The sequence below is a fragment of the Chitinophaga filiformis genome (assembly GCF_023100805.1).
Taxonomy (GTDB): domain Bacteria; phylum Bacteroidota; class Bacteroidia; order Chitinophagales; family Chitinophagaceae; genus Chitinophaga; species Chitinophaga filiformis_B.
The window spans coordinates 1,888,015-2,003,357 of record NZ_CP095855.1; the positions used below are offsets into that span (position 1 = coordinate 1,888,015).

General features: G+C 46.0%; 118 protein-coding genes (2 of these 118 only partly in view). 72 read left to right on the forward strand and 46 right to left on the reverse strand.

Annotated elements, in window-relative coordinates; all coding sequences use genetic code 11:
* From MYF79_RS07790 to MYF79_RS07805, 4 genes are all read right to left on the reverse strand, one after another.
* Nucleotides 1–563, reverse strand: the 5' portion of a protein-coding gene (locus MYF79_RS07790; protein WP_247813308.1) for a hypothetical protein. Its footprint begins 229 nt before the window's first position; only the first 563 of its 792 coding nucleotides appear in the window; the start codon lies at nt 561–563; its stop codon lies beyond the left edge, outside the window.
* A gap of 47 nt (nt 564–610) precedes the next feature.
* On the reverse strand, nt 611–1,810 hold the full coding sequence (locus MYF79_RS07795; protein WP_247813309.1) for a T9SS type A sorting domain-containing protein: 1,200 nt from the start codon (nt 1,808–1,810) through the stop codon (nt 611–613).
* 236 nt (nt 1,811–2,046) lie between these two features.
* The gene (locus MYF79_RS07800; protein WP_247813310.1) at nt 2,047–2,724 is read right to left on the reverse strand and encodes a response regulator transcription factor; all 678 of its coding nucleotides are present in this window, start codon (nt 2,722–2,724) and stop codon (nt 2,047–2,049) included.
* Complete coding sequence (locus MYF79_RS07805) at nt 2,721–3,542, reverse strand: sensor histidine kinase (RefSeq protein ID WP_247813311.1); 822 nt, start codon at nt 3,540–3,542, stop codon at nt 2,721–2,723. Before MYF79_RS07805 ends, MYF79_RS07800 begins: the two co-directional genes overlap by 4 nt.
* Before the next feature lie 248 nt (nt 3,543–3,790).
* Between MYF79_RS07805 and MYF79_RS07810 the strand changes: the two genes are divergently transcribed.
* Nucleotides 3,791–3,943, forward strand: a complete 153-nt coding sequence (locus tag MYF79_RS07810) for a hypothetical protein (RefSeq protein WP_247813312.1) — start codon at nt 3,791–3,793, stop codon at nt 3,941–3,943.
* A 271-nt stretch (nt 3,944–4,214) separates the two neighbouring features.
* Here MYF79_RS07810 and MYF79_RS07815 read toward each other — a convergent pair whose 3' ends face one another.
* Nucleotides 4,215–4,685: a hypothetical protein gene (locus MYF79_RS07815; RefSeq protein ID WP_247813313.1), complete on the reverse strand. Its 471-nt coding sequence runs from the start codon at nt 4,683–4,685 to the stop codon at nt 4,215–4,217.
* A 240-nt stretch (nt 4,686–4,925) separates the two neighbouring features.
* Here MYF79_RS07815 and MYF79_RS07820 point away from each other — a divergent pair, with 240 nt between their 5' ends.
* From MYF79_RS07820 to MYF79_RS07840, 5 genes are all read left to right on the forward strand, one after another.
* Nucleotides 4,926–5,867 (forward strand): caspase domain-containing protein, encoded by a 942-nt coding sequence (locus MYF79_RS07820; protein WP_247813314.1) that lies wholly within the window; start codon nt 4,926–4,928, stop codon nt 5,865–5,867.
* Nucleotides 5,868–5,896: 29 nt separating this feature from the next.
* On the forward strand, nt 5,897–7,030 hold the full coding sequence (locus MYF79_RS07825) for an SUMF1/EgtB/PvdO family nonheme iron enzyme (RefSeq protein ID WP_247813315.1): 1,134 nt from the start codon (nt 5,897–5,899) through the stop codon (nt 7,028–7,030).
* A 13-nt stretch (nt 7,031–7,043) separates the two neighbouring features.
* Nucleotides 7,044–7,376, forward strand: coding sequence for a YegP family protein (locus MYF79_RS07830; protein ID WP_247813316.1), 333 nt, complete (start codon nt 7,044–7,046; stop codon nt 7,374–7,376).
* An 82-nt stretch (nt 7,377–7,458) separates the two neighbouring features.
* On the forward strand, nt 7,459–10,320 hold the full coding sequence (locus MYF79_RS07835; protein WP_247813317.1) for a BREX system ATP-binding domain-containing protein: 2,862 nt from the start codon (nt 7,459–7,461) through the stop codon (nt 10,318–10,320).
* Nucleotides 10,321–10,322: 2 nt separating this feature from the next.
* Nucleotides 10,323–12,464, forward strand: a complete 2,142-nt coding sequence (locus tag MYF79_RS07840; protein ID WP_247813318.1) for a DEAD/DEAH box helicase — start codon at nt 10,323–10,325, stop codon at nt 12,462–12,464.
* 299 nt (nt 12,465–12,763) lie between these two features.
* Here MYF79_RS07840 and MYF79_RS07845 read toward each other — a convergent pair whose 3' ends face one another.
* Nucleotides 12,764–13,480: a Crp/Fnr family transcriptional regulator gene (locus tag MYF79_RS07845; RefSeq protein ID WP_247813319.1), complete on the reverse strand. Its 717-nt coding sequence runs from the start codon at nt 13,478–13,480 to the stop codon at nt 12,764–12,766.
* 94 nt (nt 13,481–13,574) lie between these two features.
* Between MYF79_RS07845 and MYF79_RS07850 the strand changes: the two genes are divergently transcribed.
* From MYF79_RS07850 to MYF79_RS07860, 3 genes are all read left to right on the forward strand, one after another.
* Entirely contained in the window at nt 13,575–13,979 is a 405-nt protein-coding gene (locus tag MYF79_RS07850; protein WP_247813320.1) for a glycine cleavage system protein H, read from the forward strand.
* Between the two features lie 6 nt (nt 13,980–13,985).
* Complete coding sequence (locus MYF79_RS07855) at nt 13,986–14,579, forward strand: methyltransferase (protein WP_247813321.1); 594 nt, start codon at nt 13,986–13,988, stop codon at nt 14,577–14,579.
* A 193-nt stretch (nt 14,580–14,772) separates the two neighbouring features.
* Nucleotides 14,773–15,480, forward strand: a complete 708-nt coding sequence (locus MYF79_RS07860; protein WP_247813322.1) for a Crp/Fnr family transcriptional regulator — start codon at nt 14,773–14,775, stop codon at nt 15,478–15,480.
* Between the two features lie 15 nt (nt 15,481–15,495).
* Here MYF79_RS07860 and MYF79_RS07865 read toward each other — a convergent pair whose 3' ends face one another.
* The gene (locus tag MYF79_RS07865) at nt 15,496–16,101 is read right to left on the reverse strand and encodes a class I SAM-dependent methyltransferase (RefSeq protein WP_247813323.1); all 606 of its coding nucleotides are present in this window, start codon (nt 16,099–16,101) and stop codon (nt 15,496–15,498) included.
* 243 nt (nt 16,102–16,344) lie between these two features.
* Nucleotides 16,345–16,770 (reverse strand): ADP-ribosylation/crystallin J1, encoded by a 426-nt coding sequence (locus tag MYF79_RS07870; RefSeq protein WP_247813324.1) that lies wholly within the window; start codon nt 16,768–16,770, stop codon nt 16,345–16,347.
* A 163-nt stretch (nt 16,771–16,933) separates the two neighbouring features.
* On the opposite strand from MYF79_RS07870, the gene MYF79_RS07875 reads away from it, so the two are divergent.
* Nucleotides 16,934–17,821 (forward strand): sugar phosphate isomerase/epimerase family protein, encoded by an 888-nt coding sequence (locus MYF79_RS07875; RefSeq protein ID WP_247813325.1) that lies wholly within the window; start codon nt 16,934–16,936, stop codon nt 17,819–17,821.
* A gap of 174 nt (nt 17,822–17,995) precedes the next feature.
* Nucleotides 17,996–19,222, forward strand: coding sequence for an ATP-binding protein (locus MYF79_RS07880; protein ID WP_247813326.1), 1,227 nt, complete (start codon nt 17,996–17,998; stop codon nt 19,220–19,222).
* On the opposite strand, the gene MYF79_RS07885 is transcribed toward MYF79_RS07880, so the two are convergent.
* The 8 genes from MYF79_RS07885 to MYF79_RS07920 are packed head-to-tail and all read right to left on the reverse strand — an operon-like array spanning nt 19,215 to nt 26,796.
* Nucleotides 19,215–19,898 (reverse strand): VIT1/CCC1 transporter family protein, encoded by a 684-nt coding sequence (locus tag MYF79_RS07885; RefSeq protein ID WP_247813327.1) that lies wholly within the window; start codon nt 19,896–19,898, stop codon nt 19,215–19,217. The genes MYF79_RS07880 and MYF79_RS07885 overlap by 8 nt on opposite strands.
* 23 nt (nt 19,899–19,921) lie before the next feature.
* Nucleotides 19,922–20,995, reverse strand: coding sequence for a hypothetical protein (locus MYF79_RS07890; RefSeq protein WP_247813328.1), 1,074 nt, complete (start codon nt 20,993–20,995; stop codon nt 19,922–19,924).
* A complete protein-coding gene (locus MYF79_RS07895) occupies nt 20,992–22,602 on the reverse strand; it encodes a flavin monoamine oxidase family protein (protein WP_247813329.1) in 1,611 nt (536 codons plus the stop codon). Before MYF79_RS07895 ends, MYF79_RS07890 begins: the two co-directional genes overlap by 4 nt.
* 3 nt (nt 22,603–22,605) lie before the next feature.
* Nucleotides 22,606–24,132, reverse strand: a complete 1,527-nt coding sequence (locus MYF79_RS07900; protein ID WP_247813330.1) for a polyamine aminopropyltransferase — start codon at nt 24,130–24,132, stop codon at nt 22,606–22,608.
* A 12-nt stretch (nt 24,133–24,144) separates the two neighbouring features.
* A complete protein-coding gene (locus MYF79_RS07905) occupies nt 24,145–24,348 on the reverse strand; it encodes a DUF350 domain-containing protein (RefSeq protein WP_247813331.1) in 204 nt (67 codons plus the stop codon).
* Between the two features lie 14 nt (nt 24,349–24,362).
* The gene (locus MYF79_RS07910; protein WP_247813332.1) at nt 24,363–24,542 is read right to left on the reverse strand and encodes a hypothetical protein; all 180 of its coding nucleotides are present in this window, start codon (nt 24,540–24,542) and stop codon (nt 24,363–24,365) included.
* Nucleotides 24,535–26,439, reverse strand: coding sequence for a DUF4178 domain-containing protein (locus MYF79_RS07915; protein ID WP_247813333.1), 1,905 nt, complete (start codon nt 26,437–26,439; stop codon nt 24,535–24,537). Before MYF79_RS07915 ends, MYF79_RS07910 begins: the two co-directional genes overlap by 8 nt.
* A 3-nt stretch (nt 26,440–26,442) precedes the next feature.
* Nucleotides 26,443–26,796 (reverse strand): S-adenosylmethionine decarboxylase family protein, encoded by a 354-nt coding sequence (locus MYF79_RS07920; protein WP_247813334.1) that lies wholly within the window; start codon nt 26,794–26,796, stop codon nt 26,443–26,445.
* A 117-nt stretch (nt 26,797–26,913) separates the two neighbouring features.
* Here MYF79_RS07920 and yiaA point away from each other — a divergent pair, with 117 nt between their 5' ends.
* On the forward strand, nt 26,914–27,339 hold the full coding sequence (gene yiaA / locus MYF79_RS07925; protein WP_247813335.1) for an inner membrane protein YiaA: 426 nt from the start codon (nt 26,914–26,916) through the stop codon (nt 27,337–27,339).
* Between the two features lie 85 nt (nt 27,340–27,424).
* On the forward strand, nt 27,425–27,757 hold the full coding sequence (locus MYF79_RS07930) for a DUF4870 domain-containing protein (protein ID WP_199657795.1): 333 nt from the start codon (nt 27,425–27,427) through the stop codon (nt 27,755–27,757).
* Between the two features lie 124 nt (nt 27,758–27,881).
* Here the strand turns inward: MYF79_RS07930 and MYF79_RS07935 are convergent, their stop codons facing one another.
* Entirely contained in the window at nt 27,882–28,943 is a 1,062-nt protein-coding gene (locus MYF79_RS07935) for an isoaspartyl peptidase/L-asparaginase family protein (RefSeq protein ID WP_247813336.1), read from the reverse strand.
* Between the two features lie 120 nt (nt 28,944–29,063).
* On the opposite strand from MYF79_RS07935, the gene MYF79_RS07940 reads away from it, so the two are divergent.
* The 4 genes from MYF79_RS07940 (at nt 29,064) to MYF79_RS07955 (ending at nt 37,729) form a co-directional block, all read left to right on the forward strand.
* Entirely contained in the window at nt 29,064–31,226 is a 2,163-nt protein-coding gene (locus MYF79_RS07940) for a hypothetical protein (RefSeq protein ID WP_247813337.1), read from the forward strand.
* 57 nt (nt 31,227–31,283) lie between these two features.
* Nucleotides 31,284–32,414: a glycoside hydrolase family 88 protein gene (locus MYF79_RS07945; RefSeq protein WP_247813338.1), complete on the forward strand. Its 1,131-nt coding sequence runs from the start codon at nt 31,284–31,286 to the stop codon at nt 32,412–32,414.
* 881 nt (nt 32,415–33,295) lie between these two features.
* Nucleotides 33,296–34,453: a PepSY-associated TM helix domain-containing protein gene (locus MYF79_RS07950; RefSeq protein WP_247813339.1), complete on the forward strand. Its 1,158-nt coding sequence runs from the start codon at nt 33,296–33,298 to the stop codon at nt 34,451–34,453.
* Nucleotides 34,454–35,278: 825 nt separating this feature from the next.
* Nucleotides 35,279–37,729 carry a glutaminase family protein gene (locus tag MYF79_RS07955; protein WP_247813340.1) on the forward strand — a complete coding sequence of 817 codons (2,451 nt, stop codon included), beginning with the start codon at nt 35,279–35,281 and terminating at the stop codon, nt 37,727–37,729.
* 1,054 nt (nt 37,730–38,783) lie between these two features.
* Here the strand turns inward: MYF79_RS07955 and MYF79_RS07960 are convergent.
* Nucleotides 38,784–39,023, reverse strand: coding sequence for a hypothetical protein (locus tag MYF79_RS07960; protein WP_247813341.1), 240 nt, complete (start codon nt 39,021–39,023; stop codon nt 38,784–38,786).
* A gap of 167 nt (nt 39,024–39,190) precedes the next feature.
* Here MYF79_RS07960 and MYF79_RS07965 point away from each other — a divergent pair, with 167 nt between their 5' ends.
* Complete coding sequence (locus MYF79_RS07965; RefSeq protein ID WP_247813342.1) at nt 39,191–40,651, forward strand: sialate O-acetylesterase; 1,461 nt, start codon at nt 39,191–39,193, stop codon at nt 40,649–40,651.
* Nucleotides 40,652–40,694: 43 nt separating this feature from the next.
* Here MYF79_RS07965 and MYF79_RS07970 read toward each other — a convergent pair whose 3' ends face one another.
* Entirely contained in the window at nt 40,695–40,880 is a 186-nt protein-coding gene (locus tag MYF79_RS07970; protein WP_247813343.1) for a hypothetical protein, read from the reverse strand.
* 68 nt (nt 40,881–40,948) lie between these two features.
* Here MYF79_RS07970 and MYF79_RS07975 point away from each other — a divergent pair, with 68 nt between their 5' ends.
* Complete coding sequence (locus MYF79_RS07975) at nt 40,949–41,842, forward strand: DMT family transporter (RefSeq protein ID WP_247813344.1); 894 nt, start codon at nt 40,949–40,951, stop codon at nt 41,840–41,842.
* Here the strand turns inward: MYF79_RS07975 and MYF79_RS07980 are convergent.
* Nucleotides 41,823–42,242, reverse strand: coding sequence for a hypothetical protein (locus tag MYF79_RS07980; RefSeq protein ID WP_247813345.1), 420 nt, complete (start codon nt 42,240–42,242; stop codon nt 41,823–41,825). The two genes, MYF79_RS07975 and MYF79_RS07980, sit on opposite strands and share 20 nt — an antisense overlap.
* Before the next feature lie 105 nt (nt 42,243–42,347).
* Complete coding sequence (locus MYF79_RS07985) at nt 42,348–42,590, reverse strand: hypothetical protein (protein ID WP_199657785.1); 243 nt, start codon at nt 42,588–42,590, stop codon at nt 42,348–42,350.
* A gap of 496 nt (nt 42,591–43,086) precedes the next feature.
* Here MYF79_RS07985 and MYF79_RS07990 point away from each other — a divergent pair, with 496 nt between their 5' ends.
* From MYF79_RS07990 to MYF79_RS08020, 7 genes are all read left to right on the forward strand, one after another.
* A complete protein-coding gene (locus MYF79_RS07990; protein WP_247813346.1) occupies nt 43,087–43,686 on the forward strand; it encodes an RNA polymerase sigma-70 factor in 600 nt (199 codons plus the stop codon).
* Between the two features lie 41 nt (nt 43,687–43,727).
* The gene (locus MYF79_RS07995) at nt 43,728–44,732 is read left to right on the forward strand and encodes a FecR family protein (RefSeq protein ID WP_247813347.1); all 1,005 of its coding nucleotides are present in this window, start codon (nt 43,728–43,730) and stop codon (nt 44,730–44,732) included.
* A gap of 54 nt (nt 44,733–44,786) precedes the next feature.
* Nucleotides 44,787–48,275, forward strand: a complete 3,489-nt coding sequence (locus MYF79_RS08000; RefSeq protein ID WP_247813348.1) for a TonB-dependent receptor — start codon at nt 44,787–44,789, stop codon at nt 48,273–48,275.
* A 24-nt stretch (nt 48,276–48,299) separates the two neighbouring features.
* On the forward strand, nt 48,300–49,922 hold the full coding sequence (locus MYF79_RS08005) for a RagB/SusD family nutrient uptake outer membrane protein (protein WP_247813349.1): 1,623 nt from the start codon (nt 48,300–48,302) through the stop codon (nt 49,920–49,922).
* Between the two features lie 34 nt (nt 49,923–49,956).
* Nucleotides 49,957–51,102: a SusE domain-containing protein gene (locus MYF79_RS08010; protein WP_247813350.1), complete on the forward strand. Its 1,146-nt coding sequence runs from the start codon at nt 49,957–49,959 to the stop codon at nt 51,100–51,102.
* A 45-nt stretch (nt 51,103–51,147) separates the two neighbouring features.
* Nucleotides 51,148–52,290, forward strand: coding sequence for a glycoside hydrolase family 76 protein (locus tag MYF79_RS08015; RefSeq protein WP_247813351.1), 1,143 nt, complete (start codon nt 51,148–51,150; stop codon nt 52,288–52,290).
* 210 nt (nt 52,291–52,500) lie between these two features.
* Nucleotides 52,501–52,788: a GIY-YIG nuclease family protein gene (locus MYF79_RS08020; protein WP_247813352.1), complete on the forward strand. Its 288-nt coding sequence runs from the start codon at nt 52,501–52,503 to the stop codon at nt 52,786–52,788.
* Between the two features lie 10 nt (nt 52,789–52,798).
* Here the strand turns inward: MYF79_RS08020 and MYF79_RS08025 are convergent, their stop codons facing one another.
* The 12 genes from MYF79_RS08025 to MYF79_RS08080 all read right to left on the reverse strand — a co-directional run bounded on the left by MYF79_RS08025 (nt 52,799) and on the right by MYF79_RS08080 (nt 63,055).
* Nucleotides 52,799–53,497, reverse strand: coding sequence for an RloB family protein (locus MYF79_RS08025; protein WP_247813353.1), 699 nt, complete (start codon nt 53,495–53,497; stop codon nt 52,799–52,801).
* On the reverse strand, nt 53,484–54,806 hold the full coding sequence (locus tag MYF79_RS08030; RefSeq protein ID WP_247813354.1) for an AAA family ATPase: 1,323 nt from the start codon (nt 54,804–54,806) through the stop codon (nt 53,484–53,486). The genes MYF79_RS08025 and MYF79_RS08030 overlap by 14 nt, the downstream gene beginning before the upstream one ends.
* Nucleotides 54,807–54,977: 171 nt before the next feature.
* Nucleotides 54,978–55,139: a phosphatidate cytidylyltransferase gene (locus MYF79_RS08035; RefSeq protein WP_247813355.1), complete on the reverse strand. Its 162-nt coding sequence runs from the start codon at nt 55,137–55,139 to the stop codon at nt 54,978–54,980.
* A gap of 45 nt (nt 55,140–55,184) precedes the next feature.
* A complete protein-coding gene (locus MYF79_RS08040; protein ID WP_247813356.1) occupies nt 55,185–56,399 on the reverse strand; it encodes a DUF3570 domain-containing protein in 1,215 nt (404 codons plus the stop codon).
* Nucleotides 56,400–56,405: 6 nt separating this feature from the next.
* Nucleotides 56,406–56,642 (reverse strand): DUF4266 domain-containing protein, encoded by a 237-nt coding sequence (locus MYF79_RS08045; protein WP_247813357.1) that lies wholly within the window; start codon nt 56,640–56,642, stop codon nt 56,406–56,408.
* On the reverse strand, nt 56,629–57,555 hold the full coding sequence (locus MYF79_RS08050; RefSeq protein ID WP_247813358.1) for an FAD:protein FMN transferase: 927 nt from the start codon (nt 57,553–57,555) through the stop codon (nt 56,629–56,631). Before MYF79_RS08050 ends, MYF79_RS08045 begins: the two co-directional genes overlap by 14 nt.
* Nucleotides 57,556–57,561: 6 nt before the next feature.
* Nucleotides 57,562–57,990 carry a thioredoxin family protein gene (locus tag MYF79_RS08055; protein WP_247813359.1) on the reverse strand — a complete coding sequence of 143 codons (429 nt, stop codon included), beginning with the start codon at nt 57,988–57,990 and terminating at the stop codon, nt 57,562–57,564.
* Nucleotides 57,991–58,044: 54 nt separating this feature from the next.
* The gene (locus tag MYF79_RS08060; RefSeq protein ID WP_247813360.1) at nt 58,045–60,648 is read right to left on the reverse strand and encodes a mechanosensitive ion channel family protein; all 2,604 of its coding nucleotides are present in this window, start codon (nt 60,646–60,648) and stop codon (nt 58,045–58,047) included.
* An 86-nt stretch (nt 60,649–60,734) separates the two neighbouring features.
* Nucleotides 60,735–61,316, reverse strand: coding sequence for a nitroreductase (locus MYF79_RS08065; protein WP_247813361.1), 582 nt, complete (start codon nt 61,314–61,316; stop codon nt 60,735–60,737).
* Nucleotides 61,317–61,411: 95 nt separating this feature from the next.
* Nucleotides 61,412–61,870 (reverse strand): acyl-CoA thioesterase, encoded by a 459-nt coding sequence (locus MYF79_RS08070; protein WP_247813362.1) that lies wholly within the window; start codon nt 61,868–61,870, stop codon nt 61,412–61,414.
* Nucleotides 61,871–61,925: 55 nt separating this feature from the next.
* Nucleotides 61,926–62,519: an RdgB/HAM1 family non-canonical purine NTP pyrophosphatase gene (gene rdgB / locus MYF79_RS08075; protein WP_247813363.1), complete on the reverse strand. Its 594-nt coding sequence runs from the start codon at nt 62,517–62,519 to the stop codon at nt 61,926–61,928.
* 38 nt (nt 62,520–62,557) lie between these two features.
* Nucleotides 62,558–63,055, reverse strand: a complete 498-nt coding sequence (locus MYF79_RS08080; RefSeq protein ID WP_247813364.1) for a hypothetical protein — start codon at nt 63,053–63,055, stop codon at nt 62,558–62,560.
* 189 nt (nt 63,056–63,244) lie between these two features.
* On the opposite strand from MYF79_RS08080, the gene MYF79_RS08085 reads away from it, so the two are divergent.
* The 4 genes from MYF79_RS08085 to rpsG all read left to right on the forward strand — a co-directional run bounded on the left by MYF79_RS08085 (nt 63,245) and on the right by rpsG (nt 66,543).
* On the forward strand, nt 63,245–64,357 hold the full coding sequence (locus MYF79_RS08085) for a branched-chain amino acid aminotransferase (RefSeq protein WP_247813365.1): 1,113 nt from the start codon (nt 63,245–63,247) through the stop codon (nt 64,355–64,357).
* An 881-nt stretch (nt 64,358–65,238) separates the two neighbouring features.
* Nucleotides 65,239–65,529 carry a hypothetical protein gene (locus tag MYF79_RS08090; protein WP_247813366.1) on the forward strand — a complete coding sequence of 97 codons (291 nt, stop codon included), beginning with the start codon at nt 65,239–65,241 and terminating at the stop codon, nt 65,527–65,529.
* Between the two features lie 131 nt (nt 65,530–65,660).
* Nucleotides 65,661–66,041: a 30S ribosomal protein S12 gene (gene rpsL, locus MYF79_RS08095; RefSeq protein WP_012789278.1), complete on the forward strand. Its 381-nt coding sequence runs from the start codon at nt 65,661–65,663 to the stop codon at nt 66,039–66,041.
* Between the two features lie 34 nt (nt 66,042–66,075).
* Complete coding sequence (gene rpsG, locus MYF79_RS08100; RefSeq protein ID WP_199657764.1) at nt 66,076–66,543, forward strand: 30S ribosomal protein S7; 468 nt, start codon at nt 66,076–66,078, stop codon at nt 66,541–66,543.
* Between the two features lie 169 nt (nt 66,544–66,712).
* On the opposite strand, the gene MYF79_RS08105 is transcribed toward rpsG, so the two are convergent.
* Genes MYF79_RS08105 through MYF79_RS08120 form a run of 4 tightly spaced genes read right to left on the reverse strand, consistent with a single transcriptional unit; the run spans nt 66,713 to nt 72,256 of the window.
* Complete coding sequence (locus tag MYF79_RS08105; RefSeq protein WP_247813367.1) at nt 66,713–70,009, reverse strand: collagen-like protein; 3,297 nt, start codon at nt 70,007–70,009, stop codon at nt 66,713–66,715.
* Nucleotides 70,010–70,039: 30 nt separating this feature from the next.
* Nucleotides 70,040–70,516, reverse strand: a complete 477-nt coding sequence (locus MYF79_RS08110) for a hypothetical protein (protein WP_247813368.1) — start codon at nt 70,514–70,516, stop codon at nt 70,040–70,042.
* A gap of 38 nt (nt 70,517–70,554) precedes the next feature.
* Entirely contained in the window at nt 70,555–71,733 is a 1,179-nt protein-coding gene (gene porV / locus MYF79_RS08115) for a type IX secretion system outer membrane channel protein PorV (RefSeq protein WP_247813369.1), read from the reverse strand.
* Between the two features lie 19 nt (nt 71,734–71,752).
* Nucleotides 71,753–72,256, reverse strand: coding sequence for a T9SS type A sorting domain-containing protein (locus tag MYF79_RS08120; protein ID WP_247813370.1), 504 nt, complete (start codon nt 72,254–72,256; stop codon nt 71,753–71,755).
* 417 nt (nt 72,257–72,673) lie between these two features.
* On the opposite strand from MYF79_RS08120, the gene fusA reads away from it, so the two are divergent.
* The 34 genes from fusA (at nt 72,674) to carA (ending at nt 96,380) form a co-directional block, all read left to right on the forward strand.
* Complete coding sequence (gene fusA / locus MYF79_RS08125) at nt 72,674–74,821, forward strand: elongation factor G (RefSeq protein ID WP_247813371.1); 2,148 nt, start codon at nt 72,674–72,676, stop codon at nt 74,819–74,821.
* A gap of 417 nt (nt 74,822–75,238) precedes the next feature.
* Nucleotides 75,239–75,838 (forward strand): outer membrane beta-barrel protein, encoded by a 600-nt coding sequence (locus MYF79_RS08130; protein ID WP_247813372.1) that lies wholly within the window; start codon nt 75,239–75,241, stop codon nt 75,836–75,838.
* Between the two features lie 1,425 nt (nt 75,839–77,263).
* Complete coding sequence (rpsJ, locus tag MYF79_RS08135) at nt 77,264–77,569, forward strand: 30S ribosomal protein S10 (RefSeq protein WP_012789286.1); 306 nt, start codon at nt 77,264–77,266, stop codon at nt 77,567–77,569.
* Nucleotides 77,570–77,781: 212 nt separating this feature from the next.
* Nucleotides 77,782–78,402, forward strand: a complete 621-nt coding sequence (gene rplC / locus MYF79_RS08140) for a 50S ribosomal protein L3 (protein WP_176842418.1) — start codon at nt 77,782–77,784, stop codon at nt 78,400–78,402.
* Nucleotide 78,403: 1 nt separating this feature from the next.
* Nucleotides 78,404–79,042 carry a 50S ribosomal protein L4 gene (gene rplD, locus MYF79_RS08145; protein WP_199657757.1) on the forward strand — a complete coding sequence of 213 codons (639 nt, stop codon included), beginning with the start codon at nt 78,404–78,406 and terminating at the stop codon, nt 79,040–79,042.
* A 56-nt stretch (nt 79,043–79,098) separates the two neighbouring features.
* Nucleotides 79,099–79,398 (forward strand): 50S ribosomal protein L23, encoded by a 300-nt coding sequence (gene rplW / locus MYF79_RS08150; protein WP_089809394.1) that lies wholly within the window; start codon nt 79,099–79,101, stop codon nt 79,396–79,398.
* Between the two features lie 84 nt (nt 79,399–79,482).
* A complete protein-coding gene (gene rplB, locus MYF79_RS08155) occupies nt 79,483–80,316 on the forward strand; it encodes a 50S ribosomal protein L2 (RefSeq protein ID WP_199657756.1) in 834 nt (277 codons plus the stop codon).
* A gap of 85 nt (nt 80,317–80,401) precedes the next feature.
* On the forward strand, nt 80,402–80,668 hold the full coding sequence (gene rpsS, locus MYF79_RS08160; RefSeq protein WP_089835258.1) for a 30S ribosomal protein S19: 267 nt from the start codon (nt 80,402–80,404) through the stop codon (nt 80,666–80,668).
* Between the two features lie 85 nt (nt 80,669–80,753).
* Nucleotides 80,754–81,113, forward strand: a complete 360-nt coding sequence (gene rplV / locus MYF79_RS08165; protein ID WP_199657755.1) for a 50S ribosomal protein L22 — start codon at nt 80,754–80,756, stop codon at nt 81,111–81,113.
* A 43-nt stretch (nt 81,114–81,156) separates the two neighbouring features.
* The gene (gene rpsC / locus MYF79_RS08170; protein ID WP_247813373.1) at nt 81,157–81,954 is read left to right on the forward strand and encodes a 30S ribosomal protein S3; all 798 of its coding nucleotides are present in this window, start codon (nt 81,157–81,159) and stop codon (nt 81,952–81,954) included.
* A gap of 41 nt (nt 81,955–81,995) precedes the next feature.
* Nucleotides 81,996–82,415, forward strand: coding sequence for a 50S ribosomal protein L16 (gene rplP / locus MYF79_RS08175; protein WP_012789294.1), 420 nt, complete (start codon nt 81,996–81,998; stop codon nt 82,413–82,415).
* Between the two features lie 73 nt (nt 82,416–82,488).
* Nucleotides 82,489–82,695 (forward strand): 50S ribosomal protein L29, encoded by a 207-nt coding sequence (gene rpmC / locus MYF79_RS08180; protein ID WP_110054718.1) that lies wholly within the window; start codon nt 82,489–82,491, stop codon nt 82,693–82,695.
* Nucleotides 82,696–82,758: 63 nt separating this feature from the next.
* Nucleotides 82,759–83,016: a 30S ribosomal protein S17 gene (gene rpsQ, locus MYF79_RS08185; protein WP_199657752.1), complete on the forward strand. Its 258-nt coding sequence runs from the start codon at nt 82,759–82,761 to the stop codon at nt 83,014–83,016.
* A gap of 71 nt (nt 83,017–83,087) precedes the next feature.
* Entirely contained in the window at nt 83,088–83,456 is a 369-nt protein-coding gene (gene rplN / locus MYF79_RS08190; protein WP_012789297.1) for a 50S ribosomal protein L14, read from the forward strand.
* Nucleotides 83,457–83,616: 160 nt separating this feature from the next.
* Nucleotides 83,617–83,955 (forward strand): 50S ribosomal protein L24, encoded by a 339-nt coding sequence (gene rplX / locus MYF79_RS08195; protein ID WP_149695121.1) that lies wholly within the window; start codon nt 83,617–83,619, stop codon nt 83,953–83,955.
* Nucleotides 83,955–84,530: a 50S ribosomal protein L5 gene (gene rplE, locus MYF79_RS08200; RefSeq protein WP_199657751.1), complete on the forward strand. Its 576-nt coding sequence runs from the start codon at nt 83,955–83,957 to the stop codon at nt 84,528–84,530. Before rplX ends, rplE begins: the two co-directional genes overlap by 1 nt.
* Nucleotides 84,531–84,602: 72 nt before the next feature.
* Entirely contained in the window at nt 84,603–84,872 is a 270-nt protein-coding gene (gene rpsN / locus MYF79_RS08205) for a 30S ribosomal protein S14 (RefSeq protein WP_199657750.1), read from the forward strand.
* A gap of 126 nt (nt 84,873–84,998) precedes the next feature.
* Nucleotides 84,999–85,397, forward strand: coding sequence for a 30S ribosomal protein S8 (gene rpsH, locus MYF79_RS08210; RefSeq protein WP_199657749.1), 399 nt, complete (start codon nt 84,999–85,001; stop codon nt 85,395–85,397).
* Between the two features lie 146 nt (nt 85,398–85,543).
* Nucleotides 85,544–86,098: a 50S ribosomal protein L6 gene (rplF, locus tag MYF79_RS08215; RefSeq protein ID WP_247813374.1), complete on the forward strand. Its 555-nt coding sequence runs from the start codon at nt 85,544–85,546 to the stop codon at nt 86,096–86,098.
* A gap of 85 nt (nt 86,099–86,183) precedes the next feature.
* The gene (rplR, locus tag MYF79_RS08220; protein WP_247813375.1) at nt 86,184–86,537 is read left to right on the forward strand and encodes a 50S ribosomal protein L18; all 354 of its coding nucleotides are present in this window, start codon (nt 86,184–86,186) and stop codon (nt 86,535–86,537) included.
* A gap of 38 nt (nt 86,538–86,575) precedes the next feature.
* Nucleotides 86,576–87,094, forward strand: coding sequence for a 30S ribosomal protein S5 (gene rpsE / locus MYF79_RS08225; RefSeq protein ID WP_089835248.1), 519 nt, complete (start codon nt 86,576–86,578; stop codon nt 87,092–87,094).
* A gap of 69 nt (nt 87,095–87,163) precedes the next feature.
* A complete protein-coding gene (gene rpmD, locus MYF79_RS08230) occupies nt 87,164–87,349 on the forward strand; it encodes a 50S ribosomal protein L30 (protein ID WP_089835247.1) in 186 nt (61 codons plus the stop codon).
* 111 nt (nt 87,350–87,460) lie between these two features.
* Nucleotides 87,461–87,907 (forward strand): 50S ribosomal protein L15, encoded by a 447-nt coding sequence (rplO, locus tag MYF79_RS08235; protein ID WP_089835246.1) that lies wholly within the window; start codon nt 87,461–87,463, stop codon nt 87,905–87,907.
* Nucleotides 87,908–88,082: 175 nt separating this feature from the next.
* Nucleotides 88,083–89,426, forward strand: coding sequence for a preprotein translocase subunit SecY (secY, locus tag MYF79_RS08240; RefSeq protein ID WP_199657746.1), 1,344 nt, complete (start codon nt 88,083–88,085; stop codon nt 89,424–89,426).
* Nucleotides 89,427–89,544: 118 nt separating this feature from the next.
* Nucleotides 89,545–90,345, forward strand: coding sequence for a type I methionyl aminopeptidase (gene map / locus MYF79_RS08245; RefSeq protein WP_199657745.1), 801 nt, complete (start codon nt 89,545–89,547; stop codon nt 90,343–90,345).
* A gap of 115 nt (nt 90,346–90,460) precedes the next feature.
* The gene (gene infA / locus MYF79_RS08250) at nt 90,461–90,679 is read left to right on the forward strand and encodes a translation initiation factor IF-1 (protein ID WP_012789309.1); all 219 of its coding nucleotides are present in this window, start codon (nt 90,461–90,463) and stop codon (nt 90,677–90,679) included.
* Between the two features lie 26 nt (nt 90,680–90,705).
* Complete coding sequence (gene rpmJ / locus MYF79_RS08255; RefSeq protein WP_012789310.1) at nt 90,706–90,822, forward strand: 50S ribosomal protein L36; 117 nt, start codon at nt 90,706–90,708, stop codon at nt 90,820–90,822.
* Between the two features lie 36 nt (nt 90,823–90,858).
* Complete coding sequence (rpsM, locus tag MYF79_RS08260) at nt 90,859–91,239, forward strand: 30S ribosomal protein S13 (protein ID WP_247813376.1); 381 nt, start codon at nt 90,859–90,861, stop codon at nt 91,237–91,239.
* 92 nt (nt 91,240–91,331) lie between these two features.
* The gene (gene rpsK / locus MYF79_RS08265; RefSeq protein WP_110054730.1) at nt 91,332–91,733 is read left to right on the forward strand and encodes a 30S ribosomal protein S11; all 402 of its coding nucleotides are present in this window, start codon (nt 91,332–91,334) and stop codon (nt 91,731–91,733) included.
* 161 nt (nt 91,734–91,894) lie between these two features.
* Entirely contained in the window at nt 91,895–92,500 is a 606-nt protein-coding gene (rpsD, locus tag MYF79_RS08270) for a 30S ribosomal protein S4 (RefSeq protein WP_106604066.1), read from the forward strand.
* A gap of 126 nt (nt 92,501–92,626) precedes the next feature.
* On the forward strand, nt 92,627–93,622 hold the full coding sequence (locus MYF79_RS08275) for a DNA-directed RNA polymerase subunit alpha (protein ID WP_089835240.1): 996 nt from the start codon (nt 92,627–92,629) through the stop codon (nt 93,620–93,622).
* Between the two features lie 70 nt (nt 93,623–93,692).
* Nucleotides 93,693–94,175, forward strand: coding sequence for a 50S ribosomal protein L17 (rplQ, locus tag MYF79_RS08280; RefSeq protein ID WP_247813377.1), 483 nt, complete (start codon nt 93,693–93,695; stop codon nt 94,173–94,175).
* 172 nt (nt 94,176–94,347) lie between these two features.
* On the forward strand, nt 94,348–95,175 hold the full coding sequence (locus MYF79_RS08285) for a hypothetical protein (protein ID WP_247813378.1): 828 nt from the start codon (nt 94,348–94,350) through the stop codon (nt 95,173–95,175).
* 95 nt (nt 95,176–95,270) lie between these two features.
* Nucleotides 95,271–96,380, forward strand: a complete 1,110-nt coding sequence (gene carA / locus MYF79_RS08290) for a glutamine-hydrolyzing carbamoyl-phosphate synthase small subunit (protein WP_247813379.1) — start codon at nt 95,271–95,273, stop codon at nt 96,378–96,380.
* Between the two features lie 602 nt (nt 96,381–96,982).
* Here the strand turns inward: carA and MYF79_RS08295 are convergent.
* Together MYF79_RS08295 and MYF79_RS08300 are read right to left on the reverse strand one after the other, a co-directional pair.
* On the reverse strand, nt 96,983–98,209 hold the full coding sequence (locus tag MYF79_RS08295) for a pyridoxal phosphate-dependent aminotransferase (protein ID WP_247813380.1): 1,227 nt from the start codon (nt 98,207–98,209) through the stop codon (nt 96,983–96,985).
* 159 nt (nt 98,210–98,368) lie between these two features.
* Nucleotides 98,369–98,761, reverse strand: a complete 393-nt coding sequence (locus MYF79_RS08300) for a DUF1573 domain-containing protein (RefSeq protein ID WP_199657740.1) — start codon at nt 98,759–98,761, stop codon at nt 98,369–98,371.
* Between the two features lie 208 nt (nt 98,762–98,969).
* Between MYF79_RS08300 and MYF79_RS08305 the strand changes: the two genes are divergently transcribed.
* Nucleotides 98,970–101,369, forward strand: coding sequence for a thiamine pyrophosphate-dependent enzyme (locus MYF79_RS08305; protein ID WP_247813381.1), 2,400 nt, complete (start codon nt 98,970–98,972; stop codon nt 101,367–101,369).
* A gap of 426 nt (nt 101,370–101,795) precedes the next feature.
* Nucleotides 101,796–102,500, forward strand: a complete 705-nt coding sequence (locus tag MYF79_RS08310) for a response regulator transcription factor (protein ID WP_199657738.1) — start codon at nt 101,796–101,798, stop codon at nt 102,498–102,500.
* 72 nt (nt 102,501–102,572) lie between these two features.
* On the opposite strand, the gene MYF79_RS08315 is transcribed toward MYF79_RS08310, so the two are convergent.
* Nucleotides 102,573–103,283 (reverse strand): YebC/PmpR family DNA-binding transcriptional regulator, encoded by a 711-nt coding sequence (locus MYF79_RS08315; RefSeq protein ID WP_199657737.1) that lies wholly within the window; start codon nt 103,281–103,283, stop codon nt 102,573–102,575.
* A gap of 161 nt (nt 103,284–103,444) precedes the next feature.
* Nucleotides 103,445–104,941, reverse strand: coding sequence for an amino acid permease (locus MYF79_RS08320; RefSeq protein WP_199657736.1), 1,497 nt, complete (start codon nt 104,939–104,941; stop codon nt 103,445–103,447).
* Nucleotides 104,942–105,138: 197 nt separating this feature from the next.
* On the opposite strand from MYF79_RS08320, the gene MYF79_RS08325 reads away from it, so the two are divergent.
* From MYF79_RS08325 to MYF79_RS08335, 3 genes are all read left to right on the forward strand, one after another.
* On the forward strand, nt 105,139–106,506 hold the full coding sequence (locus MYF79_RS08325; RefSeq protein ID WP_247813382.1) for a dicarboxylate/amino acid:cation symporter: 1,368 nt from the start codon (nt 105,139–105,141) through the stop codon (nt 106,504–106,506).
* 133 nt (nt 106,507–106,639) lie between these two features.
* Nucleotides 106,640–107,305: a DedA family protein gene (locus MYF79_RS08330; protein ID WP_247813383.1), complete on the forward strand. Its 666-nt coding sequence runs from the start codon at nt 106,640–106,642 to the stop codon at nt 107,303–107,305.
* Between the two features lie 13 nt (nt 107,306–107,318).
* Nucleotides 107,319–108,602, forward strand: a complete 1,284-nt coding sequence (locus tag MYF79_RS08335; protein ID WP_247813384.1) for an MFS transporter — start codon at nt 107,319–107,321, stop codon at nt 108,600–108,602.
* Between the two features lie 36 nt (nt 108,603–108,638).
* Here MYF79_RS08335 and MYF79_RS08340 read toward each other — a convergent pair whose 3' ends face one another.
* The 3 genes from MYF79_RS08340 to MYF79_RS08350 all read right to left on the reverse strand — a co-directional run bounded on the left by MYF79_RS08340 (nt 108,639) and on the right by MYF79_RS08350 (nt 110,877).
* The gene (locus MYF79_RS08340; protein ID WP_199657732.1) at nt 108,639–109,100 is read right to left on the reverse strand and encodes a MarR family winged helix-turn-helix transcriptional regulator; all 462 of its coding nucleotides are present in this window, start codon (nt 109,098–109,100) and stop codon (nt 108,639–108,641) included.
* 250 nt (nt 109,101–109,350) lie between these two features.
* Nucleotides 109,351–110,289 carry a malate dehydrogenase gene (mdh, locus tag MYF79_RS08345; RefSeq protein WP_247813385.1) on the reverse strand — a complete coding sequence of 313 codons (939 nt, stop codon included), beginning with the start codon at nt 110,287–110,289 and terminating at the stop codon, nt 109,351–109,353.
* 78 nt (nt 110,290–110,367) lie between these two features.
* Complete coding sequence (locus MYF79_RS08350; RefSeq protein ID WP_247813386.1) at nt 110,368–110,877, reverse strand: thioredoxin fold domain-containing protein; 510 nt, start codon at nt 110,875–110,877, stop codon at nt 110,368–110,370.
* 365 nt (nt 110,878–111,242) lie between these two features.
* On the opposite strand from MYF79_RS08350, the gene efp reads away from it, so the two are divergent.
* The 3 genes from efp (at nt 111,243) to accC (ending at nt 113,790) form a co-directional block, all read left to right on the forward strand.
* The gene (efp, locus tag MYF79_RS08355) at nt 111,243–111,809 is read left to right on the forward strand and encodes an elongation factor P (RefSeq protein ID WP_236391038.1); all 567 of its coding nucleotides are present in this window, start codon (nt 111,243–111,245) and stop codon (nt 111,807–111,809) included.
* Between the two features lie 54 nt (nt 111,810–111,863).
* The gene (accB, locus tag MYF79_RS08360; protein WP_247813387.1) at nt 111,864–112,343 is read left to right on the forward strand and encodes an acetyl-CoA carboxylase biotin carboxyl carrier protein; all 480 of its coding nucleotides are present in this window, start codon (nt 111,864–111,866) and stop codon (nt 112,341–112,343) included.
* A 109-nt stretch (nt 112,344–112,452) separates the two neighbouring features.
* A complete protein-coding gene (gene accC / locus MYF79_RS08365; RefSeq protein WP_199657727.1) occupies nt 112,453–113,790 on the forward strand; it encodes an acetyl-CoA carboxylase biotin carboxylase subunit in 1,338 nt (445 codons plus the stop codon).
* A 76-nt stretch (nt 113,791–113,866) separates the two neighbouring features.
* On the opposite strand, the gene MYF79_RS08370 is transcribed toward accC, so the two are convergent.
* Entirely contained in the window at nt 113,867–114,691 is an 825-nt protein-coding gene (locus MYF79_RS08370) for a hypothetical protein (protein WP_247813388.1), read from the reverse strand.
* A 177-nt stretch (nt 114,692–114,868) separates the two neighbouring features.
* Nucleotides 114,869–115,343, reverse strand: partial view of a glutamine synthetase III gene (locus tag MYF79_RS08375; protein ID WP_247813389.1) — the 3' portion only. The gene runs 1,724 nt beyond the window's last position; the window shows 475 of its 2,199 coding nt (coding positions 1,725–2,199); the start codon falls outside the window, past its right edge; its stop codon occupies nt 114,869–114,871.

Consider the following 115,343-nt stretch of genomic DNA (forward strand, 5'->3'; position numbering starts at 1 on the left):
GCCAATGTCTGGCCGGCTCCCCTGATGGAGCCTCCATCTGCCGCATATCCGCGGATCATCAGCTGGGTAGCTCCTTCTGTACTGCCGAAGATCTGCATCAGTGACTCATCGTCCAGGGGGGCATTGAAAGTGACGTAGCCCTCAAACTGGCGGCTCCCCGTAGAATACTCATTCTGCAGCCGTATTTCTGAGCGGTTGGACTTATTGTTTACAATGCGGAAGGTCTCTGTACCATCATCGTACCGGTAATCTGCACAGATGGGGCTTCCGACCGACTTATAAGAGGTCCAGTTAAAGATCTGCAGACCGTTCTCATCGTCCAGGTGGATTTTCTTGGTAGGGGAATATGCCACCCATCCGCTACCCACTGCAGATGCAATTGTTACATCTCCATTGATGTTGGCGGTTTGTTGCGCTAGGGATAAAGCGGCGGAAGACTTATCAGGCGCTTGCGCCTCTTTTTGGCAGCTGCCGGTGAGAATAATGATGACAGACAATGTCAGCATTGATTTTAGCTGCCATAGCAGATGCATGGCATTGTTAGTTGTTGCCTGGATTTTCATGACTGTTGGTTTGATCAGTGAATGATAACGTGATATAAAAGGTAGGCTTACTGTTTTGAGATCATCTTCGTAGCTACTTTCCCATTGTGTTGTACACTTATTACATAGGCGCCGGGAGGAACAGTTTTTGCGTTGAACACTGTACGGTGTATACCAGCCTGCAGGTGGGCATTTATCAGCAGAGCTATTCTTCGCTGTTGCATATCAAATACTTCTACCTTTGCTGGTCCGGCTTGTTTTAAGTTAATCTCTATAGTTGTGTTTTCTCCCAGGGGATTGGGAAATACATTCAGGGTCAGCGCGGCTGTTTCTTTCGATGTTTTATTGACAGGGGAATATGCAGGCGGCGCTTCTGTCAGCAGAGCACTGCTTCCGTTAAGTGCGGGCCCGGGCTGATTAGCGCTACCACCGCCTACCTCACTGGGACAGGATGCATTGCCTTCTGCAATACAGAAATCGGCAAAACGCACCTGTTCATCGCGAAGTTGTGATATACTGTTCAAACTCCGGTAAATGCCCCATTTAGGACGGCAGAAAGTAGTTCCACCCCTCCACATATTAATATTGCTGTTGCTGTAGGAAAGCAGTGTAGCGCCATCGCTTACCCGCTTTATTACTACCTGATAAGAGCCACTTGTACTATATTTTATTTTCTCAAATACTTCTACCCATACGCCTTTAAATGACGACAGGTTTACACTGTGAATTTCACCGCCGGTGCCACCGCTGCCTGTGCTGTGGATGATCTGCAGCTTCTGTGGATTGCCGGCGCGGGGTGTAATCGTAATGATAGGAGCGCCGTCGTCACCATCGCCAGCCTTGATCTGATGAATGTGGCAAAAATTGGATGTAGGAATGAAGCCTGCATCTAACTTGAATTTCCAGCGGTAAGTAACCGTCTCGTTCAATGAGCCTTTGACATTGGCAGGGGAGGAGCTCTGGGTTTTAATCTCGTTCCTTTGCCGGTCAGTACTGCCATTGCAGCGATCATTGTCGGGCGTTACGTGAATGTGGAATACAAACACATTTTTGTTAAGCTGGCTGTCAAATACTTCTGTAATATGCCTGCCAAAAGAAGCGTGGGCACAGTCGGGTACTTCTCCGGCGGTACCGCTGCCTAAAACGCTTTCAATAAGCTCGTATGTGTTGCCGGGACCATCCGCCCGTAACGTGACCTGGGCACGCAGATGGGTAGACATGAAAAATAAAAGCAGCACAATGCTGCAGCATCGTAGGGATGTTTTCATAGCGGAAATTTTGAGGGTGACAGGAAAAAAGGGATTAAACTTTATCTAAAAAGTAAACGTTTGCTTCACTTTACCAATCGATTGCATTTAATGTTAAATTAGCGAGTTTCTAATGAAAAGCAAATTTTTTAGTTTGGTAAATGATCGCTATATTCTATAATGAGGTCTTTGGGGATATAAGATGTTTATCTGATCAATGCCAGAAATTGAGTATTGTCCTGGCTAAATTTACTCATCTACAACTGCACGATACCGTGTTTCACAGCATAAAGCGCCAATGCAACCCTGTTCTTTACTTTCAGGCGTTGGAAAAGTGCTTCGCGATAGCCATCAATGGTCTTGGGGCTCAGGTTCATTTTTTCGGCAATTTGCTGATAGGTCAGTTCAGAAGCTGCAAGCTTAATGAATTCTCTCTCATTTTCTGAAAGGTATACAGCGTTTTTATTTGGGCTCATTGTACCATTTAAATTGTAATTCATGACTTTTGTTGCAGTATCGGAGTAATAAAAGCCATTGTTGGCAATGGTCTCCAATGCACGGTGCATATCTTCGACTTCGATGTCTTTGGACAGATATCCTTTTACCCCAAGCCGCAGCATACGCAAAATGGCCTCATCCGATTCCACCATGGATATCACCAATACTTTTACGGAAGCATGTGTGCGTTGTAACCAGTCTACCGCTTCAAAGCCGTCCATATCCGGCATGTCGATATCCATCAGGATAATGTCAGGAAATGGGGCATGTCTCATCTTTCCCTGGAGATCATGTCCATTATCCGCTTCAAAGAGGATATTGTACTTGTTTTGGATGTTACCGAGATTAATGAGTTTGATCAGTCCTTTGCGGAAAAGATTGTGGTCGTCAACAATGGCAATATTCAGTGTGTTCGGTGTTGAGGTAACGTTCTTCATATCACAAGGGATTTAAGTATTTCGGGATGTGGAATGTTTATAGATACTAAGGTACCTTCTCCTTCCCGGCTGGCAATATTAAATTCCGCGTTTATAAGCGCCGCCCTTTTCCGGATATTCAGCAGCCCGGTGCTTTGCTTTTCCCCGATCAGTTTTAAGGCTTCTTCTACATTAAATCCGGAACCGTCATCTGCTATCGTCAGGGCAAACTGTTCCGGCGTGAAAGTAAGGGATGTGGTCACCTTTGATGCCTTTGCATACTTTACTACATTATTTAATACTTCCTGGCACAAACGGAAGAGAATAATTTCATGCTCCGGTAACATCCGGTACTCTTCACCGGTTTTGGCAATGATAACTTCATATTTTTTCGTTTTAGCAAGTCTGCTCAACTCATTGTCCAATGCTTTTACAAAGCCGATATGTATGATATGGTCCGTATTCAGGTTAGCGCTGAGCGCCTTTAATTCACTCATTAGCTGTTTGGCCAGCGACTTCGTTTCAATAATGTTTTCACGCTGCTCTACAGGGCTCTGCGGCAGGATCTCAGAAAGATTGATATTGATCAGCGACACAAGGTGGCTGAAGTTGGCATGTAGTTCTTTGGAAATATGATCAAGGGTTTGCTCCTGGATCGCCAGTTTGGACTGCAGCAGGGTCTGATTAAAGGCCTCGCGTATCTCTATTAGTTCCTGTTGGTGTCGGAATCTTTTCCGCTGATAAAGGAATAGGAAATAGATAATAGCAATGCTAAGGCAAAGAACAATAGCGGTGGAAATTATAATCGTTAGTGCGGTTGCGAGAGTTGAGGTTTGCATAAAAAGCTTATTAAATAACAGGTGCACATTAATAGATTGAACGTATCATTGATCGGCAGGAACATTAAAGACAAATTAGATTGCTGCATGTTCAGGAATCCCAACATTATCAGAAATGGGAGGGATACTGCGTGGTATATAAATATTCCCAACGTCATCCAAACCAATGGTTCTTTATGTAACACAATTATTCTGGTTTCCTGTAATAACTGTTTAAAATATAAAAGGCATAGAATAATAATGGGTATGTGAGCGAAGATTACGCTATACGTGTTGTACTGAAATGGTCCCTGAATAAACAGGTAATTCAGTATGCCGAATGTTACCAGCATGAACGCCACAGGTGGAATGAGCTTTTTTATCTGCGGGCTATCCAGAATAAGGTAAAAGACGGCCAATAAAATTCCAAGCCGGATTGTGATAAAAAGATTATAGATCCAGAAGTTATTTTTTGAATAATCCCAGAAGAATAGCTTATGTATATACAACCGCCAAAGAAATGCGCTTAATTCGGTTAACAGTGATAGTACTACTAATACCGAAAGCAACTTATATGGCTTAGGCCATTTTTGCCGGAAACTTTTCAGGCTAAAAATGGCGCTAAGCAATAATGGTACAAGAAATAGGTATTCATATTTTAGTATACGCTGCATTTACTCAATTTACTGAATGTTATTCATAAAAACTGTCGTCGCAGCGTGGGGGACAAGGAAGTCCCAGGTTGAAATCTTTTACATCTTCAGCAGGGTCGTCTCCGGGGAATAGAATGATCTCTCTTGGCAGGGAGGATCTTTCTGAAAAATTTGATTCTTTTTCCAGCACCACATTGTGATGTATGGTAGTGTTACCCACTGCCTTTTCCCTGGTAACATTGAAGAGCAGACATAATTGTCCTGCGTACTGGTGGCCGTCCTCGTAGGTGCCAAAGTTGATCCTGATGCCGTCTCCCCCGGCAAAGTCAATTTCTTCCAGCAATTTTACGAAATGCTCTTTCGAATACCACACAGACTTGGTGTCGGGCTTACCTAATGCCTGACTTAAAACATTGTGTTTCTGATTTTGGAATCGGGTGATCCGGTCGGCTGTTGTTTTTTGCCCCACGTAGAAAAAAGGAAGGGGCTTTACTGTTACATGGTGTTGCATAATTGGAGTTTTAAAAAAATAGTGGAGTAGGAATTTTTACCACTGCGAAACTATGGCTTCAATCCCTTACAAAATTCAACTCAGATCAAATACAGGAAAAATCCTCCCCGTCCCAAAGGGGTTTATCCGGTAACGGAAAAAAGGGGATTTTTCCCCCTCCATACAGGTTTTTTCCTTCATGGGGCTTTGTAATCTTTGTGTTGTCAAACAGAGATTCTTCTTATCCTCAATTCATTCCCCATGAGAAAAGCATTGGTTGTCGGCATCGACGAATACCCCGGGAGCGCTAAGTTAAAAGGGTGTGTAAATGATGCAATGGAAGTGGCCAGGCTATTAGACACAAACGCAGATGGATCCCCCAATTTTGATGTCATGGTCAGCAATAACGTAAAGACCAGGTCTGTCCTTAAATCCCTTATAGCCGACCTTTTTAAAAGCGACGATGAAATCGGTCTTTTTTATTTTTCAGGCCATGGATATTTTACAGATATAGGCGGCTACATTGTCACGCCCGATTTCAGCCGCTATGATGAAGGTATTTCAATGGATGAAATACTGAAGATCGTGAGCCGGTCAAATGCAAGGCATAAAATAGTGATCCTTGATTGTTGCCATGCGGGGGCAATGGGTACTACTACAGTAACCGGCACTAATACGGCCTTCCTGAAAGAGGGGGTTATTATACTGGCCTCCAGCCGTGACACAGAGGTGTCTGTAGAAAAATCAGGACAGGGCGTATTTACGAGGCTACTTGTCGATGCGCTGAAAGGGGGAGCGGCTGATATAGGAGGTGAAGTAACTCCTGGTAATATTTACAGTTACATTGACAAAGCCTTGGGCAGATGGGAACAACGTCCGGTCTTTAAGGCGAATATAGCCCATACTGTCAGCCTGCGTAAAGTGAAACCAGTTGTCGCCTTATCTGAACTGAGAAAACTGACGGAATATTTTCAGCATGCAGACAGCGAGTACCCCCTTGATCCGAGTTATGAATATACCGCTGAAGCCCCTGATAGCGACAATATCAACATATTTAAGATCCTGCGCAGAATGCAGTTGATTGGACTGGTTGAGCCTGTGGGCGAGGAATATATGTATTGGGCTGCCATTAACAGGAAAAGCTGTCGCCTGACCTCCATGGGAATGTACTATTGGAAGCTGCTCACCAATAAAAGAATATAACTCCAGCAATATGTAAATTCCTTTGAATAATGAGAAAGCTGTTTAAGTATGATGTAGCTATCTCCGTTGCCGAGGAAGACAAAGATGTAGCAAAGCAAATCATCGCGGAACTAAAGAAGAAGAGAATAAGCTATTACTATTATGAAGATCATGTTGCCCGCAGTTGGGGGCAATACATCATCAATCTCACAAAAGATGCTTACGGCAAACATGCCAGGTATGTATTAATAATAACCAGCCGCATCTACGTAGAGAAATACTGGTCAAGTATGGAACTGCAGATAGCCGTTTCCAATATGGTAAAAGGTAAAGAGTATGTGCTGCCATTGAGGTTAGACGATACACCGGTAGATGGTATTTCAAAACATCTTGTATACCTTGACTGGAAAGGTAATCCGGAAGAAATTGCCCGTATTCTTCGGGACAAGATAAAGATAGAGAAGTGGGCGGAATTGCGGGCTGAACTCCGGATTTACTTATGGCCCTTTGTTTTGATCAGCATTGCCTTGATTGTCTATTTTAAGTCAAGGCCTGTACCACGGTCGCACTTACCTGCGCCAAAAACGGATAAGATACGGATTGCAGAGGTACCTGCCATGTCATCCAACGAAAACAATGCCCCTCAAACTTTATTTAAACGTAGCATCGATACCTTCTATATCAGCAATACCGAGGTAACCGTTGCCCAATACAGGAAGTTTTGCGATAGCCAGAACAAGGGGTTTCCGCCGCAACCTCCCTCATCTTATGAAGATGGTCCGGTAAGGAACGTAACATGGTATGAAGCGCTCGACTACTGCAAATGGGTACATGGACGGCTCCCCACGGAGGCCGAATGGGAGTATGCCGCCAGCGCAGGCCAGGCTGGGAGGTACAGTGGTGGCAATAGCGCAGCGAAGGTGGCCGTATATGGCAGGCAAAAACCCGTAACAGTCGGTTCGAAACAACCTAATGCATTTAAGTTGTATGATATGACCGGAAATGTAGCAGAATGGTGTGACAACTGGTTTGATTCCTCCTGCATATGGAAAGCTGTAAGGGGTGGCTCCTATAACAGTAAAATTAGCCCCGTGAATGAATTAGCCCTCACCTACCGTACCAAAGAACATCCCGACATCCGGAACCCCTATATCGGTTTCAGGGTTGCCTGGAATAACCACTAATAAATCAAGCAACATGTCAAATTCCAAATTTGAGATCTTCAAAAGCCCCGCTAACAGCCAGTATTATTTTCACCTGAAAGCTGGCAATGGAAAGATTACCCTCAGCAGTGAAGGCTATATCGCCAAGCAATCCTGTAAAGACGGTATTACCTCCGTCAAACTAAACGCTCCGGATGAGCAACGATATGAGCGCAGGCAGAACAACAGTTACACGTTTGTACTGAAAGCGCGTAACGGAGAGGTGATTGGTCGTAGCCAGAGCTATGCATCTGCCGAAAGCCGCGACGCCGGAATTGATTCAGTGAAAGAAGACGCGCCCGGTGCAGATGTCGATGATCTGAGTTAAGATCAATGGGGGAGCGAACAGGCACTTTCGTTCCCCTTTCCTACTTTAATATGTTACCTGACTCAAATCAAATAAATGCCATATGAAACTCGTGAATATTCTGGAAACTTATGATACTGCCTTGCTGGACCAGATATCCGCTGATAAAGTGGATGAGGCGATCAGTTTAAGATTGCCTCAACCGGTGATCGTGCAGGAAATTATTTCGGCCCTAAGTTCCCAGTCCTATATTTCTGACAAGATCCAGTATGCAAGGCCTCCTGCCTTTGCTATATTGAACCTCATCCTGCAATCGCCTTTTTTCATGGTTGAAATTGAAGGATTCAGGACCAGGGTATTGGAGTATGTAAAGGAACTGACGGCAAGGGTAGCACAGAACAATTATTCCCCTGGTAAGAACCCTATACTATATGTTAAGATATTGAAGAAGGCCATGGAAAATGATGGTATCATTGATAAAAGTGAAGCCAATATTCTTGAGCTGGTGAAAGCGGAGCTTGGCATATGGGATCGTGAGCATTTTGTATTAATGCATGATGCCGCTATTATTAATCTTTGGGACATTGAACAAGAGTATTATCAGACAAGGAACTTTCTGCTTGCAACAGGTATTATGCTCACTCACGACAATAAATATATAATTGCGGATGAAGTGGCAATACAGGTCCGTAAGGCGTTTGGTATAGAACTGGTTGACGACGCCTATAAAAGGCTGCTGAATTGTTTTACGCGTGAAGAGCTGATGCACGTGCTTACATACTACCATCTTAATGTAAGCGGGTTGAAAGAAATAATAGTTAGCCGATTGCTTGACGCCCTAATACCGGCAACTGAATTGTTGAACATCTTTCAACTTGAAAAATTGCGCGAGGTCTGCCGCCAGGAGAATATTCCGATGGGCGGGCTTAAAAGTACTGTTATTGCTAATATTATTGAGTTCTTCGATCAGGATAAGGACCTGCTCCCTGACAAAGATGATTCGGCACCGGCTCCTTCTCCGGAACCAGAGGTAAGGGAAATGGCACCGGAAGTATATACAAGGGTACTGACGTTGCTCACCGGGCAGCAGTTATACGATGTATTGCATCACAATGGGCTTATGACCAGTGGCACAAAGGATGAAAAAGTAAAACGTATATTGGATAGCTATAAGTCAGAACGTTCCATATTAAACTTCCTTCGGAAAGATGATCTGTCTCAGCTATGCAGGAAATTGACGTTATTGATATCCGGTTCCAAGCAGGAGCTGATAGACCGCATTCTTGATTATGTACCCTTTTCAATTCAGGGCGATTTGCAGGTAAATCAGGACGTTCCGGACATAGCAGGTATTCCAGCTGTTATCGTTCCGTCCCAGGAGCCGGCAATACCGGCCCCGATTGAATCGCCGGCTTTACCAGCAAACTGGAGTGAAATCGATATGAAATATCCTCATCTGGGGCATGATGAGAAGATTGTACTGGCAATATTGAAGGAGGCAAAATCCATCACAGAGCAGGATCTGTCAAGAATTGTAACGAAGCATAAACTTGGCTGGTTCCTCCACAAGGCGCACATGGCAGAATTAATTGCCAGGTTAAAACGGGATGATAAGCCTTATATACAAATTAAAAGCGTACAAAATAGTAACATCTATCAATGGACTTCCAATGATATTGCGGATGGGCAGATCCTGGAGAAAAGGGCGGCGCGTGATATCATTGATGCACTACGCCATGGGGTAGTACCTAAAAATAACCTGGACCTTGTAATGGTCGGGCAGCAGACGGCCAGAGCTCATCTTACAGACATCTTGTTTGAGGTCAATCAGAATAAGTCTCATTTTAAGTTCATCAGGGGACAGTATGGGGCGGGCAAAACTTTTCTGTGTTCATGGTTAAAGGAGTTCGCCTTAAATAATGAATTTGCGGTTTCCTCCATTAATATCAGTCACGATCAGCCACTGTCCGATTTACCGGTTTTCTTTTCAGGAATGATCAACGGATTGAGAACACCGGAGAAAACCGATTCAGGTGCGTTGGTAGATATACTCGAATCCTGGCTGCTTAATGTGCATAATAGGACGGCCAAAATGGAAGGTATAGACCTGACAAAGGAAGGAGCACATGCAGTCCTCACCCGCATTGTCGAGAAATCTATCGAGGTTGAGCTGGCCAATTTCAATGATATAGAGCCAGGTTTTGCACAGGCGCTTCGTGCTTTTTACGACGGAAAAGTGAATGGTGATATGGAGCTCGTATCGAATGCGGTAGCCTGGATCATGGGCAGCAGATCGCTTTCTTCGCAGGCCCTCAGGGATATTGGTGTAAAGGGTACTTTAGAGGCGAGTAATGTATTCCCAAGAATGCGTGCAATTTTGGAGATCATTAATGGCGCCAGATATAAAGGATTGCTTCTTTTGGTAGATGAATTGGAACTGATACGGAAATTCCCCCATAGCCGGCAGCGTGAGCTTGCCCTGGAAACGCTGCGACTGCTCATAGATGAAGCGGGGCGCAATGCCTTGCCCGGCGGGCTTGTTATATTTACCGGTACTGATGAATTTTTTGAGGATGAACGTTATGGATTGAAAAGTTATGAAGCACTGGCAGACCGGGTACTTACGCCGTTTGCCTACGGGAATTACAAAACCGTACGTCAGCCGATCATCAGTCTTGAGGCACTGGATTCACAACGCCTGGCAAATGTCATATTTAAAGTGCGTGACCTGTATGGTATCGCTTATGGGTGGGATGCACGGCAGTTCGCCGATGACGAGTCTATTTTAAGGCTGATCGGAGAGTGGACGGTGTTCGGCGAAGAGAATATTGACCGGAAACCGAGGCCGATTCTGCGGGAATTTATTCAGATGCTGGATCTTTGCGAAGAAAATAAAGGGGTCAGTCTTTCCCAGTTCCTGAAAAAGTCGATGTTGGAAATAGTATCTGAGTCTTCAAATAATTAGATATGTCCATCCATAAATTGCATCCAAGACTACAGGACCTTGTTAAGGACCAGAAATGGGATCGCCTGACGGAAATCCAGGAAAAAGCATTTGATCCGATCTACCAGGGGAAGAGTTGTATCATTGAAGCACCCACCTCCGGTGGTAAAACGGAGGCCGTACTATTTCCACTTTTAACCAGAATTGCAACCCGGAAAACCTCCGGTTTTAAAGTCTTATATATAGCACCTCTCAAGGCCCTGCTCAATGACCTGGCACTTAGAGTGTTGCCATATGCCCAAAAGTGCTACATGGAGGCGTTTAAATGGCATGGCGATGTGAGTCAGGGTGATAAGGTCCGGCAAATGAATTTCCCTTCCGACATTCTCCTGACGACTCCTGAATCTATTGAAGCAATTTTACTCAGAAGGGGGAACTGGAGAGCCGTGTTCAGTAGCCTTGAGACGATTGTGATAGATGAGGCACACTATTTTGCGCTGACGGAGAGAGGATCTCACCTGATGTCCCTTCTTGCAAGGATAGGGGAGTATCTCCCGCATGAGCCTCAAAGGATCGCGGTTACTGCTACCATAGGAAACCCGGATGAATTGTTACATTGGCTGATGGGAGGCAGGTCTGGTGGGGAGTGTATCAGGGTTGAAGGAAAAAACACAAAGGAAAAGGATTTTGAGATCCGTTTCTTTGTAGAAGATGGCAGAGACCTGCAGCGTGATTTGTACAATTTGCTGGTGAGAAAAAAGTCTATAGTTTTTGATCGGTCAAGAACGGGAACAGAAGATACTGCCGCCCGTATTAATCAATATAACCAGGAGCATCCTGGCCGGTTTCCTGTTAAAGTGAAGACACATCATTCTTCCGTAAGTAAGCGGTTAAGAGAGGATGCAGAAGCTTCTATCAAAAATGTATCCGGAGAATCGCTCAATGCGATCATCAGCACCTCGACGCTGGAGTTGGGAATTGATATTGGAGAGCTGGATCAGATTCTTCAGATCGGGGGCTTAAACAGCTCAGGTTCCTTTTTACAACGTGTGGGAAGAACAGGCCGCAGAGCGGGCCGCCCGCAGTTTTTTCGCGGTTTATGTTCGGATGTGGGTGAACTGGTATTATTGACCGGCTGTGTAAGCTTAGGAATGAAAGGGCGCTCGGAAGCTATTTTACTTCCCCGGAGGGCCTTTCATATTCTGGCCCACCAGGTTATTTGTTATTGTATTCAGCATGCAGGAGCTACTGCGGAACAGATCTGGACGACCCTTTCCAAGGCTTTCTGCTTCTCAAAGATTTCCCGCGCAGAATTGGATATGCTGGTTGCACACATGGTACAGGAAGAGTATTTGAGACGTGTAAATGGAAATGTACTATTGACTGGCGATAAAAGTGAGAAGGAATTTCTTCGTGCAAACTACCGGCGATTGTTTGCGATTTTCGACACCGGTCCTATTTACAATGTTGTTGATGGTAAGAAAGTGATCGGAACGCTCGACTCAGAATTTGCCAGAACACAGCAGCTGCCATTTATTTTTGTGCTTGGCGGCCAGGAATGGAACACACTTAAAATAGACCATGAGCAACAACAGGTCATGGTACAAAAGAATGAAACGGGAATTGCGCCTAAGTGGAATACCTATAATAATCCGGATATCCCTTTCGAACTGGCACAGGAAGTTGGCCGGCTTTTGATGGGAGATGAAACGATTGAATTTCTTGACTATCAGGCTTTTATGGTGATTCGTGCGCAGAGAGAAGCTCATCGTTATCTTGGATGGGAAAAGAGGAAATGGATAATGGAAGTTGCTGGGGGATCGGGAAAAATTCATTTATGGACCTTTGCCGGAGATAAGATCAACAGAGCGCTCCATATCATCTTCAAGTCTTGCTCGGAAGGCGAAGGTAGTTACGATTACCAAAAGGTAGTGTTGAACATGAATCAAATGTCAATAGAAGCAGCCTACGCGCTTATGATGCGTCTCAGAGATCAAACGGAAAATGATATCGTAAATCTTCTCGAAAGCAACACAGCTCCGAAGTGGTTTTCAAAATTCTCGGCGTGTTTGCCAGATGCCTTAGCCACGAGGACCATAATAGAAAAAGGTATGGACGCCGCAGGGCTCGTTCGTGAACTCAACATCGTCACTATTGAATACTAAGCTTGCAGGTAAACACAAAACATTCCCTGCGCATAGTCCCTATGTGCGTGGAGAACCTCCTTAAAAAGTACATTATGAACCGGCTTACCCGATAGATGCATCATCACAATTTATGCTACATCTCCATCAATACTAAAGCTGACAACAAGTTGTTTAAGTATATGCAGGCCTCCCGCGGAAGTGCCCGCTGCCACAACGAATCGCGTAGATGAATCCATATGATTATTTTGGAATTGATCGAAAGTGCTGCTGTAGGAGCACAACGACTATACCTAAATGCGGGACACCGCATATTACAATCACCCTTGAATCCCATAGCCTGACAACCTGATCAGCTCCTTCACATCCGTGATCCAGATCTTTCTGCCCTGCGAATTCAAAATACCGGCAGCTTTAAACTCTGTAAGTATCCTGACAATATTTTCATTGCCCGTACCGACCATGTTGGCAAGGTCACTACGGGAAAGGTTGATCATTATTTCTTCTCCTGGTAGTGTTTCTGCCTTGAATTTTTCACGTAATACAATTAAGGCAATGGCCAGCCTTTCCTTTACAGAGCGGTGTGCAAATACAGAAATACTGTTGGTCAGTACAGTGAATTCGTGGCTGAGTGCTTTCAGTAATCTGCGGGGTAATACAATGGATCTTTCCAGCACAGCTGTAAAATCTTCCTTGGGAATAAATGAAATAACGCTTTCTTCTAATGTAGCGGCAGAGTCAGGGTAATATTCCTCCGCCAGAATTGCATGGTATCCGATCAGTTCCCCGGTATTGGCCACATATATGATCTGCTCCCTGCCGGTCTGGTCCACCTGGTACTTCTTCACCTTTCCCTTTTTGATAAAGAAAATGCCGGAAGCCACAGCTCCCTCCCTGAAGATGACCTCCCCCTTGCCATATCGCTGTTCCTGCATATGTGAAAAGAGATCAGTATGCTCATCCTCCGGCAGATTGTTCAATATGGAGTGCGATTTGAAATTCCATTTATCGATGGGAAAGAGACCTGCTAAACTCATAGAAGTAAACCTATGTGGTGAAAAGTGATCTTTTACAGTTTTTTAATTGAAAAGTATCAGTGCATTCGAATACTATCAAAGGTACCTTCGCAATATGAAAATATCAACTGTTTCTCGCCCGAGAATTAATTTCACCAGCAATCATGAGTGGATTGATTTTAATGGTACTGTTGGCTTCGTAGGTATTTCAGCCCATCGATTAAAAGGAATTAAGAATATAGTTAATGTAAAATGGCATAATCCTAAGGGTACGGTTGAGAAAGGCGCTGTTATCGCTGAAATTCACACAACAGAACAGGTGATCCCGGTATGTGCTCCGCTTAGTTGTAAATATCTTGGACGAAATCAGAAGTTGTCCGGTGATCTGAACCTTATATTGGAAAGTCCACAGGACAATGGGTGGTTATTCTTCGTAACTCCGGTAAAGATCTATAACCAGGAGCCGCTGCTTTCACCTGAACATTATCAGAAACTGATACGCACCAAAGTTGCCAATTGATCAGATATGGGAAACGTAATAACGAGACCGACATGGTTCCTGGCGGATGCCTCATTTGACTGGTTATATCCCGAAAGGATCCAGCGGATGTCGGGAAGGCATTGGACCCCACTCAGCATCGCCAGGAAAGCTGCCGCCTTTCTGGCAGAAGAAGGGAAGAAGGTACTCGATATTGGAAGTGGTGTAGGCAAATTTACCCTTATTGGCGCCCATTATAATCCCCGGACCTTTTTCTATGGCGTAGAACAGAGAAGCGAACTACATCATTATGCACTGGCCGCTCAGGAGTATACAAGGACTGAGAATGCAGCATTTTTTAACCTGAACTTCACACAGGTGAACCTTGCTGCCTATGATCATTTTTATTTTTACAATGCGTTTTTTGAGAATCTGGACGTCAATGACCGGATAGATCACAATATTGAATATTCCGACAGTTTGTACCAGTATTATACCCGGTACCTATTCAGGGAGCTCAACAAGAAGCCTGCCGGAACCAGGCTGGTGACCTTTCACAGCCTGGAAGATGAAATACCGCCAGGCTATGAGCTGAAGGAGGCTTCTGCAGATTTCATGTTGAAAATGTGGGTGAAAAGGTAGGCATCAAAAACCAGTCATCATACCTGCTTCGATGAGTTTATACATAGTCGAAAGTTAGACAAGGCAGATATGGCGCTGTGGATAACGCAACGCTATCTCTAACTTGAACAATAGGAAAGAGGGGACACTTCTGTGTTCCCTTAGCTATTTATCCCTTCCATACCGTTGCTTTTAAAATAGTAACTTGTGCCCTATGAGTATCCGGGATAAGTTTCCAATTGACAAATGGGATTTTAAAAGTGAGTCCGTCCTGGCTGACCTGCCACCGGCTGTCTATGAGATGCTGACAGCACACATGAGTGAGCGGGTTTACAAGAAAAACGAACTGCTGTTCAGGGAAGGGACCTATCCTTCCGGTATATATTATATCATTAAAGGCAAGGTCAAAAAATACAAGGTAGATAAAGAAGGCAAGGAACAGATCATTTATATCGCCGATACAGGGCAGCTGATCGGTTACCATGCTATCTTGTCAGAGGAAAGGTACCCCGACTCTGCTACTGTGATAGAAGAAAGCACCATCGTATTTATCCCTAAAGAAGATTTCCTGAACACCATAGACCGTTCTCCCTTGCTTAGCAACAGGCTGCTTAAAACCCTGAGCCACGAATTTGCGGTGCTGGCAAACAGCCTTACCATGTTTGCCCGCAAAACGGTACGTGAACGGCTTGCCCTGCAGTTGATCGTTATCCGCGAGAAGTATAAAGCAAATGTCGTGGAAGGGATGCCCGTAGAAATAAATATCAGCCGTGAAGACCTGGCCAGCCTGGTAGGTACTGCACGGGAGAATGTGGTAAGGGTATTGACCGAGTTTAAAGAAAATAATATACTGGAAACAAAAGGCAGAAAGATCATCATCAGGGACGTCAATCAGCTGATCGCAATAGCGAATTATAAATAGGGCCTTCCTGCTGTTTCAGCGCTTTACCCACATTTTCAGCAGGAAATCGACCGTGGCGTCCACCAGTTGATAACTGGGCGGTATTTCGTCTTCCAGGCTGTGAAAGGTCACCAGGCGGGTACCGCTTGGCTTACTGTCCAGTCCTTTATACATATACCGGGCATAGTAGTTATACAGGCTGCTGGAATACTCTATCTGCTGATCAATTTGTCCATCCTCCACTAAATTCTCGAAAAAGGCATTGTAAAAGTAGAAATGATCAAAGTCTTCAAAATCTATCTGTGTGAAATTGCCGTGGATAAACTCGACATTTTTTGCCTCCGTTAATTCTTTGGCTGCACGGGCATAATGGTAGAGCTCCTTTCGCTGTTCTATGCCATAAAATGTAGCCTCCGGGAAATGATACCCGCCGATAAGGCAAAACTTACCAACACCGCTCCCAATGTCCAGGATCCTTTTTCCATCTCCGGTGGCCAGAAAGCCGGCGGATCTTTTGGCAACCTCCATTGGCGTCCAGTGTTGCATAGATAGCTTCTGAATTCTCTGTGGATATAACCAGTCAAATGCGGCATCACTTACGTACCAGGATGATCTCGATGTAATATTTCTAATGTTTCCCATGTTGGCGCTTTCACAAATAATAAGTTTTCATCCTGCCTCTGGCAGATGAAACATCATTCGCGTCACAAAGTTAATTTTGGATGACTTCGATTGGACTGATACTTTTCAATAAAAAAGTTGCAAAATGTTACTCTTTGGCAGGACATGCCTTCATCAGGAGTAGGTGGACCAGATAGTTCATAAACGCTCTAAACAACCCAGGATAGGCTGTTATTACTGCTTTACCGTCGGTCAATAGCTTGTTTACTGCTGGTATTCCCTGCGCCTGGAAATAATCATTTCAGCGAGTACGGGATCTTCAGGCCTTACAAACTGTTCTCCCAGGAAGGTGCTTACTATTTCAATGCCTCCCTGGATATGCCGGTTGAAGTCCTTCAGGTCTTCCGCAGGTATCCAGAGTTCATCATGGCCAATGCTGCCGACATTCTGCGGGGCATATTTTTCAACAAAAGAGCTATCGACCCTGAACCGGGTAACAATACCGCAATAGCCGGAGGCTTCATCATGCGTATTCCACTCAAACGCGATCTGTTCCGCATAGGCCTGGTTAAGCACGGGGTAAAAAATAGGCTGCCAGGAAAGTCTCGGGGGAAAACTTTTAAAATCTGCAGCGGCTATCAGCATGAATTCTTTCAATCCTGTAGGACGATAAAGGGTGATTGTTTCCATTGTGTTGCAAATTACATTCTTTGCATTGAATCCGGCAAGCAGTGATGTCTCTTCGCACCGTTAAAATTATCATACTGAGTAGCGACATATTCCTCTTAAACTATATCTTTATTGCCGGTAACAGGCATTTGCGCAACCCACTTAAAACAAGAAATAAATTCCAATGACGTCGAGAAGATCATTCCTTAAAACAACTACCCTGGCTTCTGCAGGCCTGCTGATCAGACCCTCCGGATTATGGAGAGCGCCGATAACCAATATCGGACTGCAACTATATACCGTCAGGGATGCTATGCAGAAAGACCCGGTAGCCGCGCTGAAGAAAGTATCAAAGCTGGGATTTAATACCGTAGAAGGCGCTACCTATACAGGTACACAGCAATTCTATGGTATGGCCCCTAAAGCATTTGCCCGGCTGCTGAAACAACAGGGCCTTAAAATGCCCAGCAGCCATTATATACTGGGTGAGCAGAAGATGAGCGGAGCAGACGTGAAAGGCACGGTGTTACACGAATGGGACAAAGCGGTGGAGGATGCCGCTACCGTAGGCATTAAATACATGGTTTGCGCTTACCTGTTTGAAGAAGAGCGCGGTAACCTCGATCACTATAAACAACTGGCTGAATATTTCAACAAGGCTGGTGAGACCTGTAAAAAAGCCGGTATACAGTTCTGCTACCATAACCATGATTTTGAGTTCCAGGAACTAGAGGGCGGCAGACCTTATGATGTCCTGCTGCAACAGACAGATAAGGACCTGGTAAAAATGGAAATGGACATCTACTGGGTAACAAAAGCAGGCCTGGACCCCATAGCCCTGATGAAAGAACATAAAGGCCGTTTCCCGCTATGGCATGTGAAGGATATGGATAAGACCCCTGAGCAGAATTTTACGGAAGTGGGCAATGGCTCCATAAACTTTAAGGAGATCTTCAAACATGCCGGCGATTCAGGGATGAAGTATTTCTTTGTTGAGCAGGATCAATGCCCCGGCGATCCGTTTGTCAGCATCGCTAAGAGCATTAAATATATCAAAAAGAACCTGGTATAATCTGCGCCACTATCCGCAGCAGATAAATTGCTCATCCTGCCTCGCATGCCCTGCTTTCATAGCCGGTATGTACAGGCAGGATGAGCCGTTTCAATGAGGATACATCCTCATAATCAACAAGAAAAAATTCCATGTTACTAAAAGAATTAGTAAATAGCAGCCAAAATAGCTAAGATGAAAGAAAAGGTGTCAGTGACGGATACCGGCATCCAGTCTTCCGGATTGCCGAAAGACTATATGGAGGCAGTTGCCGAGTATATCTGGAACGGCTTTGACGCAGCCGCTTCTGTGATCGATATCCATTTCGAATCCAATGAGATTGATACGATCTATAGTTTATCTATTACCGATAACGGTACGGGTATTGACTATGACCTGCTGAAGGAAACCTTCGGTCATTTCAATGATTCCATCAAAAAAGCTTCCTTCCAGAAATCTTCCTCCTTTATAAAAGGGAATAAGGGCCGCGGCCGTTTTTCCTTCTCTGCCTTCAGTGGGAAAGCTTTGTGGCATACCGTGTACAGGGACAGCCAGACGGGCGAGATGATGGAATATGACATCACTATCAGCAGGAACTCAAAGGATTTCTACGACCCGGAAGGCAAAAAGAAAACGGTGAAAAAGGCTACCGGTACCACCGTTACCTTTTATGATCTCTTCGAAGTATCCGGTTTTTCGTTTCAGTCAGATGAATTCAAAAACTTCCTGGTACGCGAATTTGGCTGGTTCCTGATGCTGAACAGGGAAAAGGAGTATAAGATCAGGATCAATGGCGTACCGGTTGAATATGCGCCGTCTATCGCTGAGAGTGATACCGGCGTTCTGCCACTGAAAGATGTCGAAGGCACGGAATTTTATTTCCGGATCACCTTTGTAAGATGGACGGAAAGGATAGGGGATAAATTCTTCTTCTATTTCCTGAACTCAAAACAGTCGGAAATGTTTAAAGACCTGACCTCGTTCAACAACAACGCCATCGGGTTTTATCACAGCGTCTATGTGGAATCCCGTTACTTCGACGCCTTCAATCCCGGTGATAACGAGCAGTCGCAAAACCTCTTTGAAAGAACAAAACACCATAGCGTATTTAAAGAGCTGATGGGGCATCTGCATGAACTGGTAAGGTTGAGGCAGAAAGCCTTTGTAGAGGGGGAGGCTGCCGTGAAACTGATAGACGTCTATGAGCGGAATGGGATATTGCCCAAAACAGGGAACAGGAAAGAGTTGCAGCAGTTCCTGAAAGGGATCTATTCAACGGAGCCCAGGTTATTCCAGGGCCTGAATAAAGAACAGCAACGTGTGTACGTAGGACTGATCGGTATGCTGCTGCAAACCGGTAAAAAAGAGGAGCTCCTGGCATTGGTAAGCCAGGGAAGCATGGCCGAAGCAGAAACTAACTGATCATTTTTGCGATAATAAATGCAGCCGCTGCAGCAAGAATGCCCGTGAAAGCTACTTTCAGGGTGCCTTTCAGCAGCGGCTGCCCTGTTACTTTTGATTTGAAGTATCCGAATACGATCAGCGCAAGGATGGTAATACAGCAGGACCAGTAAAATCCCTGCTGATTGTTGCTGGTGACCAGGTAAGGGAATAAGGGAATAAATCCTCCCGCCAGGTAAGCCAGTGCAATAGTAATGGCCGATTGATAGGCCCTGTTCTTATCAGGTTTGTCCAGCCCCAGCTCAAAGCGCATCATGAAATCTACCCATTTATGTTTGTCCTGACTGATCTGTGTGGTGACCTGTTTACTAAGCGATGCATCTACGCCCATAGATATAAAGATCTCTTCTACTTCTTTCCGCTCTGTTTCCGGTACCCGCTCTACCTCCTCATATTCACGTCTCAGTTCTGAATCATAATGTTCTACCTCTGTCTGGCCGGCCAGGAAACCACCAAGGCCCATAGAGATACAGCCTGCAGCGATCTCAGACACACCCGATACAATGATGAGGTGGTTGGAGTCCAGTACACCGCTTAGTCCCGCCGTCAGTGCAAAGGGCACGGTCAGTCCGTCAGCCATGCCAATAATGATATCCCTTACTATATTAGAGCTGGTAACATGCGATTCCTGGTGCATAGGTGATCTTTTCTTTAAAAGTATTAAATTTCATTGCTCCATTTAAATTCTTCTTTCCTGATCTTCCAGATAAACCCATCCAGTACATAATGTGTGATCTGCGGTAATGCCAGCAGTGGTACAACCAGGCTGAGTAACTGATGGCTCAGCTCCAGCGACGGAAGGTGGGTAGTACCAAAGATAGTTGCATGTTCCTGCCATACGGTCATGTCCCAGAGCCCCTCTTCAATGAATGCAAACAGGAAGATCAGCAGGAGGAAGATGATAATGCCGTACCTGCTGAAGACCAGTTGCAGGAAGGAATTACTCCTGCGCGGATCTTTATATTGTTTTTGTCCATACAGCCAGATCAACGCCATATAAGGTATACCATGGCTGACCACATTGAGTAGCGTAAAGGCCATATCGCCGTTAAAATAAACAATACCAAAGTACCAGGACACAAGTGTTCCGGTGATGATGGCTGTTTTTGGAATGTTGATGGTACGGGTGGTAAAGACCATGTACAATTCCTTGGCAACATATATCGCGACGATCAGGCCGTAGGCTATCGTCATTAGATACTGCAATGTTGCGGAGGGAAAGAAGACAAAGTCGTGCTCAATGAACCAGCTGAAATTCCGCGGACCGCTGAAATGCCAGTAGGCCATAGGGTATAATGCTGCCGTGTAGATGGTAATGGTATCGATCAGTTTACTGTAGCCGGGTGCATTTTCCTGTCTGCTATATACACGCATGAATCCGTATTGCTGGCGCACAAAGTGAAAAACAGCCACATAAGCCAGTATCCGCCAGAATAAGAGGCTGCTCATAGTATAAACCAGCACGCCGGCTATAAAGCTGACCAGGGGGATGATCCAGAGCAGAAAACGTTGTTTGTTTAACGCCTGCGGATCGAAATAGGTCCTGTACAGGGTACTGTATACATGCGCCACGTCCACCAGCAATACAAGCACCACCCATCCTGCTTCCGGCATCTCTTTGCTGTTGCGGAAGAGGGAGGGGAAGCAGATGATCACCAGCAGGCTTAAAAAAGGAGGCAGGAGTATGAATATACTGTCAGTCCAGGGTTTGCTTATCCACGGTTGCTTGTTCATATGTTGCCTGATAAATGTGTCATTACTTTTTTTGCGGCGGAAAGTCCCTGGTAGAATGCTTCCTCAAATATACTGTTGCCCGCCAGGTCGGTATGTGCAAAGTGAAGGCAGTCATTTACAGATGCCGCCAGTTCCTGCCGGATCGTACCATGCGCTACGCCCGGTAATGGTTTGGCCATGGCATGCCCCCATACCATTACATTCACTTCCTCTATAGCCTCGGTGATATTGGTATGTACCTTCTCCAGGTCGTCTACGATCATTTTCACCCATTCTGCATGTGTTCTTTCCAGGGCTGCCTTTCTTTCTTCTGCAGGCGTATGCGTTGTGAGGGGCTGGTAATAGGTCAGGTTCCTGGTGTGGATGCCCTGGCGTATGTCCTGGTGAGTAGCGTCCACATATCCCAATGAAGGACTGTTGTACAGTACATTGTCCCAGCTAAGTGGCGGTCCCTCTTTTTCCGTCAGTTCCCTGGTGCGGATGTTGGCCACCATCCAGGGGCTGTATTGCATATGCTGATGCACTTTCTGTAAGCGCGTTTCATCTTGTAATATCCTGGCAGCTACGAACTGGGGTACGGCCAGGATGCACTGTTGTGCGTTGATCCTTTTTAAACGGCTTTCTCTTACATCGAAGTAGTCGACCGCCAGCGTTCCGTTTTCCTGCAGGATGCGTGTTACCAATGCCTGGTTATGAAAATATGCCTGTAGTTCTCTCTTCAGGTGTGCTGCCAGCCAGCCATTGCCTTCCGGCCATGTCAATACATCATGATGATCGGCATTGCTGCCTTTTCCTTTCCTGCTGGCGAAATAATGAATGCCCACCCAGGCGCTGATCTCGTCATATGTAGTACCGAAATCATCGCGGGTACAATAGTTCACATACCATTGCAGATAAGGAGATGTCAAACCCTGTTCCTGCAACCACTGTTTCATCGTAAGGCTGTCCAGTTGTACGAAGGCGGGATCTTTACTGGAATTATCCAGCGGAATAGCAAAAGCATCTTTCCCGTCCTGACCTTTGGCCAGGCGGAAAGCCTGCATTTTATCGAGGAATTGTTGTATCTGCGCTTTGTCCTGCGCCGGTACGCCAAACTGTGGGATCAGTCCTTCCTGCCACTGACCGTTGATGTATAGTCTTTCTTCGGGGTCGAAGCAGATATAATAGTCATTATAAGCGGGTAGGGGAGCGGAAGGCTCGCTTGTGATGACACCACATTCGCGCATAAAGTCTGTGTATTCCGTCAGGTCATTGTTGGGAATAGGGACATAATGGGCGCCCCAGGGATAGGCGGAAATATCATTCTTCCCGCAGGCGGCATTACCGCCCATTTCTTTCTCCAGATCCAGTATAACAATATCCCTGATGCCCTGCCTGTGAAGGTGGCGCGCGGCGGATAATCCGCTGATGCCTCCTCCCACGATCACCACGGCATGTGTTGCAATGCTGACAGGCGCCGCAAATTTCTTATCACGCAGCAGATGGCCGGTATGGGAACTGGCGCCAACTACGCTGCCACCAATCACCCGCTGCCGGTGGCAGGAGGCGATAAAACTGCTTACGACTGTAAGTCCGGCTATAGATTGTATAAATGATCTTCTCCGCATATCTTAATGTTCAAGATATTTTCCCCACTCTTCTTCAAAATATTTTACCAGCGCCTGGTTATTGAGCTTATTGATGTCGAGCAGCTGATGCGCTTTCATGTCCTCCGGAAATGTCAGCATCTGCTGCAGGGTAGTTGGATTCAGGAATTTCAATGGCGATGGAAGATGGCTGAACCAATGGTGAGGTTCCTCCGGAGTAGCCATGATATAACCCCATTCGCCAAAAGACGGAACATAATTATGATAGGCAATGGTATGTAAGCCTACTGAACGCAGGGTCGTATCCACACACCAGAAGCTTTTTGGCGCTACATACGGAGAGGTGCTTTGTATCACGGCAATACCATCGGGACGCAGCGCATGTTTCAGCAGCTGATAAAAAGAAGTGCTGTACAGTTTCCCGATAGAAAAATTGGAAGGATCGGGGAAGTCCACCACGATCGCGTCAAATAATGTCTTGTTGCCCCGCAGCCAGGTAAAGGCATCCGCATTATGTACATGCACCTTGCTGTTCAGCAGAGATGAGTCGTTCAGCCTGACCAATATTTCCTGGTGGGAGAAAAGCCTTGTCATAGCCGGGTCCAGGTCTACCAGGGTAACCTGTTTCACAGAAGGATATTTCAGGATCTCCCTTACGGCAAGGCCATCGCCACCACCCAGCACGAGTACCTGTTCGGGATGATTGAGAGAGGAAAATGCAGGATGTACCAGCGCTTCATGATAACGGTATTCGTCGGCAGTACTGAACTGCAGATTCCCGTTCAGGAACAGCCGCAGCTCATGCTTGTTTTTGGTGAGCACGATGCGCTGATAAGGAGTAGATTTCGAGTATACCACATTATCATCGTAAGTCATCGTTTCACTATAGCTCATAATGCTCTCTGAGAATACAAAGCAGACCAGCTGTGCCAGTAGCAGTGTAATGGCCGCCGTCTTTAACAGCACAACCTGCCTGATCTCTTGGGTGAAATGGTGAGCAAGGTACCAGCCTACCCCTACATTGAGAATGCCAAAGAAGAGTGATGTCCTGATCAGCCCGAGGTGAGGAACCAACAGCAAAGGAAATATCAGGGAGGCCAGCAGTGCGCCGATATAGTCAAATGTGAACACACGGCTGACCAGTTCTTTGAATGCCACCTTGTTCTCCAGTATACGCATCAGCAGGGGAATTTCCAATCCTACAAGTACGCCGGTGATAAGCACGATAGCATATAATATAAGACGAAAGGAAGCCGCCAGAGGGAATACAATAAAGAGTAAGGCAGAACTGAAGCCGCCTACCAGGCCCACCAGCAGTTCAATCCTGATGAACCATGCCAGCAGGTTATTGTTGAAATACTTCGAGAGGAAGGAGCCTATTCCCATGGAAAACAGGTACACTCCAATAATAGTGCTGAACTGTGTGATGCTGTCTCCCAGCAGATAAGATGCCAGGGTACCCGCGACCAGTTCATAGATCAATCCACAGGTGGCAATAACAAATACTGCCGTCAATAACAGCCACTGTGCGCCGCTTTCTTTTTTTGACATTGGTTCGTTTGCTTAGTGAATGGCAGATGCGATGATAATAGCCATGGCCAGCATGAAAAATCCTGCCAGTACAGCCACGGCCATGTTCTGCTTTTCCATGATCTCTTTGCGCAGGTTATGCCTGGGCGTTAATACTTCTACCAGTATAAACACGACCACAAGAATAGCAATACCTATAAAGGAATAAAGAATAGAGTTGATAAGTGCGTTTGACATATAGCTTGTTTGAATTATTTATGATATCCGTGTACGCCGTTAGCGCTCCATTGTTGTTGCCCTGCTCCGGAGAACAGTCGCCATCCGTTGCTGTCGGAATAGAACAGCAGTCCGCCAATGATGGTTGCAAAAACAATGAACCACCGGAAGGAGAATAAGGGTGATTCCCGCTGGAATGGATTGAATTTATTCATCTTCGCTTGTTATAAATGCTGAATATGGACTATTTGACCAGCGTTGTCTTTCGCTGAAATAAGTTGAGAAATATTTGAAGATGGGCCACAGCAACAGGAGCCCGATACAGATGAACAGGTTCCTGGTATTAGGCACATCATAGTAAGCTGTGATCGTATAGCTTTTTAAAGGAGAATAGCTGGCTTCCCTGGTCGCTTCCAGTTTCAGCGTATAGTCGCCACGGGGCACCTCGCTGATAAAAAACGTGCCGTTCTGGCTGCCTTCAGACCACCTCTCTCCATCTTCCACGCCACTATAATACTCCACGCCTTCATTGACGCTGTATTCGGTGCCTGTTTTTGTATTGACCAGCGTTGCTTCTACCTCCATCCAGGTATTCTGTACGGGGCTGTAGATGTCTAACATGACATTACTTTTCCGTTTCTCCAGGTGGATATCATTGATCACAGCAATTTGCTCCCTTGTGGAATCGGAGAAATAAATTTCACGTGTGAACAGTTCCCGTTCGCTGTTGCCGGAAGTGATGGCCAGATGTAACAGTATCAGCACACAGATGGCAATCAATGTATTTCTGACCAGTTTCATGAGGTCGATATAACCGTTAGGCTGTACTGCTCCGACGCCGATCTGTGTTGGCCGGATGATAGCATCTCCCAGGGCTTTTTTCAGTTCGTCAGGATCCATGTGCCAGCCCTTGAACCACACAATGCCTTCTCCCGGGCTTTCCTCCCTGTTCCACATGATAGGAGGTGAAATAAATTCCCAGCATTTTGTCTGTATGTCATTGAAGGCATTACCGGCAAACTCTCCCTTGGCGGAGATGATGTTATAGCTGTAGGAATTGAACAGGTCGAAACTATTCCCTCCATAATTGAAGCCACTGGTACTCATATTTTCGGGAACCGGTGTTTTGCCTTGTTCCCGCAGGTAGATCCAGTGGCCATCATACTCGCTCAGAAAAGCATAGCCTTCCTGCTCGTTGAATAAGGTGTATTCCCGCCATTGTGAACGGTATTGGTTCCGTTCCTCTTTCACAAGAAAACCGATCACCTTATAGGAAATTCCTTTTATGATGCCGGTTGCTCCAAGTTTAATGGCTGGTTGAATGTTGTCTTTATTCTTTCCATGCCTGGTAAATTCGGAATTGTTTTCATATACATACCATCTGCCACAGTTACGGCATGCAATACTTTGGGCGTAGGGGAAGGTTGTCACGTGCAGCATACAGCTACAGGTACACTTAAATTGCCAGCCCGGATTCTCGTAGGCACGGGTCTGTTCGAGGGCCAGTGAAGTAAAGTCGGTATAGTGCACCTCAAAGGCGGGTTGTACCTGCGACCAGTATTCTATAATATGTAAAACCTCGCCTTTGGCACTTGAAAAATCATAGGTAATAAAGGTACTGTTGCATTCGGGGATGAACAGTTCTCCTTCCACCTCCCATTTTTTACAATGGTCCTTACGCAGCAGCATATATTGCTCCTTGTTCAACAGCTTATTGGTGCCGGGTGTCATCTGTTTGATCGCATCCCTGGCTAGTTCGGGCGGTGTTGCAACCGGCAGCAGAATTGCATACATGCCATATCCTTCCATGAGGTAGGCTGCGGTTTCATCTTCAAGTATAATAGTCCAGTAGCTGAACACGGTTTCTGCCGTCCAGATCCTGAAGCGGCCGGTTACCCTGAATGCTTTGCCTTTCCATTGTCCCCTGGTGCCTGGCGCAATAACGGAAGCCTTGTTGACAATGACAGGGAAGGGCCTGGGTACGATGGTGCCATCAGTCATCCGGTTCAGCACTGTTCCGCATGTGCATACCGCTACTGAGGTATGTTGGGAACTAAAGGGAACCATATTGCTACAGGAGGGACATTGATAGGTATAACGGATCTCTGTCATTGATCAGCGTTTGAGGAATTGTTCTTGTTCTACAGCCGCATTAAAATGAGCCTTGATCGCGCTGTATATGTTATCTACTGTACCGTCGTTGTTCCGCAGGTAATTGCTGAGGTAAACATCAATATTGATCTTCCCGTGTTCCGGCCATGTATGTATAGACAGGTGGCTTTCACTCAGGCATACTATACCCGTATAGCCGGAGGGGGAGAAATTATGATATACTTCCCCCAGTTTTTGTAACTGATGGGTAAGTATGAGTTCATCCGTCAGGGTTTTAAACGCAGTGAATGTATTAAGTAATTGATAATCAGTAGTATGTAGTGTCGCGATAAGATGGGTCCCTTTATTATAATGCATAAGTATCCAGGATATTCAGGACCAAAATAAGGAATCCTGATGATTTATACCTGAAAACCGCTATTCTCCACCCCTGCAATTTGATCTACTTTAGCGTTGTAATTATCACACAACATAATGAAGCAAAAACCATCACTTGCCTTTATTGCTACCTCCTGGCTTGCATTACTAATAGGAGTGTTAGGTTATATCATTGGACTGTGGAATGCTGAAATGCAGCTCAATGAAAAGGGCTATTATTTTACCATATTAATGTATGGTCTGTTTGCAGGCGTATCTGTACAGAAATGTGTCAGGGACCGCCTGGAAGGGGTATCGGTAACGGATATCTATTATGGTATCAGCTGGGTATCCACTCTTTTATGCATTATTCTGCTGACGGTAGGCTTATGGAATGCGACATTATTGCCAAGTGAGAAAGGCTTCTATGCCTTCGCCTTCCTGCTGAGCATTTTCGGAGCTATCAGCGTACAAAAGAACACTCGTGATACCCAGGCTGCAAAAGCCGGTATCGTAACCGGAGACACGACAATCGAAAGGTAACCCACCTAAATAATTGATGGCAAAAGTGATATGGATTGCGGTAGCAATACCGTAGCTTTATCTGAAAAATTAAACCATATCTTTTATGAAAAACCAAACGTTGGCTATTATTGCCTACATCACATTGATTGGATGGATATATAGCTATGTCCAGTATAAAAATAACCCGGACAGAAGCAGGTTGGTGCGTTATCACCTGAATCAGGCCCTGGGTATTTTTATCTTTACTGTGATTTTATGGACTGCCATTAAGGTCATTTCAGTAATTGTTCCATCAATAGGCTCAATATTAGCGGTAGCCGGCCTTCTTCCATTGGTCTTAATGACCTTTGGCGCTGCTGCAGCGTCCAAAGACATCTTAAGCCCTGTCCCCGGAGTTGGAAAATTGTTTGAGAACAGGTTTGGTTTTCTGAACTGATCTGTTGCGGGCTTCGTATGCCGCAAAAAAATTGAAACTATATCCTAACACCCTATACTGACATGAAAAGTAAACCGGGGAACTCCGTCCTGGAGTTTCCCGGAACTTCCCGAAAGCCTTTCCATTATTTGTAGATCTCAATCGTTATTTTTCCTTCAGCGGTCACCATACCCCTGTACATTCCTTCGGTATTGAAGGGGAGTGCGGCATGACCATTTTTGTCCAAAGCTATCAAACCTCCGTTCCCTCCAAGTGTACCTACTTTATCTATGACGGCCTTACCGGCCTCCTGCACTGTTAACCCTTTATACGCCATCAGCGCAGAAAGATCATAAGCTACCACACTACGGATAAAAAATTCGCCCCAGCCGGTACAGGATACTGCCACGGTATTGTTGTTGGCATAGGTACCGGCGCCAATGACAGGTGCGTCACCGATACGGCCATACTTTTTGTTGGTCATACCGCCGGTAGAAGTGCCTGCCGCCAGGTTACCGGCTTTATCAAGCGCAACAGCGCCTACAGTGCCGAACTTGTTATCAATGTTCTCAACGCCCAGTTTCCCCGCTGGCTGATAACTATGATCCAGCTTGCTTTTCATGGAATCCGCCTTCAATGCCTTTTGCAATCCTTCCCAGCGTTCTTCCGTACGGAAATAGGAGGGATCAACAATTTCCAGCCCTGCTTCCTTTGCAAACTGCTCTGCCCCGCGTCCTGCCATCATTACGTGTTCTGATTTTTCCATGACTGCCCTTGCCGCAGCAATAGGATTACGAATGGTAGATACACCCGCTACAGATCCTGCTTCCAGCGTTTTGCCATTCATAATGGCCGCATCCATTTCATTGCGCCCGTCATGCGTAAATACAGCGCCTTTACCTGCATTGAACAAGGGATTATCTTCCAGCACCCTGATGGCAGCTTCTACTGCATCGAGGCTGCTTTTGCCGGCCTGCAATGCTTTGTATCCAGTCCGCAGTGCTTCTTCCAGCCCTGCTTTATAGGCGGCTTCTTTTTGGGCTGTCATATTCTTTTTCAGGATAGTGCCGGCGCCGCCATGTATGACGAGCACATATTTTTCCTGCCGGGTACTGTCGTCAGCAATGGCATTGCCGGCATGCGCCTGCATACTGCCGCTGATAACCAGCATCCAGGCCAGGGATCGGAGAAGGGAAAGTGTTTTCATGCTGACTAAATTATAAAATCTGGGACACTATGGGACACTTTGTTAGCGCAGATGTTGCAAATTAAATAATCCGTTTTGCGCAAACGTTTCCATACATTTATTGAAATGTGTTCCACCATCATGAAGTACAGGATACAAAACCGGTTATACGCGCTTTTATTTTTTATGTTGCTGCTGCTCGTCAGCTCCATTTCCAGGAGCCAGGAGCTTATCAACCGTATGGCATTGGTACAGCGGCATAACGTTGTCAATAATAAATTCGATTCACTTTCTGCACTGACGCTCGGCAACGGAGGTTTTGCTTTTACTGTAGACATCACCGGGCTGCAATCCTTTCCCGAAGCTTATAGCCAGGGCGTTCCGCTGGGTACACAATCCGAGTGGGGATGGCATAGTTTTACCGATACAGCGGGCTATCGCTTTGAAGAAACGCTTAAGACATATCATCTGCATAACCGGGATATCACCTATGCCGTGCAATGGAATACACCTGAACGCAATAAGCAGGCCTCGGACTGGTTCCGGCAGAACATGCACCGCCTGCAGTTAGGTAACATCGGCTTACAGATACTGCTGAAGAACGGGACTGCCTGCCGCCTGTCAGACATCAAAGAGGTATCGCAGGAGCTGGACCTCTGGGCCGGTGTGATCAAAAGCCGGTTCACTGTAGAGGGCAATCCGGTACAGGTGCTGACTACCGTACATCCTGAAACGGACCTGGTAGCAGTCAGGATCGAATCGCCTTTGCTGAAAGAAGGCCGGATAAAACTGCAGATACGTTTCCCTTATCCTACCGGTACTTTTTCAGATGCCGGCGTGAACAGAGCCTCTCCTGAAAAACATGTTTCCCGTGTGGTGGAAGTTGGACAGCGTTCGTTCACGATGGAGCATAGTCTTGACAGAACACGTTACTTCCTGCAGGTGGGAGGTTCAGATGCTATGACGCTGGCCCAACAGCAGCGGCATGATCATATCATTACACCCGCTACTACGGCTGCACGTTTTGATTTTGATTTCCGCTTTAGCGAAGAGCGGCCAGGCTCTTTACGTACCCTGCCTCCTTTTGAAACGGTACGGACTTTCAGTGAGGAACACTGGCTGCGTTTCTGGCAAACGGGAGCTGCTGTAGATTTCACCGGAAGTACCGATCCACGGGCATTTGAACTTGAACGCAGGGTCATACTCTCTCAATACCTGATGGCGGTACAATGCGCAGGTAATATACCGCCGCAGGAAACGGGGCTCACTTACAACAGCTGGTTCGGTAAACCCCACCTTGAGATGCACTGGTGGCATGTTGTTCACTTTGCCCTGTGGAACCGCCCGGATATACTTGAGAAGGGTCTCCAATGGTATGCTACTGTTGCCGGCAAGGCCAGGGCTATTGCACAACGCCAGGGATATGAAGGTCTCCGCTGGCAGAAAATGACGGATCCGGAAGGAAATGAAAGCCCGTCTTCTGTAGGCGCCTTCCTCTTATGGCAACAGCCTCATTTCATCTATATGACGGAACTGCTGTACCGCCACTACCACGACCACGGTACATTGAATAAATATAAAGACCTGGTATTCGCTACCGCGGATTTCATGGCATCATTTGCGGCTTACGACAGCACCACGCATCGTTATATACTGGGCAGGGGCATGATCCCTGCACAAGAGCGATTCAAGCCGGAAAGCACCTTTAACGCCACCTTCGAGCTGGCTTACTGGCGCTGGGGCCTAAGCACCGCCCAGGAATGGCGTACCCGTCTCGGACTGCCCCGTAACGCCCGCTGGGACGCCGTACTCGATAGCCTGGCACCGCTGCCACAAAAGGATGGCCTTTATCTCGCGGCCGAAAGCGCCCCTGATTCATACACCAATCCGCCGTACATGACAGATCATCCGGCCGTGCTGGGCGCCCTGGGCATGTTGCCTGCACAGTCTTGTGTAGATACTGCTGTTATGCACCGCACTTTCAATAAGATATGGACGTCCTGGAACTGGCAGGAAACCTGGGGCTGGGATTTTCCCCTCACGGCCATGACGGCTACCCGCCTAGGCTTGCCGGAGAAAGCGATCGACGCCTTGTTCATGCCTGTAAAGACCAATACCTGGCTGGCTGACGGGCATAACTACCAGGATGAACGCCTGCGGCTATATCTGCCGGGAAATGGCGCACTGCTTACAGCTGTTGCTATGATGTGCGCAGGTTACGACGGTTGTATGCAGGCATTACCCGGCATTCCCGACAATGGCAAGTGGCGCGTAATGTGGGAAGGGCTGCATACCATGCCCTGACAGACGAATGATGGTGTTTCCACGATTTATGATCTATCCACGTAAAAACTATATATAATGAAGATGCATCTTTTAGTCGCCACTATCCTGCTGAGTGCCGGCAGCTACCTGCCTGCCCGGGCACAATCGCTGCCATCAAAAAAAGAAGTGCTGAAAACCCTGACCCTCACTAACCGTTACTTCATGGAGAAATGGCCCGACGCCGGTAAAGAGATCGTTCTCCATAAGACCTGGCCATCCAATATCTGGACAAGGGCTGTCTATTACGAAGGACTCATGGCATTGTACCAGATCGATCCGCAGAAAAGTTACTACGACTATGCCGTACAGTGGGGCGATAAACACCACTGGGGCCTGCGCGGCGGTATCACCACCCGCAATGCCGATAACCAGGCCTGTGGGCAGACTTATATCGACCTCTATCTTATCGATAAACAACCTGAACGTATTCACAATATCAAGGCCTCTGTCGACAGCATGCTGGCTACAGACGTTGTCGACGACTGGGACTGGATTGACGCCATCCAAATGGCGATGCCGGTAATGGCGCGCCTGGGGAAGCTGTATCATGACACTACCTATTTCCATCGCATGTATGAGATGTATGCATTTACGAAATTTAAACATGGCACGAATGGGCTGTACAATCAGCAGGAGCACCTGTGGTGGCGGGATAAGGATTTTGTTCCTCCCTACAAAGAGCCTAATGGGGCCAACTGCTACTGGAGCCGGGGGAATGGCTGGGTTCTGGCGTCGCTTGTCCGCACAATGGAATGGCTGCCGAAGTCTTCTCCCTATTATAATATCTACCTGCAGGATTTCAGGGATATGGCAGCGGCGTTGGTGAAACTGCAACGTGCGGATGGTTTCTGGAATGCGAGCTTACATGATCCTGCTAATTTTGGTGGTAAAGAGCTGACGGGGACTTCGCTGTTTGTGTATGGGATGGCCTGGGGGATACGGCATGGGTATCTTGATAAAAAGGTGTATCAGCCGGTGGTGGTGAAGGCGTGGAATGCGCTGGTGAAGGATTGTGTGCATGAGAATGGGATGCTGGGGTATGTGCAGAGTACCGGGAAGCAGCCGTCTGATGGGCAGCCGGTGACGTTTGATAAGATTCCGGATTTTGAGGATTATGGGTTGGGGTGTTTCTTATTGGCAGGGGCGGAGATGTGTAAACGTAAATAATAATGCCATCCTCTTAGAATAAGAGCTTGTGGGAACGAGCGTACGATTTTTTCGGAGTCCGTTCCGTACGGAAAAGTAAGTGTGGGCTTGCTGGCTGAGTTCTTTGAAGTATTCCCGCTGTTGGGCAATGGGAGGTCGTATTGGCTGTGGAATATCCATTAAACCCCTTGTGCAACGTATCAGCATACTTCAAACAACTTAGGCCAGCAAGCTCCACCTTACTTTTCCTGATTCCACTGGTCCGCCAATAGCTTGACCTCTTCTCCAGACCACTAATGCCTTTCTTCCGGTTTATTGTCATCCTTTTTATAGATCATTTCTAATCCGCTCTTAGATACTATCTTGATGGCATTCTTACATTTTTCTTATTCCTTTTATTCCTTATTTGAAACCGGCAATAATTGCGCTGTTTGTTTTCTCTTATTGCATTATTACAATGTACACCGATGGGTAAGTGGAAGAACTTAACTATTAGAGGTCCCTTCCTCTTTCATCCTCCATATTCGAAAACGGAGAGGCCACAAGGGGCAAAAGGAATCATGCGTCTATAAGACTATCTATTAACGGAGCAGGGAATGTATAGGCCGGGTTCAGGAGGAGACTGCTGGCCTTAGTTTTTGAAGTAATGCTGAGAATTCCTGTCAGGGGTTAAATGAATATTCAACTGCCCGCATCTACTAAAGCTAAATGGTAAGAAAACTTCAAAAAACTACAGCCGGCAGTCCCTCCTGAAAACCCGGCTGTCGCCCCTGCCTCTAAAGAAAAGCCGCCCTGCAATAATTCAGACCCTCAGAAAAAATTCCGTTTTCGAGCAAACAATCCACATTATTTGCATCATTTTTACAGCTAACCGGCCAACTCAGCCTGGAATGCGACTGCTTATGACTATTAAAAAACTCATTGGTAAACTACACTTGTGGCTCGGCTTCATTTCCGGCCTCGGCGTTTTTATTATAGCTGTCACGGGCTGCATTCTCGCATTTCAGCAGGAAATAGAAAGTGTTACCAAACCATATACGTATACGGCCAGTCGCCCGGGAGTGGCCCCATTACCGCCATCAGCGTTAAAAGCGATCGCTGTTAAAGAAATTACCCATAAACAACCGAATGGTGTTCTTTATCCTGGAAAGGATAAGAGCGCATCCGTGATGTTCTACGGCGCCAATCCGGATTATTATTACCAGGTCTTTATGGATCCCTATACTGGAAAAGTGATCAAGGTCTGGAGCGAAGAAGGTGATTTCTTCCACTTTATATTACACGGACACTATTACCTGTGGTTGCCTCCGGCGATAGGTCAGCCGGTTGTTGCTTCTGTTACATTGATCTTCTTCATTATGCTGATTACCGGTCTGGTGTTATGGTGGCCCAGAAATAAAGCGGCCGCTAAACAGCGCTTCTCGGTAAAGTGGACCGCCAAATGGAAAAGATTGAATTATGACCTGCACAACGTGCTTGGATTTTATGTTATGATAGTCGGATTGCTGTTGGCTACTACCGGTCTCGTATGGGGCTTCCAGTGGTTCAGCAAAGCAGTGTACTTCGCCACTTCAGGAGGAGAGCACCTGCCAGTTGACGCACCGCCTTTGTCAGATACAAGCAAGGCCGCAGCATATAAGGTGCCGGAAGACCAGGTATGGCAACAACTAAGAAAGAAAGCTCCCGCAGACGCCGGCATTATGGTATCATACGCCCCTGACAAATCGGCCGCCATTGCTGCCTCCATCAATTACAGGCCCGGCACTTACTATAAATTGGACAATTACTACTTCGATCAGAATACATTGGCTGTACTACCTGCCAGGGGCCCCTATACCGGCGAATATGCCAAAGCGGGCTTCGCAGATAAGCTACGTGACATGAACTACGATATCCACATCGGCGCCATTATTGGTTTGCCCGGAAAGATCATTGTATTCCTCGCCAGCCTCGTTTGCGCCAGCCTGCCCATTACCGGGGTTTATATATGGTGGGGAAGAAGGCATAAGAAAATAAAAAAGAGCCCCGTAGTACGCTCCTCCTCAAAAATGAGAGCATAACATAGCGCATAAATAAGGCTTGACATACATGCGTAAAATGAACGCATACCTGAGAACAGATAATGTTATGGCTAACCTTTAGGGTAAACTGAACGCACAAATAAGCCTTTGGTATGATAGCGTAAATATAAGTGTAATGAGAACGCAAGTAACTATCCAAGTGCATAATTTACGTTAGGATAACTGAGCGCATGACGAGGTTCTACGATGATAACATAAAAGCAAGCGTAAGAGAACCCAGGCTGATAGCTTGACCTGCGGCCGTAAACTGATTGCATATATAATGAGTTCCTAATGTGGTAGCCTAAAATCAGTGTGTAAGACGGGCACAAATAACAACATGAGATTCGGACAGGTAATGGACGCCCAGCTATTAGTGGGGGAGTGGAATCAGGAAAAGTAAGGAGGAGCTTGCTGGCCTAAGTTGTTTGAAGTATGCTGATACGTTGCACCAGGGGTTTCATATATATCCAACCGCCAGATACGACCTTCCAATGCCCAACAGCGGGAATACTTCAAAGAACTCAGCCAGCAAGCCCTCACTTACTTTTCCGTATGGAACGGTCTCTTAAAAAGCGTAATTTCATTAAAAGAGGCTAGCAACCAAGCCCCATAAACCTCATCTCCGGAAAAAATAAGCGTAAAGATTACGTTTCCCGAAAAAAGATTTTTATTTTTCAGCGGTGAGTAAGAACATGTGCAGTTAATTTAATCCACGGGTATCATAATTATAGGTCCATGAGTCTCAACAATTCCGCCATTGCCGCGGAGGTAGCGGCGCGTTCCCACGTTTTTACTAATTATCACATAAAGCTCCACAAAATCATGAAGAGAATTTTTGGTATTGCTGCCGTATTGCTGTCACAACAGCTATATGCGCAACAACAGGCGCCAGCCTATCCGTTGATCACACACGATCCTTATTTCAGTGTCTGGTCGGCAACAGACAAGCTGACCGCTTCTGCTACACGCCACTGGACAGGCACAGAACAGTCCCTGACGGGATTTGTAAAGGTTGACGGCGTAACCTACCGGGTATTGGGTGCTCCGGGGCATGCATACAGGGCACTAGCCGCTACGGCCGACATGGCGCCCTACCAGGTGCGTTATACGGAAACGGCTCCTGCAAAAGGATGGGAAGATCCTGCATTCAATGACGCCGACTGGAAAACAGGAAAAGCGCCATTTGAAAAAGACGGGAAAACTACCGGTACACCCTGGTTTACAGACAATGTATGGGTGCGCAGAACCTTCACAGTGGATGATCCGAATGTGGATAAACTGCTGCTGAAGATCAATCATGACGACAATGCGGAAGTTTACCTGAATGGAGAACGCATTTACAGTTACGAGGGATGGTTAAACCACATGGAATATTTCCCCATCAGCGAAGAAGCAAAGAAGAAACTGCGTAAAGGAACAAATGTACTGGCCATGCATTGTACCAATACCAGGGGCGGCGCTTATCTCGATGGAGGTATCGTAACAGAAGATAAAGACGAATGGGCAGATAAGATCCAGCTGGCAGAACAGAAAAATGTTACGCTGGAAGCTACACGGACAATCTATGACCTTACCTGCGGAAAGGTAGATGTAACGCTGACTTTCACCTCCCCGCTATTACTGAAAGATCTCGATCTGATGTCCCGTCCTGTGTCTTATGTCTCCTATAAGGTAAAAGCCAATGACGGACGCAGGCATAAGGTAGAAGTGTATTTTGGAGCCTCTTCAGACCTGGCAGTAAATACATCCGCGCAGGAAGTGACTGCGCAGCAGTATGCCAGTGAGGGATTGTCTATACTGAAGACAGGTACAGTAGCACAACCGGTACTGGCGAAGAAAGGCGATGACCTGCGCATAGACTGGGGCTATCTTTATGTAGCCGTACCACAGTCTGCCGGCGCTACGCAATACGTTACAAAAGAAGGCGCGGCTGCAGCAACTTTCGCCGGTAAACGTAAACCTCAGACACTTGACAGGGGCCAGCAACTGGTGCTGAATACATCGGTATCCCTTGGAAAAGTAGATGGAACGGAGAAAGAACAGGTGTTCCTGGTAGGATATGACGATATATATGCTATTCAATATTTTGAAGCGAATCTGAAGCCATGGTGGAAAAAAGATGATAGTTATACGATAGAAAAAGAACTGAAGAAAGCGCAGGATGAATATGCGTCTGTAATGGCGCGTTGTACTGCGTTTGACAAGGAATTGTATGAACTGGCAAAAACTGCCGGTGGTGAGAAATACGCCAAACTCTGTGTACTGGGTTATCGCCAGAGTATTGCTGCACATAAATTGGTGAAGAGCCCGCAGGGAGAGATCCTGTTCCTTTCAAAGGAGAATTTCAGCAATGGCTGTATCAATACGGTGGATGTAACATATCCTTCAGCTCCCTTGTACCTGGTGTACAATCCTGACCTGATGAAAGGTATGCTCAACGGTATTTTTTATTTCAGTGAAAGTGGCAAGTATACGCAGCCATATGCAGCGCATGACCTGGGAACATATCCGCTGGCAAATGGCCAGGCATATGGAGAAGGCATGCCGGTGGAAGAATCAGGTAATATGATCATCCTGACAGCAGCCATCGCGAAAGCAGAAGGCAATGCGAATTATGCAAAACAACATTGGAAAACGTTAACTACCTGGGCAGAGTATCTGCTGAAAGAAGGTTTTGATCCTGCTAACCAGCTGTGTACAGACGATTTCGCCGGTCACCTGGCAAGGAATGCAAACCTGTCTGTAAAAGCAATCGTAGGGCTGGGTTGTTATGCAATGCTGGCGGATATGCTGGGGGATAAGGCTTCCGCTCAGAAGTACCGCACTGCAGCAACAGAGATGGTACCAAAATGGATGCAGCTGGCTGAAGATGGCGACCATTACACACTGGCGTTTGAGAACAAAGGTACCTGGAGCCAGAAATATAACCTGGTATGGGATAAAGTATTGAACCTGGGATTGTTCCCTAAATCAGTGTACGAGAAAGAAATAAAGTATTATCTGACGCAACAGCTCACGTACGGACTGCCGCTCGATAGCCGTAAAAAATACACTAAATCCGATTGGATATTGTGGACTGCAGCACTCACGGATAATCAGGCGGATTTCTCTGCCCTGGTGGATCCTGTGTATAAATACGCGCAGGAAACACCATCGCGTGTACCGCTGAGCGATTGGCATGAAACTGCTGACGGAAAGATGGTAGGTTTTCAGGCAAGAAGTGTAGTAGGTGGATATTTTATGCAGATCCTGGGCACAACGCTGAAAAAATAAATTGATAGCTGATCGGCTGAAAGATAATGGGGTGGCTCTTCTACAGAGAGTCGCCCCAATCTTTTTTAAGTGTAGTAATACTACTACAAAACAAAAGAAAACGGGATCATATATTTGTATCAGCAACGAAAGAGATTTGCTTCTGTCCTATACTATAAAAAAGGTCCCACCCTTTCCCTATAAGCAATTACACAAGAGAAAAATCTTATTTAAAATATTATACTTGATATGTTATCGCATAGAAAGTAAAGAACTTGGTTTTTATTAGGATATGGTTAGAAAGGGTTGTCATTCTTGACGACCTTTACTTTTTTTATCCCTTTCTCTTCCAATTAAGATAAATCAATGACATAAAAAGATGAAGCGGCCAATATCTTTTTCCTTCATCAGGTATGCTGGTGCTCCGGGAATACACAGGATGTATCCGTTATAGACAAGCATCAACGGTTACCAATGGCTTTAACTTATGTTCATTTTACATTCGGACATAGGATGATGTGAGTTAAGGCCATTCGTATCGGTGCTACGTTGTATACAGGTTATGACAGCTAAAGAGCAGCTTATTATAAGCTGTTCTAAACAGGAAAAGGAGTGACAGGAGGCATTCACGCAGCCTTACTTATAAAAGGGGAAGATAGACGGATTTTATATAAAAGCGCCTGCAAATATGGCTTTGCAGGCGCTTACTTTTTTGGGTAATGGATAATGAGGTTAGTCTTATAATGGATGCGTTCCCTCGGGGGCACAATGGATGCATGGGGAAAGCACAATGAATGAAAACCCAGGGGAGAACAATGAATGATGGAGTCGAATGGATGAAACGGGATAATGGATGAAATGGGGAAACAAACGAATAATGGAGTCGAATGGATGAAACGGGCAATGGATGAATGGGGAAACAAATGAATAATGGAGTCTAATGGATGAAACGGGCAATGGATGAATGGGAAAACAAATGAATGATGGAGTCTAATGGATGAAACAAGGACAATGGATGAATGGGGTAACGAATGAATGAGCAATCGGATGCAAGCGGGGCTGAATGGATGAAAAATCAGTTTTGGCTGAATTCACTGAAGAAGCGGCGCGCCACATGTTTGAACCTGCTCACGTCTTCTTCGTCTTCCAGTTGTATATCAGAATGATCTGTTGTCGATTTGTAGTATTGTAAAGCGGCGGAAGCTATGTCCGTATTTCCGTTGGCATCAGCAGTAGCTTTGATATAACGGCTGTTGCTATTCAGATAGTGCAATGCTTTTATGTCGAAATCGAGTGTGATGATACCGTTTATCATGATCTTATCGTTTTATGCAAAAGAGATATAAAAATTTCGTGCCAAAATGATCAGTACCCATAAAAAAGCCAACAAAAGCTACCACATAGGATACTTTATCAGGGGAAGTTATTGCGCATCTATTCCCCATTTTGTACCTTGATCGGCAGAATAAAAACGATCGTTTCATGCAACTGACCACGTTATTAAAACCAATGCTGACAGGTTTGATGTCATGCACACTAATGCTGAATAGCTATGCCGATGTTCGTTTACCCGCTTTGGTCGGTAGCAACATGGTATTACAGCGTAACAAGTCATTGAATATATGGGGATGGGCCGACAAGGGGGAGAAGGTGACCCTTACCTTCCGTAATCAGACCTTTACTGCCCTTCCGGCAGCAGATGGCCGCTGGAAGGTGAAAATGCCTGCCCAAATAGCAGGGGGGCCCTATACAATGACCATATCCGGACACAATACAATAAAACTGGACAACATCCTGATCGGGGACGTCTGGGTGGCGTCGGGCCAGTCCAATATGGAAATGCCCGTTAAAGGATGGGGAAAAGTGTTGAACTATGAGCAGGAAATTGCAGCTGCGAATTATCCCCAGATCCGTTTTTTTCAGCTAAAACACACCACCAGTACTGCTCCTCAGGATGATGTTACTCCCTGGGAAGGAAACTGGCAGGTCTGTTCTCCGCAGAGTGTACCGGAATTTTCTTCCGTTGGGTATTTCTTTGCCAGGGAGATCTATGGACATGAGCATATACCCGTGGGCGTTATTCACAGCTCCTGGGGAGGAACGGTAGCCGAGGCCTGGACCAGCGGGGAATCCCTGAAAACAATGCCCGCTTTTGCAGATACAGTGAAGGCATTCGAACAGCTGACACCACCGCAGTCGCCATCCAATCCCAATAAGCCTACCCTTCTTTATAATGCGATGATCCACCCCTTGCTGCCTTACGCCATTCGCGGGGTTATCTGGTACCAGGGAGAGGCAAACGCTGGCCGGGCATACCAGTACAGGGAATTATTCCCCCTAATGATCAAAGACTGGCGTAAACAATGGAAGAATGGCGACTTCCCCTTCTATTTTGTACAACTGGCGAATTTTACGGAAAAGAAAGAACAACCTGTGGAATCTGACTGGGCAGAACTTCGTGAAGCCCAGTTAATGACCCTGTCGGTTCCGAATACAGGCATGGCTTCCGCTATTGATATCGGAGATGATAAAGATATTCACCCAAAGAATAAACAGGAGGTAGCCCGCCGCCTGTCGCTTATTGCAAGGGCGAAGGTGTATGGAGAGAAGATCCCGTACTCCGGTCCTCTCTACCAGTTGAAAACGATAGCCGGAAACAAGGTATATATCGCTTTTAGCCATAAGGACGATGGATTGGTGGTGAAGGGAGGAGGCAAGCTGAAAGGCTTCGAGATTGCCGGTGCAGATAAGAAATTCCATTGGGCAGAAGCTAGTATTGTGGGCGACCGCGTCATGGTGACAAGTCCCGAAGTGGAGAAGCCGGTAGCGGTGCGCTATAACTGGTCAAACAACCCAAGTGGCAACTTATACAATGGGGCCGGCTTACCCGCCAGTCCTTTCCGTACGGACAACTTCCAGGGTGTGACTTACGGTAAACAATAAGCCGTTCGCGCCCGGAATAGTAAAACAGTTTCCAAGGCGTGACTTATGGTGAACAATAAGCCATTCGCCCCTCGAATAATAAAACAGCTACCTGTAGTTTAGGTGGTAATAACCAAACTACCGGTAGCTGTTTTTCCTGACTGATGCCTTCAATACCAAATCGACCTCCCTGCCTGTTCTCTCCTTCTTCCTTCCTTCTGCTCTCCGTCATCTCTGCTTCTCCGCTCACGCTATTTTGTTAAAATAACATCAGGAATTACCTACTTTTACACCCGTTTACAAACAGACAGGAATAAAATGCGCCAGCTCGTAATAGGTCTTCTCTTTGCTTTACTGTGGGCATCAGCCGCAGTTGCCACAAAATTTGGTATTCATGCAGCCGATCCGCTGATCCTTGCTAACGTCAGGTTTTTCCTGGCAGGAGGGGGGATGTTGCTCTTCGCATACCTTATCAGGAAGGGACAGCATGCAATGCCGGAAGGGAAGGAGTGGATGCACCTGGCAGTTTTTGGTTGCCTGAATACCACCGTGTACCTGGGGTGTTTTGTAATAGCGATGAAAACAGTATCTGCAGGTATCGGGAGCCTGGCTACCGCTACCAATCCGCTGTTTATAATGGTTATCTCTGCCTTATGGGTAAAGCGGCCGTTGAAGTGGTATGAGGTTACCGGCATATTCCTCGGTATGGCAGGTGTTGCCATGGCAACCTATCCTTTACTATTGGACAGTCACGCCACGATCGGCGGTATACTGATCCTGATGCTGGGGATGTTTTCCGTATCTGTTGCTACAGTATATTACGCCCGCATCAACCAGCGGCTTTCCAGCCTGGTGATAAACGGCTGGCAGGTATTCCTGGGAGGGCTGTTGTTCATTCCCGTTACAGCGCTCTTTGCCGATTTTAAAACCTCCCATTTTAATGCGCAGTTCTGGCTTTCCGTGGGTTGGCTGGTATTGCCTGTATCCGTACTGGCTTTGCAGTTATGGTTCTACCTGGTGCGCAGGGATGCTGTACGGGCATCTCTCTGGTTGTTCCTATGCCCGGTATTTGGCTTCCTGTATTCCTGGATACTCCTGGACGAGCCTATCACCTGGTATACCTTTGCAGGCACCATGCTGGTAATTGGCGGCCTTTATCTGGCCCAGCAGGAGAAGTTCAGAAAACAATCCACTATTCCTCAAAATCAATAGACTTGATCTTATTAGCCAGGTTGTCGATGCTTTGCAGCTCGATCTCCCGCATTTTCTTTTTCAGCATCACTGCTTCTTTTTCAGATATTATCCCGTTCTGCAGGGCATTTTCAATTTTCTGCAACAGCAGTTTTTTAGACCTTTCTACTTTCTTGACTTTGAAATATGCATTGGACTTCCGGGAAATGAATTTCCAGAACAGGGACAATACAATAGACACGCTGGGCGCTATGATGACCAGCCATGACTTGAGGGGGTAAGCGTCAGGTAAATTGTTGGCCAGCAGCACCAGTAAGGTACCACCTCCCGCGCCGGCTATGCTGGCTGATGTCGAAGTTGGTTGCTGGGTATTGGAAGATTGCGTGGATGGGTTAGCAACCAGTGAATTTTCTTGTTCCAACGAATGAAAATGGTTTTATAGGATAATCGTTAAGGATAAAAAATATAGTGGATGATGGTATTTTGACCAGGCGATAGTGATAAGGTGAAATTAAAATGATGAGATCTATTTCCCTAATAATACATCGAGGGTACGGAGTATCTGTTGTGTATCATTCTGTTTTTCGAGATCAAGCACTACAACATGTCCTGATTTGTCTTCTACCACCAGCGCTTTTGGTGGATACCGGCGGATCCTCTTGAGTCTCGCCGTCTCCCTGGATGCGCGTAACAGCGTTAAGGCCAGAGACGACAGTGAAGCGAACACCGCAATAATCACCAATATCGTTGTAAATGTAGATGACATCATATCTGATTATGATTTTCTGGTTTTGGTCATAGCTATTAAAATTACGCATTTTTTGTCATAAAAACACTTAAAACTTCTTTTATATATAGTTACGATCCGATTTAAAATTATTCCTAATCCGAGACTTGCCAAATATTTTTTTTACTCCTGTAAGTAGTTTTTCCGGATCGCCTGTCCTAGTATAGATACCGGATCAAAATCCGGACCAGCCGGCAACACAGACTGGGCAAGGCCAAGATAGAACATACTGGGAATCACACGTGTAGAAACTGATAACAAAAATTTATAAGGCCCACTGAGTACTATGCCTGCCGGAAAACCGGATCAATACATCTGATCACATTGTCTGACAACTGATAATATCTTGATCAGATATGCTGTGAAGTTATCATGATAATGGTAATTTAGAACTATACCAATATTTAGGGGGAAAAATTCCGCGATAATCATCCTTATATTTACCTCCGGGGGACTTGAAAATGAAGCTCAGTGCAGTATGAGTAACAATGAGAACATCATAAAATGGCAACGGCAGATTGCATGTGACGGCGATGAAAAGGCTTTTTCAGAGCTGTTCCGTTATTTCTACGACCGTCTGTTATATTTTGCTATCCAATATGTTTACTCCCGCGAAGCTGCTGAAGAGATCGTTTCAGATGTCTTCGTAAAGATCTGGAACCGCCGGCAAGAGCTGGAAAAAATCTCCAATCTTGAAGTGTACCTTTTTGTAGCGGTTAAAAACCATTCGCTGAACTACCTGGAACAATATTCCTCCCTGCGGATCGCCCCCCTGAATGACGAATCAGGACTTTCCCAGCTCACCAATTCCGTCGACCCGGAACGTACTATGGAGTGGAAGGAGATCCTCTTTAAAATGGATCAGGAAGTGGGCCGGCTGCCGGATCAATGTCGCCGTGTGTTCAAGCTGATCAAGGAGGAAGGTTTTAAATATAAAGATGTAGCAGAGATCCTCAATATTTCTCCCCGTACAGTAGAGACCCAATTGTTCCGCGCTATGAAGCGCCTGAATGAAGTAATAGGGCCATACGTAGCCAACAGGTTGAAAGCAAAAAATAAAAAACCGGATTCCCTGTAAGTAGTTTTTCCATTCTCCCTGTCCTTCTGGTACAATCGCGTATGATAAACGAAGAATTATTTACCACGTTAGCCGCCAGGAAACTGGCTGGAGAAGCTACCACGGCAGAACAGCTGGAGCTTGATGTGATGTTGCAGGAATATCCTGAACTCCGCGAACGCTACCAGCTGCTGCAACAGTACTTCACAGTATCGGCATATCACTCTTCTGCCGAAACAGAACAGGCATTACAACGTACCATGTCCAGGATCAGTATCAGCTCAACTCCTGTAAGAAGGATGTTCCCCTGGAAATGGGTTGGCGTGGCCGCTGCCGCCGTATTGATCGCTGCTGTTGCCGTTGTGGTACTCAGGCCCCGACAACAGCAGGCGGAAGTGGCTAAGCTGATGGAAAGACAGAATGGTAAGGCTACCAAGGCAACAATAGAACTGGCGGATGGCAGTAAGATATGGCTGAATGCTGATAGCAAATTGTCCTATCCGGAAGTGTTCAACAATGACACCCGCGAGGTTTACCTTAGCGGCGAGGCCTTCTTTGATATTGCCGCCAATCCGAAGAAACCGTTCATCGTACACCTTTCTTCCGGTACCATACATGTGCTTGGGACTTCTTTCAACATCCGCGCCTATGAAAATGAAGCGGTGCAGACATCTGTCAAAACAGGTAAAGTGGCCTTCATCCCGGTCGTAGCAGCCGGACAGCAACCTGATACCATCTATATCACACCAGATGAAAAAGTGACCTATCGCCCGGCTGTTGCTGACGATAAAGAAGAAGCTATTATAAAGGAAACAACATCTGCAGAGGATGATAAGGCCTGGACAGAGGGAAGACTTGTATTCCGCGATAAAACGCTGGAAGAGATAGCCTCCGAACTGGAAAGGACATTTGGCAAGAAGGTAAGCTTTGGTAGTGATGCGCCACGTTATTACAGGCTTACAGGGGCTTTCCAGGACAACAGCCTGCAGGATATCATGTATTACCTGGCCAGGTCGAAAGCGTTCCACTATACCATCACTGATAGCACATTACTGATTACAGAATAATCGTTCACGTTCCATTTATTAATTCAATCAAATCAATTCACAAACAGCTGCGTTATGAAAGAAAGACCGCTACCCATGCGTTTTTCGGGACTTTTCCGCTCGTTGTTCCTGCCGCTTTTTGTCTGCATGGTACTGTTAAACATGCTGGACCTGAAAGCGCAGAGTGCATTTGCCGCTGAAGCAAATCATGCTGCATATGGCCAGGGCCAACAGGTAAGGGATACAGAAAGCCCACTTGAAAACCGTATTAGTCTCCAGGTAAACAATGAACTGCTCGGGCAGGTGCTGGAGAAAATAGAAAAGCAGACACCTTACGTGTTTGTTTATTCAAATGATGAAATAAAAGCAGCACAGAAGATCTCCCTGTCCGTCAAAGACAAAAAACTGGGAGAAGTACTGGACATGGTGCTGTCTCCACTGGACATTAAGTTCGAAATGATCAGTAACAAGATCATTCTGCGCCAGGCGGCAGCTACTACTATGCAGCAGGCTGAAATTACGATCAATGGCCGGATCGTTGACAATAAGGGAGAAGGTATCCCGAATGTGAATATTCGTTTGCAGGGTTCCAGCGTCGGCACCACTTCAAATGATCAGGGTTTTTTTACGCTAAAGATCCCAGCTGGGCAAGCCAATGGTACCTTGGTTTGCTCTTCCGTTGGTTACATCCCATCGGAAGTAGGGATCAGCGGAAGAACTAATATTACCGTAATGCTCACTGCCGACTCTAAGGACCTGGGAGAGGTAGTGGTCACCGCTTATGGTTCACAAAAGAAGACGCAGGTAACGGCGGCAATCAATACGATCTCCACTAAAGATATTGAGAGCCGGCCCGTTGCCAATATGTTCCAGGCTTTGCAGGGTACAGCGCCTAACCTGATACTCCAGCAGAATAATGCAGAGCCGGGCGCACAAATGACCCTCAATATACGCGGCGTTGGCAGTCTGACAGGTAATGCTCCGCTCATCATCATCGATGGTGTGCAGGCTGGCCGCGATGGTTTGCAGAACCTGAACCCCTACGATGTAGAAAGCATCTCCGTACTGAAAGATGCTGCTTCTTCCGCCATATATGGTTCACAGGCTGCCAACGGCGTTATCTACATTACTACCAAGAGAGGGAAAAAAGACGAGAAGCCAAGTGTTACCTACAACGGTATGTATGGCTGGCAAACGCCTACCACATTGCCTCGTAACGTGGAGGCCTGGGAATACATGACACTGAAAAATGAAGCGCTGGTAAACTCCGGTAAAACGCCACAGTTCTCTCCGGACAATATTAACTACTGGCATAAACGCGGCTCTGAGCCCGCATACCTGAAGGAAATGCTGCGCGACTATACACCTATGCAGAACCACAGCATCAGCATGACCGGTGGCGGTAAATCCAGCAGCTACCTCGTTTCACTGGGATATGTGAATCAGGGCAATATGTTGCAGAACTCTTATGTAACGGAAGACTTTTACTACAAACGTTACAATGCCAGGGCTAACCTCGCGGTAGACGTAAGCAAGTATGTGAAAGTAAATGTGAATCTCGCCTATACTAAAGGCATCAAACGCCGGCAGCAGGCAGATATCGGTATCCTGATCAGGGATGCTATCCGTACGCCGCGCATCTACCCCGTACTCGATTCACTGGGCAATTTCGTAGTGCCGTCATTGAATAGCAACAACGTGCTCGCACAACTGAAATACCAGGGTTTCAACAAGGAAGAGAAAGACAACCTGCTGGGCGGCCTGGATGTTACCATCACACCGGTAAAACATTTCAAGCTTAATTTCAATGCTTCCGGTACCTACTCCATCACCAACCAGACCGATCGTCAGAACAAATATAGCTACGCATCTTACTATACCACGGCCAATCCGCCACTGTATAACAGGATGTATGAGTATGAGTTCAAAGATCTTGCCTCCAACGTATACGCTACCGCAGAGTATGAAAATACTTTCGGTAAACATTATGTAAAGGCGCAGGTAGGTGGCCGTAGTGATGCTATCAACGAAGAGTACGGACTGAAAGCTACCCGTTATGGCACTACCAACCTGGACAATGACTGGTCCATCGGCGGCGGCTATATTCCCAAGCCGGACGGTACTTTCGATTATGCCAACATCGGTACTTACAATGACTTCGTTAATCCGAACCTGTATGCATTAAACTCTCTTTTCGGAAGAGTGAACTATGCATACAACGACAAATACCTGGCGGAATTTACCTGGCGTTATGATGGTTCTTCCAAACTGGCTCCCGGTCACCGCTGGCAGTTCTTTCCCGCTTTCTCACTGGGCTGGAGGATCACTGATGAAGCATTCTTCGAAGATTTCAAGGAAAAATACGGTAACGTAAAGTTCCGTTACTCCTGGGGACAGGTGGGTAACTCCAACATCGGAGGTTTCAACTACCTGGCCAGGGTAACCCTGAACACCGGAAAATATCCGTTCAACAATACGCCTAACACCGGCGCCGATTTCTCCGCTTACAATGAAACATTGCAATGGGAAATCTCTACTATGAGCAACTATGGTGTGGATGTAGATCTCTTCAACAACAAGATCTCCGCATCTTTCGACTACTTCAATAAGAACACAGATGGTATCTACCTGTTCCAGGTAGTGCCTGGTACCGCCGGTATCGGCGCTTCCCTGCAGAACGTTGGTAAGGTACAGAACAAAGGCTGGGAGCTTACAGTGTCCTATCATGCAAAAACAGGAAACGTTAATCACACCATTTCCGGCAACCTGTCTGACAACCTGAATAAAGTGGTGAAATACGGTGAGCAGTCCATTCAGGGCTCAGACTTCACCTTCATCATCAAAGAAGGTTTCCCGATCGCTTCTTACTACGGTTATAAGTCAAACGGTCTGTACCAGAACCTGGACGACATCAAGAGTGCGCCCAAAGTACCATTTGCCTACAATCAACAGGTAATGCCGGGCGATATCCGTTACATTGACCGTAATGGAGATGGTACTATTGACGCGGACGACCGCTACGTATTTGGTAATCCATTCCCACGCTACACCTTCGGATTTACCTATGCGGCTAACTGGAAGAACTGGGATTTCTCCATGTTCTGGCAGGGCGTAGGTAAAAGAAGCCAATTCCTCCGTGGCGATATCGTAGAGGCATTCCACAACAATGAGGACCATGCTTTCGAACAACACCTGGACCGCTGGACGCCTACCAATCCCAATGCCAGCTATCCAAGGCTGACTATCGGTACTGCTGATGCCAACAACTTTGCGTATTCCGACTACTGGTTGTTTGACACCAAATACCTGCGCTTAAAGAATCTGCAATTCGGTTATACACTGCCTCGCAGCGTAAGCCAGACACTGCACATCCAGAGCGCGCGGGTGTATTTCACCAGCCAGAACCTGCTGACCTTCACTCCACGCCGCTTCCGCGACCTGGGTGTAGATCCGGAATTCACACAGTTTGATGATAAACTGTCCTTTACCAACTATAACGCTATCGCAGGACGTAGTTATCCAAATGCAGCCACCTTCTCATTTGGTCTGGATCTGAAATTCTGATAATAGTGTTCAATGTTCATTAGTATGAAGAAATTATTATTACCAATACTTTGCGTCACTCTGCTGTTCTCCTGCCGTAAGCTGGACCAGCCTATCACGCGCGATTACACAGACGCCGCCTACTGGCGGACGGCTGATGATGCACTGGCAGCGCTTGCCAGCTGTTATGAGAACCTGTCTGACGATAGCTATTATTTCGGCGATGAAGCACTGAGCGATAACGCCTTTGTAAACGGTATCGGTTACAAGGCTGTCTCCACCATTGCATCCGGGGCTTACGATCCGTCCAATCAGCGGCTTACCGAAGAATGGAAATACCGGTTCACCTGCATCCGCAAGTGCAATATTGTAACAACAAACATCGACAGGGTACCTGCGCTGGATTCAACACTGAAACACCGCATCCTGGCAGAGGCAAGGTTTATCCGTGCTTACTCTTATTTCCAGCTGGTAAGCTGGTTTGGCGATGTACCGTTTTACACGAACCTGATCACCATCGAAGAAGCCAAAAGCATCTCCCGTACAGACAAAAACGCTGTGCTCGACTTTATCCAGTCCGAACTGACCGCCATCCGTGCAGACCTGCCGGTAAATAGCTATACAGGCGCTAATGGCGGCTACCAGGAGAAAGACAAGGGCCGTATCACCCGTGGCGCTGCTATTGCCCTGAGTGCGCGGGTACATATGTTCAAAGGCGAGTGGCAGGGCGCGATCAATGACTGTGAGCTGCTGATCAACAATACCAACAATGGTACATATGCATTGCTGAGCAACTACAGTAATATCTTTACTACCGCCAATGAGTACAATAGCGAAGTGATCTTCGATATACAATATGGTGGCGGCCGTACCCACAGCTCTCAACGCAACTTCCTGCCACAGACCGTAGCACTGCTGAGAAGTACGCTGGTGCCTACCCAAGACCTCGTGGATGACTACATTATGGTGAACGGAAAGGGCATCAGGGAAGCAGGCTCCGGTTATAATGAAAATGATCCTTACACCAACAGGGATCCCCGTTTTAATGCTACCATCCTGCACGATGGTTCTACCATCACAGACTTCGACGGCAAGGTACAGACTATCCTGACCAGGCCTGGTTCAAATCCGTCTACCAACAGTGTAGATGACCAGGGTGCTTCTCCAACCGGTTACTACTTCTATAAATATTACGACCGTACTGCTACCAACTACAACTCAGGTCTAAACCTCATCGTGATCCGTTATGCAGATGTGCTGCTGATGTATGCCGAAGCGAAGAATGAACTGAGCCAGCTGGATGCCGGTGTATGGAATCAAACGATCCGCGCTTTACGTGTACGTGCAGGTTTTAATGATGCGGGAGCGCTGGAGTTTCCGGGCGTAGCACAGGATGCACTGCGTACCATCGTGCGCCGCGAAAGAAGATCGGAACTGGCGTTTGAAGGTGTACGCGCATTGGACATCCGCCGCTGGAAGATCGCCGACCAGGTAATGAGCAAGCCTGTAAGAGGTATCAAAGTATCCGGAGGCGCCTTCAGAAGAGATGCCAATGGTTATATCATTGTGGAAGACAGAACTTTCATTAATCCGAAGCATTACCTGTGGCCGGTGCCCACGTTTGAACGCGATCAGAACACAAATCTTGGTCAGAACCAGGATTGGTAATATCCCACATTAATATTTTTCAAACTGATACGATATGAAAACATTTTTCGCCAATATACTCCTTGCACTGCCGGTTTCACTGGGACTTATACTGACCGGTTGTGGAAAAGACGATCATGAACTGAATACCAATCTGACGCCTGTGAGCAGGCTGAATGCACCTGTTGATGATAAATACATTAAGCTGCAGCCCGCCACCAGCGCTACAGTAAGCTTTGAATGGGATCAGGCCCGTGCAGAAGACGGATCGCTGGTACTGTATGAAGTAGTGATTGATAAAGATGGAGGCGATTTCTCCAACCCGATTGCCAAGATCACTTCTGACGGTGGTGGTGTGCAGAACAAGCTGACGCTTTCTCACAAAGACCTGAACAGCATTGCCGGAAAAGCGGGTATTGCTGCCCTGGCTACCGGTAAACTGAAATGGACCGTAAATGCGTCCAAAGGATATAACATACAGCCTGCAAAAGAAGCCCGCACCATAGAGGTGGAAAGACCTAATGGCTTTGCTGAAATTCCTGTGGATGTATACCTGACAGGCGATGCTACTGAGGCCGGCGCTGACCTGGCACAGGCAGTTAAGCTGAAGTCAACAGCTCCCGGTGTATTTGAGATCTATACATCCCTGAAGGATGGTAAATACAAATTCGTAGACAGGAATACCGGTACGCCTACTACTTACTTCATTGATGGTGCAGCCCTGAGAGAAGGAGGGGAGAGCACACAGTCCGGTGGTACAAAGGTATACCGTCTGCGTCTGGACTTCAATAATACGGCGGCTACTGTTACAGAGATCACTGCTATTGGTCTTTGGTTTGCGCCTGAGAATAGCATTATGTACGACCTGAGCTATACTTCCAATGGTACCTGGACATTTGAGAATAAGCTGATCAATTTCCACCAGGAATCATGGGGGCGCGATGAGCGTTATAAATTCCGTGTGAGTGTGAAAGCGGCAGATGGTACAGCCGGTACAGAATGGTATGGCAGCTCCAATGCCGATAACAATCGCCCTACAGCTACAACACCGCTTTCCTTCTGGGAATTAAAGCCTGTTGTAAACAGCGATCAGTATAACTACTGTTACAAATTTGCTTCAGAAGTAGATGGTAAAAACTGTGACGTGAAACTGTATTTCTCTCCGGATAAAACTTATACGCACCAGGTAATAGTGCGCTAATCCGGTACCGGTATTCATATCACGTAAATGATCAATTAAAAGCTTATGCGTCGGATATTCCTTCTATTTACAATAACAGCGGCTATGGCCACCACTTTCACGGCTTGTCTGAAAGAGCCTGTGGATGACGGTCCGGGACCGGGCGCCGGCAAATCGACCTATAAATACAACTGGCCGGCTATTGCTGATTCTTCCGCCTCTTCCCTGATCAGTAATTTTTACAATCAGAGCGGCAAGTATTTCAACAAGAACAATGCGGGCGATCTTACTTTCAACTACTGGCCCAATGCGCATGCACTGGATGTGCTGACAGACGTTTATCTGCGTACAAACGACGCTGCTGTCAAATCGCGTATGGATGATTTGCTGGAGGGTATGAAAGCTAAAAATGGCAATACCTATATCAATCATTTCTACGACGATATGGAGTGGATGGCGCTGGCCTGCCTGCGTGCCTACGAGGCTACCAGCGACGATCGCTACAAAACAACCGCAGAGCTGTTGTGGAATGATATCAAAGGCGGCTGGGATGATACCTGGGGTGGTGGCATCTACTGGAATAAAGACCGGCAGAACAAGAATACACCAGCCAATGCCCCGGCGTCTATCATTGCTTCCCGCATGTATCAGCTGAACCGTAATGGAGAAGACCTGGCCTGGGCAAAAAAGATCTATCAATGGCAGAAAGACAACCTGGTGGATCCTGTTACCGGTCTTGTATGGGACGGGCTGGATGGCAGCGGTACCAACAAGAGCTGGAAGTTTACCTACAACCAGGGCGTCTTTATTGGCGCCGCTGTGGAGCTGTATAAGATCACCGGCGAACAGACCTACATCGCCGATGCAATGAAAACTGCCAATAACTCATTGGCAGGAGAGTTCAGCAGCGGCAATATCATGAAAGATGAAGGTGGTGGAGACGGTGGTTTGTTCAAAGGCATCCTGGTACGTTACATGATGCTGCTGATCACAGATGGAAGCCTTAGCAGCACTGATGCCGCCAAGTTTGTCAGCTTTCTGCAGCTGAATGCCCAGACCATGTGGTTGCAGGGCACTACCCGCCCGCAGGTGATATTTAACACCAGCTGGACAAAAACTGCAGCTACTACCGATCTCACTACACAACTCAGCGGCGCTATGCTGATAGAGGCGGTGGCAAGGTTGAAAGAGCTGGAGCTGATCGACTAAAACGATACGTTATATCGTTAAGGTGAGACAAAAAGGACGTGACAACAAACATTTGAAATTGTAAGTTGTTCTCTATCATAATAATATGACGGAAATTTTAGCCCGATATGCCGGGATAAAATAACTATCTTCGTTTTCCTATGAGATGAAGGCAAAAGAAAGGTTACCCCATCGGGGTAACCTTTCCTTGTTTAAGGAATAACATTGTCTATGTATACCGTCTATGTCCTTTTTTCCCGCCAGTTCGAGAAGGTTTATACTGGTCATACCACTGATCTCCTCAAGAGATTTCACTTCCATAACCAATATGGCAGGCAGAAGGGAACATTACCTTACCGGCCCTGGGAGGTCATTTACCTGGAACACTTTGATGATAAGCAGTCTGCATTACGACGGGAATGGGTATTGAAATCGGGGAAAGGAAGGGCATGGATATGGGGGAAGATCCAGGAGGAGTATTATCGGGATGGGTATATAGGGACGGCCTTGCCGGAGTAGGGAATGCTGTTCAGGCATATTTTTGTATCTCTTCAACAAGTCTGAATACTGTCGAAACAGATTGTTGTTCAGCGGGACTTAAATGAGCTACAGCTTTATAATTTCTCTTTGCACGGCTGATAGCGAGTTCTACTCTTTTTACTTTAGTTACATTATCAACAGCCATTAATGCATCAAAGAGCTCTTCTGATATTTGTTTGTCAGCTTTGCCATTATAGCTTATTCCCAGGGGACGGATATAGGTATTTATCATCTGGTGATAATCTTTTCTATTCACTTTGCCTCCCTGATGATCTGCAAAGTGCAGGATCAGCCAGTATTCAAATGCCTGATTTGAATAGCCTACCTTTATATTGTTGGCAGCAGCCATTGCTACAGCGCTATTAAAATCCCTGGCAGGAAAATCGTCTTTGTCGAATACACACCAGACCTGTTCATAGTATCGCTTTGAGGATAATTCAATGGCCTGCTTTACAACAGCAACGGTATTACGTCCATCACCAACAGCTTTTATCGTTGCAGATGAAAGCCTGAACTTCCTGAAATAAGATGGCTCTGTATTCTCACCTTCGCAGACAATTAAGATAGTTGGTTTTTCAGTAAGGAATGGGGCTGCTCTTTTTAAAGAAGGTGGATTTCTACGTTGTTGTTTGTTTGGTAGCAATCCCTCCTCGTATTGTCGGTTTTGAGTTTTTCTATTTTTTGTCATCAGGTATTTTTGAGGATGTAAATGGCGTTGAGAAATCGGTAAGGAATGGAATCGCTCCGTATCTGCCCTGAATGTAATTACTTTCGAAATTCTCGGTTCTTCTTACCTCCGACTTAAAATCACTTAGTGAATACAAGGCGGCTGCGCCATATCTGTCTTTTTCCGTGAACCATATCTGATCTCTTCTGAAAAGGCCCGAACTTAAAAGGTTGGTGTCATGTGTATTAAATATAAGCTGGGCATTCCGGGGATTATATGTTGCGGAATTGAACAACTCTACCAGTTTACAAACGAGGTTCGGATGTAGCTTTGAATCCAGTTCATCTACAAATAAAGGATAGCCCTGTTCCAATGCATCCAGGACGGGGCCTGTCAGTGAGAAGAACTTAAAAGTTCCGGATGATTCGTCATCTTCAAGAGAAAAGTTAGTATCACCAACATACTTATTATCCGCGTCATACCTGCGGTGAGTGGTGAGTATATCGGAAATGAATTCTGTATTGTCTTCACTTACCTTTTTCCGGATAAGCTCCTTGAGCCTGTTAGGCATATTTGCCGGCAGGTTATCAGGATCCACACGTTCGAGTATAATATCCTGAATACCCAGATCTGCAGCTGCCAGTAGTTCCAGTATCATTTTTTTCTGGATGACATCTTCCGTCTTGTCCATGGTGAATCCCTGGTAGCGGTGTTCCTGTAATCCTGATATTACTTTAAGTTTTTTAAACCAGTCCGTTATCTCACCTGATAATTGATCGTTGAACTGGGCTGCTACAGTAAGCAACAATGCATTTTCCCGAACGAGATCTTCTTTAGCAAGCGTGTGCCCTTTTGGAAATCTTTTGACATGGAATTCAAACCGCTGACCTTCTCTGTAGAAGATCTCAATTTCTTTTGTTTTAGGTCTGTGGTAGAGCCATTCTGCCAGTACTGCCTGTTTGGATATTTCAAACCCGTACCGGTACATTTCGTTATTGTGAAGGAACAATATCTCGAATTCGGCAGAACCGTTTTCAGTATCGGTGGCAAGTCTGAACAGGTCAACATTTATCGGGTCTCCTTTTAGCCGCTCTGTCGATGACCTTATAACAAAGTTTTTCATAAATGTTATGGCATCCATAAACCTGCTCTTCCCACTTGCATTCGCGCCGTAGACCACTGCGCTCTTTAAGATCCTTAATCCAAAGTTCGGAATCTGCATAACATTTTCCTCCTCACGAGTTTCTTTATCATAGTTCGAAGCAATCAGGTTAAGAGTCGCCTTAGCCTTGAACGTCTTAAAGTTAGAGACAGAAAAATGGATAAGCATAATAAGTGCGTTTTTTTGCATGTTTATCGCAAAAATCGTCTTTATATTCCAAAATCAGAAGAATTATACGCCTTTTTAAAGGCAGAGGTGCCATTTTTCTTATTTTGACTCCACCCCATAAAAAATAACCGGGACATTATCCCGGTTATCTATCCATAAAAAGGTAAAATATTATCTCCTCGCTCTCCCTATCAGCCACAAAATAATAATCACCACAAAGGCAACCGCCAGCACACCTACCCATACGCCCGCTTTAAAAATTCCTCCTACTACTTCACAGCTGCTCAATAACATAACGGCAAAGGCCAGCAGGCCTAGTTGTAAGTTTCTCATATACTCTTTTTCAGAAAGTATATCATACGCTGTGCCAGAGGAACGCTATCCTTTATTATGCTTAAAATCCAGCAGCAGCGATACCATATGTGCCGATAGCTGGTCTGAGCGTTTGTAGAACGCATACCTCAGCCCGATCTCCTGGAAGGAGTAATGCCGGAACATCGGTTTCAGCAATGCATAACGGGCACTGACACCGGCTTTATAACTGTTGAACCGGCTCAGGTCATAGTCGGAGGTGTAGAACGCTTCATTGATATCGTGCTCTTTATAAGGCCTGAAATACTTCGCGCTCGTCTGTGTATAGAACCGCAGGAGAGGAGATACGGTGAACTGGGGGCTCGTCTTTACCGGAACTTCCAGTTGTATGGTATGCCCCGTGATACCGAAATTATCGTGGTAAAAGCGGTAATAAGAGCGGATAACGGTATTCCTGCCCACAAATACGTTGAACTGAAGGCCAATGGGGAACTTCCACCTTTCCCGGGGCAGGTTTTCCACTCTTAGGGTATTTCCATCATTAAAATAGACCCTGTGAAAGGGGGTGGAAAGCAGGCCTTTCTGGTAGACCAGTTCCGGGAAAACGGCAAACTGCATCCGCTGGTTAACTACCTGGTACAGGGCCAGGTTGAGGTTATACGATTGCCGTGTATAGATATTGAACCAGGCGGTATCCCTTAGCTCTGACGGGTAGACCAGGGTTTCCGGGCTGTAATGGTCCGGATCAAATCTTCCCCAGCGGAGGTCATCGTAGAAATACTGAAGGGTGGCCGACCATTGCCGGCTATGATCTGCATTGTCATGCGATACGGCAACGCCAACAGGGACGGAGAGGTAATCCGACTCCAGGGCCAGACCGCTGCTGATGCCCACACGCAGCCGGGGCTTTTTCAACAGGCGGCTATAACCGGTATTAAGATGAAAACGGTTATCGTGCCGGGAGGCGGAAGACATCACCATATCAATACGGTCCGTAGAGGCGGAGGTAATGACGTCTATTCCGAATCCGAGATCAAAGGTATTCAAAGAGTCCCGTTGATGGGAGATGGAGACATCGGTAGCATAGACCTGTAGGTTTTCAGTACCTGTTCCCCCGGTTACGGCTGAATGATTTCCATCCTGCGTGTAGAAGGAGAACAGCACCTGTATGTCTGTCTGAGAGATCTTTTGTTTCTTATAAGCCGTACTGTCGATTCCTTTTTGCGCAGATGCCGTGAAATAGGCCGCCAGCAATCCTGCCGCAATAAATAGTCTTTTCATTTAAGATCAGTTACAACCACATCCTCCGCTACTCTTCCCACTACCACCTCCACTGCTTCCTTCACGGTAAGTATGTACGTTTTCGTCAAATTTTTCTATTCCTCTTTTGCCCAGTTGCATACTCTCGTCGTTGAGGTACATCCGCTGGTATGGTTTTACTGTCGCGCATGACTGCATGACCAGTAATACCAGCAGGGTACCTGTGGCGCCAAGCAGGATGCTGCTGCTATTAGCCTTTTGCATGTATTTGAATATTATCCGATTGAATAACTTTATTCCTTCCGTCTATAATGATACAGTGCACATCCGGTAGCTGGTTCACCAGATCAAGGCCTACAACGGGGCCCATGACGGTAATGGCGGTAGCCAGTGCGTCGGATAGTTCTGCGCTGGGGCTGACCACTGTTACACTTTTGATATAAGGTACCGGCCATCCTTTGCGGGGATCTATGTTGTGGGAGTAACGGATGCCGCCGCGCTCCACATATTGTTCATAATTCCCGGAGGTGGCTACGGATGCATTGTTCACCGGTAACCACAGCAGTGCCTTGCCGGGATCGTCGGGATGCGCGATGCCTATCTTCCAGGGACCACCGTCCGGTTGGGTGCCCCAGGCAGTCAGGTCGCCGCTGGCATTGATCACACCGCTGGTAGCGCCATCTGCAATCCAGAGCGCTTTTACCCTATCTGCTGCATAGCCCTTGCCAATGCCTCCGAACTCGATGCGCATGCCATTGCGTTTCAGTTGTATGCAATGATTGTTCAGGAGCGCGATATGCTGGAAGCCTATGCATTGCATCGCCTGTTCTATTGCCGTTTTTTCAGGCCAGCTGAAGTGCTCGTATTTGAAGTTGAACAGCTTTTTCAATACGCCGGCCGAAATATCGAAAGCTCCCTGTGTAATAGTGCTTATCTTATTACAACGATGTATCAACTGGTATACTTCAGGGGGGATGGGTATCGGCGCTCCGCCTGCCTGCGCGTTGATCTGTGCGGTGACGGAATTTTCATTGAACACTGTGAGCAGGGCCTCTATCCGTTGTATTTCCGATACGCCTTCCTGTAACCGCCTTGCAGTGATCGCTTCTGTTGCTCCCGTAGCTATCAGCTCAAAATCAGAGCCCATTAACCTGGTATGAAGCTTACTGCTGTGCATGAGTGGCTATTGAAGAAGGTGTTTAAGTGTGGAGATAAAACCGGCGGGGGTTTCTTCCCGGTAAGGTACATAAGCCAGCAGTTTCTTACCGGGACTTAACAATACCACCTGCGGGAAAGCGCCCTGCGGATTAAATGCCGCTGCTAAGGAATCGTATTGTAAGCGGAGTGGCGCCGCTATCTTTTTCCGCTGCGGAAAATCAGCTTCCAGGAGCACGAGATTGTCTCCTGCAAAGCTCAGAAAGCTACTATCCGATAATATTTGTTTGTTAAATCTGATACAGGGTATGCACCAATCTGATCCGGAAAACACCAGCATCACTTTTTTGCCGGAGGCCTGGGCCAGTTCAAATGCTTTATCAGGATATCGGAGGACCTGGGCATGAGCAGATCCCCTCAAGGCTACAATTAGAAGCAGGAACAGAATACTTCGCATATCGCGATCAGTTTATGTTGTGGCACGGTTACCTGTTACAAATGTAGGGGAATTTTACTTCACATCGCCGGTCTCACCAGGGGCCTTCCCTGGCGCTTCAGGCGGTGTTCCGGAAGGAGGTACTACCGGAGAAGGCTTCACCGTTGTTACAGGCGCCGCCGGTTTGACCGGTGTGTTAGCGGCGGATGATTCTTTCCAGGTGCCCGGCTCCATATTGATCTGTACCTGCTGTGGTCTCGGGTAGGCGATGCTGATACCCGCCTCCTGGAGCCTGATGTAGATATCTGTCAATACCTGGCTTTTGATGGTGCCTGCCTGGCCCAGATCGCTGATCCAGAACATAGCCTGAATATCTACACCTAAATCACGGAAATTCTGAAGTAATACAACAGGTTCCGGTGTTTTGAGGATATCGTCCAGGTTTTGAAGATAGTCTTTGACAAGGGTCAGCGCTTTTTTCAGATCAGCGCCATAAGCGATACCCACCAGTACGTCTACACGGCGCGTCCTGTTAGTCAGCGTCCAGTTCACCAGTTGCTGTGCTATAAGATCGCCGTTGGGTACGATCACTTCTGATCCATCGCCTGCAGAGATCTTGCTGGACCGTATGCCTATTTCTTTCACTACACCCGTACGGGCGCCCAGTTCAATGACGTCGCCCACCTCAATAGGTTTTTCAAATGCGAGGATCACACCGGATACAAGGTTGTTCACAATATTCTGCAAACCGAAGCCGATACCTACACCCAGTGCGCCTACCACAATTGCCAGCTTATCCATAGGAATACCGGAAGCAGCAAAGGCCAGCAGGGTACCCGCGCCCAGCACGGCCAGGCGTATGAGTAGCATCGCAGAACCAAGTTTCTTCTGTGGTTGCGAGGTTTGGCCGGTATATCCCAGCAGGTAGGAAATGATCTGCGTAACGATGGTCGACAGCCAGATGATTAGCAGGAATATGATCACGCTACTAAAGGAGAACGTAAAGTTGCCGATCTTCCGCTCTGCCACCAGCATATCTGAAACGAGTTCGTAAAGGCCATCGTACAGGTACAGGTTGCGGGCTATCAGGGCCAGCCAGCCTATAAAAGCTGCTATATAGAAGATAGTTTTCAGCCGGTCTTTGATATTCTGGTAGTCGATCATGGAGATGAAGGTGCTGGAATCCTTTTTGGCTTCCACCTGGAGATAGATGGCCTCCATCAGTATTTCTACCATGAAAATAATACCGGGCGCCATTGTAATACCGACTACACCGGCTGCGCCGATGATCTTGGCGGCAGAGACCCTGGCCAACACCACCAGTAGTACAGAAAGTCCGCTGAGGGCAATGAATACCCAGATGGCAGACCTTGTATATTTAGGCAGGGGCAGGGTCGTATTCCGGAGTGTACGCAGCAGATAGCTGCCCAGCACAATAGATACAATACCACCAATAAAAACGCCCCACTGCTCAGTGAATGTCACCTGGATCAGCAGGTTGTTAATGCAGTAGACAACCAGCAACAATACCAGCAACAGCCATCTTTTATACAGATTGGGTGGAATATTATGACGGATGATGCAGGTAGTTGCGAATGCTGTTACAATCCAGCAGATACCCGTATACATGATGGGAAACTGGATGGAGATCAGGAAGGAAAGGGTGGATACCAGCAGAATGGTGCTCGCCACCGGGTACCGGTAAAGGTGACGCGACTGCTGCAGTATGCTTTCTGCTTCCCGTTCCTCGTGTTTGCGTTTTACTTTCCGTGCATTGAATGCCACCCACCACAGGAACAGTATGGCTGCCAGGAACCATAGCAGGTAGATAGGTCCCCGCACGGCGAAAAAGATCTTGAGTATGTTGATATTCTTGCGGATGGAACGGTTCAGTACCTGGGGAAATTTAGGGCCTTTTTTACCCGGAAGAGGCGGTTCCCAGAGATAGCTGAAATCTTTGTTGAACAAGCGCTGTGTGAACCGGGACAGCTGAAAATCCATGTCTTCCAGCAGGTTTGTAACGTCAATATATCTTTTGGCTACTTTATTCTGCAACAGTCCGAGGTGCAGGAGATTGGTCTTGTTGGCACTGTCTACCTGCCGCCACTTTTGTATGAGGGTAGCCATTTGTCCGACGTAAATATCCCTCAGTTCATCTTCCGCGGGAAAATTACGCATGGTCGTGTCTTTTCTGAGTAGCTGCAAGGTGTCAGTAATGTTCACCAGCCTGTCATGGAATTTGAACAGCTGATCCTGCCAGCTGTCCAGTTTCCTTTCCAGCTGCACCAGCAATACCCTGTTGGTATAAAGATCGTGCATGTTGTTGGTACTGCCGCTGGCGGCCATGTCCCTTCTCACTACTCTCATGGAAGAGTCTATCAGGGGAATACTTTCACTGATCTCTACGGTGTCGAGCCCACGACGCAGGGTGCTCATCACCTGGTTCAGCATCAGGGTATAGGTTTCGAGCCGGCTGATGATAATGGCAACGGAGGTATCGGACAGTTTGATGGTGGACTTCCCGGAAGAAGTATCTTTCACCTGTTGTGAGATGATCTTGCTAAGGGTTGCACTGTCTAATGGTTTCGGAGAGGCGGGTTTATTCTGCGCATGCAGGTGGGTACAAAGCAGCAGCAATAAAAAGGAAGATAATATTTTCAGAAAAATATGGTTCCGCATGCTGTTAAAGTTAGGAATGAAGAAGACGGGAGTTGAGACCAGGAACGGTATTACTCCCCGTTCCTGGTGCTCAATTCCTGATCAGTTTACTTTTCCCATTTCACTTTCTCTTCTTTCGGCTTCAGCCTTTTACCTTCGGGAAGCTGTTCATTGGTGAATCCGAGGTAAAAGAAACCAAGCACTTTATCTTCTTCGCGCAAGGAAAGATATTCTTTCATGGCAGGGTGGAAGGTCATTCCACCGGAGCCCCAGTAGCCGGCAAATCCTCTTTCTGTAGCGCCCAGCCATAAGTTCTGGGTGGCGCAGGCAACAGACGCGATTTCCTCTATCTCAGGGATCGCAGGTTTGTTACCTCTCTTCATGCAGATGGCGATGACATGAGAGGCAAGATCGCCCTGTTGCTGCAGTTTGTCGTAGCTGGCCTGGGCAAATTTATCGGCGGGTGTGTTCGCTTTATAGATGTTTGCATGATCCTGGCAGAAGCGTTTTACCGCATCTCCGCTGAACACTACAAAATACCATGGCTCCGTGTACCCGTGTGTAGGCGCCCAGTCGGCCAGTTCCAGTAACTCCTGCACCTGTTCGTCCGGTATCTTTTTCCCATTCATGCTGGCCGGTTTGATATTACGGCGCTGTTTGATAATACTCGTCAGATTAGCTGTTCCCATTCTTTTCCTGATTGTTTATTTGTTTTTGGAAGGAACTCCCATTATCGGTTTCCGTTTTTGACCCGTCATGTGGGACGGGGATTTTCCTGTATAGTTTATTTCCCGGTGGATATAATATCCTGGTCGTATACTGCCACTTTTTCTTTCCATTCCTCCGGCAGTCTTGCCACCTTACGGGCATTGTAGTCGAAGAAGATCATGCCTGATTTTGCCTCGGTGATCAGGATCGTTTTGCCCTCGCGGGTTGTTGTGATCCTGTAATAGATATCGAAGCCGAAGGGACTGATATCTGCAACACCAATAGCGACATCAAAGATATCGCCTGCGAAACCTTCTCCTTTATAGATCAGGGCAGCGTCTGCCATGATCAGCCCATCATTCGGACCTCTTTCTTCAAATCCCATGGCTCTGAGAAAGTCAACCCTGGCCTGGTGAAGAATGGACAGAATGGAGTCGTTGCCTACGTGCCCGCCGTAGTTGACATCCGTTATACGTACCGGTATCTGCGTAGTGAAACCCAGCTTTTCCGGCATATTTATTTTTACTCTTGCCATATCAGATAGTACAATTAAAAATGTGAAGCTGAAATAGGTACCCTTCGCCGGTTATTCAGGCAAGTGGTTTATTCGCTGCGTCCTTGAGAAAAGTGATCAGCTGCTGGAAGGCTTTAGCCCGGTGACTGAATTGATTTTTTCCGGCCATATCCATTTCGGCAAATGTCTGTTTCGCTCCGTCGGGCATAAAGATTGGGTCATAGCCAAAGCCTTTGCCGCCGCGCCTTTCGTTGAGGATGGTGCCGGGACATACGCCTGTAAACTGGTATTCCTGTCCTTTCAGTATCAGGGAGATCACTGTTCTGAAATGCGCCTGCCGGTTCTCCTTGCCATTCATTTCGTGCAGTACCCGGGTGATATTGTCATCTGCCAGTTTCTGTTCGCCGGCATAGCGGGCAGACAAGACTCCCGGAGCGCCATTCAGGGCGTCAATCTCCAGGCCGGTATCTTCAGAAAAACAGTCTTTACCGGTCATCTCAAATATGACAGATGATTTTTCCCTGGCATTGTCTTCCAGTGTATCATGCGGTTCAGGAATATCGATGTCGATGCCGGCCTCTTTCAGCGTAATGATAGTGAAATGGTCTCCCAGCATGGAGCGGATTTCCTTTACCTTGTTTTCATTGTTGGTAGCAAATACAAGTGTCATTCGAAAAGCGGTATTAGTGTCTATGGCAATTGAATATATTATATGCCCAGTAATTGTTTCAGGCCCATCCACAGTTTCCCTTTCAGTATCTTATCCTGTGCAATGAGCTGCAGTGGATCGGAACAGATCAGCTGACAACCGCTGACCTGTAACAGCTGGTAGTTCGAAATGGCTTCAAGGCCCATAGTGGCAGGATCAATGCCGAAAAGCACAGCCTGTTTCATGGGAACGGCTGTTTGCCAGCTTGTAAATGGCATTGCACTGTATTGGGCTACATTTATAAGCGCAATGTCCTGCATACCGAGTTTACATGCATTTAATATATTGGTAAGCAGGTTAAATAATTCTTCATTTAAATATGCTTCGCTGTCGTTTTGTATGAACAGCGCAATGTTTTTTTGATTTTCGCCTAAAAATTTCACTTTAGGAGGTGCTTCCGTCACCACTGCAACAGGGGCCTTTTTTCCCGGAATGATAGGCTGGGTGTATATCCTGGCCAATAAGTACGGATCCAGTTGCAATTTATCAAAAGACATGTATATGTATATTTAACTTAATGTATAGCTCCCCTTTGGGGAAAAAATCAGTTTATTTGCATCTGACAGTGAGCAAATGTAAGAGTATTCAATTTTAGATTCAGAATTTCCGACTTTAGATTTATACGGAAACGGGACCGGGAATTGAAATTCAGACACCAAAACACAAATAAAAAATTAATGGTCCTTATGATGGCAGTAGACAATCCAACAACAAACGCCGTACTTGAAGAGGCAGTTAAAAGAATTAAAGTGACCCGGACCAGCAAGAGCCGGATCAGCGAAGTTGATTTTAACAACCTTGTGTTCGGGAAAAAGTATGCCGACCACATGCTGGTGGCAGATTTTGATGGAAAAGAATGGAAGAATGCAGAGATCCTGCCGTTCCAGCATCTTTCCGTAAGTCCTTCCAATGCCGCCTGGCATTATGGACAGGCCATTTTTGAAGGTATCAAAGCTTACAAAGACCCTCAGGGAGAGCCGATGATCTTCCGCCCGTATGACAACTATGCCCGTTTTAACACTTCCGCTGAGCGTATGGGAATGCCATATGTACCGGAATGGTTATTTATTGGTGGTATGGACATGCTGATCGATCTGGATCGCGACTGGGTACCTACCAATGAGGGCAGCTCACTGTACCTGCGGCCTTTTATGATCGCTGCAGATGAATTTATCGGGGTAAGGCCTTCTGACACTTATAAGTTTGTGATCATTAATTCACCATCCGGCCCGTATTTTAATAAACCTATTAAATTGCTGGTACAGGATAAATATATACGTGCCTTTCCCGGAGGCGTGGGGTATGCCAAAGCGGCCGGTAACTATGGCGGCGCCATGTATCCCACTATGCAGGCCCGTAAACAGGGATTTGACCAGATCCTCTGGGTAGATGGACTGGAATATAAATATTTACAGGAGTGTGGCACCATGAACGTTTTTGCGATCATCGGCAACAAAGCTATCACGCCTGACCTGACCCAGGGCACTATCCTGGCAGGGGTGACCCGTGCCAGTGTAATGGACATCCTTTCCGATATGGGACTGACTGTTGAGGAAAGGCCTATTTCTATAGAAGAGATCGTTGCCGCCTGGAAAGCGGGTACGCTGAGAGAAGTATTTGGCACAGGTACTGCGTCGAGCGTAGCTTATGTGGAAGACCTGCATTATAAGGAGCACGAGATCCACCTGGATACCACTAAATATGCGGTGGGAGCGGAGCTGCTGGAAAGACTGGATGCTATCCGTACCGGCAGGGCGGATGACACCCGTCACTGGAACTACAAAGTATCAAAACATTAAAAATAAGTCTTAGTTGTGTTAGTAAGGGGCCATTTGCATAAGCGGATGGCCCTCTTCGTTTATATCAGGGGTACTGTTAAACAGAGTAGGTGTTCGCGGCGTATCAAAAGATACGTGTACCTGCTGAGATCCCTTAAGGAACTACCAGGTTCCATCAGGAGCGGGAAAAAGGGGGGCTGATCCGCTTGAGGTTCGCTCGAGGTTCGCTCAAGGTAGCCTCATCTTCCCTTAATCTTCCGTTCCGGAACGGAAGATTAAGGGAAGATGAGGCTACCTTGAGCGAACCTCGAGCGGATCTCTAACGAAAAGCAACTATGCATGGAGGTCCTCCCATGAGGGGAAATTAACCTCCCGGGTACGCCTTTACCCGGTCTTTACCCAGCCTTTGGGTTGGGCCAGTGACAATTCTGTACGATCCTTCCATTGTACCTAAAGGGTGCGACTATAGTACAGATTCGCTTCGGGTGCCTACCTACAGGCGCTATAGTCCTACATTTCACCTACTTTTCTATAGCGTTTGCTATAGAAAAGTGCCTATAATGCTATAGCAGAGAGCCTGTAGGTAGAAGGCTCCACCGAATACGAAACGAATACCAGGCGAATATCTACCCTTGTGGCGCCTGTTTGACCGCTGGTAAGGAAACTGATATTTGGGGGGAAGGGGTGCTCCATATAACGCGGATACGCCTTATACCCTGACGCATATGTTATAGGTATCTGATGAATCCGGAATGTGAACTCCTTAAACGGGCAAGGCCCGAAGTACAAAACTGCCCTGTGCAGGGGGGATCAGGACAGTTTCAGAAGTCCACCCGGAACATTTTGTGGGAGACATACAGGACAGGCTAGGGATTCCCGGGGAAAAAATGCATCTTTGCAGGATGACACTTTCTGCTTTTCTGGACTCCCTCAGCCAGGATACGCCTCCCGCAGGCATCTCATCTTATCTGACCTCCCTTTGGTGGGAAGGTAAAGGAAACTGGCAAAAAGCACATGATGTAATAGAACACCTGGAGGACGATACAGCCGCCTGGGTGCACGCTTATCTTCACAGGAAAGAAGGAGACCGTGGCAATGCCCGTTATTGGTATGCCCGGGCAGGCCGGAAAATGCCGGAAGTATCATTAGATCAGGAATGGAAAGACATCGTGACCGATCTGTCAGGTCACTAGCAGGGCCTCTCTAAAAAAATGTTTAAAACATTTTGTTATTAACATGGAGAAATGTACCTTTGCCCTCCCAAATTCCCATTCTGGGTGATTTGGATGTCATTGTAAACCGACAGAAAAAAAACTTAGGTAGAATGCCTACTATACAACAATTAGTAAGAAAAGGAAGAGAAATTATCCGGGCTAAATCCAAGTCCAGGGCTTTAGATAGCTGTCCTCAGCGTCGTGGTGTTTGTACACGTGTGTACACAACCACTCCTAAAAAGCCTAACTCTGCGCTGCGCAAGGTTGCAAAGGTGCGTTTGACCAATAAAGTAGAGGTGATCGCTTACATCCCTGGTGAAGGACATAACCTGCAGGAACACTCCATCGTGCTGATCCGTGGTGGTAGGGTAAAAGATCTGCCAGGTGTTCGTTACCACATCGTACGTGGTTCCCTGGATACTGCTGGTGTGAAAGATAGAAAGCAGAGCCGTTCCAAGTATGGTACCAAAAAGGAAAAGGCTAAGAAATAATACATTTTACAAATAGTTGAAATTTTTCAGATAAATGAGAAAGCAAGCCGCAAAAAAGATGCCTTTGGCTCCAGATCCGCGCTTTAACGACAAACTGGTTACCAGGTTTGTTAACAACGTGATGGAACAAGGCAAAAAGAGCATTGCCTATAGAATATTTTATGATTCTATTGACAGAGTAAGCCAGATCACCGGTGATAACGGTTACGAGGTTTGGAAAAAAGCTCTGGCAAACGTAACTCCTTCTGTAGAAGTTAGAAGCCGTCGTATTGGTGGTGCTACCTTCCAGATCCCTTCTGAGGTTCGTCCTGACAGAAAGATCTCCCTGTGTATGAAATGGTTAATCCGTTACGCTGGTGAAAGGAATGGTAAGAGCATGGCTGAGAAACTGGCTAACGAAATCGTAGCTGCAAGCAAAGGTGAAGGTGCTGCTTTCAAGAAGAAAGAAGATACTCACCGTATGGCTGAAGCTAACAAGGCATTCTCCCACTTCAGGATCTAAAATCTACTACCGCTTAAGGTAGATGGTTTATAAAGATATAAGGGAAACATCCTCCGGGCTATACCGGGGGATGTTCTCTTTTTTTGTGCCCGGTAGGTACCGCTTGTAAATAAAAACGGCCGGACAACTTATCGTCATCCAGCCGCTTCTGGGATTTAGAATTACAGGTTTATCTGACGTTAACCAATACCTTGATCTTACCGGCGCCTTCCCCATTAAAATTTTCCAGGGCCTTTCCGATTACCTGACCCGGTTTAACCTTATCCAGGTCTGCTTTCATGGCATGTCCGGCTTTGCCGGAGGTTACCAGCAGATCGCCCCGGCGGATAGGGCCGTTCTCACCACATACCTTTGTAGGTATCACACCTATAACGCCCATAGGCACCTTGCCGTCAAGGTCACTGTCGATATCTTCTTCCGTTAATAATACACCCGGCTTGGTGGCATATACGCCTGCCACCAGTGTGGAATATGGTTTGGAAGACAGTTCAACGGTCCTGTCGGCATCCTCCGCTATCACCAGCACGTCGCCGGCACTATAAGCCTGTACATTGCCTGTCACATCGAACGCTTCTGCCACGTCTGCACCACTGTTCTGCGTACCGCCGTTGAAGAAGCCCCTGCCTGCTTTATTGATACGGGCCACATTGACACTGCTGCTCTGGAATACGGCAATGTTGCCTGAAGGTCCCTGGTGGTTGATCAGCTGTGTGGCGCCTGTACCTGTAGTGGTAATATGCACTACGGGCTGGGAGTTGGCATTATTGAAATTGGCAAAGCGACCCGCTTTACCCGTTCCGAAATTGGGTATAAAGCCGGAAATGGCGTTACCAGATCCGTCGCAGCTGGCTTCTACACCGTCTCCGGTACCGCCGGCATTAGCCGTGATGCCATTTCCGGTACCTTCCGTCAGCGCCACGATCGCGGGACCATTACCCGCAGGATTAGATGAATAGAACAACCCTGCATAACCGCCCGTGCCGGAAGACTGGCCATAGATGCCCGCGGTACCGAAGTTGGCAAACATCGAATTCACCTCGCCTTTTATTGCAGGAGATGTTCCCGTGGTTCTGTCCACTTTGAAGCTACCGGCTGTACCGTTACCCACGGTTTTTACCGTGATCACTTCATTGTTGTTATTTTCATTAAAGATCTCGAACCTGCCTGCTCTGCCAGTGGCGAATGTAGGTACCCAGGCGTACAGTGCATTGCCTGCACCATCGATGTTGGTTTCCACACCATTACCATCTTTTCCGGCGTTGGCAGTGATGGCATTGCCATTACCATCAGTCAGCGATATGAGGGCTGCGCCATTACCTGAGGGATTGGAGGCGTAAAAGAGCCCTGCGCGGCCACCAGTGCCCGATGAAACGCCGAAAACACCCGCTGCGCCAAAATTGCCGAAGATGGTATTGACCTCTGCTCTTACGGCTGCCCCGACGCTGTTGGTATTATCCAGGAAGAAAGAACTGGCGTTGCCAAGTGTATTGTCAGGAATATTACCATTGCTGTTGCTTACTACTTCCAGGATGTTTGCGTCTATATTGGTCTGATTGAAGTTTTCAAATCTGCCGGCCCTGCCGGTGCTTCCACCAATGCCTACCTGTCCGTATACGCCTATGCCGGTATTACTTGTGTTGGTGGCAACAAAACCTCTTACGCCATAACCTCCGCCGTCATTACGTCCTACAACTGCACCTGCAATATCGGAGGTGGTACGACCTACAACAGCCTCGCCTCCGCCATTATTGTCGCCAACAACGCCGGCAGAGGTCTGGGCGCTGGTAATGCCGTGTACACCGAAACCACCGCTGGTGCTGCTACGCACACCGGCGCCATTGCCTGTTGTAGTTACATTGACCACAACGCCATTACCTACTGTTGAGACACTTAATGCATTATTGTTATTTGAATTGTTGAAAATCGAAATGCTGGCGGGAATACCATTGTTGGATGTGGCAGTTAAGCCTGTTCCGGTATTGCTATTGGCATAAACGCCGGTGCCATTAGCAGATGCATTGCCATATACACCCAGGCCGTTTGGCGTTACGCCGTATACGCCCCAACCGGAGCCGTTCTGTGAGCCATATACACCAATACCAAGACCTCCTGTACCATTGTTGATCCCTCTTACAGCAGAAGAAAATCCACCGGGAGAGGTGCTGTTTACCAGTCCGCGTACGGCGCTGATATTGCTGGTGGTGGTATTATTGGCGCCTTCAATGGAAGTGCCGTCCCCGTCGTTGGTAATGGAAAACAGGGTAGCCCCATTATTTTCGGTGGTAACGTATGGCAGTGTGAAGCCACCCCCGCCCAATGGAGCGGGCGCCCAGTTCGCACCATCGTATTTCAGTACCTGGCCGGCAGCGGGTGCAGCATTGGAAACAGGAATATTCTGTAAACGGATTACGTTAGGATTAGGATAAGTACCACCAAGATCTCCCCCGGCCGGTCCGTTTGGTGGGAGTGAGGTGGGGATTACACCAGCGGCCAGTTTAGCCAGGGTGATAGCACCATTGGCGACTATCGGGTTAGGATAATTACCACTCAGATCGCCACCGGCGGCAATGCCGTTGATATCGCCAGCAGGCCCAGCCGGGCCAACGGGGCCCGCGGGTCCAACAGGGCCGGCAGGACCAACCGGACCAATGGGGCCAATAGGACCAACAGGTCCAGCTGGACCTGCAGGTCCGGCAGCGCCCGGTGTACCCGCAGGCCCAACAGGTCCTATAGGACCGACAGGACCAGCGGGACCGGCAACTCCGGGATCACCTTGTGCACCAGCAGGACCGACCGGACCGATGGGGCCGATAGGGCCGATGGGACCAACCGGACCGGGAACACCTGCAGGGCCAGCGGGTCCAACCGGACCAATAGCTCCAGCCGGACCAACCGGTCCGACGGGACCGCCAGGACCGGGATTACCCTGTGCGCCTGCAGGTCCCGCAGGACCGATAGGTCCAACAGGCCCAGTGGGACCAGGAACGCCGGCAGGTCCGGCTGCACCGGCAGGGCCGGCCGGTCCCTGAGGGCCAGCAGGACCCTGGGGGCCCGCCGGGCCGGGATTGCCATTGGCGGCGTATAGCGCATAAGGAACGCTCATTAAAGCTGAGGTGCCTAAGGCTACAAAGCCGCTGCCGGTATTCACTTCCACTTTCAGATATTGATTGGCATTCGCCCAGGGCACCCCCGCAAAAGTGCCGGTAGTGGCATTCCCTTTACCAATCTGAAGGTTGAACAAGCCCAGCGCGCTGGTAGTTGCCTCATGGGTTTCTTCATATTGAACAGGCCCGGCTGCAGAACCGCCCAGGATGGAAAAACGCACGGTAATTTCCTTATTGGCAACCAGCGTACCGTTCGGGTTACGGACCACCGCCTGGTAATTTGTACCTGAAAGCCCGTTCTGGGCATAGGTACTATAGCAGGTAGCAGCCAGGAATATCAGTAGGAGATATAATTTCTTCATGACAATGTGTTTTGTATGCTTACAAGGGGGTTATTGTTTTTTTCGTTCGAAAGATCTGTTAACGGGGGCGGCGTTCGGAGCGGCCGTTTTCGCAGGCTTGGTAAGGGCAGGAGCTGCAGTTTTTAAGGGACCGCTGCTTTTCTCTGATTCACTGCCCTGTGTGGGGGGCATTTGAGGCGCCGGTAAGCTGGTCTCCCTGGACTTTATCGTTTTTACGGCCTCTGCAGCGCTGATATCTGAGGCATTTTTGCCAATAGCCGCGCTGTTAGCCTTTAACGTACCTGCACCGCCCTTGCGGACATTTTGCTGGGGGCGGTAGTTTGTGAAGATCTGTTCCCGGGTGGTACGGGGATCTTTTGTTTGCGGAGCCTGTTTACTTTCTTTCTCCTGCAAGGCAGACAGGTCCTTCTGGAAGGAAGGGAACAATATATCCCTGGTACGCTGCTGTGCCTGGGAGATGCCAAGACCAGAGAAGAGCAGCATGAACAATAGCGTGTATGGTTTCATATGTTGGAGTTGATAAATAAGCGTGATGAATATGGGTGTTATTGACGGGCTCCTGCACCGATATGGTAGGCCACTGAAAATTTGAGGGTCCTTCTCTGATAGAGACTATTAGCCGTAGGCATGATATAGGCCATGTCCACGGAAACGCCTTTGATACAGGTGCCGACGCCAGCGGAGAAATGCTGCCTGTAGCCTTTTTGCGGATGTTCATAGAAGTAGCCGGTCCGTATAAATAGCTGGTGCTGGTAAGTATATTCCATTCCCGCAGCTATTGTAAACTCGCGCAGCTCTTCCTGGAAACCGCCGGGAGCATCCCAGAAAGAGGTAAACAGGGAGGCTGTCATACTACGGTTAGGATCTTTTCCATCCAGTATTTCCCCGGTGGGCTCGCCATTTGCGTCCAGCTTATATGTAGGAGGAGTGGGTATGAGCAGCTTATTGACATCCGCCAGAACGGTGAACTGATGCTCGACGGTATTGACAAATGAATAACCGCCACCGACACGCAGGTTAGCAGGAAGAAAAGCCTTACGATCATTGTCATCGGTATAATTCAGTTTAGAACCGATGTTGGTAAAGGCAATTCCCCAACAGTAGCGGTTACCGGCGGGATCGTTCCTGACATAGTTCTGAGAGTAGAAGCCAATATCGCCCGCAACTGCGCCGGCGGGTTTTTGCTGCAGGCCGTTATAACTACCCTGGCCAAGATCACTGCGGATGTAACGGAGGGAGATGGCCAGCGAATAGCGTGCACCCAGTTTGCGGGCGTAGCTTGCATCGATGGCATATTCTCTCGGTTTGTAACGCTGCAGTTCTGTACCGTTCTCATCCCGGAAGATGAGTGTTCCATTGGTAAAGTAGCGCATGGATACGCCTACGCCTTCCGTGTTATTATTGAAATTCTTAAAGGCTGCGAGGTAGCCCATATTGGTGCGTTGATCGCTGTTGTTGAGGTCCCACATCCAGGGGGAATAGGAAGCACTGACACCCCAGTCGCCGGCGAAGACGATCTTGGCAGCATTCCCGAACAGGGAGTTTGCGTCTGCCTCCAGTCCGGTCATGGCATCGCCGGTGCCGCTACTACGGGCATCAGGGTTCACCATCAGGAAGGCGGCTCCTGTATTGATCGTCTTGATCCCTTTTGTCTGTGCTGTTACCTGGTAGCCATAGAGCAGCAGTCCTGAGGCACATAACCATATGACAGATTTTTTGATCATGGTCGTTGTTTTTGAGAGGTTATTGTATCACCAGTTTTTCCTGGAACATATGTCCGCCTGCTTTCAGGATAACGGTATAGACACCCGCAGCAAAGCTGTTGACAGGTAATGTAATAAGTACCCGGCCAGCGCCGTATGTACGGATCTCGTGGTGTACCAGCTGGCCGCCGCTATTTACGATGAGCAGTGCCACGGCATTGTTGGAGAGCAGGTCAAACTGGATCTTCAGGTTGGTAGATGCCGGGTTGGGGTAGATGAGCATGTTGACAACCAGTTCGGTACCAGCGGGAGCAGGGGGCAGTTCTTCCGGTTGCTGGAAGCCCTGGGTTAGCAGCAAGGGCCCTTTCTGAAGGGAGCTGACGGTTATTTCGCCAACGGTGTACTGGAAGATATAGTTACCGGAGGAGCCACCTCCGCCTGTACTGGCGTTTACCTGCCTGTTGAGTATGAGCTGGGCCCGGGCGGCCGGAACGCCGCCGGCAGCAAGACACAACAGCAGGAGTCGTTTGTAGATAGTCCGCATGAAGATATATTTGGGGGTGAATTAATGACAACGGTAACAGCATCCCTGCATGACAATGACACAAAGCGTTTGGGGTATGGGGGCAGGACAATAGGTATGGAACTCAGGACATTAACAGTACACTATCATATACAAATATGTTTTAAAGGTGAAAAAAAGGCAATAGGTAATTATTAGGCGGCGGAATTATTGTTAAAACCGGTAGAGGAAATTGGACAATTGGTTTTCAAGGAGATGTCAACCTGTGGCCAACTCGGTAAATTAGTGTAACTTTGCGCCGTTAACGACGGGGGGAAATCCCCTTCTGTAAAGGAATTCTTAAATATCTATCTGGTAAACTGCCAGGTTTTATTTATTGGTAAAAATCATTTACCTTTGCCCCCCAAATTGCATTAGTAATACAGTCATTTTAATATTATGGCAGACTTAAAATTTCAAAGAAACTTTGGTATTGCGGCGCACATTGATGCGGGTAAAACCACTACCACAGAGCGTATCCTGTACTATACAGGTAAATCCCACAAGATTGGGGAGGTGCACGAAGGTGCTGCCACCATGGACTGGATGGCACAGGAGCAGGAGAGAGGTATTACCATTACATCTGCTGCTACTACCTGTTTCTGGAAATTCCCAACAACCCAGGGCAAGCTTCAGCCAGATACAAAAGAGTACAAATTCAACATCATTGACACTCCGGGTCACGTGGACTTTACTGTAGAGGTAGAGCGTTCCCTGCGTGTACTGGATGGTCTGGTAGCATTGTTCTGCGCTGTATCCGGTGTAGAACCACAGTCTGAGACCGTTTGGCGCCAGGCTAACCGTTACCGTGTACCACGTATCGGTTTCGTGAACAAAATGGACCGTGCGGGTGCTGACTTCCTGAACGTGGTAAAACAGGTGAAGGATATGCTGGGTGCAAACCCTGTTCCCCTGATGCTCCCTATCGGTGCTGAAGATACTTTCAAAGGTGTGGTTGACCTGATCACCATGAAAGGTATTATCTGGGACGAAGAAGGTAAAGGTGCTACTTACCAGGAAGTTGAGATTCCTGCTGACATGAAAGAAGAGGCAGAAGAGTGGAGAGCTAAACTGGTAGAGGCAGTTGCTGAATATGACGACACCCTGATGGAGAAATTCTTCGAAGATCCAAATTCAATCTCTGAAGTTGAGATCCACGAAGCTATCCGTAAGGCCACTATTGATATCGCTATCATTCCGATGCTCTGCGGTTCTTCCTTCAAGAACAAAGGTGTTCAGAAGATGCTGGATGCGGTTTGCCGTTACCTGCCTTCTCCGCTGGATATCGAAGCAGTAAAAGGTACCAATCCTGATACTGGCGCTGAGATCTCCCGTAAACCAGATGCAAAAGAACCATTTGCTGCATTGGCGTTCAAGATCATGACCGATCCTTTCGTAGGTCGTCTGGCGTTCTTCCGGGCTTATTCCGGTCACCTGGATGCAGGTTCTTATGTACTGAACACCCGTACTGGTAAGAACGAGCGTATCAGCCGTATCATGCAGATGCACGCCAACAAGCAGAACCCTATCGATTTCATCGAAGCTGGTGATATCGGAGCGGCTGTAGGTTTTAAAGATATCAAGACAGGCGATACCCTGTGTAATGAAGATGCTCCGATCGTTCTGGAGTCTATGACTTTCCCAGAGCCGGTGATCCACATCGCTATCGAGCCAAAAACTCAGGCGGATATGGACAAGATGGGTATGGCTATCGCGAAACTGGTAGAAGAAGATCCTACCCTGAAAGCAAAAACTGACGAAGAAACCGGCCAGACCGTATTGAGCGGTATGGGTGAGCTTCACCTGGAGATCATCGTTGACCGTATGCGTCGCGAGTTCAAGGTGGAAGTTAACCAGGGTGCGCCTCAGGTTGCGTTCAAAGAAGCATTCACCGCTAAGGTTGAGCACCGTGAAGTGTACAAGAAACAGACTGGTGGTCGTGGTAAATTCGCTGACATCCAGGTTGAGATCGGACCTGCTGATCCGGAATGGCTGAAAGAGAACGACGGTAAGACTTTCCAGTTCATCAACGACATCTTCGGAGGTTCTATTCCGAAAGAGTTCGTTCCTCCTGTTCAGAAAGGTTTCGAAAGTGCAATGAACCAGGGTGTACTGGCTGGCTATCCGCTGGACAACCTGAAGGTTCGTCTGTTCGACGGTTCCTTCCACCAGGTGGACTCTGATGCGGTATCTTTCGAGTTGTGCGCAAGAGCTGCTTTCCGTGAAGCTGGCCGTAAAGCTAAACCAGTTCTGCTGGAGCCGATCATGAAGGTAGAAGTACAGACTCCTGACCAGTACATGGGTGACGTAACAGGTGACCTGAACCGTCGTCGTGGTATGCTGGAAGGTATGGAAATGAGAAACGGTGTACAGGTGATCAAAGCTAAAGTGCCACTGAAAGAAATGTTCGGTTACGTAACTCAGCTGCGTTCAATGTCATCTGGTCGTGCAACTTCCATCATGGAGTTCTCTCACTATTCACCTGCTCCAAACAGCATTGCTGAAGAGGAAATAGCAAAAGTGAAAGGTAAAGTGAACGCTGACTAATTATTAGCAGATTCATATCAGAATTATAGAAAGAAGGGGTGCCTGAAGGCATCCCTTCTTCCGTTTATGGCCGTTACTACGCCGCCGGATCGACAAGCAGGGGCTGATCTCAATTGGGCTCCAGAGGGAAAAAATGTAGCCATTGATGCCCGTTGATGGGGTGTTATTCCTTACCTGTGTGCAATGCCATCATATCTACCGGCAGTTATGTTTTAAAATATTTGTGAGGTCTCTCTCTATACTGTTCATTTCCAATAGTTTTTAGTGCTGAAAATAGCTACGTGGCATCAAATTTGGTAAGCCCTTGATATCCCACTTATTTCAATAAGTAATTAAGCATCATGACTTAATGTATCAAGCTCTTATGGACATCTATAATTTTCGATGGCAGCTATTTATCAAACTAAAAATCAGAACATGAAAAAATTTCGTCTATTAACCCTTGTGCTGACAGCGTCTTTATTTAGCACTGTTGCGATGGCACAGACACAACAAGGTAATCTTATGGTAGGGTCCGATATTACTGACCTGGGCTTTAATTTTCAGAAGGAGAGTACGATCTTTCACTTCAACCTGAATCCCAAGCTGGCTTATTTCATCCAGGATGATCTTGCATTGGGGGGATATGTGAATTTCGGGCTTCAGACCACGGGCGGCAATGGAACCAACGTGAATTATGGTATTGGGGCATTGGCCCGTTATTACATTCACGATGCGAATGTGCGTAAGCTGGAGTTTTCGAAGCGTGTACGTTTCTTTGGGGAGGCTAACGCTGGTTTTGGAGGCAGTAATCCTGCCAATGGGGCTTCTACGAATGGCGTACAGCTGGGCATTGGGCCGGGGCTGTCTTATTTTATTACGCCTAATGTGGCGTTGGAGGGTTTATTAAAATATGAGGTGATCATAGGCGGGGGAAATTCGACGACGTCTCATCAGTTGAATCTGGGGCTGGGTTTCCAGATTTTCCTGCCCACGGCGCGGGCGCGGGCGATCATTCGTGAAGAAAGCGGCAAATAGCGGTGATGGAAGGGGCCAGTCTGCTATTGAACGGTTTGAATGAACTGCTTGATAATGAATGGAAATGAATGAAATGCAAATGATGGTCGCATTCTATCTTTATAGGGTTCGCGGGGACGATGTTACTGCGGACTGGAGTTTGCCGAAAACCATATAGAGTAGGCGTGACACCCTCTTAAATTCAGGTTATGACATCTGCTATTCTCGCTGCAATTCTTGCATTTGTAAAGACAATCTTACGTGCTGTGTAGCTCACACGCATTGTTTAAAATGTTCGGGCCCTGGCGATTTGCCAGGGCTTTTTTTTGCAAGAAATGTGTCTGTGTGACAAAAGGCGGGCAGCTTATTTAGTTACATAGAAGAACTGAATGGAATGATCTAACTGCTTGAAGATGAATGAAAGTGAATGTTTTAGTTTTATGACCAGCCTTTAAATTCGCCGCGGGATCAGATGATCATCTCCTTTGGGATTGCCGAAAACCAAGAAGAGAGTAGGCGTTAACCGACAGAAAAATAGGACAAATGGATCTGTTAAATCAGTTATTGGCGACTATTATAGCGTTCCTGAATTCTTTATTAGGCGGCCTGTAGTACCAGGTTTCCCCGTTCCCTTAGGAATTGGTTTGGCCGCCATGAGGCCCGACGATTCCGAATTTATTGGAGCTCCCCTACGGGGGAGCTCTTTGTATTTGAACAAGGGGCATTTCCTCCATCCTGTTCATTATTATTCAGCTTGTTCATTTTCTGTTCAGTCTACTCTTTACTCGGAACCGACTGATAATGAATGAAATGAATGGATGTTATTTCCCGGTAGGCGCTTAACTTAGACCCATGCCCCAGTAAGTGGTCCGCATTTGGGATTGCCGAAAACCAAGAAGAGAGTAGGCATCACCTTATGGAAAACCTTTCAACGACTATGGATTTATTAAACCAGTTATTGGCTTTAGTTCTTGGCTTGCTGAATTCTTTGTTGGGGAACTTACCCATCTGAGGTTTGACAGGTTGAGAAATATTGCTTATTGCATTCCCAGACAGGACAGGCCACCGGTTCCCCGGAGGCCTGTTTTTTTCATAAAAAGACATGACGAAGAAATATCATTCAACTTATTGATTGAATGTGTTCCGTGGATGTGGAAGCGGTACCTATCGGGAGCGGGAGTGGGCTGGGTGGAACTGTACCCCGGGGTGGGAGGAAGAAATCTTTTGCCAGGGCGGCCTGTGCAATCATTTTTTTGGTATTTAATTGAAAAACAGTATTTTGCTGTTCCTCGCTATATCTTCTTTGTGTAATATGATGGGCTGTCCTGGCCGCGTATTCACAGTCCCTGATTTATTTTTCCACAAATAATTTGTGAAGTAAAAAAAAACGGGTTACCTTTGCCCTCCCAAATTGTAAGGGTAAAAACAAGAAGAAGTTCATTGCATATGTCTCAGAGAATTAGAATCAAGCTGAAGTCCTACGATCATAATCTGGTAGATAAATCTGCTGAGAAGATCGTTAAAACCGTGCGTAACACGGGCGCCGTGGTAACAGGTCCAATTCCTTTACCAACCGAAAAGAAAATTTTTACGGTGCTGCGTTCACCGCACGTTAACAAGAAGGCACGTGAGCAATTCCAGCTGTGCACGCACAAGCGTCTGTTGGATATCTACACTTCTTCTTCAAGGACAGTAGACGCGCTGAGTAAGCTCGATTTACCTTCCGGTGTGGAAGTTGAAATCAAGGCGTAGGACATCGGCAGGTGGGCGAAAGGTCTGCCTGATTTGATTTAATATGACTGGTTGTTGCTGGCAGAGGGGACTGAATCACCTTTTGCCGGTCACATAACAACACTCAACTAAATATAGGCCATGCCTTCTGGGTGGCCGCCCAATAAAGCATTTAAACCGCCCATCCTGGGGATAGCAAGATCCACCCCCAGGCGCTGGGTAAAATATATATAATAATGAAAGGTATTATTGGTAAAAAGATCGGCATGACCAGCATCTTCGAACCGAATGGTAAGCAGACTGCTGTTACCATCATCGAAGCCGGTCCTTGCGTTGTAACTCAGGTAAAGACAGTAGAAACTGATGGGTACAACGCTATTCAAGTTTCATTTGGTGAGAAGAAAGAAAAGAACACTCCCAAAGCTGAACTTAATCACTTCGCGAAAGCAAGCACCTCCCCTAAAAGATTTGTAAAAGAGTTCCGCAACCCGGATGTACAAAAAGCTCTTGGTGAGACCATTACCACCGAAATATTTGCAGAAGGAGAAACCATTGAAGTAGTAGGTACTTCAAAAGGTAAAGGTTTCCAGGGTGTTGTAAAGCGCCATGGATTCTCCGGTGTGGGTGAAGCTACACACGGTCAGCACGACAGAAGCAGGGCTCCTGGTTCTGTGGGTGGTTCCTCTTATCCTTCCCGCGTTTTCAAGGGTATGCGTATGGCTGGTCAGACCGGTAATGAACAGGTGAAAGTGAAAGGTCTGAAGATCCTGAAGATATTCCCTGAAAAGAATTATATCCTGGTAAGTGGTTCCGTTCCCGGCCACAATGGTTCAATCGTTTTAATCCAGAAGTAACATGCAAGTTGATATTTTAAATAAAGAAGGTAAGAAAACCGGCAGGACTATTGAGCTTCCTGAGGAAATTTTCGGTGTGGAGCCTAACAACCACGTTATTTACCTGGCTGTAAAACAGTATCTGGCCGCTCAGCGTCAGGGTACGCACAAGGTGAAGACAAGAGCTGAAGTGAAGGGTGCTTCCCGCAAACTGCACAAACAGAAAGGTACTGGTGGTTCCCGTAAAGGTAACATCCGTAACCCTTTGTATAAAGGTGGTGGTACCATTTTCGGTCCTAAACCCCACAGATATGATATTAAGCTGAACAGAAAGGTGAAAGATCTGGCGAAGATCTCTGCCCTGTCTACCAAAGCTAAAGAGAACAGCATCATCGTACTGGAAGATCTTAACCTGGATGCACCTAAAACCAAACAGTTTGCAGGTATCCTGGCTAATCTGAATGTAAATGTAAACGGCCGTAAGACTTTATTCGTACTGCCTGAGTACAATGATAATGTTTACCTGTCTCTGAGGAACATTCCTACCGTGGATAGCGTAATGCTGAGCGATATCAATACTTATGATATCATGAACAGCAACTATATCGTTCTCACGGAGAGTGCTGCTAAGATCTTCACTGAAGAGCCGGTAGAAGCTTAATTGTCAATATTACAAAAACACAGCTTGCGGGCAACCGCAACTCAAAGCTATAAAAGATGAGACTTTCAGACGTTTTAATCAAACCGGTGGTAAGTGAAAAGGTGAACAAAGCCACTGATAAATTCAACCGCTACTACTTCATCGTGGATAAAAAATCCAACAAACTGGAGATCAAAAAAGCAGTGGAAGAATTTTACGGTGTAACCGTAGCTGAAGTGAATACTGCCGTAATGCCGGGTAAGGCTAAACAGCGCTTTACTAAGGCTGGCTTCATCGCTGGTAAAAAACCTTCTTACAAAAAGGCGGTTGTTACACTGGCTCAGGGAGAAACTATAGATCTGTATGCTAACATATAGTGCTCATTCCTGTTAACGCAGGATGATGGATGTATATGCAGATCACTTTTTATAATAGAAACTAGTTAAACACGACACTAGATCATGGCACTGAAGAAATACAAACCGATGACAGCCGGTACCCGTTGGAAAATAGGCAACGCGTACGCAGAGCTGACCACGGATACTCCTGAAAAAAGCCTGCTGGAGCCTGTTAAGAAATCCGGCGGTAGAAACGTACAGGGTAGAAGATCTATGCGCTATATTGGTGGTGGTCACAAGCAACACTACCGTATCATAGATTTCAAACGTGATAAACACAACATTCCGGCTACAGTTAAGACTATCGAATACGATCCAAACCGTAGCGCATTCATCGCTCTGCTGAACTATGCAGATGGTGAGAAACGTTACATCCTGGCTCCCCAGGGTCTGCAGGTAGGTGCTACCGTACTGAGCGGTCCTGACGCAGCTCCGGAAGTTGGTAATGCGCTGGTGCTGAAAAACATGCCGCTTGGTACTGTTGTTCACAACATCGAGTTACAGCCTGGTAAAGGTGGTGCTATCGCAAGAAGCGCTGGTACCTATGCTCAGCTGTCCAACAAGGAAGAAAAGTATGCCGTTCTGAAAATGCCTTCCGGCGAGCTGCGTAAAGTGTTGATCACTTGTGCTGCAACCGTAGGTACTGTTTCCAACTCAGATCACGCGCTGCAATCTATCGGTAAAGCAGGAGCTAACCGTTGGAGAGGTATCAAGCCTCGCAACCGTGGTGTGGCGATGAACCCAGTGGATCACCCGATGGGTGGTGGTGAAGGTAAATCTTCCGGTGGTCACCCAAGATCCAGAACAGGTAAATATGCGAAAGGTCTGAAGACAAGAAAGCCGCATAAGAGCTCTGACAAACTGATCATCAGCAGGAAAAACGGTAAGAAATTATAAAACTTAACGCCTTAACAGTTCCGCTGACGCAGAGAACGCAAACGGCGGAACTGGTAAAGCGGATCAGGAATAAAAACAACAAGACATGGGTCGTTCCATAAAAAAAGGTCCTTACGTTGACCAGAAATTAGAGCAGAAAGTTGAGAAAATGAATGAAGGCACCAAGCGTACTGTTATCAAGACCTGGAGCCGTCGTTCTACTATCACGCCTGATTTTGTAGGCCACACATTTGCGGTACACAATGGCAACAAGTTCATCCCTGTATACGTGACCGAATTCATGGTTGGTCATAAACTGGGCGAATTTGCACCTACCCGCAACTTTAAAGGACACGCTAACAAGAAAATGTAGTAAATCGTTTGAAGTTTAAAGTTTGAGGTTTTGATTCACCTCTAAACCCAAACTTCGAACCTCAAATCACAAATTATAATAGAAAATGGAAGCAGTAGCTAAGCTTAACAATAATCCTACATCTACCCGCAAAATGCGTTTGCTGGCGGATCTGATCCGTGGTCTGGATGTAGAAAAAGCTCTGAATATTTTGAAATTCCATCCTAAGCATCCCAGCGTTCCGTTGGAAAAACTGCTGTTGTCTGCCGTTGCTAACTGGAAAGTGAAGAACGAAGGTACAAGAGCGGAAGATGCTAACCTGCATGTTAAAACCATCTTCGTTGATGGCGGCCGTATCCTGAAAAGAATGCGTCCTGCACCACAGGGTAGAGGTTATCGTGTTCGCAAGAGAAGCAACCATGTAACAATCGTTGTTGACAGCCGTGCTGCAGTGGAAGCAAAATAAAAGAAACTAAAACTATTTATCTAATAGACAAATAAACCAGAACATGGGTCAGAAAACAAATCCTATTGGTAACAGGTTAGGTATCATCAGAGGATGGGACTCCAATTGGTATGGTGGCAAAAAGGATTTTGCTACCAAACTGATCGAGGATAACAAGATCAGGACTTACCTGAATGCCCGTATCAATAAAGGCGGCATTTCCAGAGTAGTGATTGAAAGAACTTTAGGTAAACTGATCATCACCATTCATACATCTAAACCTGGTATCATCATAGGTAAAGGTGGTGGAGAGGTAGACCGCATCAAGGAAGAGCTGAAGAAACTGACAGGAAAAGAAGACGTACAGATCAACATCCTGGAGATCCGTCGTCCTGAAATAGACGCAAACATCGTAGCTGAAACCATCGCTAAGCAGATCGAAAGCCGTATCAACTATAAACGTGCGATAAAAATGGCGATCGCTACTGCACTGAGAATGGGAGCTGAAGGTATCAAGATTAAAGTAGGTGGCCGTTTAGGTGGTGCTGAAATTGCCCGTTCAGAAGAAATGAAGCAGGGTCGTGTACCTTTGCACACTTTCCGTATGGACATCGATTATGCTTCTCTGTTCGCACTGACTGTATATGGTAAAATCGGTATCAAGGTATGGATCTGTAAAGGTGAAGTACTGGGCGAGCGCGATCTGAACCCGAACGCTATTTCTGCTAAAGACGGTGAAGGCCGTTCAGGTGGTGGCGAAAGAAGAGGTGGCGACAATCGTGGTGGCGATAGAAGAGGCGGTGATAACCGTGGCGGTGGCGATAGAAGAGGTGGTGACAACCGTGGTGGTGGCCGCAGATAAGCTTACTTAACAATTAACATTAACAATTAACTAATACCAAGATGTTACAGCCAAAGAGAACGAAACACAGGAAGATGCATAAAGGCCGCATCAAAGGTAACGCTAAGCGCGGCGCGGCGATTTCCTTTGGTAGTTTCGGTCTGAAAGCATTAGAACCTAAGTGGATCACCGACAGGCAGATTGAAGCTGCCAGGGTGGCTCTGACCAGGCATATGAAACGTGAAGGTAACGTGTGGATCCGTATATTCCCGGATAAGTCTATTACCGCCAAACCACTGGAAGTGAGGATGGGTAAAGGTAAGGGTGCTCCTGACCATTGGGCTGCAGTAGTGAAACCAGGCCGTATCTTATTTGAAGCGGATGGTGTTCCTTTACAGGTAGCTAAAGAAGCAATGGAGCTGGCTGCACAGAAACTGCCAATCAAAGTGAAATTTGTAGTGCGTCCCGATTACGTTGCATAATCCGGCAACCTGCAGGAAGCAACGTGCAACGAGAGATAAACTATAAACGATAAACCAGAAATTTTATAAAACAATGGCAAAAGATAAGCTGGATCTGAAAGGTTTAAGCGACCAGGACCTGAGAGAGAAGATCTCTGAGGAACAATTACGCCTGAAGAAAATTACATTCAGTCATGCAATTACGCCGATCGAGAATCCAATGAGCATCCGCTCTCTCAGGCGTCAGATCGCACAGCTGAAAACCGAGCTGCGCAAAAGAGAACTGGGCGCACAAGCCTAAAATAATAAAATTCATTAATCCTGTCGTGAAAACGGGAGGGTTAGGGAGTAAATACTTTCAACAATGATCGAAAGAAAATTAAGAAAAACCAGGATTGGTGTGGTATCCAGCAACAAGATGGAGAAAACTATCACTGTAAGCGTTGAGCGTAAGGTGAAGCACCCTATCTATGGTAAGTTCGTTAAGAAAACTACCAAGTTCATGGCGCACGACGAGAAAAACGAGTGCAGCATTGGCGATACTGTTAGAATCATGGAAGTTCGCCCTCTGAGCAAGAACAAATGCTGGAGACTGGTAGAAGTTATCGAAAAAGTAAAATAATTATGTGTTTCAAGCTCCTTCCGGCATTCCCGGGTTGAGCCGCTGATTAAACAACTTACAAATCTCATAAGATGATACAACAAGAATCAAGGCTGAATGTGGCTGATAACAGCGGTGCCAAAGAGGTACTGTGTATTAGGGTATTAGGCAACTCAGGCCAGGATTACGCTAAAGTGGGTGACAAGATCGTTGTGACTGTAAAGGACGCAATCCCAGGTGGTGGCGTAAAGAAAGGTATGGTAACCAAAGCTGTTATCGTAAGAACTAAAAACAAGCTGCGCCGTAAGGACGGATCTTATATCCGTTTTGACGATAATGCCGTTGTATTGCTGAACAACTCTGACGAGCCACGCGGTACCCGTATTTTCGGTCCGGTTGCCCGTGAGCTGCGCGATAAGGGATACATGAAGATTATCTCTCTGGCTCCCGAGGTGCTGTAAATCAAAGCATTATAGAGAGTTGAAAGCATAAAGCCAAAAGTTACAAATCTTTAGGCTTTGTGCTTTCAGCTTAAAAGCATATCTTTGCAGCCCGTTTCAAAAACGACAATATTAATCAAGCGGAACGGGTGTTTCGCTTGGCGTTTTAAATAAACAAATAATGAAAACGAGATTCAAGCCTAAGTTCAACATTAAGAAAGGCGACACGGTAGTGGTGATTGCCGGTGATGATAAGGACAGGACCAAGCCCCGCAAGGTGCTGGAAGTGATTCCTGACAAGGCACGCATTCTGGTAGAAGGTGTGAACATCATCACCAAACATACCAAACCTACTGCTCAGAACACCAAAGGTGGCATCGTTAAGCAGGAGGCTCCTATCGCTATTTCTAACGTAATGTTATGGGATGCTAAGGCTGGTAAACCTACCAAAGTAAGCAGGCAGCGTGATAACGGTAAATTAGTTCGTATAGCTAAAAAATCAGGGGAGGTAATTAAATAATGGCAAACACTACATATAAACCGAGACTGCAGGCTAAATACCGCAATGAAGTAGTTAGTGCGCTGCAAAAGAAATTTAACTACAAGAGCGTAATGCAGGTACCCCGCCTGGTAAAGATCTGTCTGAACCAGGGTATCAATGGCGCTGTTGGAGATAAGAAGCTGGTAGATATTGCTGTTGACGAGATGACCCGTATCTCCGGTCAGAAAGCGATCGCTACTATGTCTAAAAAAGACATCTCTAACTTTAAACTGAGGAAGAACATGCCGATTGGCGCCCGCGTAACACTGCGTGGTAACAATATGTACGACTTCCTGGATCGTCTGATCGCAGTTTCCCTGCCTCGTGTACGTGACTTTAAAGGTGTGAATGAAAAGGCTTTCGATGGCCGCGGTAACTATACCCTGGGTATTACTGAGCAGATCATTTTCCCTGAGATCGATATCGATAAGGTAACAAAGATCTCCGGTATGGATATCACTTTTGTTACTACGGCTAATACCAACGAAGAAGCTTACGAGCTGCTGAAGGAACTGGGTATGCCGTTCAAGAACGTAAAAAAGGATAATCAATAATATCTGATATCAAATTCCAATCCCTGAAAGGGTTTGGAATTTGGAATTTATAACTGGAATCATAAACTTAACATGGCAAGAGAATCCGTAAAAGCCCGTGAGAGGAAGAGAGCTGCACTGGTTGCTAAGTTTGCAGAAAAGCGTGCTACCCTGAAAGCAGAAGGTAACTACGCTGCCCTGGACTTACTTCCAAAAAATGCATCTCCTGTTCGCCTGCATAACAGGTGTCAGCTTTCCGGCCGTCCAAGAGGTTACATGCGTCAATTCGGTATGTGTCGTAACATGTTCCGCGACCTGGCCCTGGCTGGTAAAATCCCTGGCGTAAGAAAAGCAAGCTGGTAAGCCAACACCAGTTCCTGAATGCCTGCAACGCAGTGCTTCCGGAAAAACCGGCATTAGTTATTTGATTTTCCTATCTATTACTGATTGGATATCGCATTGTAAAATAGTTTTTAAATTTTAAGAACAATGGTTACTGATCCAATAGCAGACTTCCTGACCAGAATCCGGAACGCGCAAATGGCCAACCACAGGATTGTGGAAATTCCTGCCTCCAAACTGAAAAAACGTATCACCGAGATACTGTACGACAAAGGCTACATCCTGAAGTACAAATTTGAAGAAGATACTAAACAGGGCGTTATCAAGATAGCGCTGAAATACGACCCACAGACCAAAGTACCTGCTATCACCGATATGCAGCGTATCAGCCGTCCGGGTTTACGTCAATATTCTAAACCAGCTGATTTCAAACGTATCAAGAATGGTTTAGGTGTTGCTATCATCTCTACTTCCAAAGGCGTAATGACCGACAAAGAAGCCAAAGCTCAAAACGTTGGCGGCGAAGTTGTTTGCTACGTTTATTAATATATAAGCCCTGTTGATGACGCTGACGGATATCTGACAGCTGTCAACAGGGAAAATCCAAATGGACCTTCTGACAATTAAGCTTTCTATACGGCGCTGAACACGGAAGAGATCCTCATCCAAACATAACAGTAAAAACTGCAATTATGTCTCGTATAGGTAAAAGTCCTATCAAATTGGCCAGCGGTGTGACAGTAAGTGTTTCCCCTGCTAATGAGCTGACTGTAAAAGGCCCTAAAGGTGAACTGAAAAGGAACATCGACAGGGATATCAAGATAGAAGTGAAGGATGGCGTTCTGACAGTAGTACGTCCTACTGACCAGATCCGTCACCGCGCACTGCACGGTCTGTACCGCGCGCTGATCGCCAATATGGTGGAAGGTGTTACAGAAGGGTTCAAGAAACAACTTGAACTGGTGGGTGTTGGTTACAAAGCCGCTCACAATGGTCAGTTACTGGACCTGTCTCTGGGTTACTCTCACAACATTATCGTTGAGATCCCTAAAGAACTGAAGGTATCTACCCTGACTGAAAAGGGTGCTAACCCTAAGATCATGCTGGAAGGTATTGACAACCAGCTCTTAGGTCAGGTAGCTGCTAAAATCCGTAGCCTGCGTAAACCAGAGCCTTACAAAGGTAAAGGTGTTCGCTACAGTGATGAGGTGGTTCGTAAGAAAGCAGGTAAGTCTGCAGGTAAATAATTTTAATTAGCTAATTGGCGGTATCGTCAATTAGCTAGTTCAACACCATTCCGGCAGTATCGGAATGAATAAAAATGAAAGAGAAATGAGTACAAAAGTTAATAGGAGACAGAAGATCCGCTACCGCATTCGTAAAAAGGTTGTGGGTGTTGCACAGAAGCCGAGATTATCTGTATTTCGCAGCAATAGCGATATTTACGTGCAATTGATAGATGATACCAATGGTGTTACTCTGGCTGCTGCTTCTTCCCGTGATAAAGATATCAAGGCACAGAAAGGTACCAAAAGCGAGAAATCAAAGCTGGTAGGTGCTGCACTGGCTACCAAGGCAAAATCATTAGGCATTACAACCTGCACTTTTGACCGCGGTGGTTATTTGTATCATGGTCGCGTAAAGAGCGTAGCTGATGGTGCCAGAGAAGCTGGCCTCCAATTCTAATATCGAAATTGATTAAATCGTAATTCGCAAGTAAAAAAATGGCAAAGAATACATTTAATAGAGTAAAGGCCGGTGACCTGGAGCTGAAAGAGAAGGTTGTGGCTATCAACCGTGTAACCAAGACCACCAAAGGCGGACGTACTTTCAGTTTTTCTGCCCTGGTAGTAGTAGGTAACGAGCACGGTGTAGTAGGACACGGTCTGGGTAAGGCTAAGGAAGTGCAGGAAGCTATCACCAAAGGTATCGATGATGCCAAGAAGAACCTGATCAAGGTTCCGGTGATGCACGGTACTATTCCTCACGACCAGTTGGCTAAAGAAGGTGCCGCTAAGGTGCTGATCAAGCCAGCGGCTCATGGTACTGGTGTGATCGCCGGAGGTTCAATGCGTGCCGTACTGGAAAGCGCAGGTATCACCGACGTTCTGGCTAAGTCCCTGGGTTCTGCTAACCCGCACAACGTGGTAAAAGCTACATTCAAGGCATTAGGTCTCCTGCGTGAGCCAATCCAGGTAGCGAAGACCAGAAGCGTATCGCTGAAGAAAGTTTTTAACGGATAATAACACTATCCAGTTAGGCAGGGCAGGTATTCTGTTCCTGACAATTGTAAAGTGGCAATTCAAATAACAATGGCAAAGATCAAGATCACTCAAGTAAAAAGTGGTATAGACCGTCCTGAACGCCAGAAGCTCACCCTGAGGGCGCTGGGACTGAAAAAAATGCACGCCACTGTAGAAGTGGAAGCTACTCCCCAGATCCTGGGTATGGTGCGTAAAGTGAATCATCTGGTAAAAGTTGAAGGAGAACAGGCGTAATAAATTTTATTACCCGGGAAATAATCCTACATTTATATCGGAGATTTACGAATAAACATTTTACATTAAAAGCGAGCGGTTAATTTCCGCGTAAGTAAAAAAAATTAAAAAATGAATCTGCATACGTTACAACCTGCAAAGGGTTCCGTACATAAAGAGAAGCGCCTTGGTCGTGGTGAAGCATCCGGTAAAGGTGGTACCTCTACAAAAGGTAATAAAGGTGGTCAGTCACGTGCTGGTTATCAGAGCAAAAGAGGTCACGAAGGTGGTCAGATGCCAATTCAGCGTCGTATGCCTAAACGTGGTTTCAAGAGCTTGAATCCTACTGAATACCAGGTATTTAACATCGGTCAGATCGATCACCTGGTTGAAAAATATGGTCTGCAGGACTTCTCTCTGGAAAACCTGTACATGAACGGGTTGATCAACAGGACCGCGAAAGTGAAGATCCTGGGTCAGGGAGAACTGAAGGCTAAAGTAACCGCAAAAGTGAATGCGATCAGCGAAAAAGCCAAGCAGCTGATAGAAGCAGCGGGTGGAACGGTAGAGCTGGTATAAGATTTCACGACTGAGGAGACGCCTACGGAGTAGTGCGTCTTTTCACATTTTATCAAGCCAGAGAAAACAACACAAATCCCGGCCAGAGTTACTGAATAGCAGCTAATGCAGGTTCGGAATTTGGTCTCGCCTGAGGGGCGGGATGAAATTTTGAATATTAAACATTCATCTTCCTGTGAAGAAATTTATCGAAACGATTAAGAATATCTGGAGCATCGAGGATTTGCGTAACCGCATTCTCACCACATTGCTTCTTGTCCTCATCTATCGTGTAGGATCCTATATCGCGTTACCCGGTATCGATGCCAACAGTTTGGGTATGGGAGAGTTTGCCAACAAGTCAGAGAAAGGTATCCTGGGACTGTTCAATATGTTTGCCGGAGGTTCATTCTCCAGGGCGTCCATTTTTGCCCTCGGCATAATGCCCTATATCTCTGCATCCATAGCCATACAACTGCTTACAATTGCCGTGCCTTATTTTCAGAAACTCCAGAAAGAAGGAGAGAGCGGCAGGAAAAAGATTAATCAGTATACCCGTATACTGACAGTAATAGTGACCGGTTTCCAGGCGAGCGCATACGTTGCCTTCCTGAAACAGCAATCTGCAGGTGCTATTATACCAGAATATGGTGCAGCCTTCTTCTGGCTGACTACCACCATTGTACTTACAGCAGGTACCCTGTTTGTAATGTGGCTGGGCGAAAAAATCACAGACAAAGGTATCGGTAACGGTACGTCTATTATAATCATGGTCGGCATCCTTGCCCGTCTGCCACAGGCTATCATCCAGGAGTTCTCCTCCAGGAATGCCCAGAGCAACGGCGGCGTGATGCTGTTCCTGATAGAGCTGGCAGTGTTTGTACTGATCACTATCGGTCTGATCCTGCTGGTACAGGGTACCCGTAAGATCCCTGTAAACTACGCAAAACGTATAGTTGGCAATAAACAGTTCGGCGGTGTACGTCAGTTCATCCCGCTGAAGGTGAATGCTGCCGGTGTAATGCCGATCATCTTTGCCCAGGCAATCATGTTCATCCCGGCTACAGCGATCGGTTTTGCTACTGACAGCGGATCCGGATTCATCCGTATCTTCAGTGATCACACCAACGGCTGGTACAACCTGATCTATGCTGTGCTGGTAATAGTGTTCACGTACTTCTATACTGCATTGATATTCAATCCGACCTCCATGGCGGATGAAATGAAACGTAATAATGGTTTCGTTCCCGGCGTTAAGCCTGGTAAAGCTACTGCCGACTATATCGGCGCTGTAATGGATCGTATCACGCTGCCGGGTGCATTCTTCCTGGCGTTGGTAGGTATCCTGCCTGGTGTAGCTGCAGCAATGAATATCAACAGCAACTTCGCTACCTTCTTCGGAGGTACATCCCTGCTGATCATGGTGGGCGTTATCCTGGATACGCTCCAGCAAATAGAAAGCCAGCTGCTGATGCGCCATTACGATGGACTCATGAGCACAGGTCGGATTAAAGGAAGAACAGCTACGGCTAACGTCTGATTAATCCAGGCTACCTGGTATAATAGCCACAGAAGCATAAGACCAACAGCGTTATACCTGCTGGTTTTATGCTTGCGTGGCTTCATCTTTTAAGTACTTTCCTAATCCGCTTTTTGGTATGGTGCATTATAAAACTAAGGAAGAAATTGAGCTGATGCGCAAAAGCGCATTATTGGTGAGTGCTACATTGGAAGAAGTGGCGAAGCATCTGAAGCCGGGAATGTCTACCCTTGATATTGACGCGATAGTGGAAAAGTTCATCCTGGCAAACGGGGCGGTACCGTCTTTTAAGAACTACAGAGGGTTTCCGAAAAGCTGCTGTATTTCTGTAAATGCGGAGGTGGTGCATGGTATTCCCAATTCTTATGTATTGCAGGACGGAGATATTGTGAGTGTGGATGTAGGGGTGTTGTTAAACGGATATCATGGCGACAGCGCTTATACATTTGCCATTGGCGATGTAAAGCCAGAGGTGCTGGCGTTGATGAAGGCAACCAAAGAAGCGCTTTATAAGGGCATAGAAAAGGCTGTGGCGGGCAACCGTATAGGAGACATCGCACATGCCATCCAGGAGCATACGGAGAAGCAACGCGGTTATGGCGTTGTGCGTGAGCTGGTGGGCCATGGTTTGGGCCGTAATCTCCATGAAGATCCTCAGGTACCCAATTATGGGAAGCGTGGCAGTGGTCCGATCATGAAAGAAGGACTGGTGATCGCGATAGAACCTATGATCAACCTGGGAGTAAAGGAGGTGGAATACATGGAAGACGGCTGGACAGTGATCACCCGCGACGAGAAGCCTTCTGTTCATTTTGAGCATAATGTGGCGGTAATGAAAGGGAAACCTGACATACTTTCGTCTTTTGAGGGGATAGAAAAGGCGGAAAAAAATAATCCAGCTTTGAACTCAAGCTATTGATAATTAATGAGTAAGCGTGGTATCGGGATCTTATCCACAATTAATTATTCACGTTTATTTGATTAATTTTTCTTTTTCTTAAGATTTCGCTATCTTTGCAGTCCTAAAAATTTTTATGGCAAAACAGGCACTCATTAAACAGGATGGAATAATACTAGAAGCCTTGTCTAACGCTATGTTCCGAGTTAAGTTAGAGAACGGGCACGAGATTTTAGCTACCATTTCTGGGAAGATGAGAATGCACTATATCCGCATCCTGCCTGGTGACAAAGTCGGGGTCGAGATGAGTCCATACGATTTGAGCAGAGGCAGAATAATATTCAGATATAAATAATAATACAGACTTATAACTTATAACTTATGAGGGTAAGAGCTTCCATAAAAAAAAGAAGTGCAGATTGCAAAATTGTGCGCAGGAAGGGTAAATTGTTGGTGATCAACAAAAAGAATCCCCGTTTTAAACAACGCCAGGGATAATCAATTAATACATAACTAGTAAATTAAAATACAAATATGGCACGTATAGCCGGTATCGATCTTCCTAAAAATAAACGTGGAGAAATTGGCCTGACCTACATCTTTGGTATTGGTCGTTCTACCGCTCAGTATATTCTGGAGAAGTCTGGTATAGACTTCAACAAGAAAGTTAAGGATTGGAACGATGATGAGCAGGCTGCTATCCGTAACATCATTAACAGTGAGTTTAAGGTAGAAGGTCAGCTGCGTTCTGAAGTACAGATGAATATCAAGCGTTTATTGGATATCGCTTGTTATCGCGGTCTTCGTCACAGGAAGGGCTTACCGTTGAGAGGCCAGCGTACCCGTACCAATAGCCGTACCCGTAAAGGTAAACGTAAAACGGTTGCAGGTAAAAAGAAGGCGCCTAAGAAATAAACTTGATAATACAAATAACAAGTTCCGGTTTCCAGTAGTCGTGTATATGGCAAGAGGAATCTGGAACCTGGAACCTGGAATTTTATATAATTATGGCAAAAGCAACAAATACAAAAACTGCTGCTAACAAAAAGAGGGTAGTTAAAGTAGACAACTACGGCGATGTACACATCTCTGCTAGTTTCAACAATATCATCATCAGCATTACCAACAAGCAGGGTCAGGTTATCTCCTGGTCTACTGCAGGTAAGATGGGCTTCAAGGGTTCTAAAAAGAACACTCCTTATGCGGCTCAGCTGGCGGCTTCTGACGCTGCAAAAACAGCAATGGAAGCAGGTCTGAAAAGAGCAGATGTTTTTGTAAAAGGCCCTGGTGCTGGTCGTGAGAGTGCAATCCGTGCTATCGCTAACTCCGGTATCGAGGTGAACATGATCAAAGACGTAACTCCTTTACCTCACAACGGTTGCCGTCCTCCTAAAAAGAGAAGGGTATAGGATCAATATAATTTGCGGTATTTCGAAAGTGGAAAGTTGGAATTATCTTCCGCTTCCTGCTTTCGAATTGCTGTTTGATACTTTTATTATTAATGGGTATATGATCAGGTTTAAGATTTTTTAAAGATCATATACCGGAACTAAAAAATCTAACAAATAACATGGCAAGGTATACAGGACCAAAGACCAAGATCTCCAGAATTTTTGGAGAACCGATTTTAGGAAACGGTAAGTATTTAGGTAAGAACAGCAACCCTCCGGGTCAGCATGGTGTAACCCGTAAGCGTAAACAGCTGGGTGAATACGCGCTGCAGCTGCGTGAAAAACAGAAGGCAAAGTACACTTATGGAGTACTGGAGCGTCAGTTCGCTAATCTGTTCGTTGAGGCTAACCGTCGTAAAGGTGTTACCGGTGAGGTATTGATCAAATTACTGGAAGCACGTCTGGATAACGCGGTATTCCGTCTTGGTATCGCTCCTTCCCGTCCTGCTGCCCGTCAGCTGGTTTCTCACAAACACATCACTGTTAATGGTGAAGTAATGAATATCCCTTCTTATCAGCTGAAACCAGGTGATATCATCGGACTGAAACCATCTGCAGCAACTAACACTGCAATTACCAGCAATATTCGCGGTAAGAATCCTAAATTCAGCTGGTTGGATTGGAATGAAAAAGAACTGAAAGGTACTTTCATTGCATATCCTGAGAGAGAGAGCGTTCCTGAGAACATTAAGGAGCAGCTGATCGTAGAATTGTACTCTAAATAATAATATGTCTTTAGCCGTTAAGCATGGGTCATTAGTTGCCGGCGTAATATTTTTACGTGGGTTACTAAGGACTGCATGTTAATGGCTAAAGGCCGTTTTACATAAACAATTAAACTTAACATATCAATGGCAATTCTGAATTTCCAAAAGCCTGATAAGATCGTTTTGCAGAAGTCTACTGACTTTGAAGCTCAATTCGAATTCCGGCCGTTAGAACCGGGTTATGGGGTGACTGTGGGTAACGCGCTGCGCCGCGTGCTGCTATCGTCTCTGGAGGGTTATGCCATTGTGGGAATAAAGATAGAAGGTGCGGATCACGAGTTTGCAACTTTAAAAGGAATCACTGAAGACGTAACTGAAATCATCCTGAACCTTAAGCAGGTACGTTTCAAACGTATCGTTGAGAACGAAGTTAGCAACGAGAAAATCCAGATTTCTATTAAAGGAAAAACTGAGTTTCGCGCTGACATGATCGAAAAAGCTACCAGTGCTTTCCAGATCATGAATCCTGAATTGCTTATCTGTACGCTGGATCCATCTGCAAAGCTGGACATCGAGTTGACTATCGGCAAAGGCCGTGGTTATGTGCCAGCTGAAGAGAACAAACCTAAAGATGCCGTTTTCGGTTACATCGCTATCGACTCTATCTTTACGCCTATCAAGAACGTAAAATATAGCATCGAGAATACCCGTGTGGAACAAAAGACTGACTATGAGAAGCTGATCATGGAAGTGATCACAGATGGTACCATCCACCCGGAAGAAGCTGTAAAACAGGCTTCCCGCATCCTGATCCAACACCTGATGATCATCACCGATGAGAACATCAGCTTCGATACTAAAGACACTGAGAAAGAAGATGTTGTTGATGAACAGACACTGCAGCTGCGTAAGATACTGAAAACGCCGCTGGAAGATCTGGATCTGAGCGTTCGTGCTTTCAACTGTCTGAAAGCTGCTAAAATCAACTCCCTGAGCGAACTGGTTCAGTACGAACAGGAAGAGCTGATGAAATTCAGGAACTTTGGTCAGAAATCCCTCAGCGAAATTGAGCAGGTGCTGAACGAAAGAGGTTTACATTTCGGTATGGACCTGTCCAAACTGAAATTAGACGAAGAATAGTAGAATTAATATCTAAATAAGTACCCTGTAATTCCTGACACGGTATAGGGGAATCAAAAAACAAAACGTCATGCGTCACGGAGTAAAATTAAACCACCTCGGCAGAACTGCCGCACACCGTAAGAGCCTGTTGGCAAATCTTGCAATTGAGCTGATCAAGCACAAACGTATCACTACCACTCTGGCTAAAGCCAAGTCTCTGCGTGTATACGTTGAGCCTTTGCTGACAAGAGCAAAGAGCGATTCTACCCACAACCGTAGAATTGTGTTCAGCTATCTGCAGGATAAAGAGTCCATCAAGGAACTGTTCGGTGCTATCAGCGAAAAGATCGCTAGCCGTCCTGGTGGTTATACCCGTATCATCAAGTTAGGTAAACGTGTTGGTGACAACGCCGAAACTGCGCTGATCGAACTGGTTGACTTTAACGAGATCTATGGTGGTAAAGCTGAGAAAGAAGCAGCTCCTGCCAAGAAAACACGCCGTGCTGGTGGTAGCAAGAAAAAGGCTACTGAAGAAGGCACTGCAGCAACTGAAGAAAAAGCAGCTGAGTAATATTAGTTCGCTTCAATTCATAAGGATCCCGGAGTTTACTCCGGGATTTTTTTTTACTTGATTCCCAACCTACTGTGAAAGCATAATATAGATTAATTATATTTTTTTGTAATATCGTGCTGTATTTGAAATTATAGCGGGAAGATCCGTCTAAAAAATCGCTCTATATCTTATGATTTACCTGAAATGTAAAAGCTGTGGGCATTACAATGAACTCAAGTCTGAGTTTCTCACCTTTTGCGCGGAATGTGGCAAAAAACTGCCAACTAACTATGCTGAATGGAAGTTAAAAAGACCTGAAGGAAGTTTTGAAGATTTCCAGCGGGAAAAAGGAGTTAAACCCAAAAAAGCGAGAAAGAACCACCTGGGAGAATTGCAACAAAAATATCTGAAATGGGCTGGCAGGCGGGGAGCCATTATTACGGTAATCTTGATAATAGGCCTTGCAGCGGTTGCAGGGGGGTATATTGGCAAGCGTGTTGTGTTTAGCTTTATATATCCCAAGATAAACAAAGCATGGCTGTATTCATCCTGGGAGACGGCTAAAATAGGACGGCAGGCGATCGAGATCAGTACCCCGATGCATCTTGGAGTGAATGATAAGCCACTGGCTCCGGAAGTAGCCCAGTTTGTTGAGTATGCCAAGAGTTACAGGAACAGGGTAGAAGAGGGGATGCAGGTGGAGGTGAACATGTACAGCTTCCGGCCAAATGTGTCCAATGACCTGGAGATCGCAGGGGCTGCTACAGCCAGCGAAATGAAAAAGAACGAGGAGATCTCGGATCTTAAATACACTACGGATACCATCATGCAAAGTGGCATGAATGCCCTGTTACAAGAGGGTAGCTTCAATTATAAGAGCGGTATCAGGTTGTCTTTCTGCAATTTGTTGCTGGTAAACGGTCCGCACCGTTGGGAAGTGGAGATCCGATACCGGGAAGATGATACTACTGCTGCTGCCGCTGCCCATCGTATTATAAAATCGATTCATGTCAAATAATTGAAGGGAAAGATTAACAATTTATCGGGAGAAAACTCGATAGTTAATCTTTTATTCAATAACTTTGCACGATTTTTTAAAACGAAAAAATAAGCATGCCTCAGACTAGATCGATCCAGCCAGCCATACTGTTGTTAGACGACGGTACGGTTTATCAGGGAAAAGCTTTTGGTAAAATTGGCACCGCCGCAGGTGAATTGTGTTTTAACACTGGGATGACAGGATACCAGGAAGTATTTACGGATCCTTCATATAAAGGCCAGGTACTGATCATGAACAACTGTTATGTAGGTAACTATGGCGTGAAGAAGGATGATGTGGAGAGTGACAGTGTGAAGATCAGCGGATTGATATGCAAGAATATTGCTTATAATTATTCCCGCCAGATGGCCGACGGCTCACTGGAGAAGTTCCTGGTCGAAAATAACCTGGTGGCTATTTATGATGTGGATACCCGGGCATTGGTTTCGCATATCCGCAGCAAAGGAGCAATGAACTGTATCATTTCTTCCGAGATCCTGGATGTTGAGCAGCTAAAGGCAGAGCTGAAAAAAGTTCCTTCTATGGAGGGACTGGCACTGTGTGCAGAAGTATCTACCAAAGAGGCATACAATGTGGGAGATCCTGCCGCTGATATCCGTATTGCGGTGTTGGACAATGGAGTGAAGAGAAATATGTTGAAGTGCTTGTCTGAGAAAGGCGCTTACCTGCAGGTGTTCCCAACAGACACCGCCTTCGAGGAATGCGAAAAGTTTAAACCACATGCTTATTTCATTTCGAATGGTCCCGGTGATCCTGCGCCATTAAAATATGCGGTGGATACGGTTAAAAAGATCCTGAATGCCAACAGGCCTATGTTCGGCATTTGCCTTGGACATCAGTTGCTGGCACTGGCTAATGATATTCCTACTTACAAAATGCACCATGGCCACCGCGGTTTGAACCATCCGGTTAAAAACCTGGCAACAGGACGTTGCGAGATCACGACGCAGAACCATGGCTTTGCGGTAGATCCTAAAGCAATAGCTGCCAGCCAAACGGTAGAGGTGACTCACGTTAACCTGAATGATTCATCGATAGAAGGTATTCGTATTAAGAACAAGCCGGCATTTTCTGTACAGTATCATCCGGAATCTACTCCCGGACCATATGATAGTCGTTATTTGTTCGATGACTTCTTTAATATGATCAAAGAAAACATGTAAATCTTCTTCAGATAAAATTAAAAGAGGCGGTCCTGGTTACAGGCCGCCTCTTTTAATTTTATATAAGATCTTAAAGGTTAAAGCAGGAGAATGAGAGATTGTCGTTCCATCGATTATTGATTATCAATATATTGGGAGAGTATAGGGCAAAAAAATACGGCTCTGTGATCAGAGCCGTTTGCCTTTATAAATTCCACGTTATGAAAAACTGATACAAAAATACGGTATTTAGCTAAAACGTTTTAGTATATCTCAAACTTTTTTACAAAAAGTTGATAATTCGTTTCTGAATGTTAATAACTCAAAGTTCAGAATTATAAAACGCTTACTGAAATTATTAAGGTTAAATTTATGCTAAACAAGTTCGCCCTATTCTTTCTTCTCTCATTCCGTCCGACCTGTTTAGGTGCCTTTCGCAGTTCAAATATACAAAGAAAATTAACGTAAAAAACATTTTTCTATATAAAAATCAAAGTTCGCTAGAAAAAAGTGTATATATTATTTTTCTTAATGTAATAATTGGGGCTTTTTTAGGCAAAAATGGAATAAATGGCAATTATCATATTATATGTGCGTATTTATAATATGATAATTGCACCCTGTTAATGTCCTCCTGCCAGTACTTCTTCCTTTAAAGCTACCCGGCCCGGATATGTTTCTAAGGCCCTGGCCAGGCAGATCATTGCCTTTTTGATGTCTTCCTTGTTCAACACGTATGCTAATCGCACTTCGTTTATGCCCAGTCCTTTGCTTGCATAGAATCCTGTAGCCGGAGCAAGCATTACAGTCTGCTGTTCGTAGGAGAAAGATTCAAGTAGCCATTGGCAGAATTTGTCAGCATTGTCGATAGGTAACCTGGCTATTGCATAGAATGCCCCGCCGGGATTAGGGCAGAACACGCCGGGAATGTCATTTAGCATCTTAACCAGTATATCCCGGCGCCCCTGGTATTCAGCCTTTATTTCGTCAAAATAGTCCGGGGGAAGGTCTACGGCAGCTTCACCTGCTATCTGTGCAAAAGAAGGAGGACTAAGCCTTGCCTGGGCAAATTTCATCACAGCGTCGAGTACTGTCTGATTTTTGGTAACAAGGGCGCCAATTCTACCACCGCAGGCACTGTAGCGTTTAGAGATGGTATCCATAAGGATAACATGTTCTTCCAGACCTTCCAGGTTCATTGCGGAGAAATGCTCGCCGGTATAGCAAAATTCCCTGTACGCTTCGTCAGAGAACAAATAAAGATTATGTTTCAGGCATAGCTCCTTTAGCACTGAAAGCTCTTCCTTGCTGTACAGGTAGCCAGTGGGATTATTGGGATTGCAGATCATGATCGCTTTGGTCCGTGGAGTGATCGCCTTTTCAAAGGCATCCATGGCTGGTAAGGCAAATCCGCTTTCTATATTGGCGGTTATGGTACGTACATGGATCCCCGCTTCAACTGCGAAGCCATTATAGTTGGCGTAAAATGGTTCCGGTACCAGTACCTCGTCACCAGCGTCCAGGCAGGCCATAAAGGCAAACAGAATGGCTTCTGAGCCTCCTGTAGTAACAATGATCTGCTGGTGGTTCAGCCTGATGCCAAACCGCTCATAGTAGGTAACCAGTTTACGACGGTAACTTTCATTGCCGGCGCTATGACTGTATTCAAGGACTTTAAACTCAGAGTGGCGGACAGCGTCCAGTACTGGTTTTGGTGTTTCAATATCCGGTTGCCCGATATTGAGGTGGTAGACTTTGGTTCCCTTCTTTTTAGCTGCTTCTGCATAAGGAACCAATTTCCTGATAGGAGAAGGTGGCATTTGCTCCCCCCTCTTACTAATGGTAGGCATAAATTGTCTTGATTTTGAGTATACAAAGGTAGTTGATATTAGGGGATCTGCAGGCTGAGTTCAGCGTGGAATCTGTTATGGCTTCAAATAAAAAAGCCTTACAGCTCCAGCTGTAAGGCCATTTTATCACTTATACGGGTAATATCTGTATTGAGTTGATTAGTTTTCAACAGTACCAGTCAGGTGAAGTTCTTTGTCCTGATCAACACCTTTTAATCTTACCCAAACAGTTTTATTCTGCTGGCCTAAGCTGTTAGCTGAATAGTTTGCAGTTACTTTACCTTTTTTACCTGGCAGGATTGGTTCTTTAGTCCAGCTAGGAGTGGTACAACCGCAGCTTGCGCGCGCTGTTTCGATTAAAACTGGTTCTTTGGTCGTATTGGTAAATTCGAAATCAACTGATACTGGTTTGTTCAGTTTAGTTTTACCAAAATCAATAGTTTCCTGTTTGAATTTCACTTTGGCATCAACAGGGTTGCCGGTCTGTGTTTGCGCCCAGAGAGCAGTGGTTAACAGCATGCTCGCAAATAGGGATAAGATGAATTTTTTCATGTATAATGTGGTTTTAAAACGATTGGTTAAAAAATAGATCATCGTTTAACTTAATAACAAATTTACAGCCAAAATTAATGCAGCACTAAAGAATTTATTAAAATCTTATTAAAAAAAATCAAATTATTTTACGCGTTACATTTTCAAACGTTTTGCAACTGTATAATTAACTATAATTAACCTTACTTTTGTACTTTAACCAAGAGGCATGATAGAAAACAATGAACTGACTATGAATACGGAAAGCCGGTTGTCATTCGATGAATTTCGGAAGGAAGTACTGGATGATTACCGCCTGGCTTGCGAAAGCAGGGAAGTTAGTCTGCTGGCCCGTAAGGAAGTGCTTACAGGAAAGGCCAAGTTCGGTATTTTCGGAGATGGAAAGGAAGTGGCTCAGATCGCCATGGCCAAGTATTTCAAACCCGGAGATTTTCGCTCGGGTTATTACCGGGACCAGACCTTTGCTTTTGCCAGTGGTATTGCCACACCAGAACAATTCTTTTCGCAGATGTATGCCGATCCTGATCTGGCCAATGAGCCATTTTCAGGTGGACGCCAGATGAACTCTCACTTTGCGACGCCAAATCTTGGGAAGGATGGCAACTGGCTGGATCTTACACAGATCAAGAACACGGCCACGGATATGTCTCCTACTGCTGCGCAGATGCCACGTGCGCTGGGCCTGGCTTTTGCATCCAAGCTGTTCCGGGATGTTGAAGTGTTAAAGGAATTCTCAAAGTTGTCAAATAACGGTAATGAGGTTTGTTTTGCTACCATAGGAGATGCTTCTACTTCGGAAGGTCACTTCTGGGAAACAATGAATGCCGCCGGTGTACTGCAGGTGCCATTAGCAGTTTTTGTATGGGATGATGGTTATGGCATTTCAGTTCCACGTAAATATCAGACTACAAAAGATTCGATCAGCGCCGCGCTTGAGGGGTTCCGTAAAACGGAAGACTCAAATGGCTTTGATATATATAACGTGAAGGGATGGGACTATGCTTCCATGTGCGAGGTGTTTGAAACCGGCATCAGGAAGATCAGGGAAACGCATGTTCCTGCATTGTTCCATGTTGAGGAAATGACGCAGCCGCAGGGACATTCTACCAGTGGTTCTCATGAGCGTTATAAGAGCAAAGAGCGCCTGGCATGGGAAAAGGAGTTTGACTGTAATCATCAGATGAGGCAGTGGATTTTAGAGAATGCACTGGCAGATGAAGCCACCCTGCTCTCTATAGAAGCTGAGGCCAAAACTGTTGCCCAGGATGCCCGTAAAAATGCATGGGAGAAATATATCACGCCCATTCGTCAACAGGTACAGCAGGTGGTGGCACATGGTCAGGCAGTGGCTGCTTTACCAGGTGTAGATGCCGGAATGATAAATAACCTGTTGCATGAGCTACAGGCAAACCGCGAGCCGCTGAGAAGAGATGTACTTAAAACAGCATCTACAATACTGATCTATCATAAAAAGGTGAAAGCTCCCGCAATAGATGCCTTAAAGCATTTTTATGATGACCTGCTCAGCCATGAAAAAGAGAATTACAATTCCCTGTTATATGCAGAAGGAGCAAACTCCGCGCTGAATGTACCTGTGGTACCTGCAGTTTATAATGAAGATTCAGCAACGGTAAATGGATATGAAGTATTGAACAAATACTTCGATCAGCTGATAGAAAACAATCCGAAAGTATTTGCGTTCGGTGAGGATGTGGGTAAAATAGGAGATGTAAACCAGGGATTTGCAGGTCTGCAGCAGAAACATGGAACGCAACGGATCTTTGATACAGGAATCCGGGAGCTTACCATCATGGGGCAGGGCATAGGTATGGCCCTCAGGGGACTTCGTCCAATCGCCGAAATACAATATCTTGATTACCTGATATATGGACTGCAACCACTGAGTGACGATGTGGCCAGTTTGCAATACCGGACAAAAGGTATCCAATATTGCCCCATTATCGTGCGTACCAGAGGACACCGGCTGGAGGGCATCTGGCACTCCGGTTCACCAATGAGCATGATCCTGGGATCTCTGAGAGGTATAAACGTTTGTGTGCCACGTAACATGGTACAGGCTGCCGGTATGTATAATACCTTGCTGTCGGCCAATGAGCCAGCGCTGGTGATTGAATCTCTCAACGGATACAGACTTAAAGAAAAGCTACCTCAGAATCTGGGTAGCTTCACTGTACCATTGGGTGTACCTGAAACGATACATGAGGGTAGTGACATTACGATCGTTTCTTACGGCTCCACCCTACGGGTAATTGAAGAAGCTATTCAGACATTGGAAAAATTGGGAGTTTCCTGTGAACTGATTGATATTCAGACCTTATTGCCTTTTGATACAGGCCATAAAATAGTTGAGTCATTGAAGAAAACGAACCGGATACTCTTCGTTGATGAAGATGTACCTGGCGGTGGTACTGCCTATATGTTCCAGCAGGTAATGGAACTGCAAGGCGGTTACAAATGGCTGGACGTAGCGCCCAGAACCCTGAGTGCACAGGCACATCGTCCTGCATATGGTTCGGATGGCGATTACTTCTCCAAACCTAATGTGGAAGATGTGATCAGGATAGTGATGGAAATGGTGGAAGAATAAGTTTTTAGTTATAAAAAATGAAACGCAAGGCTTTCCGGCCTTGCGTTTTTGCATTTTAGATGTAATTGTAGGTTTAAGAAGATGTTAATACAGTATACAAATATTATGAAATACTTTCATGATAAATCCATTAAAATATAATTGAATAATTATTTAATATACTGATCTTGTTAGCCCTGGAATACAACATTAACCAAATGTTATTTCCTATTGTAAATGATAATTAATATATTAGACATGCTTATTTTTCGTTTGGTCAGGAATGAACGAAAATGAACGAAGATAATAGGTGTTGTGCAGCTAAAATTCAAAAGAATAAAACTAAATTGGATAAACATTTAGTCCACGTTAATAGTTAATAATTCGTCATTTTGTTAGGGCTTGTCAGGAATGACTTCTAAATTAACCATCAACCCAAATCCGTTTATGAAAGCAGGAGTTCTGTTAGTAGAAGATGATCATTTTTTTGCCAAAGTTATCAAGAGCCACCTGGAAAAGGCAGGATATCTGGTAGTACATTGTTCAGATGGAGAGGAAGGCTGGAATACCTTCCTGGAAAGACCATTTGATATCTGTTTACTGGACGTTGTAATGCCGGGAATGGATGGGTTTGCACTGGCAAGGGAGATCAGGGACAGGAATGATAATGTTCCTATCATTTTTACTACTTCGCGCTACATGGAGCAGGATAAGCTTAACGGCTTTGAATGCGGGGGGGATGATTACCTGGTAAAGCCATTTAATATGGAAGAACTGCTCTGCCGGATGGACGTGTTTATGAAAAGAAGCCGTTTGCTGCAAAATGATAAACAGATCGTATTTAAGCTGGGATCACTTATTTTCAACTATAGCGAATTCAAGATCTATCATCCCGGTGGAACTATCAATCTGCCGCCGAAAGAAGCAGAACTGCTGAAGTTCCTTTGTGACAATCCCAACAAGCGGCTGAAAAGAGAAGGCATTTTGCTGAGCGTCTGGGGGAATGATGACTTCTTTACCGGGCGTAGCATGGATGTTTATCTCACGCGCATACGCAAGCACTTCAAGCATGACAATACCATTAAGCTTGAGACTATTCACGGCAAAGGCTTACGCCTGGTGATTGAAAGCGAAGTTTGCCGTGTAATTTGATATACCGATCTATCGATAAAAGAAATGGCCTTGTCTCAGACAAGGCCATTTCTTTTATATTATCACTGCATGTTAGCGCAGATTATGGAATACCTGTTGTACATCGTCATCCTGCTCAAGGCGGTCAATCAGTGTCAGTACTTCCTTCGCCTGCTCTTCGTTCAATTCAACAGTTGTAGCAGGAATACGCTGCAATTCCGCGCTGATCGGAATAATATTTCTCTCTTCAAGCGCTTTCGACATGTTACCGAACTCGGTAAATGGTGTATGCAGCACGATATTGCCTTCACTATCTTCTCCTATTTCTTCCAGGCCCGCATCGATCAGTTCAAGTTCCAGCTCTTCCAGGTTCTGGCCTTCATTTTTTATTTTGAAAACCCCCGTACGGTTGAATAAAAAACCTACTGAACCGCTATTCCCCAAGCTGCCACCTTCCTTATTGAAGTGCATGCGTACGTTGGCTACTGTACGGGTAGGATTATCAGTTGCTGTCTCAACCATTACAGCTACCCCATGTGGCGCATACCCTTCATATACAACTTCTTCGTAATCAGTCTTGTCCTTACCCATAGCACGCTTAATGGCCGCTTCTACACGGTCTTTAGGCATGTTAACACCTTTGGCGTTGGCAACACATCTGCGAAGAGCGGGGTTATTATCCGGATCAGGACCGCCCTGCTTTACCGCAATCGCTATTTCCTTTCCTATCCTGGTAAATTGTTTGGCCATTCTGTCCCATCTGGCAAACATGGTGGCCTTTCTTACTTCAAATATTCTTCCCATATTGGGTATAATTAATTATTAAGAAAATCGAGACGCAAAAATAGTCACTTTTATAGTAAAAATGACTTCCTCCGGCCGCTTAACTGAACAAGGCCGGAAATTCAGACTACCAATGCAGCATGAATTCCGGCCTTGAGATCTTATATCGTGAGATAACCTGATTACAATTTTCTGGCCTTACTGTTCTTGACACTATAACCGAAGTAGATAGCGAAGCCGATCAGCAACCATACGATCAGTCGCGCCCAGTTTTCAATACCCAGGCTGACGATCATTGTCAGACAGAATAAAGCCCCCAGAATAGGTACAAATGGCACCCAAGGCGTTTTAAAGGCACGCTGTAATTCCGGATTGGTCTTTCTCATTACGATCACACCCAGGCAAACCAATACAAAGGCGAACAGGGTACCGATACTGGTCATGTCACCTACCACGCTGTCAGGGATGAAAGCAGCAAAAATGGATACAAATACAAAGAACAAGGCCTGTGATCTGTATGGTGTACGGAATTTAGGATGAAGGTTGGAGAATACCTTTGGTACCAGGCCATCGTTTGACATAGAGTAGAATACCCTTGTCTGACCTAACAGCATCACCAGGATCACAGAAGAGAAACCTGCGAGAATAGCAACCGTTACGAAGGTTGACAACCAGCCATATCCGTGCATGTAAGTATCAATGGCATAAGCTACGGAGGCCTCACCACCCTGTCTCAGGAAGTCTTTATAAGGAGCGATACCAGTCAGCACATAAGAGAAGAGGATGTACAGCAGTGTACAGATAGCCAGTGATACCAGGATACCAACAGGCATATTCTTCTTCGGATTTTTAGTTTCCTGTGCAGCAGTTGATACGGCGTCAAAACCGATGAATGCAAAGAATACTACCCCGGCGCCACGCAGCACCCCGGGTATGCCGTGATACCAGAAGTCGCTATAGTTGATCACCTTACCATTGTGCATGGTCACAGAACCGGCATCCGCAGGAATAGTGAAGGGAGTGTGGTTAGCAGGATTAATGAACTGCCAGCCAAGGAGGATCAGCAGGATTACGATAGCTACTTTAGTAATAACGATGACGTTATTAACGATTGCAGAACCTTCGATACCACGGATCAGCAATAAAGTGAGCAATAACAATATGAAAACTGCAGGCAGGTTCATGATACCGTGTACGCCTGCATCAGAAGTTTCAAAGGGGCTGTGAGACCACTGATATGGTATGACATACGCGGCCCCAAAGACCTTTTCAATGAGTTTATTCAGGTACTGAGACCAACCAATGGCCACAGTAGCCGCACCAAGCGCATATTCCAGCACAAGGTCCCATCCGATGATCCAGGCGATGAATTCACCCATTGTCGCATAGGAGTAGGTATAAGCACTACCGGCAATAGGGATCATTGAGGCAAACTCGGCGTAACAAAGACCTGCCAGGGCACAACCAATAGCAGCGATAATGAAAGAGATCGTAACAGCAGGACCGGCGTGTTGCCCGGCAGCAGCAGCTGTTCTAACAAAAAGCCCCGCACCAATGATAGCGCCTATTCCCAAAGCTATAAGCGATCCTGCCCCTAATGTACGTTTAAGGCCTTTTTCAGATTCGGATGCTTCAGCTAATAACAGGGAGAGTGGCTTTTTTACAAAAAGTTTGCCCATACTAATGAGATATTGTGGTTGACGTTTAAGTGGTTTAGTTGTTGTTTCGTTTTATTACAGATCGCCAAATATAAATATCAAAAAGCAAACCCTGAGCTTTTATTTTATAAATGAAGTCACAACTTTACAGTACTAACCTTATTTTTGGGGAATTTTAGCGTTTAGCACAAATATTAATTGTAATTAAAAGGCTTTGCATGAAGAGATCCAACCGGCTTACACTATTTATTTTCATAGCCATGGTATTGGGAATCCTGACCGGGTATATTGTGAACGTTTGCTATACCGATACCTATGGTGGCGGAAATGCCGGACAGATGGTCTCCGCTGATAACAGCTCCCTTGGCAACACCGCCGGACATATTATAGGTCTCTCTACCGGTAAAGGTACTACCGGAGAAGCCAGGATCCAGAAGTTTGCTGATAACATTTCTATTCTGACTGATATATTCCTGCGACTGGTAAAGATGATCATTGCTCCCCTGGTATTTTCTACATTAGTGGTAGGAGTGGCAAAGCTGGGCGATATCAAAGCGGTAGGACGCATTGGCGGTAAAACTATGTTATGGTTTATTTCAGCTACTTTCATTTCCCTTTTCCTGGGCCTTATGCTGGTGAATATCCTGCAGCCAGGTCATTCCCTGAACCTGCCGGTACCGGATTCTCATGCGAGCAGCGGAGTGGCGGCTGCTGCCATGACACTGAAAGGATTCTTCCAGCACGTATTCCCCGATAGTGTGATCAACGCCATGGCGCACAACGAGATCCTGCAGATCGTTGTGTTCTCACTTTTCTTTGGCGTAGCTACGGCAGCTGTAGGTGAGTTTGGAACCGTTGTGGTAAAATTCATGGATAGCGTAGCCCATATCATGTTGAAAGTGACAGGGTACGTGATGAATTTTGCTCCGTTTGCTGTATTTGGTGCAATGGCGGCAATCATTTCGCAGAAGGGACTTACCATTTTGCTGACCTACGGTAAATTCATAGGCCAGTTTTACCTGGGCCTTGCCTGTTTATGGATAGTATTGGCTTTGGTGGGATTCCTGATACTCGGACGGCGGGTATTCACTTTACTCGGGCTGATAAAAGATCCCTTGTTACTGGCTTTCAGTACAGCCAGCAGCGAAGCTGCCTACCCCCGTACAATGGAAGAGCTGGAAAAATTCGGTTGTGATAACCGTATTGTAAGTTTCGTACTGCCCTTAGGTTATTCCTTTAACCTGGATGGCTCTATGATGTACATGACCTTTGCCAGCCTGTTCATTGCACAGGCCTATAATATGCACCTAGGATTTGAAGAACAGATCTCGATGCTCCTTGTATTAATGATTACCAGTAAAGGAATAGCCGGGGTCCCAAGGGCTTCTCTCGTTGTGATCGCTGGCACACTTTCCATGTTCCATATTCCGGAAGCTGGGTTATTACTGCTGCTGGGAGTGGACCATTTACTGGACATGGGACGTTCAGCTACCAATGTGATTGGTAATGCTATGGCTACCGCAGTGGTATCCAAATGGGAAAACTCCCTTGCGGAAGTCCCGGCTTCGCAGTTAAAGGAAGTATAACAAATCAATAACAGTTTTATGCTTATTTTGCCCGGTGTCTGTTGTATATAGCATTGATGATTTTGTCCAATGCTGGCAGGAGGCAGTGTAAGCGCCTATATTAGTATCTGATTTTGAGATTATTAAAGACTATATGGACCAGTTTATAGAGTTATTCAAGCATCTTATTAACCCACAATGGATCATTGATCATGGTGGCCTGTATCTATTATTGCTGATCATTTTTGCTGAAACGGGGCTTTTTGTAGGGTTTTTCCTGCCGGGAGATTCCCTGCTTTTTGTGGCTGGTATATATGGCGGTTTATTGAGTGAAAGCTTTTTTAATGTTCCTTTTTTCCTCATTATGGTGATGATCTCCGTTGCGGGGGTATTGGGAAATTTTGTGGGTTTTTGGTTTGGCCGTAAATCGGGACCATTACTTTTCAATAGAAAAGATACTTTTTTCTTTAAGCAGAAGCACCTTTACCAGGCGAAGGATTTCTACGATAAATATGGTGGCGGCGCGATATTCCTGGCCCGTTTCCTGCCTATCATCCGGACTTTCGCTCCCATTGTAGCAGGTATCGTACAGATGGAGCGGAAGAAATTTATGTTCTTTAATATCATCAGCTCCTTCTGTTGGGTATTTTCTATGATGCTGGCAGGCCATTACCTGGATAAGTTCTTCCCCACGCTGAAAGAACATCTGGAACTTATTGTAATTATATTAATAATTATTACTACATTACCTGTTATTATTAAACTAGTTTTTGGTAAAGCAAAACATCCGCATCCTACTCACACCGATGTGAATGAATAAAAACAGGCCCGTTATGCAATCCGGCAACCGTTCCGCGTCAATCTTAAATGTCGCAGTGATAGTAGCTTCATTGGGATATTTCGTTGATATCTATGATCTGTTATTATTTACGATCCTGAGAGTTCCCAGTCTGAAAGACCTGGGCGTGCCTCAGTCAGAAATTGACTCAGGTGTAGGGCTGTTACTGATAAATGTACAGATGGCAGGCTTGCTTGTCGGAGGGATCTTCTGGGGAATTGTCGGAGACAAGAAAGGCCGGCTCAAGGTCTTGTTTGGTTCCATACTACTTTATTCAATTGCCAATATTGCCAATGGTTTTGTAACGGGTACCACCGGCTACCTGTTCTGGCGTTTTGTTGCGGGACTGGGGCTCGCGGGGGAACTGGGCGCCGGCATTACGCTGGTAGCCGAAATATTGCCCAAAGAAAAGAGGGGATACGGTACCATGATAGTGGCTACCGTGGGTGTATCCGGTGCTGTTGCCGCCAATTTGATTGCGAAGGTAGTACCTGACTGGCGTTATTGTTATTTTATAGGAGGTGGATTAGGCCTGTTACTGCTCATCCTGCGTATCAGCGTAATGGAATCTCATATGTTCAACCAGACAGCTGAAAAAAATACTGTAGGAAGGGGAGAGTTCCTTGCCCTGTTTAATAACAAAGACCGTTTTTTCCGGTATTTGAAATGTGTGCTCCTGGGCGCTCCTACCTGGTTTGTAGTAGGAATATTAGTGGCATTCTCCAATAAATTCGCTGTAGAAATGGGTGTGAAGTCTGTCATTAATCCAGGAGATGCAGTGGCATTTTGTTATGCCGGACTGGTGCTGGGCGATTTTTCCAGCGGCTTACTTAGCCAGCTATTGAAAAGCCGGCGAAAAGTGATGATGATCTTCCTGACATTAACTGCAGTATGTGTCTTTTTCTATCTTAATCTTCACGGTGCAGAAAAGTGGCTTTTCTATACCGTTTGTTTCCTGCTTGGTTTCAGTGTAGGCTTCTGGGCTATCTTTGTTACGATAGCTGCAGAAAGTTTTGGTACTAATCTCAGAGCTACTGTGGCCATTACCGTACCTAACTTTGCACGTGGTATGCTACCGCTGATCACGATGTTATTTGCCTTTGCACAGCACTACTTTAGTTACCTGCAAAGCGGTGCATTGGTAGCCGTGATCTGTATCGCGGCTTCGTTAATAGCGTCTTATACTGTAGAAGAAACTTTCGGGAAAGACCTTAATTACGTGGAAGAAATAAACTCTTCGGAAGAAGAAGAGAATATAAAAAAACTTTCGGCTGATTGAGTATTTATACTCAGTTGGCATGGAAGGATTCCCGGCTTAATAGCGTGTCAGGATCTTATCGAGGAGCATGTTCAGTTGCAATGCTTCCTCTTCTGTCAATGACAATTTCAGGGAATCTTCAAGATCCGGAAGGTCTACATCCATTACCTTAAGCAAGGCCAATCCTTTCTCTGTGATCTGTACATCCACGGCCCTGCGGTCTACCTCACTGCTTTTCCTTTCCACTAATCCGGCCTTGCGCAGGCGCTCGACAAGACGTGAAACATCACTCATTTTGTCCAGCATTCTCTCTTTTAAGGTGTTGATATTAGCAGCTTTAGGGTGTTGGCCGCGTAGTATTCTCAGTATATTATACTGTTGCATGGTAATGTCAAACTTCTTGAAGAATTGTTGATGACGTGACACTATCCAGTTGCCGACGAAAATGAGACCTATTAACCCTTTATTATACTCGCTGGTAAATGTTTTCTGCGAGATGAGCTTTTCTATGTTTGACATAAGTGAGAATATAGTCGGGTTAAAAATACGAATATCAATCATGCATTTGGCAAACAAAACATCACGTTTTGTATAATAACCGTTGAAACGAATGTAACAAATCTTTTCAGAGTCAGAAAGGATTTATTCCTGGGAATAGTAAGAGGAGAGAGGAGAGAGAGGATAGGGCATTCCCGGAATGACATAACAAAGGCTGACTGATAGCCGGATCATTTTTGGCTATTAGTCAGCCTTTTATAGGATGAATATATTATGCAATCACTTTCATGTTGTCTAATACGTCCATAACTTCTTTAACGTGGGTGGCAGAGGTTGCGAGTAATGCCTTTTCGCTGTCATTGAGCTGCAACTCAAGGATCTTTTCGATACCATTTTTTCCCAGCACAACAGGAACGCCGAGATATATGTCTTTTAGTCCATACTCACCGGTCAGCCATGCGCAGCAGGGGAATATTCTCTTTTCATCTTTCAATATGGCTTCTACCATCTGTGCAGCAGCAGCTCCCGGTGCATACCAGGCGGATGTGCCCAGCAGGTTCACGATCTCGCCGCCCCCTACTTTGGTGCGTTGTATAATGGCTTCCAGTTTATCCGGAGCAATGAGTTCTGTAACAGGAATACCTGATACGGTTGTATAACGTGGCAGTGGCACCATAGTGTCTCCATGTCCTCCCATCAGGATGGCCTGGATGTCTTTGGGGGAACAGTTGATCTCCTCTGCAAGGAACGCACGGTAGCGGGCAGTATCGAGGATCCCGGCCATACCGAACACCTTACTGCTGTCTTTCTGGGCAGTCAGGTAGGCGCAGTAAGTCATCACGTCCAGTGGATTACTTACCACGATGATAATAGCATCCGGTGAATGCTTGACAATGTTTTCCGTAACCGATTTTACAATATTGGCATTGGTAGAGATAAGGTCATCCCTGCTCATACCCGGTTTCCGGGGCAATCCGGAAGTGATGACAACTACATCACTATCAGCGGTTTTGAGATAATCGTTCGTGACACCCGTTATCCTGGTGCTATAGTAATCAATCGGGGCCTGCTGCCAGCTATCCAACGCCTTTCCTTCTGCAGTGCCTTCTTTAATATCCAACAACACAATCTCCTGCAAAAAATCTCTGTGGGCCAGCACATTAGCACAGGTTGCGCCTACATTACCAGCTCCTACGACAGTAACTTTCATCGTTTGTATTAAATTTTAAGGTGAAGAATATGAGGATAAACAAATGTAACCAATCGCCACTGAAACAGGCCCGCAATGTTAATTCAGGTATTCCTGCAGCTGTTCCAGTTTCACGGTGCCTTCAAAGCCTTTCACGAACTGCTGCTTTTTGTCATAAATGAACAGTCCGGGAAAGTAATGCAGGTTGTAGAAATACATGATCTGACGGGTCGGCTCGCTGGCCATTATAATATTGGGGTAGTTTTTGATGTTATAATTATTATAATACACCTTCATCTGGTCCGGCTGAAAAGGTGTGACCATCAGGATCTGTGTCTTTTTGAACTTATCGATGTTCTTGAGCACCTCTTCTGTCAGTTGTTTACAGTGGTCGCAATCTACACTAAAAACAAAAACAATTGTCTTAACGTTCTTTCTCAGGTCATTTTTGGTAATAACATGGCCGTCGGGCAAAGTAAGCGGGAAAGAGGGTACTATCGGATACTGAAGATAAGGAGGCTGATCCTTAGGCACAGACACCGTTCTGGTTTGAGCTTGTAACAGGAACGGCAGGCAACAGCAACATAAAAGGAGCAGGTATCGTCTCATAAGTCTGATTTTTGAACGCTTGATTTTTGTACGGGACTAAAGGTATCGAATTTTGTAATAGTCTATAAACCAAAGCAAGGAAGTATCCGAACCTTTATTTGAGCGGTTTTTTTACTTAAAAAAGGACTATTCCGGGGCGCTGGAAGGTAAGTATGGACATACTTACCATTTTTTTATAAAAAAATTACTAGATTACCCTTCCTTACACTATGTTTGCATTCCTAAAAAAAATAATAGGTAAGAATAGGGTCTCTATATAACACTAAAACAAGTTAGGAAGCAATCAGTTCCATGAGGGATTTTGCCAGAATGAATTACTTTTGCAGTCCTAATGTATTTTTAACTTTAAATTTAAGTATCCTTTTATGGCTACCACTGCAGATATCAGAACAGGATTAATCATAAAGCTGGAAAACAGCTTATATTCTGTTGTAGAGTTTGGTCAGAACAAAACAGCCCGTGCAGCAGCTAAAGTATGGGCTAAACTGAAAGGTGTTGACAATAGCAGGTCTATTGAGCATACCTGGAACTCCGGCGACACAATATACCCTGTACGTGTTGAAAAGAAAACTTACCAGTTTTTATACCAGGATGACAGTGGGTTCAATTTCATGGATAACGAGACCTTTGAGCAAATCGCACTGCCGGAGTCAATGATCGATGCTCCCCAGTTCCTGAAAGAAGGCCAGGAAGTAGCCGTATCTATTAATACAGAGACCGAACAACCAATGAGCGTTGAGTTGCCTGACAAGATCGTTGTAAAAGTTACTTACTCCGAGCCTGGTCTGAAAGGTGATACCGCTACCCGTACACTTAAGCCTGCCACAGTTGAAACCGGTGCTACAGTGAACGTTCCCCTGTTCGTAAACGAAGGAGAACTGATCAGGGTAAACACCAAGAACGGTGAATACATCGAGAGAGTAAAAGAATAGTTTTAGTCCATATATTATCTACTTACAAGCATTTCTAAACCAAAAACTGTCTACATGGATTTTAAACAGATTCAGGAGCTGGTAAAGATGGTCAACAAGTCCAACATCAGTGAACTGAGCATAGAGCAGGACAAGTTTAAGATTACAATAAAGCAAAAAGATAACGAACCACCAGTGTATACTGTTCCAGCAGTAGCACCTGTTTATCAACCAGCACCTCAGGCAGCTCCTGCAGCTCCGGCTCCACAAGCTGCTCCTGCAGCAGAAGCTAAGCCGGCAGAAGCTAAAGCGGATAACCTGGTAACCATTAAATCTCCTATGATCGGTACCTTCTACCGTAGCCCTGGCCCTGACAAGCCTTCCTTCGTGAATGTAGGCGATGAGGTAGCTCCCGGTAAAGTGGTTTGTATCATCGAAGCGATGAAACTCTTCAACGAGATTGAAAGTGAAGTAAGTGGTAAGATCGTAAAAGTACTGGTGGACGACGCTTCCCCTGTGGAGTACGATCAGCCTTTGTTTTTGGTAGAACCTTAATTTTTATATAAAAGGTTGGAATATTATGAGAAGGAAAGGAGACTTGCCTGCCTCATAGTTTTCCAACCTTTTAGGTTTATTACTCTTTTCTTTAACCTATTGAAAAAACATGTTCAAGAAAATATTGATTGCCAACCGTGGAGAGATAGCCTTGCGTATTATTCGCACCTGTAAAGAAATGGGCATCAAAACGGTGGCTGTTTATTCTACTGCAGATAAAGACAGCCTGCATGTGAAGTTCGCAGATGAAGCTGTATGTATAGGTAAACCACAGAGCAGCGAATCCTATCTTAATATACCTCACCTGATGGCAGCAGCAGAGATCACCAATGCTGACGCGATTCACCCTGGTTATGGCTTCCTGGCAGAGAATGCACGTTTTGCAGAGATCTGTGGAGAGCATGGCATTAAATTCATCGGGCCCACTCCGGAGATGATCCGTAAAATGGGCGATAAGATGACTGCAAAAGAAACCATGATCGCTGCCGGTGTACCGGTTATTCCAGGTTCAGGTGGCTTATTACAAAACCTTGATGAAGCCAGGAAACTGGCAAAAGAAATGGGCCTCCCTATCATCCTGAAAGCTACTGCCGGTGGTGGTGGTAAAGGGATGCGTGTAGTATGGAAAGAAGAGGAGCTGGAGAATGCCTACAACATGGCAAAAAATGAGGCCCGCGCCGCTTTCAATAATGATGGTATCTACATGGAGAAATTCGTGGAAGAGCCCCGCCACATTGAGATCCAGGTAGCAGGTGATCAATATGGTAAAGTGTGTCACCTGAGTGAGCGTGATTGCTCTATTCAGCGTCGTCACCAGAAACTGGTAGAAGAATCTCCTTCCCCGTTCATGACGCCTGAATTGCGTGAAAAGATGGGTGAAGCCGCTATCAAGGCAGCTGCAGCTATCAATTACGAGAGCGTTGGTACTATTGAATTCCTGGTAGATAAACACCGCAACTTCTACTTCATGGAAATGAACACCCGTATCCAGGTGGAACATGGTGTGACAGAAGAGGTGATCAATTTTGACCTGATCAAGGAACAGATTAAGATCGCTGCCGGTATCCCTATCTCAGGTAAGAACTATACACCGGAAATGCACGTGATCGAATGCCGTATCAATGCGGAAGATCCTTACAATGATTTCCGTCCGTCTCCTGGTAAGATCACTACGCTGCATATTCCAGGCGGTCATGGTGTGCGTGTTGATTCCCACATCTATGCCGGTTATGTTATTCCTCCCTATTATGACTCGATGGTGGCTAAACTGATCACCATTGCACAGACACGTGAGGAAGCGATCAATACCATGGAACGTGCGCTGAGCGAGTTTGTGATCGAGGGGGTGAAAACTACCATTCCTTTCCATCAGCAGCTGATGCGCGATGAGAATTTCCGTAAGGGTAACTTTACGACCAAATTCACAGAAACTTTCAAACTGGTTTAATCCGGTCAATGATATGCAAAGAAAGCCGGCTTGTCTCAGACAGGCCGGCTTTTCTGTTTAGCAGTCCGGTAATTAGCTATTTACATTTATATGTAATGTCCAGGTCAGAAAATACAACATCCAGGAAGTAGGTACGCCCACCGTTTTTGCTGTCTGGCCTGAACTTCAACGGAAGGCCGTATTTATTGTAAGTGAGAGCTGCGATTGGATTATTTTCACTATAGTCCCTGTTAAGGAATTGCCATACCTTATTCGTACGGAGATAGTTTACTTTATTGTCATGGGGACCATAATGAGTGGTATCAGTATATCCTGAATTACCATAGGTAGTGCCTTTTTCTACAAGATTCTGCTTATTGTTATAAACATAGGCCTTTGTGTACCATAGCCGGCCATCATCAAAATAGGATGTTTCTTTAATAACACGGCCTTTATAGTCATATTCGAAATATGTAATGTTAATAAGTCCAACGCCGGTAGGGTGGGGAAGGGGATTGTCTCCTATGATGCCTATGTTATAGACACTATCCATATAGATCCGGTTCTGATTATCATATTTAAATCTGTGCCATTCCCAGAATAGATCCCCATACTCTTCCTTCGTGTTATAATGGGTGATCTGGTCAGTGAGCCGGTTGTGGGAATCATACCGGTAGCTTTCATTTTCGCTGCCCGTTCCTACATTCGAGCGTAGACGCAGCACAGGGTTGCCTGCTGCGTTATATTCAATTGTATTAGTGTGTGTTTGTTGAAGAACAACATCATAACCTTCCAGTTGCTGTATCTGGCATAAAGGGGCTTCGCAATTGGGAGTAATATCGTGTTTTCCGCAGGAGGAAAGCAGGAGAATAACAGCAGCAGTTGTTATTGCATGAATAGAAGTACTGAGACATGTGTGCATGAGGTGACATTTAGGGGTAATTAAATCGTGTCTTTAAGAAAAAGTAGAGTTGGCCGGACTGCCAGGATTTGAGGGGTATCGGGTTAAGAGTACAATGAATTTAAGTAATAGTTCTAAAAACACAAAGCCCCGGGTAAATACCCGGGGCTAATCATACACCAAAACAATCTTACGGTTTTATCGCAAGAAAAGCAGCTCTCTGTACTTAGGCAGTGCCCATTGTTTGTCATCTACAAGGAACTCCAGCTTATCCGCATGGTAACGGATAACATCAAAGTACGGCTTAATTTTATCACAATAATCTATAGCTTTCTGGCGGCTGTCAGTAACTTTGTTAGCTACTTTACGCGCTTCAATCATAGCCTGTACATTCTCACTGATGACGTTAATATGTTCAGCTATTTTTGCAGCGATCTGGGTTTGCGCTTTAACAGCGTTGTCACCTAGACCTATGCCTTTCAGACCGTTAATATTGGTTATCAGGCTGTTCAGATAGTTAATCGCTGATGGCAGGATCGTGTTGGTAGCCAGATCTCCGATTACACGGGCTTCGATCTGTACTTTCTTCACGTAGTCTTCGAGCAGGATCTCATGACGGGCATGTAATTCTTTCTCGTTGTAAATGCCTACCTCAGTGAACAGTTTTGTTGCT

Bases quoted from the DNA above. Each gene is read 5' to 3' on its own strand.
- MYF79_RS07870 (WP_247813324.1), bottom strand. From the start codon at position 16,770: ATGGAAACAATCACCCTTTATCGTCCTACAGGATTGAAAGAATTCATG.
- MYF79_RS07865 (WP_247813323.1), bottom strand. From the start codon at position 16,101: ATGGGAAACATTAGAAATATTACATCGAGATCATCCTGGTACGTAAGT.
- MYF79_RS08055 (WP_247813359.1), bottom strand. From the start codon at position 57,990: ATGCGAAGTATTCTGTTCCTGCTTCTAATTGTAGCCTTGAGGGGATCT.
- MYF79_RS08325 (WP_247813382.1), top strand. From the start codon at position 105,139: ATGAAGAGATCCAACCGGCTTACACTATTTATTTTCATAGCCATGGTA.
- map (WP_199657745.1), top strand. From the start codon at position 89,545: ATGGTGCATTATAAAACTAAGGAAGAAATTGAGCTGATGCGCAAAAGC.
- MYF79_RS08300 (WP_199657740.1), bottom strand. From the start codon at position 98,761: ATGAAAAAATTCATCTTATCCCTATTTGCGAGCATGCTGTTAACCACT.
- MYF79_RS07920 (WP_247813334.1), bottom strand. From the start codon at position 26,796: ATGCATTATAATAAAGGGACCCATCTTATCGCGACACTACATACTACT.
- rpmJ (WP_012789310.1), top strand. From the start codon at position 90,706: ATGAGGGTAAGAGCTTCCATAAAAAAAAGAAGTGCAGATTGCAAAATT.
- MYF79_RS08050 (WP_247813358.1), bottom strand. From the start codon at position 57,555: ATGCACAGCAGTAAGCTTCATACCAGGTTAATGGGCTCTGATTTTGAG.
- MYF79_RS07955 (WP_247813340.1), top strand. From the start codon at position 35,279: ATGAAGAGAATTTTTGGTATTGCTGCCGTATTGCTGTCACAACAGCTA.
- rpsN (WP_199657750.1), top strand. From the start codon at position 84,603: ATGGCAAGAGAATCCGTAAAAGCCCGTGAGAGGAAGAGAGCTGCACTG.
- rpsS (WP_089835258.1), top strand. From the start codon at position 80,402: ATGGGTCGTTCCATAAAAAAAGGTCCTTACGTTGACCAGAAATTAGAG.
- MYF79_RS08035 (WP_247813355.1), bottom strand. From the start codon at position 55,139: ATGAGAAACTTACAACTAGGCCTGCTGGCCTTTGCCGTTATGTTATTG.
- accC (WP_199657727.1), top strand. From the start codon at position 112,453: ATGTTCAAGAAAATATTGATTGCCAACCGTGGAGAGATAGCCTTGCGT.
- rplW (WP_089809394.1), top strand. From the start codon at position 79,099: ATGAGACTTTCAGACGTTTTAATCAAACCGGTGGTAAGTGAAAAGGTG.
- MYF79_RS07825 (WP_247813315.1), top strand. From the start codon at position 5,897: ATGAGAAAGCTGTTTAAGTATGATGTAGCTATCTCCGTTGCCGAGGAA.
- rpsH (WP_199657749.1), top strand. From the start codon at position 84,999: ATGGTTACTGATCCAATAGCAGACTTCCTGACCAGAATCCGGAACGCG.
- rplN (WP_012789297.1), top strand. From the start codon at position 83,088: ATGATACAACAAGAATCAAGGCTGAATGTGGCTGATAACAGCGGTGCC.
- MYF79_RS07910 (WP_247813332.1), bottom strand. From the start codon at position 24,542: ATGAATAAATTCAATCCATTCCAGCGGGAATCACCCTTATTCTCCTTC.
- rplB (WP_199657756.1), top strand. From the start codon at position 79,483: ATGGCACTGAAGAAATACAAACCGATGACAGCCGGTACCCGTTGGAAA.
- MYF79_RS08275 (WP_089835240.1), top strand. From the start codon at position 92,627: ATGGCAATTCTGAATTTCCAAAAGCCTGATAAGATCGTTTTGCAGAAG.
- MYF79_RS07950 (WP_247813339.1), top strand. From the start codon at position 33,296: ATGACTATTAAAAAACTCATTGGTAAACTACACTTGTGGCTCGGCTTC.
- MYF79_RS07860 (WP_247813322.1), top strand. From the start codon at position 14,773: ATGAGTATCCGGGATAAGTTTCCAATTGACAAATGGGATTTTAAAAGT.
- rpmC (WP_110054718.1), top strand. From the start codon at position 82,489: ATGGCAAAAGATAAGCTGGATCTGAAAGGTTTAAGCGACCAGGACCTG.
- MYF79_RS08330 (WP_247813383.1), top strand. From the start codon at position 106,640: ATGGACCAGTTTATAGAGTTATTCAAGCATCTTATTAACCCACAATGG.
- MYF79_RS07845 (WP_247813319.1), bottom strand. From the start codon at position 13,480: ATGAGTTTAGCAGGTCTCTTTCCCATCGATAAATGGAATTTCAAATCG.
- rpsE (WP_089835248.1), top strand. From the start codon at position 86,576: ATGGCAAAGAATACATTTAATAGAGTAAAGGCCGGTGACCTGGAGCTG.
- MYF79_RS08040 (WP_247813356.1), bottom strand. From the start codon at position 56,399: ATGAAAAGACTATTTATTGCGGCAGGATTGCTGGCGGCCTATTTCACG.
- MYF79_RS07915 (WP_247813333.1), bottom strand. From the start codon at position 26,439: ATGACAGAGATCCGTTATACCTATCAATGTCCCTCCTGTAGCAATATG.
- rpsM (WP_247813376.1), top strand. From the start codon at position 90,859: ATGGCACGTATAGCCGGTATCGATCTTCCTAAAAATAAACGTGGAGAA.
- infA (WP_012789309.1), top strand. From the start codon at position 90,461: ATGGCAAAACAGGCACTCATTAAACAGGATGGAATAATACTAGAAGCC.
- MYF79_RS07945 (WP_247813338.1), top strand. From the start codon at position 31,284: ATGAAGATGCATCTTTTAGTCGCCACTATCCTGCTGAGTGCCGGCAGC.
- MYF79_RS07815 (WP_247813313.1), bottom strand. From the start codon at position 4,685: ATGCAACACCATGTAACAGTAAAGCCCCTTCCTTTTTTCTACGTGGGG.
- rplE (WP_199657751.1), top strand. From the start codon at position 83,955: ATGGCAAACACTACATATAAACCGAGACTGCAGGCTAAATACCGCAAT.
- MYF79_RS08310 (WP_199657738.1), top strand. From the start codon at position 101,796: ATGAAAGCAGGAGTTCTGTTAGTAGAAGATGATCATTTTTTTGCCAAA.
- MYF79_RS07985 (WP_199657785.1), bottom strand. From the start codon at position 42,590: ATGATGTCATCTACATTTACAACGATATTGGTGATTATTGCGGTGTTC.
- MYF79_RS07930 (WP_199657795.1), top strand. From the start codon at position 27,425: ATGAAAAACCAAACGTTGGCTATTATTGCCTACATCACATTGATTGGA.
- rplP (WP_012789294.1), top strand. From the start codon at position 81,996: ATGTTACAGCCAAAGAGAACGAAACACAGGAAGATGCATAAAGGCCGC.
- yiaA (WP_247813335.1), top strand. From the start codon at position 26,914: ATGAAGCAAAAACCATCACTTGCCTTTATTGCTACCTCCTGGCTTGCA.
- MYF79_RS08030 (WP_247813354.1), bottom strand. From the start codon at position 54,806: ATGCTTATCCATTTTTCTGTCTCTAACTTTAAGACGTTCAAGGCTAAG.
- rpmD (WP_089835247.1), top strand. From the start codon at position 87,164: ATGGCAAAGATCAAGATCACTCAAGTAAAAAGTGGTATAGACCGTCCT.
- MYF79_RS08005 (WP_247813349.1), top strand. From the start codon at position 48,300: ATGAAGAAATTATTATTACCAATACTTTGCGTCACTCTGCTGTTCTCC.
- MYF79_RS07895 (WP_247813329.1), bottom strand. From the start codon at position 22,602: ATGCGGAGAAGATCATTTATACAATCTATAGCCGGACTTACAGTCGTA.
- rpsC (WP_247813373.1), top strand. From the start codon at position 81,157: ATGGGTCAGAAAACAAATCCTATTGGTAACAGGTTAGGTATCATCAGA.
- MYF79_RS07940 (WP_247813337.1), top strand. From the start codon at position 29,064: ATGAAGTACAGGATACAAAACCGGTTATACGCGCTTTTATTTTTTATG.
- MYF79_RS08340 (WP_199657732.1), bottom strand. From the start codon at position 109,100: ATGTCAAACATAGAAAAGCTCATCTCGCAGAAAACATTTACCAGCGAG.
- rplR (WP_247813375.1), top strand. From the start codon at position 86,184: ATGAGTACAAAAGTTAATAGGAGACAGAAGATCCGCTACCGCATTCGT.
- rpsD (WP_106604066.1), top strand. From the start codon at position 91,895: ATGGCAAGGTATACAGGACCAAAGACCAAGATCTCCAGAATTTTTGGA.
- MYF79_RS08105 (WP_247813367.1), bottom strand. From the start codon at position 70,009: ATGAAGAAATTATATCTCCTACTGATATTCCTGGCTGCTACCTGCTAT.
- MYF79_RS08295 (WP_247813380.1), bottom strand. From the start codon at position 98,209: ATGCCTACCATTAGTAAGAGGGGGGAGCAAATGCCACCTTCTCCTATC.
- MYF79_RS07840 (WP_247813318.1), top strand. From the start codon at position 10,323: ATGTCCATCCATAAATTGCATCCAAGACTACAGGACCTTGTTAAGGAC.
- MYF79_RS08285 (WP_247813378.1), top strand. From the start codon at position 94,348: ATGATTTACCTGAAATGTAAAAGCTGTGGGCATTACAATGAACTCAAG.
- rpsQ (WP_199657752.1), top strand. From the start codon at position 82,759: ATGATCGAAAGAAAATTAAGAAAAACCAGGATTGGTGTGGTATCCAGC.
- rpsK (WP_110054730.1), top strand. From the start codon at position 91,332: ATGGCAAAAGCAACAAATACAAAAACTGCTGCTAACAAAAAGAGGGTA.
- carA (WP_247813379.1), top strand. From the start codon at position 95,271: ATGCCTCAGACTAGATCGATCCAGCCAGCCATACTGTTGTTAGACGAC.
- MYF79_RS07805 (WP_247813311.1), bottom strand. From the start codon at position 3,542: ATGCAAACCTCAACTCTCGCAACCGCACTAACGATTATAATTTCCACC.
- MYF79_RS07975 (WP_247813344.1), top strand. From the start codon at position 40,949: ATGCGCCAGCTCGTAATAGGTCTTCTCTTTGCTTTACTGTGGGCATCA.
- MYF79_RS08070 (WP_247813362.1), bottom strand. From the start codon at position 61,870: ATGGCAAGAGTAAAAATAAATATGCCGGAAAAGCTGGGTTTCACTACG.
- MYF79_RS08110 (WP_247813368.1), bottom strand. From the start codon at position 70,516: ATGAAACCATACACGCTATTGTTCATGCTGCTCTTCTCTGGTCTTGGC.
- MYF79_RS07900 (WP_247813330.1), bottom strand. From the start codon at position 24,132: ATGTCAAAAAAAGAAAGCGGCGCACAGTGGCTGTTATTGACGGCAGTA.
- MYF79_RS08320 (WP_199657736.1), bottom strand. From the start codon at position 104,941: ATGGGCAAACTTTTTGTAAAAAAGCCACTCTCCCTGTTATTAGCTGAA.
- MYF79_RS08025 (WP_247813353.1), bottom strand. From the start codon at position 53,497: ATGACAAAAAATAGAAAAACTCAAAACCGACAATACGAGGAGGGATTG.
- MYF79_RS08020 (WP_247813352.1), top strand. From the start codon at position 52,501: ATGTATACCGTCTATGTCCTTTTTTCCCGCCAGTTCGAGAAGGTTTAT.
- MYF79_RS08060 (WP_247813360.1), bottom strand. From the start codon at position 60,648: ATGCGGAACCATATTTTTCTGAAAATATTATCTTCCTTTTTATTGCTG.
- MYF79_RS08085 (WP_247813365.1), top strand. From the start codon at position 63,245: ATGATGGCAGTAGACAATCCAACAACAAACGCCGTACTTGAAGAGGCA.
- MYF79_RS07880 (WP_247813326.1), top strand. From the start codon at position 17,996: ATGAAAGAAAAGGTGTCAGTGACGGATACCGGCATCCAGTCTTCCGGA.
- rplX (WP_149695121.1), top strand. From the start codon at position 83,617: ATGAAAACGAGATTCAAGCCTAAGTTCAACATTAAGAAAGGCGACACG.
- MYF79_RS07820 (WP_247813314.1), top strand. From the start codon at position 4,926: ATGAGAAAAGCATTGGTTGTCGGCATCGACGAATACCCCGGGAGCGCT.
- MYF79_RS07800 (WP_247813310.1), bottom strand. From the start codon at position 2,724: ATGAAGAACGTTACCTCAACACCGAACACACTGAATATTGCCATTGTT.
- MYF79_RS08130 (WP_247813372.1), top strand. From the start codon at position 75,239: ATGAAAAAATTTCGTCTATTAACCCTTGTGCTGACAGCGTCTTTATTT.
- MYF79_RS08010 (WP_247813350.1), top strand. From the start codon at position 49,957: ATGAAAACATTTTTCGCCAATATACTCCTTGCACTGCCGGTTTCACTG.
- rpsG (WP_199657764.1), top strand. From the start codon at position 66,076: ATGAGAAAGCAAGCCGCAAAAAAGATGCCTTTGGCTCCAGATCCGCGC.
- MYF79_RS08315 (WP_199657737.1), bottom strand. From the start codon at position 103,283: ATGGGAAGAATATTTGAAGTAAGAAAGGCCACCATGTTTGCCAGATGG.
- MYF79_RS08015 (WP_247813351.1), top strand. From the start codon at position 51,148: ATGCGTCGGATATTCCTTCTATTTACAATAACAGCGGCTATGGCCACC.
- MYF79_RS07890 (WP_247813328.1), bottom strand. From the start codon at position 20,995: ATGAACAAGCAACCGTGGATAAGCAAACCCTGGACTGACAGTATATTC.
- rplQ (WP_247813377.1), top strand. From the start codon at position 93,693: ATGCGTCACGGAGTAAAATTAAACCACCTCGGCAGAACTGCCGCACAC.
- MYF79_RS08350 (WP_247813386.1), bottom strand. From the start codon at position 110,877: ATGAGACGATACCTGCTCCTTTTATGTTGCTGTTGCCTGCCGTTCCTG.
- MYF79_RS07960 (WP_247813341.1), bottom strand. From the start codon at position 39,023: ATGATAAACGGTATCATCACACTCGATTTCGACATAAAAGCATTGCAC.
- rpsJ (WP_012789286.1), top strand. From the start codon at position 77,264: ATGTCTCAGAGAATTAGAATCAAGCTGAAGTCCTACGATCATAATCTG.
- MYF79_RS08370 (WP_247813388.1), bottom strand. From the start codon at position 114,691: ATGCACACATGTCTCAGTACTTCTATTCATGCAATAACAACTGCTGCT.
- MYF79_RS07905 (WP_247813331.1), bottom strand. From the start codon at position 24,348: ATGTCAAACGCACTTATCAACTCTATTCTTTATTCCTTTATAGGTATT.
- accB (WP_247813387.1), top strand. From the start codon at position 111,864: ATGGATTTTAAACAGATTCAGGAGCTGGTAAAGATGGTCAACAAGTCC.
- MYF79_RS08000 (WP_247813348.1), top strand. From the start codon at position 44,787: ATGAAAGAAAGACCGCTACCCATGCGTTTTTCGGGACTTTTCCGCTCG.
- MYF79_RS07830 (WP_247813316.1), top strand. From the start codon at position 7,044: ATGTCAAATTCCAAATTTGAGATCTTCAAAAGCCCCGCTAACAGCCAG.
- MYF79_RS08090 (WP_247813366.1), top strand. From the start codon at position 65,239: ATGACACTTTCTGCTTTTCTGGACTCCCTCAGCCAGGATACGCCTCCC.
- MYF79_RS07885 (WP_247813327.1), bottom strand. From the start codon at position 19,898: ATGCACCAGGAATCGCATGTTACCAGCTCTAATATAGTAAGGGATATC.
- efp (WP_236391038.1), top strand. From the start codon at position 111,243: ATGGCTACCACTGCAGATATCAGAACAGGATTAATCATAAAGCTGGAA.
- MYF79_RS07995 (WP_247813347.1), top strand. From the start codon at position 43,728: ATGATAAACGAAGAATTATTTACCACGTTAGCCGCCAGGAAACTGGCT.
- rpsL (WP_012789278.1), top strand. From the start codon at position 65,661: ATGCCTACTATACAACAATTAGTAAGAAAAGGAAGAGAAATTATCCGG.
- fusA (WP_247813371.1), top strand. From the start codon at position 72,674: ATGGCAGACTTAAAATTTCAAAGAAACTTTGGTATTGCGGCGCACATT.
- porV (WP_247813369.1), bottom strand. From the start codon at position 71,733: ATGATCAAAAAATCTGTCATATGGTTATGTGCCTCAGGACTGCTGCTC.
- MYF79_RS08045 (WP_247813357.1), bottom strand. From the start codon at position 56,642: ATGCAAAAGGCTAATAGCAGCAGCATCCTGCTTGGCGCCACAGGTACC.
- MYF79_RS08335 (WP_247813384.1), top strand. From the start codon at position 107,319: ATGCAATCCGGCAACCGTTCCGCGTCAATCTTAAATGTCGCAGTGATA.
- rplD (WP_199657757.1), top strand. From the start codon at position 78,404: ATGCAAGTTGATATTTTAAATAAAGAAGGTAAGAAAACCGGCAGGACT.
- MYF79_RS07935 (WP_247813336.1), bottom strand. From the start codon at position 28,943: ATGAAAACACTTTCCCTTCTCCGATCCCTGGCCTGGATGCTGGTTATC.
- MYF79_RS07795 (WP_247813309.1), bottom strand. From the start codon at position 1,810: ATGAAAACATCCCTACGATGCTGCAGCATTGTGCTGCTTTTATTTTTC.
- MYF79_RS08065 (WP_247813361.1), bottom strand. From the start codon at position 61,316: ATGGGAACAGCTAATCTGACGAGTATTATCAAACAGCGCCGTAATATC.
- MYF79_RS08120 (WP_247813370.1), bottom strand. From the start codon at position 72,256: ATGCGGACTATCTACAAACGACTCCTGCTGTTGTGTCTTGCTGCCGGC.
- MYF79_RS08305 (WP_247813381.1), top strand. From the start codon at position 98,970: ATGATAGAAAACAATGAACTGACTATGAATACGGAAAGCCGGTTGTCA.
- rdgB (WP_247813363.1), bottom strand. From the start codon at position 62,519: ATGACACTTGTATTTGCTACCAACAATGAAAACAAGGTAAAGGAAATC.
- MYF79_RS07965 (WP_247813342.1), top strand. From the start codon at position 39,191: ATGCAACTGACCACGTTATTAAAACCAATGCTGACAGGTTTGATGTCA.
- MYF79_RS07835 (WP_247813317.1), top strand. From the start codon at position 7,459: ATGAAACTCGTGAATATTCTGGAAACTTATGATACTGCCTTGCTGGAC.
- MYF79_RS07850 (WP_247813320.1), top strand. From the start codon at position 13,575: ATGAAAATATCAACTGTTTCTCGCCCGAGAATTAATTTCACCAGCAAT.
- mdh (WP_247813385.1), bottom strand. From the start codon at position 110,289: ATGAAAGTTACTGTCGTAGGAGCTGGTAATGTAGGCGCAACCTGTGCT.
- rplF (WP_247813374.1), top strand. From the start codon at position 85,544: ATGTCTCGTATAGGTAAAAGTCCTATCAAATTGGCCAGCGGTGTGACA.
- MYF79_RS08080 (WP_247813364.1), bottom strand. From the start codon at position 63,055: ATGTCTTTTGATAAATTGCAACTGGATCCGTACTTATTGGCCAGGATA.
- rplV (WP_199657755.1), top strand. From the start codon at position 80,754: ATGGAAGCAGTAGCTAAGCTTAACAATAATCCTACATCTACCCGCAAA.
- MYF79_RS07990 (WP_247813346.1), top strand. From the start codon at position 43,087: ATGAGTAACAATGAGAACATCATAAAATGGCAACGGCAGATTGCATGT.
- MYF79_RS07855 (WP_247813321.1), top strand. From the start codon at position 13,986: ATGGGAAACGTAATAACGAGACCGACATGGTTCCTGGCGGATGCCTCA.
- MYF79_RS07875 (WP_247813325.1), top strand. From the start codon at position 16,934: ATGACGTCGAGAAGATCATTCCTTAAAACAACTACCCTGGCTTCTGCA.
- rplO (WP_089835246.1), top strand. From the start codon at position 87,461: ATGAATCTGCATACGTTACAACCTGCAAAGGGTTCCGTACATAAAGAG.